Source organism: Thermophagus xiamenensis (assembly GCF_900112795.1).
In the GTDB taxonomy this organism is placed as follows: domain Bacteria; phylum Bacteroidota; class Bacteroidia; order Bacteroidales; family Marinilabiliaceae; genus Thermophagus; species Thermophagus xiamenensis.
This window is the reverse complement of the sequence record NZ_FONA01000003.1, coordinates 1-115,343: the sequence shown is the minus strand read 5'-3', so window position 1 is coordinate 115,343 and position 115,343 is coordinate 1. Positions and strand designations below refer to the sequence as shown.

Sequence of the window (115,343 nt, the reverse complement as noted above, 5' to 3'; positions counted from 1 at the left end):
TATTTGTGGGTGCATGGAGCAGGTCCAAATGGTTTCTTCACCTTCGTGATGATGCCCGGCTGCTATGGTTGATGATTGTTCTGTTTCCTCCTTTTTGGAGGAAGAACCAAAGAGTATCCATCCGGCCAGGAGGCCTGCGGTTACGGCTATTGCTATGGTGATGAGGTTTTTCTTATCTATGTTCATGGTGTTAGTATTTTGATTTTGTTGAGATGCATTTTTAAGCTGCACAATTTGTGTGACTTTACAGGGGGGTATGGACTACCTTCCTAATACATATCTTAATCTGGCCAGCGCGGTGTTGTAACGGCTTATGGCTTCTGTTTTGTTTTTTTCATATTGAAGGAGTTTCTGTTGCATGCTTAGGATTTCATCGAAGTCTTTACCCGAGTTGGCATAATCGGTTGTCAACAGATTCAGTGCCCGGCTGGATTCTCTTATCTGTTCGTCATATAATAGGATGAGCTGTTCTTGCTTTTGAATGGTGTACAGTACCTCTTCGTAGAGAGATAGCAGATTATTGATTGCTGCCTCTTTTTGCAGGGCAATGGCTTCCCGGTTTAGTTGTGCTTCCCGGATGGCTGCTTTGTATTTTTTCCGGTATATGGGCAAGGAGAGCGACACCATGGGCATGATAATATCCTTACCTTCGTTATCCAACTGCATGTTGGAAGGTTTTCCAACCACCACATAATCGATGCCGATGCCCGACTTTGGGTATCCGTTTTTGCGGGCTACCACTTCCTCTGCTTTAGACGATTGTTCCATCAGGTCGAGTTTTTGAAGCGCCGGATGGTGTAGGAGTAGAGAATCTTTGTTGAGTGGCATCACAGCATGATTGACCATTTCCAGGGTATCGGTCATCACCGGTTCCTGCAAAGGACGGTTGAGTAATTGATTGAGACGGGAAAGGCGGGGCTTCTCTTCCCGGTTGAGAATTTCCAGGTTGGTGGCCGACTCTTTTAAAAGAAGGTCTACCCTGAGGACATCCACCATATCGCCGACACCATTCTCATAGTTACGGGTGGTGAGCTCTTTCCACGATTTCAATAGGTTGATGTTCTCTTTTTCGATTTGGGTCCACGTTCTTAGTCTGCCAAGAGCGTAATAGGCTTCTGCGACCTCGTAATAGAGCCGGTTGCGGGCATCCATAAAATCCCGGAAGCGCGCTTCTGCTGCCAGTGAGGCCGCTTGTTCTTTTGCTTTAAGCGTCCCGAACCAGGGCAGCATCTGCGAAAGCGAAATCTTGAATTCCTGCGGGCCCAGGCGTGTCTCAACAGGCGATAAAAAATAACCCAACGAAAGCGTGGGGTCGGGCAGCCCCTTCACCTGCGGAATCCTCTGTACCGCTGCTTCAAAAGCCTTATATCTGGCCTGAAGCTCCGGATTGTTCTTGGCAGCTAAAAGGAAAAGGGAATCCAGAGGTTGAGCTTGTAAATCAGCACCTGCAATGGTTATAGTGAAGGCATATATCACAATAAGCCGGGGTATGGAAGCCAGAGGCCAGAAGCCAGAAGTCAGAATACGGGTAGCAAACTTTAATTCCATACAAGTTGGTGTGTTATAATAATTTCTTGTAATTAGAGATTTTATTGTTGTTATAATCCTGTCAATTTTATTTTTCATGGGTTATCCAGTTTTTGTGTAACTTGGTGAGCATCTTCCCAATTTCTTTAATCTCACAGATAAAATGATTATAAGTGTCATTGTCAATGTAATGACATTCCTTTGCGAAGGCCATCCATGTTTCGGTTTCGGAACATGACCCTAATGCATTTATTAAATGTTGTTTAAACACCAATTCATAGGTGCGTTTGGACCATCCTTCTGAAATATTAGCACTTATTGACCTTGATGACCTTATGATTTGAGAGGTCAGAGAATAAAGCTCTTCCTTTGGAAATTTCCTGGTCATTTGAAAAATATCCATAGCTAATTTGAATGACCTTTTATATACCTTCATATCGTTGTATGATTTTATCATTTTTCAAGGTTTTAAGGGTAGGTTTGCTTTTAATGTGTTGAAAATAAATATATGACAAATTAAAATTTTCCGACTTTTTTGATGCCGGAAGTCTGAAGATGGTTTTTAAAGTACCTTCTTCTTTTTCAGTATATTTCAATTTTCGTACATTGGCTCTACTCTTTAACTTTTATTTCAGTTATCTGGCCTCTGATTTCTGACCTCTGGCTTCTTGCCTCTAGCTTCTGACCTCCGGCCTCTGTGCCATTCTGTATTCATTATTTCACAGTGTTACACAGTGGATACACAGAGTTTCACAGTGTATCAATGCCTATCGCTCCGGCGACCACATTTTTAAAGCATTAGACAATTAGAGCCGTGGCTATTTATATCTACTTAATATCCATTTATTTCTACATATATCTTTAAATTATTTCCGGCTTCTAGCCTCTGGTCTCTGGCCTCTGACTTCTAGCTTCTAGCTTCTGACCTCCGGCCTCTGTGCCATTCTGTATTCATTATTTCACAGTGTTACACAGTGGATACACAGAGTTTCACAGAGTATAAATGCCTATCGCTCCGGCGACCACATTTTTAAAGCATTTGACAATTAGAGCCGTGGCTATTTATATCTACTTAATATCCATTTATTTCTACATATATCTTTAAATTATTTCCGACCTCTGGTCTCTGGCTTCTAGCTTCTGACCTCCGGCCTCTAGCTTCTGTCTTCTGCTTTCTTCCCTCCAACAATAAAGTATCGGTACCACAAAGCAGGTGATGGTAGCGGCCAGCATGCCACCAAAGGCGGGGATGGCCATGGGAACCATGATATCCGAGCCTTTACCGGTAGAAGTTAAAACAGGTAAAAGCGCTATGATGGTGGTGGCAGATGTCATCACTGCCGGGCGGATGCGCCGGTATGCGCCATCTATCACCGCTTTACGTATTCCTTCGATGGTTGAAGGGCGGCCTTTGCGGAAGCTCTGGTCCAGATAGGTGCCCATCAGAACGCCGTCGTCGGTCGCCAGGCCAAAGAGAGCTATGAACCCGACCCATACCGCCACGCTCAGGTTGACTGAATCGACCTGAAACAGATGACGCAGTGAGGTGCCGAAAAAGGAAAAATTCATAAACCAATCCTGTCCATAGAGCCACAGAAGAATGAAACCACCACTAAAAGCCATGGCAATACCGCTGAAAATCATCAGTGTGGTGGATACCGACTTAAACTGGAAGTAGAGAATCAGGAAAATAATTATCAATACCAGTGGTACAATTACCGAGAGTCGTTTCACTGCTCTGACCTGATTTTCGTAATTGCCCGAAAACCTATAGCTGACACCGGCCGGGACGGTGAGGCTACCGTCGTTGATTCTCGACTGTATGGCCTTTTGAGCATCTCTCACCACATTCACTTCGGCATATCCATCACGCTTATCGAAGAGCACATAGCCGGTTAGGAATGTATCTTCACTTTTTATTATTTGCGGACCTCGCACATATTCGATGGTCACCAACTGCGAGAGGGGAATCTGTTCGCCGGAAGGGGTGTCAACCAGTATGTTTCCTATTGCCTGAGGGTCTCCTCTGAGTTCACGCGGATATCTCACCCTCACCGGGTAGCGTTCACGCCCTTCGATGGTATAGGTGAGGGGCATGCCTCCTATGGCCGTTTCGATGGTTTGCATCAAATCCTCCACGTTCAGGCCGTAGCGTGCAATCTCTGTTCTGTTGATGTTAAGGTGGAGGTAGGGTTTCCCGATTATGCGGTCGGCAAAGACCGATTCGGCTTTTACCGACGGCACCTCTTTCAGTATTTTTTCCAGCTCCATACCAAAGGCTTCGATGCTTTTAAGGTCGGGACCATAAACCTTGATGCCCATGGGTGCCCGCATGCCGGTTTGCAGCATCACCAGCCGCGTTTCGATGGGTTGTAGTTTGGGTGCCGAGGTAACCCCGGGTATTGAGGTGGCCTTCACAATCTCGTTCCAGATGTCGTCGGGACTTTGGATATGCTTTCTCCAGTTGCGGAAATAGAGACCCTCGTCATCAGGTATCAGGTTGTCTTTGCCAATGCCCTGTTCCAGTGCTTCATCGTTCGACAGGGTGTCGCCCCCCAGGGTGATGAAACGTCCCTGACTGTCGGTACGAAACCGCATCCTGCGGCCACGACCATCCAGTGCATATTCGGGTTTATAGTGAATTATATTTTCGAACATGGATACGGGTGCCGGATCCAGGGCCGATTCAACCCTTCCCAGTTTTCCGACGGCCAGATCCACCTCGGGGATTCCGCTTACCAGCATGTCGATCTGTGCCAGTACTTTCAGGTTGTATTCCATTCCCGAGTGGGGCATCGACGTGGGCATCAGCAGGAAGCTGCCCTCATCGAGTGAAGGCATAAACTCTTTTCCCATGCCGGGGAAGGTGTGGGCCAGTGTTGACCATACTTTGGTGGGACGTATGTTCCATCCCAACCGCTCGAAGCCTTGAGCCACAAAGCCAAACACGGTGCCGAAGCCAAGCCAGACTATCATGCCCAATATCACCAGTGAGGCCGGAAGCATCAGGAACCGTATCTTGTATTGCAATGCCCACCGTAATATCCGCTTGTAATGCCGTTCCAGCAGCATGAAGAATCCCAGGATGAGCCCTACTATCAGTACCACAAAAAGCGTGTTGAGAAGCGTGCTCTTCCCGGGTCCCAGCGGACGCCAGTGGATGGCAAGCAACCAAACCACTGCCACGCCCGATATGATTAATGATGAGTGGTGAAGGAGCTGGTGATACCATCTCTGAGAGTCGGTGCCGGCATGTCTGAACATATGTTTTACCACTCCGGCCAGGCCAAACAGCAGCAGTATGGTTCCGCCCCACGTGTAACCCAATATCAGTGATACCAGTCCTGCAGCCATCAGAGCGCCATGGGCCATGACCGAGCCTTTGCGGCTGCGAAAGCGCCAGCCAAAGAACCAGTGGGCCAGGGTAGGAAAAATCAGAAGGGTCACCAGCAGCGCCGCCACCAAAGCAAATGTCTTGGTGAAGGCTAATGGTCCAAACAGCTTTCCTTCGGCTCCCTGCATGGTAAAGACGGGTAAGAAGCTGACGATGGTGGTCGACACGGCTGTCAGGATGGCCGAGGAGACTTCCGAAGCCCCTTTGTAAATGGTGTTGATGAGTTTTTCATCCGGCGATGCTTCTTCCATGCGCTTGATGATGTTTTCGGAAAGAATAATGCCCAGATCGACCATGGTTCCTATGGCAATGGCAATGCCTGACAGCGCCACTATGTTGGCGGTGACGCCTGTATACCGCATGGCGATAAAGACCATCAGTACGGCTATGGGCAGCAAAAACGAGATCATCAACGAGGCACGGAGGTTGTAAATCATCACAATGATTACCAGTATGCTGATGAGAATCTGCAGCGATAATGCCGATTCCAGGGTTCCCAGAGTTTCGTAGATGAGTTCCGTCCTGTCGTAAAAGGGCACAATTGTCAGCCGGCTTTCTGTTCCGTCGGCCAGCACCTTACGCGGCAACCCGGGGTTGATCTCTTCTATTTTTTCTTTGACGTTCTCAATAACCTCCAGCGGATTGGCACCATAGCGAGCCACCACCACACCTCCAACCACCGGGGCCCCATCCTTGTCGAGGGCACCACGTCGGGTGGCAGGCCCAACAGTAACTGTTGCCACATCTTTCAGGCGTACGGGCACATGGCCCTGAAGGCCAACGACTGTCTCTTCAATATCTTCCGGGCTTTTGATGGTGCCAATTCCCCGCACCAGATATTCCACCTGGTTTATTTCCATGGTTTGTGCTCCGGCATCGCGGTTCGAGTTTTTTACCGCAGCAACAATCTTTTTCAGCGGTATGTTGTAAGCTTTCAGTGCCGAAGGATCCACATCGATCTGGTACTCTTTGACAAATCCTCCTACCGACGCCACTTCTGCCACGCCTTCGGCGGCGTTAAGACCATATTTGACGTAGAAATCCTGTACCGTCCGGATCTCCTGAAGGTCCCACCCGCCGGTGGGATTACCATCGTTGTCACGTCCTTCGATGGTGTACCAGAACACCTGTCCCAAAGCGGTGGCGTCGGGGCCCAGCGAGGGTTGCACGCCCTCGGGCAACAATCCCGCCGGGATAGAGCTGAGACGCTCCAGTATGCGTGAACGAGACCAGTAAAACTCTACGTTATCCTCAAAGATGATGTAGATGCTGGAAAAGCCAAACATCGATGAGCTGCGGATGCTCTTCACGCCGGGAATACCCAACAGATAGGTAGTGAGCGGGTAGGTGATTTGGTCCTCGATATCCTGAGGTGAGCGGCCTTTCCATTCGGTGAATACAATTTGCTGGTTCTCCCCAATATCCGGAATGGCATCAACCGGTACCGGATCGGTGGGCAGCGGACCCGGGTCCCATCCAAAAGGCGATGTGGAGATACCCCAAACAACCAGGCCTATAAGCACCAATGTGGTGACCAGCTTGTTCTCCAGAAAGTACTTGATTATTCTGTTAAGCATGTTGTATTTTTTGAAACGAAATAAACTTGACAAAGAAGGTTTGCCACATTAAGAAATTATCATTTAAAGAGCACAGGCAGAGGCCGGAAACGAGAAGATTGATTTTTGATATTAGATAGAAACAGGTAGTTTGTTCGATTATCTTTGGGTTCTATCTTCTTTCTTACCTCCGGGTTCTTATCTGTAGTGGCCGGACTCATTTATTAACCGGAAAGGTGAGATAAACTAAACTCTTTTTACCTCGCACTATCCACTAACGACTAATGACTAATCACTAATTGACTATTGATTAAATCCCCTTCCCGCCTGTGCATATGAGGCTTCACAACAGATAGGTTTGTACCAAAGCCAACCGGCGGAGGGTGGTGACTAATGGCGGCGGATCGGAATAGTTGATTGAAGTGTTTGTGTTTGAATTTGGTAAAAGTTTTACCACATCGATTGAGGACGGTAAAACAATGGCGGTAAAATGAAAATTTCCCGGTTCACCGGTTGTGTGGCCCATCAAAAAATCATCGTCTACACGGAAAAACTTCGTCTCGGTGTGGCAGCACGTGCCATCATCGCAGCAGGGCTCTACCATTGTCTTTAACTCAACGGATTTTAGTTGATGACCACAATAATGTTTAGATACAGCCAGCCCCGTTGTTGAAATAATCAACAAACAGGTTAATAGTATGTTGGTGACGGCTCTAAGCATGGTCCCTGGTTTTTAGTTTTTTAGCGGCTGATGAAAGCTATTGTATGAATGCCAGCTTTTCTTGCCCTCTGTTAGTAATACTAAATCACAAATATAACCTTGCATGGCGTGGATTGTTTTACACAATTTTCGGAATTTCTTACAATATTAGGTTGATTGGTGGAAAGTAGGATAAGGGCATTGGTAAACCCGAAAACAAAATGTGCAGTCTTGTAGTAGATATATAACTGTCTGAAAAATAATTGTTTTGTTAGACCCCAACAAATCTGTGTCGGAAGTGGCTTACGAACTGGGCTTCGAGTACCCGCCTTACTTTTCCAGATTTTTCAAAAAAAGAGAAGGAATGAGTCCGTCCCAATACAGAGAAAAATTTAACTGAATGGTTCCATAGTGGATATTTTCAGAAACTATTTGAAAAATTACCGGAAAGAGTTGAAATTACAGAGTCGTCACTTACTTTCCGTACCCCTAAGATGTGTTATTGTATTCGTTTATTAGCCGCTCATGACAGAACTGGTTTAAGCTCTGAATATGCCTTTATAATTTTGTTTTAGAAAAAGTGAAATAAGGGGGTAAAAAAGTTTCAAAACAAATAGAAGAGATTCTAATTGTTTTGGGAAATATTGGGGTGTGAATTTAAAAGTCATACAGAGAGGAAGGATAATACCTGAATACCCACAAATTTTTCGTAATCTAGATTGGGTTAGTTGCGTATTAAATGTTTACACTTTTTCTTTCAACTTTATCTCGAATTCTAGTAAAATGGATTGACAATTTCAAAAGGAAAAGATAACATCCATAATCACTTAATGTAAATAATCTTTTCTCTTTTAGGTTCTCTCTTGAAATTAATTTATTAGGGAAATTACAAACCCTATCGAAGAATACAATGGAATCATCTAGTTTACCTTCAATTTTGGGTAAATAAAAAATTTGTGTGATTTCTTGTTTTTTTATTGATTGAATATGTGAATTAATTTGTTCTTCATTCTTCTTTGAATTTTTATATAGAGCCTGTTGGTATTTTTCTAAGTTAAATATTGGGGCATAAACTATCTGTGATGGAAAATTTCTAACATTATTTAAATCAATGTCACAAGTATTTGATAAAATCATGCTAGGAACAGGTTTAATTTCAGTATCCGGTAAATTAATAACTAACATGTCATTTATTCCATCACCTTGATAAATAACATTTGTATCCGATAAGTAGTTAGTATAAAGTCTTGTGTCAATATTATTAGGAAAATCCTTTAAACAATTAAAAAGTTCTTTGTCAGATTCATCTGATAAGAACTTAGGCAAATACAATTTAAAATCATCTAATCTCATATTAAATCCCAGAAATTAGAACTTACAATTTCAACAAATTCATTATCAATGTCTTTTGAATTTTTTAATAAGTTTCTGGTAAATGAAATTATTGTGTTTATCTTTTCAATTTCTTCGTTGTGAAAGCTATAGTCAAATGATTGATTGAATGCATTATCTTTCCAATCAGCAATATTTACATGATGTTCAAATTTAACATCAAATTGAGGAGTTAAGTAACTTTCTCCTTCAAGACTAATACTTACAACACTAGAACTAAATGTTGCCCAAATGGCGAGATTTGATAGAGATGTGTTTAAATTTGATAGCATATCAGTAAGTTGGATTAAGTGTTTTTAGAAAATTTTCATTTAATAAACTATAAAAAAGTTCCTTTTCCTTAGCATGTCCCCTAGAAATCACTTCTTCTTTATTTGCAAAAAAGTCTTTTAAATTTGATTCTGTAAATGTATCAATATCAATGATAGAACCTAGTTTATTTTTGTAATTTGCATTATTTGCTACTTGCAATGAACTCTTATAATCTCCTTGTTCAATTTCTGTTCTTACAATTGTATTTTTATATTCAATATCTTTATTTCTAATACAAATTTTTAATTCAATATCTTTGAAAATATTATTATCGAAGAAGTTTATATAACGGATCCCTATTCGAATAACAGAATCTATTATGCCTACTTTTTCAACGTTATTTAGTACCCTAAAAATTTGTTCAGAGAATTCTTTCCAGCCTGTGTATTTAGGAAATGAACTTATAGTTAGTACATTTGGGCCAATTTGAATTACAAATTTTTCATTTGAGATTCGGTAATGTGGTTTAAATTTAAAATTAGGATCGGTTGCTCTAACAGCTTCAGGTAATTGTAAAATTGGCAAGTTTTCAACATTAGGAAAATCACCCTTAAGTACATTAAAAATCATACCAAAAACAGCACTAGGATGAATCTTTGTAGAAAATCTTATCTCAACCAATGCGTCCAAAATAGGACACGGATATATTGCTTTTGGTAATTTCATTTTGTTCTTATTTTCTCACAAAAATAATTCTTTTTATTAAGATAACGAATAAATAAATTTTTAATTGTATTGAATGTGATGCCTTTCCTTGCATATTGCATACCACAATATTTTTGATAAAATAGCGGGATACATTTGCCCTTGGGAATTCTATTATTTAATAAGCAAAGCTATTTATGAAGGACTTACAATTCAATATCAATTTTGGTATATTAAGTACAGATAGGCAAAAGGTAAATGATTTAAAAAGGATCTGCCTTCATTCATAGGTGGATTTTTAGAAATTAGTATTGTGAATGGATTTAATCGCATAGAGAATTAATGTGGATAATTGGGGGATGGTTGAAAAGCCAAATTTTCAAAAAATAGGTTCTCGTTATAAAAAGAGTTGGTTTTTTCATTCCAACTGCAAGGTCTTTTTATGAAAGAAAATTAATGGTTGTTCCTCTATTTGTCAGAGGGTAGACATAGGTGTTTAAAGGCCAGAAACCAGAAGCCGGAAGCCGGAAATCAGATATAACAGGATTATATATAAAAATCAACCGGAAATATACTGCCAAATTACCGAATGCAAAGGGGTTAATTCATGTCAAGGATGAAATTTATTTCCTTACCAATTCAATGGGTTGTTTATGATGTATTTCGAAATGTTATAAAACGATTTTTGGTTTCTGATAATATGGTCGTGATACCGGGATTGCCAGGCAAAATCGGGATTGATTTTTCGGGCGTTTTTGGTGACGCCAATTTTAAAACCCCGAATGATAGATGCCAAATTTTGGGATTGTGGTCCGAATTGATTTTTGGGGCCGCTGTTAGGGTCGCAAAATCTTGCGACCCTAACACGCGTCCCACCCGGCGCCCCGACCATCGGTTCATGATTACGGCCATCATCCGGTTTATTGATGATAATAATACCATGGACATGGTCGGGCATGATGACATGGGTCCCCAATTCCACAAACGGAAAATGTTTGGGTATTTCGTACCAACACGAATTGGCGATGTGTCCGATGGGTGATAATTCCATCCGGCCATCCACCACCTCACCGAAAAAACATTCCCTGTTTTTGGTACAAATGGTCACAAAATAGGCTGCATTCCAACCGTAATCCCAAAACCGGGCGCGGGCCGTGTCGCTGCGGTATTTGTTCCGAAATTTTTCCATCTGCTCAATTTGAAGGACCATTCTTTCGAAAAACCCCTAACCCAATTGAGGCATAGATACAAATTTAAAATTTTTGGAAATCTATTCAGATTACAGGTTGGTTTCGGTATTGTTTTGGTGATAGTTTAGATAGGTTCCCATAATTCAATCTTATTGCCCTCTTTATCTAAAATATGAACAAATTTTCCGTAATCATAGGTTTTAATGGTGTCAAGCACGGTAACGCCGTTTTTTTTGAGTTTTTCTACGAGTTCCTCTATATTCTGTACCCGATAATTAATCATAAAATCCTTTTTAGATGGCAATATATAGTCGTCGCCTTTCTTAAAAGGTTTCCATTGAAGGGTGTTTTTTTGTTCCGGATGGTTTATATCTCTGCTTTCAAAACTTGAGAAACCCCAATCGTTTATTTCAATGCCTAAATTTTCAGAATACCATTTTAGGGTTTCTTCCAAATTTTCACAATAGAAAAATATGCCCCCAACACCGGTTACTTTAGGGGTTTTACCTGATTTGTTGCTGGTCCCTTTTTTGCCCTGTGCCATATCGTTGATATTTTTTTGTTTCTAAGGGTGCAACTTACAAAAAGTATTTGGAATATTCATTTATACTAACCTTAATGTAAACATTCTTAAGTATTTAAAATTTTCAAATATCCCTTCCAATGGTAGAGGGTCATTTTTTATTGATTCAATTGGTTGCGGGTTGGAAGGTTTCGTTGTAAAACCGGAATTTCGGTGAAAAAATGGTTGACAAAAGTGTTTCCGATTATTAATTTTAAGACTGTGAATTATTCAATTATGCAAAGGTGGAAGGGATGTTGATGAGTTGTTTATGGGTGTTTGTTAAGATAATAATTTACAAAGCTCTTTGATGTAATAGGATAATTCCCGGCATTAAGAGGTTGCATTTAATAAACCGGTTTTTGGTTTATTGCATTCTATTTAGGCAGATTGGTGCGGAATCGAATCTAAAAAATTATAGGTCGAAAATTGACGGCCGAAAATGAATCTGTAAAATTATAGGTCGAAAATTGACGGCCGAAATCGAATCTGTAAAATTACAGGTCGAAAATCGACGGCCGAAATCGAATCTGTAAAATTACAGGTCGAAAATTGACGGCCGAAAATGAATCTGTAAAATTATAGGTCGAAAATTGACGGCCGAAAATGAATCTGTAAAATTACAGGTCGAAAATTGACGGCCGAAAATGAATCTGTAAAATTACAGGTCGAAAATTGACGGCCGAAATTGAATCTGTAAAATTACAGGTCGAAAATTGACGGCCGAAAATGAATCTGTAAAATTATAGGTCGAAAATTGACGGCCGAAAATGAATCTGTAAAATTATAGGTCGAAAATTGACGGCCGAAAATGAATCTGTAAAATTACAGGTCGAAAATTGACGGCCGAAATCGAATCTGTAAAATTACAGGCCGAAAATTGACGGCCGAAATTGAATCTAAAAAATTTTAAGTCGATAATCAACGACCGGAGTCGTCTTTAAGATTTATTTCTGTTGGTCTTGAAAGTTTTTTGCCTTAATAAAAAAATATAAGGTGTATGAATATTAAGTCAATAAACTATTCGCTGTTGACCCCCGGCCAGTTGTATAACCTTTCGGATGGAACTATATCGCTGGCCAAGTCGGCACAGCTGCCGGAGGGTCCGTTGGCCACCTTCCTGTCCAATGTGGAGAGTTGCCACCAGGATTTCTCTAGGGGTTTTCAGAGGGATGACAAAGACCCGTACACCGAAGAGAAAGCCCTTAGAGATAGTGAACGTGATGAGGCTTTTTTAGCTTTCAGAGGCTATGTGGAAGCTTGCACCCATCGGCGTGATGCGTCGGTATCGGAACCTGCCGAAGAAATTCTGGAAGTGATTCGTAAGTACGGATGGAGCAGCTGGAATTTGGGTTACCAGAAACAAACGGCTCTGCATGCCAATATGATAGAGGAGTTAAAGCAGGAACATGCCGAACAAATGGATGCCATAGGTGCTACTACACCGTGGTTCGAAGAGCTGGAACAGGCGCAGGAAGCCTTTACAGCGGTCAAGATTAGCAGTGTGAGCAACATTCCCGACCGGGTTACGCTCACCGAAACGCGTAAGCCTCTGGAACAGGCTTTACGTAACTTTTACGCCATGGTGGATTTGATGGCACAAAGCGAAGAGAACGAAACTCTTAATCAGTTGATTCGTGACCTAAACCAACTGATTACCGAGACCATGGCAATAGCGCGTGCCGCCCAAACACGGCGCGGTAAGGAAGAAGAGGAAGTTGAACCCGGGCAAAATTAATGTTCTCTTTTATTCTTTTATGTTTAACCTGTTAAGGCAAAAAACTTTAAGGGTAGTCCCAGGTTTGTGGGATTACCCTTTTTGATAGCGCCTTTGGAAATGTTTCACAGAGACATTCACAAAATTGTACAGAATAAAATTAGGGTTTTTAGACCTATTTGAATTATTGGAATGGAATATCTGGAATATTTGTTTAAAAAATATGTTGAACACTGAATCGGTAGTGTACGATTTTAAGTTTTTGGCCTTTAAAAGTATAATATTAATAAAAATATGGTTGACGTTGGAAATGCTGAAACATTATATTAAAATTTAATGCATAAAAATTTGGAATAGGTTGTACATGAAAATGGAGTTTTTAATTCATCAAAATTTAGATTTTAATGTTTTATTTTAAAAGGAGGAAAACTATGTTTGTTAGTATTGAGGAAAAAAAGATAGCTCATCGCCTTGTGGAAAACTTCTTGAAACATTCAGAAAAATTACCATATGTCAATATAGGAAAGAACAATGAGTATTTGGGGTGGGTTAAAGATTTTAACTTGAGAGATTCTGAAGGACGTAAAATTTTTCTTGATTTAGCAAAAGAGGACGACCTGTTTTTGTTATTTGTTTTGGTTCTTGGATGGTCTAGGACAGGACCTTGGGAGAATGCAGTTAATTTGGTCTCTTATTTGAAAATTAATGGAAAAGATAAACCATCCTATTGGCTGGAAGAAAGCAATTATTTGAGTGAAATTAATCTACGACAACAATCGGCTGAATTAATTTATAGTCAATTACAATATGAAATTGAACCACGATATAAAATTAGTTTTCGCAAAGATACTTTTAGAAGTATTCATGTTTTGGCTACTAAGTGGGATGCAATAATTAATAAACTTGAAATATCAAAACTACGAAGTGATTATACCATATTTATGACTTATTTACGAAGTGTTAGAGGGTTGGGGAAATTACCTAATGAAAAAATTTTGAAGAAAATTCCATTAATTTTACGTGAGCTACGGTGCCAAAGGATATTTAAGAATATTCCGGGAGAATTATGTTGTGTTGCAGACCGTCGAGTTTTAGGTGCTGCCCAATCATTGGGTATTCAACTTGTTAATCCCAGTAATTTATCCAATTTAATAGAATGCTCTACTAAAATTTATAAACTTATGGGTGATTTATATGACCTTCCCTTATTTGCTTATAAGGATTTGGGATTGAAAATGAGTGGTCATTTGATAAGATGATTTGGGATATTTATAATATCTGTGTAAAATGTTTCTACCTAAAGGTTTTAGATAGACCAGAGATTATAAACAGCGTTGTATCTTTATTAACTGCTTTAGGTTATTCTCATATTATATATCTATCGTCGTTTCACTACTGCCTTCCTAACATTCACCCACCTGCCTATCCGCCTAATAACCTAATAGCCTATTAGCCTAATGACCTAATCGCCTGTTATTTTATTTCTCCGGCTTTTTTCAGCGAGAACTTAGAGGCTACGGGACCCACCAATTCATGAATAATAGCGGTTCCGATGACTACGGTCATGATTAGGGATGACAACTGTTGAAATTCACTTTCTTTGGCCACCAATAGCGCCAGTCCAATAACAATTCCACCTTGCGGTAACAATCCGCCGGCAGTATATCGTTTCACCGTCGGGGAAACCTTCAGCATCGACGAGGATGATACAATGCCCAGATATTTTCCTATGGCACGTGCCAGAATGAATACCACCATCAATACCACGTTGCCCGAGAGTAATGAAACATCCAGATGCAACCCCGAAAGGGTAAAAAAGATAACAAATATCAACTCTTCGGTATAACGCTCAACCACACAAAAGATTTTGTCATTCTGAGTGTTATAATTCACCACGGTCACGCCCATGGCCAGAGTCGATAATAACTCATCCACCCTCAAATATGACGAAGTGCCGTAACAAAGCATCAACACCCCAAGAATTAACACAATTAATCCTCCGTCTGTTTCGCGTTTAAAAAAACGGGATAACAGATTCAGTAAAAAACCAAAAGCTATGCCCATGCCAATGGCCAGCCCGATGTTTACTATCATTTGCCCCAGGGTATATATCAACGAGGCATCGCTGTTACCCATCAATATTTTGGCAAAGGCTACCGATAAGGTAAAAAGGACTATCCCGGCAATATCATCAAATGCTGCAATGCCTAATACCGTTGAACTCACCGGACCCTTCGCCTTATATTCGCCTATCACTGCCAACGTGGCTGAGGGGTCGGTAGGGGCCGCCAATGAGGCCAATATCACACTCAATGCCAGGGATAAATAAACGGAGTCAAACAAGTGAAAGAGGTACTCTACCGTGACGAAAACCAATAATCCCACCGACAGGTAGGCCAATATCGATTCACCTAACGTCATGATAAAATAGTTGCGACCATCGCGCTTTATCTTCTCAAACGATAATGACCCGCCAATGTGAAACGTTATTACTGCCAACGATACATTAACCAGTGGGGTACCCGCTTCAATAAAGGATGCCGGAATCAACCCAAAAACTTTGGGATTCAACAATATTCCCGCTACAATATAACCGGATATCTTGGGTAGTGATATTTTGGCAGCAAGCTCACCTAATAAAAAGCCTGCGAAAATGATGATGCCGGTGATTAGAAGTACATCCATGGGTAAACAGAGGTTGATGGTTATTTAATAAATCCTTCTTGAGTGCCTTTGAATTTGCACACAGTTGGTAGAATGGATTATCCTTTAATCACAAAATTAAGAAAATATGGTAATGAACCTATTGCTTTGATGAAAGAGGCCAGAAGCCAGAAGTCAGAAACCAGATGCCAGAAGCTGGAAGCCAGATGCCAGAAGCTGGAAGATAAATATTTGGGGGATATAAGTAGATATAAATAGTTCGTGGACAGATAATTTCTACATTCTAACCTCTGACTTCCGGCTTTCGGCTTCTGCGTTTCGGCCTCTGACTTCTGTCGCCGCGCCTCGGCTGACGATTAGGCCAATAGGCTTTTAGTTGTTTATATCTAATCTTTTATTTCCACTGTGTTACACTGTGACATCCTCTGTGATACTCTGTGTAACTCGATTTTTCACAGAGTCACACTGAGGAAACACAGAGTTTCACAGAGTACTATTAGGCCAATAGGCCGATAGGTCATTAGGCCAGTAGGTTATTGGCTTTTTTATATCTACTATATTTCCATTTATTTCTACTTATTTCTGGCTTCTGACCTCTGGCTTCTGGCTTCCTACCCCAAGCTACTTATATCAATATATTTCGAATTATTTCTATTTATATCTAAATAGTCAATCTTCCAGCTTCTGACTTCCGGCCTCTGTCTTCCGGCCTCTGTCTTCCGGCTTCTGACTATCCAGCTCAAAACTTGTATTCCATGCTGAGATTAATGTTGTTGCTATTTAGGTCATTATCATCATAAAAAAATCCCTGATAGTTGAGCGACAGTCGCACCTTTCTGACGGGTGAGTGCGAAATGCCGGCTATCAAGGCCTTTCCGTCGGTGCCATAGCTGTCAGAAGTATTTTCAGGTACCTCAAAGTTATAGAGGTCGAAGCGCCCAAAGATATCGGTGGCTTGGTTGACGGACCAGATGGAAAAGACGGAAAAACCGTTGCTGTTATAATGGTCCAGATGGGAAAAGTTGTTCATGTAATTGTATTCGGCCCCCATTCTCAGTTTTTTATTGGCAGTAAATCCTGCGAAAGCCGAAACCATTTGCTCATCCTCATCGTCGTAACTTTCAGCCTGAGAATGATGATAATAGAGTCTGGTTTGTAGTCTTTCAGAAGGCATGAAATCCAATCCAACAGCGTTTTTTAAGGCACCTTCACTATCCTGTTTTATTCTGGGGCCTTCGCCATTGGTCAGCGCAACATCCAACCCCCAGGATTTATTGATTTTATAGCGCGCCATGAAGCCTAAATCGGTGCTGGGGATATGCCAATAGAGGTCCTGGAACGTTTGGGCCACATACCGTAAACCCCAGAATCTTTCCTGTGTGATATAGTGATTTTGTAAGAGGGCCCCGCCTTCCAGCGAGAGATGGTCGTTGATTTGCCATGTCAGACTGGCAAATTTAAGCCACATGGTATAATAACTACCTTCGGATGAGGTGTTGGTCACATTCAGGGTGTTACCCTCGTCATCGGTGACGGTAATATCGCCTACGGTTGTGGCCCTGCCCCGGTCGATGACAATTTTTCCGAACCATTTATCGTTAAACCGGTATTGTAAGCCCAGGTGGGCGCGGCCAAAGCTATATCCGGCAATACCATCGTCCACATTGTAGTTGGCGGTCCCGAAAACCTGTACGATAGGGGTTAACCCGGGTAAAAGTTCATTTTCTTTTTGTGCGGTAACTACTTGTGTGAGTAAAAAAAGAATGGGTAATATGGGTAAACGTTTCATTTTTAACTTAGTTTATCATTAAAGGTTAGTGGTTAGTGATTTGTCATTAGTCATGAGGCTGTTTAGCATATCAATCCCCTCAATCTCATCAATCCCCTCAATCTCATCAATCCCTTCAATCTCACCAATCTAATGGCCTAATAGCCTAATAACCTAATAGCTACTGATAAAGCACTAACCACTAAAAAATTTTTCGGCAAAGAGTGCCAGGCTCGTTATGCGATAGTTTCGCTTTTTAGAAAAGAGCCCCGAAGATAAGTCCCGAAATGGTAGCCATCACCACCACGAGTGCCACATAGGTTATGGTTTTGCGGGTGCCCATCACACCCCGGATGACCAGCATATTGGGCAACGAAAGAGACGGGCCTGCCAACAAGAGTGCCAGAGCCGGTCCTTTTCCCATTCCGGCGGCCATTAACCCTTGAAGAATAGGTACTTCGGTGAGGGTGGCGAAATACATGAATGCCCCCACAATAGAAGCAAAGAAGTTGGAAAATAGTGAGTTGCCCCCTACCAGTGAGGAAATCCATTGGTTGGGAATAATACCTGCCATGGCCGTATCATCGTGGGTCGAGCCTAACAGGAAACCGGCCACTACAACACCCAGGGCCAATAACGGCATGATTTGTTTGGCAAAATCCCATGTCGATAAGGTCCATTCCCGATTCACATCTTGTTTGTCGGTTAAGGTTATGAGGCTTAAAGCAGCTATACCTACCACCATTGGTACCAATGGTGAAGTGGTGGTAAATGCCGATGCAGCGGTTATAATGGCACCGACCAACACCTTTTGCCAGGGTAGCTTAAGGATGAAAATGAGTGAAAAGAGCAACAAAATGGAAAAGAAAGAGGTGATATACCACTTGTTGGCCCATAGCCAGTACCATCCGCCACTGGTCACATCGTCACCCGGTTTTCCCCAGTTGGCAAATACCAATATCAATACCAGCGTGAAAAAGTGAAATGCCGTTTGCCACATGGGCCGCTCTTCCGGTATATCCGGAAAATTCATTTGTTCTTCTTTTTTGGCTTTCTCTTCTTTTCGATAAATGAGTGACATGATGGAGCCAATAACGATGGCGAAGGATACCGCCCCTATAATACGGGCAACACCTATTTCAATGCCCAGAATGCGGGCCGTCAGAATGATGGCCAGGATATTGATGGCCGGGCCGCTGTAGAGAAATGCAATGGCGGGGCCTAACCCTGCACCCCGTTTGTGGATGCTGGAAAATAGGGGCAAGATGGTACAGCTACAAACCGCCAGTATGGTTCCCGAAACGGAGGCTACCGTGTAGGCGACCCATTTTTTGGCTTTGGCACCAAAGTATTTCATGACCGCACCTTGGCTGATGAAAACCGCAATGACACCGGCAATGAAAAAGGCCGGCAATAAACACAGCACTACATGCTCTCGGGCATACCACTTGGAGAGGTCTAAGGTGGCCATTATGGCCTCTTGAAAACGTGAACTGTCTGTCGGCAGAAAAAAGGCTGCCAGAAATAGGGCTATTATCCACCCTAAAATTTTGAGTTCTTTTTTAAGTTCCATGATGTGTTATATGTTTTTAAAGTTCCTAAATGGCAATAGATATTTACTGTTCGTGTTTTTACGAACATTTAAGGCAAAAAAATGTAACTGTTCACTTAAAAAAATAATAAGACAGTATAATAAGTTCCCACGCCGATAAAGAGGATGGAAACAATCCGGCGAAACCAGATTTCAAAAGTTTTTAATTTATTGTATGTGTTTCCGATGGAGTTGACAGAAAAGGCGATGAGCCAGGCAAAAATAATCACCGGTATGCCGGTTCCCAGGGCGAAGATGATGGGCAAGTAGAGTCCGCTGACACTCGAGACAGTCATGGGTATGAGCATGCCAAAGTAGAGCACCCCGCTATAAGGACAAAAAGCCAAAGCAAAAAGGATACCCAGCAGCAAGACACCCCCGAAATTTTTTCCCGACCGTTCTTCTATCTTGTCGGTGAGCGAGCTAAACCCCGGTACATTCAACTTGATAATATCCAGCATAAATAAGCCGATTACAATGAGAAGGGGACCAATAATTTTTTCGCCCCAGGTCTGGATGAATCCGGCAACCTTAAATTGACTGGCACCAAAAAAGAATATTAATCCGATGAGGGTATAGGTGATGCTTCGTCCAAAGGTGTATATCAATCCATTGAAGAAAACTTGACGTCGGTCCTGCATGTCTTTACTGATAAACCCTATGGCCGTAATATTGGTGGCCAAAGGACAAGGGCTGATGGCTGTCATCAGCCCCAGAATAAATGCAGTAAAGAACGGAATCTCTGTGTTTTCCAGAATACTCTGTAAAAATTCCATAGAGCTTTTTTATAGAGATTTAACCGTTTCTGCTATTTTATTTTTCAGTTTATCAGGGTTGGTCCTGGCATTCATGAAAGCAAAGTTGGTGAGGTTTTCCACTTTGTCGCCTTTAACAACAAGCAATGCCTGACCACTCACTTTATATTTTTCAAGCAATGATTTTGCGTTTTCATCTTCAACATTAACCGATTGAAATGGAACGGCATCGCCAAACTTTTCTGCCAGAGCTTCCCGGGCCACCTTTTCAACCGACTGGCAGGTAACACACCGACGGGTGAAATGAAAGTAATAAACTTTTACATCAGAAATGTTGGCTGTCGCTTCGGATGCGGTACTGCTGCTTTTGCTACTTGCATTGGCACTGCAACACTGAGCCGTTAACGACACTACTGCCAGTAGCATGAGAAAGGTAACGGTGCTTAATACTCGTTTCATACGTCTAAGTTTTTAGGTTATTGGATGAATTGATTTTATGTGGCTTTAGTAATTGCCCGGAATGGTCAGTAAATAATTAAAATTCTTTAGCTCAATAATTTTTTCAGTGCATCATAAGAAGGAATGCTTCCTTTAACCACCACTTTGCCATCAACCACCAGGGCCGGTGTTTTCATTACATTGTACTTCATTATTTCCATGATGTCTTCAATTTTTGTGATTTGGGCGTTGATACCCAGTTCTTCAACGGCATCGCGAGTGAGTTTTTCCAGTGTTTTACACTTGGGGCAACCTGTTCCTAATACTTTGATATCCATAGTCTTTAAATTTATATGGTTGATAATTCGTTGTTCGTAAAAACACGAACAAAAGTAATAAAAAATTATAATGACCAAAATTCTTTGAACATGCTTTTTGCTTCTTCCCACCCTTTTTTATTGATGCAGTATTTTATTTTGGGTGCTTCGATTTCCCCTTGGATTAAACCGGCATTTTTTAATTCTTTAAGATGCGCCGAAAGGGTCGATTTGGCGATGGGGAGGTCGTCGGTCAGGTCACCGCTGTAGCAGCAACTTTGCTTCGAAAGTAATTCCATCACATATAATCGTACGGGATGTGCCAATGCTTTGGCATATCTGGCCATCTTTTTTTGTTTATCGGTGATTACTTCGTTACTCATTCTGTAATGTATTTGCAATGATTTAATGTTGCGTTTTTCCAATAAATAATTTTGCCGGTTTAAACTGTTGCGGTCTTGAATGGTTTTACCATTTTCGGGAGACCACAGCGGATGATTGTCATCCTTGTTCGTTATTTAGCGAACAAAGATAAAATAAATTTTTTATTTGAGAAAATGATTTGGCAGAAGCCAGAGGTCAGAAGCCAGATGCTAGAAGCCAGAGGCTGGAAGTCGGAAGCCAGAAGCCGGAAGCCAGAAAAAAATGGAGAAATACTCTGTGAAACTCTGTGTTTCCTCAGTGTGACACTGTGAAAAATCGAATTACACAGAGTAACACAGAGGCGGTCACAGAGTAACACAGTGTAAATAACTGAAATGTACGTAAGATATAAACAGCTACAAGCCTATTGGCCTAATCGTCAGCCGCGGCGCGGCAACAGAAGTCAGAGGCCGGAGGCCGAAACGCAGAAGCCGAAAGCCGGAAGTCAGAAGCCAGAAGTCAGAAGCCGGAAGCCAGAGGTTAGAAGCCAGAAGCCAGAAATAAATGGAAAAATACTCTGTGAAACTCTGTGTTTCCTCTGTGTGACACTGTGAAAAATCGAGTTACACAGAGTATCACAGAGGATGTCACAGTGTAACACAGTGGAAATAATTGAAATGTACATAAGATATAAACAGCTACAAGCCTATTGGCCTAATCGTCAGCCGCGGTGCGGCAACAGAAGTCAGAGGCCAGAGGCCGGAACGCAGAAGCCGGAAGCAACAGACAAACACCAGTGCACAAACTACCTATTTCTATTTATATCTATCTTATTTCTATTTGTATCTACTTATATCTGAATATCAAACCTCTGTCCTCTGGCTTCTGCTATCCTAATAGCCTATTTCTCAATCAATAGGTGCCGCCGCTCCGCGGCTCAGGTATTTGGGGTGTATTTCGTTGATACCAATCTGTCGCCCCTCCGGGGCTATATTTATCTTCTGACTTCTGGCATCTGGCCTCTGACCTCTGGTTTCTGTCCTCAATTTTTTTCAGCAAAGTTCTTAAATCCTTGCAAATATTTTAACGACTGTTTTTTAAAAGAGCCGGGCATGAACGTGCCTATTATTTTCATAAAGCCTTTGAATTGAAACTCATTTTCAACAATATATTTTGTTTTGTTGTCGGAAAGTTTGACAAATCTGTTTTTAACGATGTTGTGAACCCCTTTGGCTTCATAGCTGAGGGTATACTCATCCGGTAAGTTATGTACCAGGATGGTTTCGGTCATGTTCATTTCTCGTTTTCCCATCTTAAACTTCAGCAAAGATTTTGCACCTTCTTGTTTGGGTTCACCGCTGATGGGTTCAATGCTTATCAGGCCTTTCATCCATTTTTTCAGGTTTTCGGGATTGTCAAAATAGGCAATAACCTTCTCTCTGGGTTTGTTAATCTCTATTTCTTGCTTGAATTTCATGATTATTGGTTTTAATTTTTTGAAATGATAATTGGATGTAATTTTTATAGACTTCCCCGAAAATACTTTTGGGAAAATAAATTATTAATACTAAGCAAAGTAAAGGTAGTAGTTTATAATGAAAAGTGCATGCCCCAATTAAGGTTGTAAATGCAAGGACATATAAAAAAGTCCATGGCAGAAGTGCAGAGGCAGCAGAAAGAAGCGGGACTTATCAATGGCATGATTGCAGGCGTAAAATTTCCCCTTTGATGGATTATAAATAAGTAAACCTTATATGGATAAAAATTCAAGGCTCTTCTGTTGACATCTTTTTTGATTTTCCGAACATTTTTGGAAGAAAATATGTTACTTTTATTGAATTTCATCAATAAAACGACCAAATAAAGAAAAGAGAATGGAACGACGTCATTTTTTATCGCTTTTGGGAATGGCTGCCTTGGGTGCTTGTGTGCCGGGTGGCAAAAAAGGGAATGCCAATGGGTCAACCATGGCTGCCGGTTCGTTTAGCGGCCACCTATTCCCCGAATTGGGATATGCCTACGATGCCCTGGAACCTTATATTGATGCACAGACCATGGAGTTGCATTACGACAAGCATCACCGGGGGTATTATACCAAATTTATGAAGGCCATAGAAGGCACCGGTTTGACCAAAACGCCTATGCCCCAGATTTTTGCTAAGATTTCACAATATAGTGATACCATACGTAACAATGGCGGGGGCTTTTATAACCACCAGCTTTTTTGGGAGAACATGTCGCCCAATGGTGGTGAACCGTCGGCACGCCTGCTAAATGCCTTGGTTAAAAATTTTGGTTCATTCGATGCTTTTAAAGAAGCCTTTGGCAATGCGGCCAAATCACATTTCGGCAGCGGTTGGGCATGGCTCTATATGGATGCTGAAAAGAATCTGAAAATTACCTCAACGCCCAATCAGGACAATCCGTTGATGGATATTTCCCCTGAGCGTGGTATTCCGTTACTGGCCCTCGATGTTTGGGAACACGCCTATTATCTCAAATACCAAAACAAACGGGGTGAATATGTAGATAATTTCTGGAAAGTAGTTAACTGGAAAACCGTCAGCACCCGGTGGGAACTCGCCATTAAAGGAGAGTGGAAAGGGTAGACCTGGTGGTGACCTTTCTAAATAACAATAAATTTTCTGTTAAAACCACTTTAATTTTATCTTTGTCGTTCACGAGATTATTTGAGGGTTGAAATGATAGAAGAAAGACTCTGTGCCAATCTGTGAATTTTGGGTTTATTACAGGGCACCATTAGTGGCACAGATTGCCACATTGAGTTTTTCACTACCCTCAACGAAAAAATATCGCTTTTGCGGTACGGCATTTAATGGTAATTATTTTTAGTGTGAAGACCGAAGGTAAATATAACGGGTGGTTATTGTTTTTATCGGCAGGGCTGATAATACTGGCTCATGCCGTAATCCCTCATAATCATCATTTTGATTGCTACCAGACTTCACCCACCTGTTGCTATGAAGAGGGTCCAACTCACAATCGACCCGTTTTTCCGACACATCACTGTCATGCCTTCAATACCTTGCTTGGAAAAGACAGGGTCCCTCGACAAAAGGTTCATGTTTCGGTTTTCAGTACCCATTATAATTGCAAGGTTGAAGAAAAAGTAGATTTAACCCGTTTATCAGGTTCATATTATTCTTTCTTTTTTAAAGAACCTTTTGGGTCGGAGCAAATATGCATTTTCGGCTGTACACTAAGAGCCCCACCTCAAGCTTAGTGGGTCGAAAAAATTGTAGTTCCTCTTTCGGCCATCCTTTACATCCATTTTTCTTTTTCATTATCATCAATTAGCCTTTTTGGTAAATATAAGGCCAAGGGATTGTTGTACGCCTTTTATCCTAAAAGAGCAGATGCAATTCTTGCCCGCACGCATGGCTGCGGTAGACTAGCCTTATTTTTTAAATAAAGTTTTATTACATGATTGACAGAATAATATCATTCTCAATAAGAAATAAAATCCTGATAGGTTTGATGGTTCTGGGACTTATAATAGGAGGCTTATGGTCTATGACGCGAATACCTCTCGATGCAGTTCCGGATATAACCAACAATCAGGTTCAGGTAATAACCACGGTTCCCAATCTGAGTACCGAAGATATCGAGCAATTTGTGACCTATCAGGTGGAGCTGGCAGTTGCCAATCTGCCGGGAGTTAGCGAGATACGCTCAGTTTCACGTTTTGGGTTATCGGTGGTAACCATTGTGTTTGAAGACCGCATGGGTACTTTTCTGCCACGTCAGCTGGTTAGCGAAGCCCTCAACGAGGTTAAGGAAAAAATTCCCGAAGGGCTGGGAGAACCCTTTATGGCCCCCATAACTACCGGTCTGGGTGAGATATTTCAGTATACCCTCGAAGTTAAACCAGGTTATGATACGCTTTACAGTGACATGGATTTACGGGTTATGCAGGATTGGATTGTGAAACGCCAGATGGCTATGGTCCCCGGTGTGGTGGAGGTCAATTCATTTGGCGGTCACGGAAAACAATACGAAGTGGCTGTGAATCCGGAAAAACTGCGTAGCATGAACCTCACTATAGGTGATATTTTTCAGGCTTTGAAGGCCAACAATCAAAACACTGGTGGTGCTTACATTGAAAAAAATCATCAGGCTAACTTTATTCGAGGCGAAGGTTTGATGCGGTCGATGGATGATATCCTGAATACCCCTGTATCGAGTGTCGACGGCAGACCCGTATTTATCCGGGATGTGGCCGAGGTGAGAGATGGCAGTCCTATACGTTATGGCGCTTTTACACGTGACGGAAAAGGCGAAGCCGTGGGGGGTATCGTCATGATGCTTAAGGGTGAAAATTCCAACGAAGTTATACGGGCGGTAAAAAAACGGATGGCGCTTATTCAGAAGTCATTACCCGAGGGGGTCGAGATAAAACCCTTCCTCGACCGCAGTAAACTGATAAAAAATACCACAAGTACCGTGGCTGAAAATTTATCGCTGGGAGCATTGATTGTAATTTTCGTACTGGTGCTTTTTCTGGGTAATGTCCGTGGTGGCTTAATAGTGGCCTCTACTATCCCGTTGGCATTGTTGTTTGCCTTTATTATGATGCACCTTTTCGGGGTATGGGCCAACCTGATGAGCCTGGGCGCCATCGACTTCGGCATTTTGGTGGACGGAGCGGTTATCATTGTTGAAAGCATGATTTTCTATCTGCACCGAAAAGAGTTGATAGGCAAGAAAGTACCTTTAGCCAGGCGGGATAAGATTGCCGCACAATCGGCCGGAAGGATGATGAATTCGGCGTTTTTCGGGCAGATTATCATCCTGATAGTATTTCTTCCGGTGTTGGCATTACAGGGGATTGAAGGGAAAATGTTTAAGCCCATGGCCCTTACGTTTGGATTTGCCGTCCTGGGCGTGCTGCTGTTGTGCCTTACCTATATTCCCATGATGTCAGCATTGGTGTTGCAAGCCCCAAAAAGCGATAAGAAAACCGTGGGGGATAAGATTATAGCCTGGATGGAAAAAAAATATCATCACATGTTGTCGTGGTCCTTGCAGCATGGGAAAGTGATGGTTGCTGGGGCATTGTTAATTCTGGCGGTGGGTGGATTTTTGTTTTCCCGTATGGGTGCTGAATTTATTCCACAGCTGGATGAAGGTGATTTTGCCATGCATATGTTTATGAAGCCGGGAACTTCTTTGACAGATGTAATTGAAGGTTCTACCAAAATTGAAAAGTTGCTGCTCGAAGAGTTTCCCGATGAGGTGGCTTCGGCACGTACCCGTATAGGTGTGGCCGATGTACCTACCGACCCAATGCCTATAGATATTGGTGATGTATTTATCTTGTTAAAGCCTAAAAAGGAATGGACTAAGGCCAAAACTAAGGAGGAGCTGGCTGCAAAGATTCGGGAAAAACTAAGCATCCTTACCGGTATTAATTATGAATTTTCGCAACCTATTGAAATGCGTTTCAATGAACTGCTTACCGGTATTCGCGAAGATATTGCCATAAAATTGTATGGTGATGACCTGGAGGTTCTGGCAAACAAAGCAGAAGAAATAACCCAACTGATTGCCGGGGTTAAAGGAGTGGCGGGCATGAAAGCTGAGGCCACACGCGGACTACCACAGATTACCGTTAAATACAATCGTACCCGACTGGGACAATATGGCCTAAATATTCAGGATTTGAACGACGTTATAGAGACCGCCTTTAGTGGTAAATCGGCAGGTGTAATATTTGAAGGCGAACGAATGTTTGATTTGGTGGTGCGATTGGATAGCACTTATCGCCGTGACATTGATGATGTGCGTAATTTATTTGTGCGAACGGCCGATGGTCAGCAAATACCTATTAAAGAAGTGGCAGATATAGATTTTCAGCCTGGGCCGATGCAAATCAGCCGCGACAATACCAACCGAACAACCTATGTGGGAGTCAATGTGGAAGGGAGAGATGTCAAAACCCTGGTTGAAGAGATTCAACAAATTTTGGACGAAAAACTGGAGTTGCCACCTGGCTATTACATCCGATACGGTGGTGCCTTTGAAAACCTGGAACGCGCCACTCAACGGCTGACACTGGTGGTGCCTTTGGCGTTATTTATGATTTTTATTTTGGTCTTTTTTGCGGTAAAATCGTTGAAACAAACGCTGATGATTTATGTGTCCATCCCCTTTGCGGCGGTGGGTGGCATCGTCTTGCTCTATCTGCGAGGTATGCCCTTTAGTATCTCTGCCGGCATAGGGTTTATTGTGCTGTTCGGTGTGGTGGTGCTCAACGGGCTGGTACTTATCAATAGCTTTAATGAGTTAAGGCGTGAGGGTACATTATCATTGGATGACATTATACAAAAGGGGGCAATACGACGGTTACGACCCATCTTTTTAACGGCATCCACCGATATTCTGGGCTTTTTGCCCATGGCCATATCCACTTCTGCCGGTGCCGAGGTTCAGCGTCCTCTGGCAACAGTGGTAATAGGGGGGATGCTCACCTCTTCATTTTTAACCCTGGTGATGTTGCCGGTTTTTTATAAGATGGTGGAATCACGAAAAAATAAAAAGATGAACAAAATGACAATCAATAAAGGAGTTGTGGTAATATTGGTCGGTGTGTTGGCTTTGGGTATTAATCATCCTGTCTCTGCACAAGAAGAACGTGAAATCACGCTTGAGCAGGCAATCAACCTTGCCCGCGAGAACTATCCGGCCCTTAAGGTGGCTCAAATGAATATAGAAAAACAAAAAGCCTTAAAGTCCACCGCTCTCGATTTGGGTAATACCACAATCTTTACCGGTGAGGAAGAGGCGTCGGACGATGTCGCCGGCCTGCGTAATGTGGTAGGCGTATCACAAAGCGATATTGACCTGTTGGGCATTGCTGCCAGGCGACAGCTTCAGCAACAAAAGCTGGAACTGGCCGAAGCCCAAAGCCGAATAACTGAAAATAGTATAGAGCGTCAGGTGCGTCGGGCCTGGTACAACGCTCTTATTGCTCAAAGAGAGTTGAAGCTATGGTTGCAACTCGATACCATATATGCCCGGTTTTTGGAAGCAGCCGAAACCAAATATAAAACCCGGCAGACTTCTAAACTGGAATATCTGGCAGCTACTGCTAAACACAAAGAATTAATGGTCAATGTTAAAGAAGCCCATGGTAACTATATGGCCGCGCTTCATGAGTTAAATCAATATCTGATGCTTCCCACATTGCCACAAATAGCAGTTCCGGAAAAAGATTTTACTGATTATCCACGTATGTTGGCGCCCGGGGATTCTATTGCCTACGTCCCCGTATTGGATTATTACCGGCAACAGGTGCGTTTGTCCAATGCCATGTGGAAAGCCGAAAAAGCGAAATACTTGCCACGGCTGGAATTGGGTTATACTTTCCAGGAGGTAGATGGTACAGATGGTTTTTACGCCTGGGAGGCCGGAATTTCTTTGCCATTGTTTTTCTTTTCCCAGAAGGGAAAAACCAAAGCTGCCAGGATTCAGTATCAAATGGCAGGAGAACAATATCGAGAGAAAGAATTAGAAGTAAAGGCTACCTGGAAACAACTAGCTGCACGCTGTGAGGCCTCTCTCGACGTGCTGCGCTTTTATTGGAACGAGGCCTTGCCGCTGGCGCAGGAGCAAATGAATGCGGCCCTGCTAAGCTATGACCTTGGCGATATCGGTTACATGCAATTCATCCAAAACATGGAAGCGGCTATTAATACCCGTCAGCAATATCTGAGACGACTGGATGAATATTTTAAACTCGTGACAGAGCTAAATTACCTGTTAGGAACATAGGCCGTTAGGCCAATAGGTAGTTAGGTCAATAGGTTATTAGGCTAATAGGTAGTTAGGTCAATAGGTTATTAGGCTAATGGGTTATTAGGTTAATATTGAGGGAGGTGGGTGCTGGTTTAGTAACAGTTTTAATATTCATACTTTCCCTTGTAACTAATAATCTATTATCTAAAAATCTAAATATCTAATCCTTGATTTGCGAATGTGCTGATGTTAGGGTGTTATGGCAGCCGCGGAGCGGCAACAGAGAGGTAAAACCAGGCCCCACCACTGTAAAGACCCGGCGGGGCAATAAAATGTAATAACTGATAAAAAATTAAACATATGAAGAGTAAACTGATTATATATCTTGTCCTTGTCACTATGATAGCATGCAATGGTGGCAAATCAACACAACATCATCATGATGAGCACGTGCTTCATGGTCCGGAAGGAATGGTTATATTGACCAAACGACAAATAGATGCTTTAGGATTACAGTTGGGGACCATTCAACAGCGGAATCTGACTACGCTGGTGAAAACTACCGGTGAATTGGAGGTACCCCCGTCGGCCGAAGCCGATATTTCAGCGGTAATAGGCGGTAATGTAAAATCTATCAATGTTTTTCCGGGCGATAAAGTATCTAAAGGACAAGTGTTAGCGGTATTGGAACACCCGGACTACATATCTTTACAGGAAGATTTTATTGAGGTTGCGGGGCAACTCAACTTTTTGGAACAGGAATACCGGCGTCAGAAGGAACTGTACGAAAAAAATGTGGCCTCAGGTAAAGATTTTCAAAAAGTTGAGACAGATTATAAAATTCTTAAAGCCAGATTTGAAGGGTTAAAGGCCAGATTACAATTGCTCAACTTGTCACCAGAGGCGGTAATAAATGGAATTATATCGCCCACAGTAACCGTGATATCGCCTTTAAACGGTTATGTCAATAAAATAAATGTGCGGTTGGGTACATATGTGAACACATCGGATGTACTTTTCGGCGTCACCGATAACAGCCATTTACATGCCGACTTTCATGTGTACGAAAAAGATATTCACCTGCTGAAAGAGGGGCAAAAAGTGACCTTTAGCGTGGCCGGAAATCCAAAAGAAGAATATACTGCCACCATTTTTGCAATTGGGAAAGAGTTGGATGCAGAAACCCGGTTTATTCATGTCCACGCTCACATAGATAACCATTTTCATTCTCTGCTTCCGGGAATGTTTATATCGGGGAGCATACAAACCGATACCATCTTTACCGACTGCCTACCCAATGATGCAGTGGTGAAAGATGGTACAAAGGCATATATTTTTGTTTTGGATGAGTCGGTAAACACCAAAAGTTTGTTAGAGCATGACCATCATGAGGATGAACATACCGATGAAGCAACCACGGAACATGAGGATGAACCTCTTTATGCTCTCAGGATGGTTGAGGTAGTCGTCGGAAAAGTTTCCGGAGGTTTTACAGAAATAAAACCTATGGAAAAGTTACCCGAAGACAGTAAAGTGGCTTTAAACAATGCCTACTATCTTTTGGCCGATTTAAAAAAGGAAGAAACCAGTCACGAACATTAACAAGCCTTAGGCCGGAAGCCGGACGTCAGAAGCCAGTGGCCAGAAGATAAATTTTAAGAGGATACAAGTAGATATACATAGAAATAAATGGATATAGATTGTTTTTGTACTGATAATATTGATTCTGCATTTTAACTTCCGGCTTCTGGCCACTGACTTTCGGCTTCCAAACCAAGCTACTTAAATCAGTATGTTTCCATTTATTTCTATTTATATCCAAATAGTCTGGCTTCTATTTGACCATGAAATCGAAGAAAAGGTCATCTTCGATGAATCCTTTCAGGCGGTCACCGGTTTTTACGGGCCCTACCCCTGCCGGTGTGCCGGTGTATATGAGGTCGCCAATCTTCAGCATGAAATATTTGGAAACGTGTGCAATAATCTGGTCGATGGAGAAAAGCATATCTGAAGTGTTTCCTTTCTGGCGTACTTCATCATTGACTTCCAAACGAAAATTTAGATGATTTATGTCGGGCAGTGTCTCTTTTTTTACAAATTTGGATATTACTGCCGAGTTGTCGAAGGCCTTACTTTTTTCCCATGGAAGACCTTTTTTTCGTAAATCATCCTGCAGGTCACGAGCCGTAAAATCAATGCCCAGACCAATTTCATCATAGTAACGATGAGCAAACCGCTCTTCTATGCATTTGCCTACACGGTTGATGCGCACCACTATTTCCACTTCGTGATGAAAAGATTTGGCAAAATCGGGGAGGAAAAAGGGGTCGTTATTGCGCAGCAAAGCCGAGTCGGGCTTTAAAAAAACTACCGGTTCCGTGGGAACAGGATTGCTAAGCTCTCGCGCGTGGTTGGCATAGTTTCGTCCTATACACAGTATCTTCATCTTTATATAATTTAGCTTCTGACTTCTCTATCTCATCAATCCCTTCAATCTCATCAATCTCATCAATCCCTTCAATCTCGTCAATCCCTTCAATCTCTTCATTCCAATCCTTTAATTCTTCAGGTTATTCTTTTTTAAATGCACTCCGAAGTTTAATATTAGTAAGCACCTTTTTGGTGAATAGGGGGAAGTCACCATTCATCATCCAGCTGTAATAGCCGGGGTCTTTTTTTAGAACTTCTGTAACTTTCTGTCCCTTATATTTTCCGAAGTTAAAAACTTCATCCCCGTTTTCGTCGAAAATAATTCGTCCTACAAAATCGGCATTTCTATTGTGAGACGAGAATTTTGACAACCACTCAACGTCATTTTTTAGCTCCTTGTAACGGTCGAGTTGGGCTTTGAGGACTTCGTAAGTGGCCCTGGTATCGGCTTCGGCACTATGTGCATCTTTCAAGGTTTTGTCACAATAAAATTTGTAGGCAGCTTCCAGCGTCCTTTTTTCCATTTTATGGAAGATGGTTTGTACGTCGATGAATTTGCGTTTGGTCATATCGAAATCCACCCCGGCACGAATAAACTCTTCGGCCAACAACGGAATGTCAAATTTATTGGAATTATATCCTGCAATATCGCATCCCTCCATGAAGTTCGCCAATTGGCGGGCTACTTCTTTAAAGGTAGGGGCATCAGCCACATCTTCATCATAGATGCCATGAATTTCGGAAGATTTTTTGGGGATGGGCATTTCCGGATTAATGCGATATGTTTTAGATTGTTCGGACCCATCAACGTTAACTTTCAGCAGGGATATTTCCACTATTCGGTCCTTGGCAATGTTGATGCCGGTGGTTTCAAGGTCAAAAAATACAATGGGGTTTTTTAAATTTAGCTGCATGTTTTTGTTTTATTTCTATTAATCTTTTATTCAATCTATTTGTAACTCAAACGCAAATAGATGACAAAAATAGTTATTAATGAGGGTTAAACCTAAAAAAGTTGATTAGAGTTTACCGTCTCATATCTGAAGGATAGGTAAACAATTTTCTTTTCTTTGCCCCAATTGTTTTTTGTGATATTAACTAATCGGCGCCATGTTTTTTTACAAAATCGGGCCACACTTCTTCATTAAACCATTTGAAATGGGGCTCCAGCGAATGAATCTTTTGATAGATGGTTCGTGCTTCGTTGATATGGCCTGTTACTTCATATGAGTAGCCCAGTGTCACCAATGAATTGAGGTAAAACCAGTGTCGTTTGTGATAGCGGCTGCCGGCCTCCATTATTTCAATGGCTTTTTTGTAATGGTAGATTGCCACCTCTTTATCTCCACCCAAGAGAGACGGTAAATAGTACATTTGATTCCCTTTTTCGATGTGATAGTGGATGTCGGTTGAGTCGATGGCGGCTGCCTGTTCAAGTGCCGACATACTTTTGGGGCCTAAATAGATTGCTTTGTATCTGGATAATGCCATTTCAAAGCCGTAGAATCCACTCTTAAGGGCAAAAGGTGCTGCATCAGCCCGGGAATGTTGAGTTAATTTTTTGAGATATTTCCATCCGTTATTTAGGTAGACTCCGGCTTCATCTTTTTTGTTATTTCCCAAACAATAACCAATATATCCATAACAGGCTAAAGTGATATCAAATAGTTGATTGTAATCATCTTCATCCAGTTGTTGCTCCATTTTTTCTATGGTTTCTTTCCACGGAGCCATGTCGGAAGAAATATAGCACTCGTAGAAGATATCGTTGTAATCTTGTGCAGTGCTCTTCTCCGGCATGGTAAGCAGGGAAATCAAAACCTGAAAGATCAGAAACTTCTTTAATCGCATTTGTATTAAAATTAACTGAGTTGTTGGTTATTGGGAATTCATCTGAAACCTGAAACCATAAATTAATAGAAATATAGGTGGAAATAAATGGCAAAAGGTTGGTTGTGTGAATAGTATTCCGGCTGCTGACTCTCGGTCTATGACTACCAACTTCCCCAATCTGCTTATCTTATCTATCCTCTGACATTATAGCAACGGGCTTCTGATTTCTAAACCTTGTTCCTACCTTTTGGGACAACAAATTTAAAAAAAGCATCAGCATCAACAACCGAAAGATAGAGATATATCAGTTGTTGACCTGATGCGTTTAAATTTAGTATGGGCTTTATTTAATAATTCTGATTGGTGAATTATTCTACTAATGTCATTTCATCTAACAGATAACCGGCACCGGCAAATTTGTCGATGATAAACAAAGCATACCTGATATCCAGAGAGATGTTACGACACTGTTCCGGGTTAAACATTAGGTCACTCATGACCCCTTCCCATGCGCGGTCAAAATTGACACCGATGAGGTGCCCGTCGGCATTGATGACAGGACTTCCCGAGTTGCCGCCGGTGGTATGGTTGGTGGCTATAAAGCATACCGGAAGCGTACCGTTTTGCCCATAACGTCCGAAATCTTTTTTCCGATAGAGCTCTTTTAGTTTTTCAGGTACCCGGTAGTCATAAATATCGGGATTGTCTTTTTCCATGATTCCCTCAATGGTGGTTTGGTAATGATACCGGACGGCATCACGCGGTTCATAACCTTTTACCTGTCCGTAGGTGACCCGCAAGGTGAAGTTGGCATCGGGGTAAAAAACTCTGTCCGGCTCGAAAGCCATCTGGCCTTGCATATAAATTCTGTTGAGACTATCGTTGGTTGCCATAAGCGACTGATACAAAGGATAAATATTTTCTCTGTAAGTTTCATAAAAGCTATCGTAAAGCATCCAAGCCGGATCTTTCTTTAATTTTTTAATGCTTTTGGCCGAGAAACGTTCAACCCATTGGATGGTAGCTTCTTCGTCTGAAAATATCGTCTTTTGAAAAATATGTTCTGTAAAACGTACATAATTACCTTTGTATTTTTTGTTGATCATGTCATATACAGATGGTAAATATTGAGGTTTTACTTCAGACTGATAGATGGTAAGTATATGGGCGGTCAGTTCTTTATCGAGGGGACGATGGTAATCTTTGAAAAATTCTTTAACATCTGATTTTAACGCTTCTTTGAGTTTCAGAATCTTTTGTTGGTCAGGCTTTTCTTCTTCATAAGCCTTAATAATGGGTTGGAATTTAGATACCAACCGGGCAATTTCAATACCGTTTCGATAGATAACTTCCAATAACAGGTCACGGGCAAGTCTTACATCTCCCAGTTGTTGATATAAGGTTTCATATTCGTTGAGCAGAGTGCCGTATTTTTGGCGCCGTTGTTGGTCTTGCCGTGCCCATTGCAGAAATTGTTTCTGGAAGTTTTCCTTTTTTTCGATGGCGTTAAGTTTTTCGAGTCCGCGAATTTCTCCGCGCCATCGCTTCCATGAGTTGGCCACACTGGCGTTTTTAGCCGCATATTGAATACGAACCGCCGGGTCTTGTGCCATGTACCGGTTCATGACCTCCAATTTTTTGGTACGCATCTTAATCAATGGGGGATAAACCTTTTGGGTGAGCATTTCCAGGTGGTATGAGGGGACGTATTGTTCGGTACTTCCCGGATAGCCAAATACCATGGTAAAGTCGCCTTCCTGTATGCCCTTCAACGAGACAGGAAAATGTTTTTTGGGTTTAAAGGGTTGATTGTCCGGACTGTACTCTGCTGGTTTGTTGTCTTTGTCGGCATAGATTCTGAACAGAGAGAAATCACCGGTATGTCTGGGCCACATCCAGTTGTCGGTATCACCGCCAAAGTCGCCAATGGCAGAGGGAGGCGCCCCCACCAGACGAACATCTTTATAAACTTCATTGACAAACAACAGGTACTGGTTGCCATGAAAGAAAGGCTTAACAACAGCGGTGTAGTGGGTGTTTTTGACGGCCTCTTCTTCTATCTTCTTGATGTTTTGATTGATGAGTTTTTTCCGTTCGTTCATGGTCATAGACTCGCTCACACCGTTAAGAACGCTGTCGGTCACATCTTTCATGTATTTCAGGAATGTAACGGTGAGTCCCGGATTGGGCAATTCATCTTCTTTTGACATGGCCCAGAAACCGTCGGTCAGGTAATCATGTTCTACGCTGCTGTGTGATTGTATGGATGAGAAGCCACAGTGATGATTGGTAATAATCAATCCCTGATCAGAAATCAGCTCAGCCGTACAGCCACCGCCAAAAATCATGACGGCATCCTTCATGCTGGCCTGGTTGATACTGTAAATATCTTCAGCCGTTAATTTAAACCCCATGGATTGCATCTCTTCAATGTTGTATTTTTCAAGCAACATGGGTATCCACATGCCTTCATCTGCCAAGGCAATCAGCGACATGTGTACTGAAACAAGAAGTAATAGGATTTTTTTCATCAGTATAAAATTTTTCTAAGTTATTGGTCTGATGGAACTCGCATGACTTAAAGTTTATACATGTTCTTTTTGTGACAAATCCTTTTAGTCATGCTCGTTTCATTCGTATAAAATTTACTTAATTTATTGATATATTGCTTCTTATAAGTAGTTGTTAGTGGTTAGTAGTTAGTCATTAGTTATTTAATACTAACCACTTGTTAACTAATGACTAATCACCTCTTCTGCCTTCTGCCTGTGCACTTCTGCCTTTGTCTTTTATACATGTTCTTTTGTGGCAACAGCCGCCATGCTCGTTTCATCAGTATAAAATTTACTTACTTTATTGATATATTGCTTCTTATGAGTAGTCATTAGTGGTTAGTGGTTAGTAATTAGTAAATCAACGCTAATCACTAATGACTGTTGACTAGTGACTAATCACTAATGACTAATCACCTCTTCTGCCTTCTGCCTGTGCATTTCTTCCTTGGGCTTTTTAAACATGTTCTGGTTGTGACAAGCTTCCCTGGTCATGCTCGTTTCATCCTCTCTTTCCTCATCTTTATGCTCCATGCCCTAAGCTTTTTAGAATTATTTCATATAATAAGAACTTATAAATCAGTGACAATTATCAATAATTTGCACATCAGAAAACTGATATTTAGTCACTTTCTGACTTCTCGTCTAAAGCCGAACAGTCTAATTATCTGTCGGCCTAATGGCCAAACGGTATAATGGCGTGTTAATGTGTTTCTTATCAGAAGTTCCTCAATTCTTCCATCAACCTGGAAACCGGCAATCCCATAACATTAAAATAGCTACCTTCTATTCGGTGGATGCCAATAAGGCCTATCCATTCCTGGATGCCATAAGCACCTGCCTTATCGAAAGGTTGGTATTGGTCGATGTAATATATGATTTCTTCGCGAGCGAGAGGTTTAAAATGAACGGTGGTGACATCGGTAAAAGCTTTTTCTTTGTCTGCCGTTCGGATGACCACACCTGTCACAACGCGGTGGGAGCGTCCCGAAAGATTGTTTAGCATCTGTATGGCATGGTCCCTGTCTTCGGGTTTTCCGATCACCTTGTTGTCGATAGCAACAATTGTGTCGGCTGTGATAACCATTTGGTTGGGTTGCTGCCAAATATCTTTCCAGGCATCTGCTTTCAGTCGGGCTAAAAATAGTGCCACCTGATCGATAGGCAGGTCGGCAGGATACTCTTCCCTGACGTCCCTTCCTCGTCCTATGGTAAACGGTATTCCGGTTTTTTCCAGAATCTCTTTTCTGCGTGGTGACCCCGAGGCTAAGGTAATATTGTACGATTCTAATTTCTTAAAAATCATATTTATTTTCTGAATCCAACTCTAAAATATTGTTCTTCTCAATCTATAAGTATTGAAAATTTTTACGGGTCAGAATTAACTCGGATATGTTTTAAATTGGGCCAAAAATAAGTGTTTTCTAACAAAGCAACCAGGCGACAGTCGTTTTATATAAAAAAGGAACGGGCCACCAGTATGAATAAAATACCCATCAGCATAATAAATTTGCTAAGAGAGCTGGCCAATGTGAAATTCTTTTTTGTTTTAGCTTTCAAAACTATGATTCCTAACCATAGATATGGAATTGTCAAAAAGAGAAAGAAATAACCCCATGTGACAGAACTGTTGCGTAGTTGAGGAACCATCGCCAGAATAACCCAAAGGGCAATTACCGAAGCGATGGCAAGGGCAATGACTATACTTTTGGAATAACCGATGCCCATTTCTACCGGAAGGGTATGGCATCCGGCTTCACGGTCACCCTCCATATCTTCGATATCTTTGATAAGTTCACGCATAAGCGTGCTGATAAAGGCAAAAAAGGCAAAGCCGGCCGTCCAAAACCATGCCGTAGAGCAAGCTTCTGACTGAAGAATGACACTGCCGTGTACCCGGGCAAGGGTGGCAAATTCAAAGGAAACGACCAAAAACGGCACCAGCGCCGTTAATAGCGCAATGGTGAGGTTGCCTACCAGCATCTGTTTTTTTAAAGTTGTGGAATAATACCACAGCAATGCGGGTACCATGATGAATAACAGGGCATATGTTTCTTTTCGAGTGATATATGCCAAAAAGAGACCGGTAAAAACTCCGGCCATGGTTAAAACAACATGTAATAACAATGCCACTCTGCGGTGGATATGACGTCCAACCACCACCTTTTCGGGGTGATTGATGCGGTCTATCCGAACGTCAAAATAGTTGTTAATAACATATCCTGAAGCTGCCAGTAACACCGTGGCCAATACCAGTAAGCCAAAACGTAAATGACTAAGTACGGGGGAAACACCGTAATGGGCCAGCACCGGCAACAACAGTCCGTAACGTAAAAGGCACTGAAGAAGAACTATGATGATAAGATTCTTGTACCGTATGAGTTTTAAATATGGCATCATTTTTTGTTGTTTTTGAGAATCTTAAATTAATGTATTTCCTTATTTTTTACGCTTAGGGTTTAAACTATTGCTCTGTTTTGGGTGGCTTCCTTTAATTTTTCCCCTTGGCGAAGTTGCTGTTCTTCTGTTTTTTATTCACTTAATATTTTATTTATCTAAAACATTGGCTTAATGCAACAGAAAATTGGTACAAAGTCTATTGTTCACAGTTTATCAATACTAATGACTTCTGACTGTTGACTAACTACTTTAAACCTCTTTTACATATTTTCTTTTGCAGTCAAAGCAGCCACGCCGGTTTTATATAAAAATTTTAATAAATCTTTTTGTTCACCAGGTTAAATCTTTGCCCCATTTGCCGTGTGCCCGCAACACTTGTTCTATAACATCTCGAGCGCATCCTTCACCCCCTTTGAGGTGGCTGATGTATTTGCACAGCGATTTTATTTCTTCTACCGCATCGGCCGGACATACGGGAACGCCTACTTTTTCCATTACCGGAAAGTCGGGTAAGTCATCGCCCATATAAAGTATATTGTCCGGATTAAGATTGTGCTTTGAAATCCATGATTTAAAGTCTATGATTTTATCAGAAGAGCCCATGTAAACATCTTGTACGCCCAGGTTTATATACCGTTTGCGAACGGCTTCGGTTTTCCCGCCGGTGATGATGGCTACTTGATAGCCCAGTTTTACTGCCAGTTGAATGGCAAAGCCATCTTTTATATTGGCCGTACGCATAGGCTCGCCGGTAGGATGCAACGGTATAACTTGCGAAGATAATACACCATCTACGTCAAAAGCAAAAGCTTTTACTTTCATCAAATCTTCCTTGAAATTGGTCATGAATGATATTTTTCGTTTTTATTGATACTATGATTTTATATTAGATTTTGCCACAAAAGAACATGTATACATTTTATTAAGCCATGCGAGTTCCATTAAACCAATGAATTAGATAAATTATATACTAATGAATCTTTTGAATCTTTTGAATCTTTGTTGGTTATTCCCCGATACCTCGAAAATTTCCCGAGGCGATAAATTTAGTAATTTCCTTTTATCTTGGAAGCTTACTTTTTCCAATCCGTTTTTCGTAAAAGCATTCTTGTGTATCCCATATATTTAATTGTCAGCTAAAATTAATTCATAAATTGAATGTGAGTTTTTGTAAATCAATATAGTTATTTCCGCCAATATCTTGATAGAACGATTAAATGATATGATATTCATAGTGATGAGTTGAAGCTATTGGGCCTGGTGATAGTGAATTATATTTTCGCTCATAAGTTGATAAATTTTTTTAAGTGTGGGGTTATCTTTCAATTGTTCAAGATGTTTATTCATGACGGTTTTGTCGTTTCGTATGGCCGGACCTGTTTGTGCTTTTTGCGGCGGCATGGTTAAAATCTTTCGGGTGGTTTCCTGTATGAGCGGCGTTAAGAAATCGAAAGAGAGACCGTTGTTGGCTAAAAGGTCGGCCGACAGAGTATAAAGGTGATTCACGAAATTGCATGAAAAGACTGCAGCGATATGGAGGATGCCCCGGGTTCCGGAATCAGCTTCACTGACTATTGGTGAAACGGTGCGGGCAAGTTTTAATAGTTTCTGAGTAGTGACGTTGTCGCTTCCTTCAATTAACAATGGAAGGCTGTTGTAATCAATTTTTCTTTCTTTACTCAGAGTCTGAAAAGGATAAAACACACCGTGATGAGGGAATCGGGACAAAACATCCATGCTGATGCTTCCTGCTGTATGAGTAACAATACCATTAAATGGGGGTAGAGCAGAGACAATTTCTTTGATGGCATCATCAACAACGGCAATGAGCCATAGGTCGGCACCGGTGTCGGCTTGTTGAGGGTGTTCAATGGCTTTGGTCTCATTAAATTGTGAAGCCAAAGCTCGGGCATGTTGGTAGTTACGGGAATAGATTTGTCGGATGCTTATTCCATTGCTCGAGAAGGCTTTGGCCAAATGTGTGGCTACATTTCCACTTCCGAAAATAACCACTGAAGAGATAGGGATGGATATGTCTGTCATTCTATAACTTTTTTATTGTATTTGGGGATGTGACATATAGAAAATTGACCATATGACTTTGTAAGCACGAAAATAAGCAGAAACAATGGGAAGAAAAAGCAAAGCCTTTGGTTAGTTATATGTGAAGTTCATAGTTCGAGAGCTGAATTTTTCACGAAACCTGTTTCACAAAAATAGGGTGAAAAAGATTTGGGTGAGGTAGTGAAGAAATTTCATTAAATTGTTAATCACAAAAAAAAGGCTGCCTTTTTGGACAGCCTTTTTAAGATGTCAATTGGGTTCTTTTACCTTCTTAATACAGGTCATCGTCATCGTCGTAGAAGTCATCGAATCCGCTGTATTCTCTGTCGTTTAGCACAAATTCATCAAAATCTTCCAGCTCGTCATAGATGGAAGGTTTTCTGTCTCTCTTAGTTTTTTTTGCCTTGATTCCTGATTTTTTGGGTTTTTCGAGAGCATCGAAATCTTCCTTGTGCTTTTTAGGCAGCTTTTTGGATTTCATGATTTTAATCGATTGTTAATTTGATTAGAAAAATTAGTAATACAATTTTAATTTAAAAATTAAAGAACGTCTGAAAAAGACAAAATGCTAAGAGCATTACAATATCTTTTTCAAAAACCAAAATAGTGATTTTTGATATGTCAATACAAATAGAACAAAAAAAAGAGAGATAAAATGAATTTTTTTAAATGTATTGCAATGTGTTGTATATTTGATTGTTAAGGGTATGTCTGGGAAATAGTTAATGGCATAGTGAACAAAAAAGGCAAAAAATTGACATCTCTAAATAACAATGTTTAGTCATCCATTTTTCTAACGACCACTTGTGCGGTAGAAAAATCGGTCACTATTACCGGTTCATCTTTGTCGATAAATTCACCGGAAGATCTGGCGTCATAAATTTTCCCGTCAATTTCCACGCGTCCGGAGGGTCGAAGGACAGTTACGGCTTTTCCTTCTTTCCCGGTAAGATTGTTTATTTCGGTATCGACGCTTACATAACCTTGATTTGTTGGTTGAGAGGTTTGCAGAGCCAGCTTGGCAAAGGGACCTTTAGTTTTGCTGAAAATTTTTTGGCTAAGCCAGAGTGAGAGAATAAAGCCGCCAAAAATTCCGCTAAACACAGTCACTATTGCTTTGAGGAAAGCACCTGTATCAACGGGTGAGAAGTCAAAATCGGTATTGTTGACCAAACTGAGAATTAGGCCGGTTAAGGTCAATATTATCCCTGAAATACCTGTTATCCCAAATCCGGGTATGGCAAAAATTTCTATTGCTATTAGGGCTAGGCCTATTATGAAAATTAATATTTCCCAGTTGGCAGCCAGACCGTCAATATATAGTGGTGCAAAATAAAGGATAGCTGCCAGCACAGCCAGTGCCAGTGGAAAACCAACACCCGGCGATTGCAATTCAAAATATAAACCTCCGATTATGAGCAGAACCAATAGGCTTTGAAGTACAGGACTGGTGAGGAACCCTTTGATGCTGTCGTAAAAGGAGGGCTGGTAAGTTTTAAGTTCGTACGGCTCTAATTTTAATAATTTGATGACCTCCCCAATAGAATTGGCTGTACCTTCACAAAAGCCATGCTCTATAGCTTCGAGTGCAGTGAAAGTAAGTACTTTGCCCGAGTCTATAACACCGGGGACAGACACTCTGTCATCCACCATGGCTTCGGCAATACGGGGGTCTCTTTTCCATTTTATTATGGTATCTGTGGCCGTAATGATGGTGTCTTTACCATGTGCTTCGGCGGTGGCACGGATGGTAGAGCGCATATACGACTGGTATTTGTCGGGCATCTCTTCGCCGGTTTGGTTAACTACCGTTGCAGCACCAATGTTGCCGCCGGGTCTCATATAAATGCTGTCGCAGGCAATGGAGATAAGGGCACCGGCACTGGCGGCATTGTTATCAATAAACACATGTACCGGTATGGTGCTGTTGAGAATTTTGGTGCGAATTGAATCGGCAAAAATGACATGACCGCCGTAGGTGTTTAAATGTATTAAAATGGCATCGGCATTTAATTTTTCGGCTTCCTCAAACGCCTTTTGTGTATGTATCCAGCTGGTACTGTTGATATTGCTGAAAATACGAAGCAGATAAACCAGATTGGTTTTCTCACTTTCTTCTTCAGCTTCCGTCCCTCTTACCGAAGGAAGCATCATCACTGCCAGCAATAGTATTAAAAGTTTCTTCATAATTGTTTAATCGATAATTCGTTTGACTAGTAAGGGTTATAATTTATGAATTAATCATCAAAAGTGAAACTAATGTATTAAAACAGATTAATGAATCCATTAGTCTCATCAAAAATAAAATAGTATTTGGTATGATTAATCCCTGATGGTTATCAAATATAGTTTTTTCGTCTAAAATAAAAATGGCTATTGCTCTTCAAAATTTATAATGGTAAGGAATATATGGTTTTATTTTGTGATGACAAATTTTAAGTTGTTGATGTATTAGGTATTACGACTAATGATTGAACGATGTCATTAACCAATATTATTTTTATCATTGCAAAGAGGAATATGGTTACATTTTTTCATATTTAAATTACAACATTATTTTTGTACAAAAACATGAAGTGGGAAAGGATAGGCCACTCAGAGGCTATTAGGTCGTGTGGCTGTTAGATAATGAGATTGTGGGGATTGAGTGGATTGGTGAGATTGATTTGCTAGTTTACGGATATTAAAAAATTATCATTAAAAAATATTTCTTATTTCTAAAAATCTAAACATTTGGTATTTGATGTGCTAAAAAAACTAATGACTATTCACTAACCACTAATGGCTAGTCATAGAAACCAATAAATCAGGGATTTAAATGATTTTTATGCGAATGAAACGAGCATGGCGGCTTTTGCCACAAAAGAGCATGTATAAAAAGCCCGAGGCAGAAGTGCACAGGCAGAAGGCAGAAGAAGTGATTAGTCAATAGTCAATAGTCATTAGTGAACAGTCATTAGTGCTAATGGACTAGTGACTAACGACTAACCACTATTGACTACTTTTAAAAAAACAATATATCAATGAAGTAAGTAAAATTTATACGGATGAAGAATAAGAAAAAAAGTTTTTTTGACCGATTTTTGAACCTGTTGGAAAGGGGAGGCAATGCCTTACCCCATCCGGCCACTCTCTTTGGGCTTTTTGCTGTAATAGTTTTAATATTTTCTGCAATTGGCTCTGCTTTAGGGTGGTCTGTACAACATCCGGGGACCGGTGAAACCATAAACGTTGTTAATCTGCTGAGCAAAGAAGGGCTGGAAATGATATTGGACGGAATGGTGGAAAACTATACCGGTTTTGCACCGTTGGGGATAGTAATGGTTGCTATGTTGGGGATAGGCATTGCCGAGTCGAGTGGATTAATTTCAGCTTTTATTCGGTTGCTGGTGTTGTCTTCGCCTAAGCGGTTATTAACTTTTGTTCTGGTCTTCTCAGGAATACTATCCAATTTTGCCAGTGATATAGGTTATGTATTGCTAATTCCTTTGGGCGGAATAATTTTTCAGTCGGTGGGGCGGCATCCCATAGTTGGTATGGCTGCTGCTTTTGCCGGGGTGTCAGGAGGTTTTAGTGCTAACCTTATATTGGGGACGGTAGACCCTTTATTGGCAGGTCTTTCGCAAGAAGCGGCACATATCATCGACCCTTCCTACGAAGTTAATCCTACTGCCAACTATTATTTTATGATTGTCTCTACGTTTTTGATTGCCGGTTTAGGCACCTGGGTTACCGAACGTATTGTAGCACCCCGCTTCGGTAACTATACCGGTCCGGCAATGGATGAAAAACTGGAGCATTTGTCACCCATTGAGAAAAAAGGTCTGCGTTGGAGTTTGGTTGTGCTGGCCTTTTGGGTGATACTTATCTTAGTTGGGTTGATACCCGAAAATGGTGTTTTGCGTGGAAGGGACGGCGGAATTCTCACATCCCCTGTTATTCGGGGAATTATCGCCTTTTTGTTTTTGATGGCCGGAACCATGGGAATTGTCTATGGCGCAGTGTTGGGCAAATTTCGTAACGATTCGGATGTAGCCAAAAGCATGGCTCAAAGTATGCAAACCCTGACAACCTATTTAGTGTTGGTGTTTTTTGCTGCTCAGTTTGTTGCCTATTTTAAATGGAGCAACCTGGGTATCATTATCGCGGTTGAGGGTGCCGATGCCCTGATGTCTGCCAACCTGGGTTTGATACCACTTATGTTGCTTTTCGTTTTATTATCTGCGTCCATAAATATGCTTATGGGTAGTGCCTCGGCTAAGTGGGCCATTATGGCGCCGGTGTTTGTACCGATGTTTATGCTGATGGGGTATTCCCCCGAATTGTCTCAAGCCGTTTATCGGATAGGGGATTCCGTTACCAACCTTATTTCACCCATGATGAGCTTTTTCGCCTTGATTATTGCCTATTTTAATAAATACGACAAAGATGCCGGCTTGGGAACCGTCATTGCAACCATGATACCCTATACCATTGTTTTTCTAATTGGTTGGAGTTTGTTGTTGGTTATTTGGTTATTATTGGACATCCCGTTAGGTCCCGGTGCCGGATTGGAATATGTGTTGCCCAATTAGCTGTCGGGAACCTCTTCGAATGGAAAACGGTCATGAATGGTTTGACCATTTAACCAATCGGTAGTTTTTTGGGGTGATTCCAGTAGTTTCAGCAAAATATGTTCGATTCTGTGCTCATCAACGCTGAGCTCTTCCTGACGCAAGGCTGTAGCGAAACCTTCGTTGAGCTGACGGCCCGCTTTTAGCGGAAAGTCAAAAACGGCGGGAAGGGCTCCCGGCTCCCCGTTATATTTGGCCATACAACTTTCTTTGCTGGAGGATAGATATATGCGGCAAGCGGTTGGTCTGACAGGGTAAACCATGCATCGTCCCTTATGAAGTAGCGGGCAGGGATGGTTGGCCCGGTGTATCTCTGAAGGGCTTAGTTTACTTAATTGCCTTTCTTTTTCGCGTGCCTTTTCTTTTATTTCTTCAACTTTTTCTTGTGAATAAACTTTTTTTAAATAGTCCACTAATACAATCATTTCATGTGTTGCGGCAAATACCGCCTGATGACAGCACCAGTGACAGCCTATACGACAATGCACCGGCTTTTTCTCATTTTGACATCGTTGTGAAAAAGCATCTGTTAGTAAATCGATGTTGTAATATAACTTTCTAAGACCAACTTTTAGATTGGATAAATCTTTTTTTACGGGGTGGGCTTGCCCTAATTGAAGTCCATCGGCATAAAAAATGGGTTCAAAGTTTTTGGCTTCCGAAGTTTTCATGATTCCTGATTAATTAAGAAAAAGTGGTGGTTAACAATTATTATTCTTAATTGATAATCACGAATTAGCTACCAACTTAAAATAAGGGTAAGGCATGATTTGCCTAAATATAAATATATTATGAGAAGGAGCAATTATGTCGGTACAAAAAATTGTATAAAAATGGGCCTCATGGGGTTGGTTGGTTACAACAATGTAAAAAGATATAGGCAGAAGTGCACAGGCAGAAGGTAGATGAGGCATTATTCAACCATTTTTTACCTCTAAATTAAAAAGTTTGCAAAAAACATTGAATTCTTATATTTTTGCTTATAAGTTAATCCCAAATAAGATTAATAACTAAACATGTATTTTGCAACTAATTTGAAATTACTGCGAAAGCGGAAGAAGCTGACGCAGCAGGATTTGGCCGAAGCCCTGGGTATTAAACGACCTACACTGAACAATTACGAAAATAAAGTTTCCGGTCCTCCGCTGGAGGTGTTGACCAAAATATCCGACTTCTTTGGTCTTTCTATGGATACTCTGGTAAGGGTTGATTTATCTAAACTTACCGACTTTCAATTAAAAGAGTTGGAGGCCGGGAATGACGTTTATGTTCGAGGCTCACGTTTGAGGGTTTTAACCTCTACTGTGGGAACCGATAATGAGGAAAATATTGAATTGGTTCCGGAAAAAGCCAAGGCGGGTTATCTCACCGGCTTTGCTGACCCTGAATATATTCGTTCTCTGCCTGTTTTCCGGTTACCCTTTTTGGACCGTGAGAAAAAATACCGAACCTTCCAAATCAGTGGTGACTCTATGCTTCCTATTCCTGAAGGTGCCTGGGTGACTGGCGAATTCGTTCTTGACTGGTACACCATAAAATCGGGCGAAGCATGTATTATTGTTACCAGGGATGAAGGAATTTCTTTTAAGATTGTGGAAAACAATATTTCTGTGGATGGAACGCTGAAATGTATCAGCTTAAATCCTCTTTATAAACCATACAATCTTTCTGTTGAGGAGGTTCGGGAGATTTGGCGTTTCGTACATTATATCAGTCCGGAACTACCTGCCGGCAAAGTGGAGATGGAACATTTGGTGCGTTCCATTAATGTTATTCAAAAGGATGTGGGTGAATTAAAGAATCATCTTTTAGGCGAAAATGAAAAATAAACCTTTTTGGCTATCTTTGCGTTTCTCTCGAAAATGCATCAATTGGAAAATAGCGACAATACAAACAATATTAGGGAATGGTTAACCGCCCTGCTGAATAATGACCGACCTTTTGTGGTTTATCGCCTGCCGGATGAGTCAGTGGTTCGAGGATTTGACGTGGGTGAAGTAGAACGTATAGACCTTACACGTTTCACTCCCAATACATATAGCGAGGCTTTTTTGGTGGCACCGTTTCATTTGAGCAATGGTGCTTTTATTCTAAGGCCGATAGGAAACATAAAGAGCATTTCGCTTTCCGGGAAAAAGGTTGACCTTGCCGAGAGTGAAGGTTCTCTTTTAGAAATGGTGGGCGCAAGAAAAGCTTATTCACAATCATTTACCATAGCCCACCAGGCACTGAAAAGCGGTGAGGCAGATAAAGTCGTTCTGGCCCGACAGATGGAGGTGCCCAAAGTGTCGGCAGACATGCTTCCGCATGTATTTGAAACTTTGTGTCAACTATATCCCAAAGCCTTCGTTTATTTTTTTGTGCATCCCTTATTGGGCCGCTGGATGGGGGCCAGTCCCGAAATCTTCCTGCATAAAGATGATTACAATTTTAATACTGTGGCTTTGGCGGCTACCCGTTCGGGTGAACGCTGTGATGATGACTGGAATTCAAAAGAATTGGAAGAACAAGGTTTTGTGGCTCAGTTTATCGAGGAAAAACTGAAAGATTTTGGTGTTTCACAATTTACCAAAGATGGTCCGAGGCCCATATCCGCCGGACAGGTGGTACATCTGAGAACACATTATCATTTTCGGTCTCAACATATTTCAAATAATGTTGGTCCGTTTCTGGAGGTACTGCATCCTACCCCGGCCGTTGGCGGCTATCCTAAAGAGGCGGCATTAGAGGTGATTGGACGTGCCGAGACTTTTGACCGTGCGTTTTATAGTGGCTTTTTGGGACCGGTACAACACTCTGCCTTTCAGTTTTTTGTTAACATACGGTGCATGGAACTGGTGAACGGGAAAGCGGTGTTGTATCTCGGTGGCGGTCTTACCCGTGAATCGGGTGAAGAATCCGAATGGGAAGAAACCCGGTTAAAAGCACAAACGCTTTGGTCGGTAATCAATTCCGTAAAACAAAACATTAGAAATGAGTTGTACAACCTCCGATAAATCTATTGTATCATATATCATAAGTCATTGTTATGAGCAGGGTGTAAAGTATGTGGTAATTTCGCCCGGTTCACGCAATGCACCACTAATTTTATCGTTTCCTGCCAGTGGTAAATTTCATTGTCTCACCATTGTGGATGAGCGTTCGGCGGCGTACTTTGCCTTAGGGCTTGCCCGCAAAACCAATACGCCGGTGGCATTAATATGTACCAGTGGTACTGCCGTGCTCAATTATGGACCTGCTTTAGCCGAGGCTTATTATCAACAAGTACCGCTAATAGCCATTACTGCCGACCGACCACCGGAACTTATTGACCAGGCCGATGGGCAAACCATCCGGCAGAATAATATCTTTAATAATTTTATTCGTTATCAGTGTCAATTGCCCGTTGGCAAACTGTCGCCTGCCGAAGTGCAACTAACCAACCGTTTGTTGAATGAAGCTTTTCGACATGCACTGGGCCCGGTGTCAGGACCGGTACATATCAATGTTCCGTTTAGGGAACCTTTGTATGATACTGTAAAAACGGAAAGTACTGTTTCGCCACGTGTTATGCCGGTCCGAAACGATAATCCTGTCGACTATAGCCTGGTGGAGGAGCTAAACTCTGAAATATCTCAATATCAAAAAATATTGTTTTTGGTGGGTGCCACACGTGGTGAATCACTTTTGAATGAGGTGGTTGCTTTGCTGGCAGAGAAAGGTGTTGTGGTGGTAACAGAAACATTATCCAACCTGAGTGGTGAGAAAGTTTTTGAGAATACCGACCGACTTTTGGAATACTTTTCTTCCAATGTCGGAACTTTTTGTCCTGACCTATTGATTACCCTGGATGTACCGGTATTATCTAAAAGAATTAAACAGTTAATACGTTCTTGTCATCCGGGCGCACATTGGCATTTTTCCAATCAGGATATTATTGTTGATACTTACCAATGTCTTACCCGACAGATACGGGGTGATGCTTTGCCTACGCTTAAGGCTGTATCGGAAAAATTGAAACCTTTTCCTTTCGGTTATATGAATTTTTGGGAGAAGGCCCGACTTGTTACTACTGAAAAACACCGAGAATTTTGTGCGCAAGTTGGTTGGAGCGATTTTAAGGTTTTCGAGATGCTATCGCAAAGCATTCCGGATGGAGTGGAAATTCATCTGGGCAATAGTACGCCGGTGCGATATGCTCAACTTTTTGAATGGAAGCAAAAACATATTTTTGAGGGCAACAGGGGTACCAGCGGAATTGACGGGTGTGTCAGTACTGCTGCCGGTGCCGCTTTTGCCGGCGACCGTCCCGTAACGCTTATTGTTGGTGATTTGTCATTTTTGTATGATTCCAATGGTTTGTGGCATCGATATCTTCCGGCTACCTTTAGAGTTATTGTTATCAATAACGGTGGGGGAGGTATTTTCAGATATATTCCCGGTCCGTCCGAAACAAAAGAATTGGAGCCTTTTTTTGAAGCTAAAGGCGATTACAGATGCAAAGGCATTGCCGAAACCTTTGGTTTACTATATTTCACTGCTACCAATGCAGATGAACTAATGAATGTTTTATCCGATTTTTGGGAAGATAAAGGTGCACCAGCTTTGCTTGAAATCTTTACACCCGGACCACGCAACGGAGAAATATTGAGGGGTTATTTTAACTATTTAAGAAGTGATTGATGAATGCGAAAGCGCGGATGGATTAATTTTTTCTGTAAATATATCGCATAAAATTCACGATTTTTGCTTAACCCAAAAGTCTTACATCTAAGAATCTTGTATCTAACAATCTAAAAATATATAATATGTCCTGGACTACCATAAAAGAATATGAAGACATCAAATTTGAATTTTGTGAAGGCGTCGCAAAAGTAACCATTAACCGCCCGCGTGTATACAATGCTTTTCGTCCCAAAACAGTAAAGGAGATGATTGAAGCTTTTGATATCTGCCGCGAGCGTCAGGATATTGGTGTGGTTATTCTCACGGGCGAAGGAGATAAAGCTTTCTGTTCCGGTGGCGACCAGAATGTTAAAGGTTACGGCGGATATGTGGACGAAGATGGGGTTCCCCGTCTGAATGTTCTTGACCTGCACAAACGTATTCGTTCGTTACCCAAACCGGTTGTGGCTATGGTTAACGGTTACGCTATCGGCGGGGGCCATGTGTTGCACGTTGTTTGTGACCTGACCATTGCCAGTGAAAAGGCTATTTTCGGACAAACCGGCCCCAAGGTGGGTAGCTTTGATGCAGGGTTCGGTTCCTCTTATTTGGCTCGACATGTGGGACAAAAAAAGGCTCGCGAAATATGGTTCTTGTGTAAACAGTATTCAGCAGAAGAAGCCGAGAAAATGGGTCTTGTCAATAAGGTGGTTCCCCACGATAAGCTTGAAGAAGAAACCATGGAATGGTGCAGAATAATGTTACAACGCAGTCCCATGGCTTTACGGATGATTAAGCGTGGCCTCAATGCCGAACTGGACGGTCAGGCCGGTATTATGGAGATGGCTGGTGACGCTACCCTGATGTTCTATCTTATGGAAGAAGCTCAGGAAGGACGTAAAGCGTTCCTCGAAAAACGGGACCCCGACTTCAAGCAGTTCCCTAAATTTCCTTGATGATTGATTCTTCTGACGATACTTAAAAGGCCGGTGAACTGTGAATTTACTTTGGAGATGCATTTTCACCGGCCTCTTTTGTAGAATCAATTTATGGCTATTGACCCATTGAGTCGCCTGCCTGCAGTTGACTGTGTCGAAATCATGCGTACATCCAATGATTCTGAATATTATTTGCAGGTCGAAAGCCTCGATGTTAATACAGAGTCATTATTTTTTTGAGCAGTTGTTTTACCTCTTCCACGTTTTGGAGCGAATAGGAGGCATGGGTGGGATTTCCGTTATGGCTGACCATAATGCCGATACCGTCACCGTTTTTTTCCAAAGCCTCGAAAGCATCTTCATCGGTATCGTCGTCACCAATATAGATGGGGATTACCGATGTATTTTCTTTCAGTCCCAGTTTTTCCAATATCCATAATACCGCTTTCCCTTTGTGCCAGTCAATATTGGGTTTTACTTCCACAATTTTCTTGCCCGTCCCTTTTTTAAAGGCAGGATGTTTTTTTAATACATCCTCAAAGTCCAACAGAATATTTTCAATGTCACCTTCTTTGGCATTCCTGTAATGGAGGCCTACGGCATACCGTTTTCGGTCGACCTGCGTTCCGGGGTACTTTTTCTGAATCTCTATCAGTTCTTTTTCTATTCTGTCGAGTTGGGGTAGGAGGGCGATTCCTTTTTCATGTTCCAGATTTAGTCCTTCGGGACCGGATATCTGAAATCCGTGACTTCCGGAATAGATGAGATGCTCGAGTTCCACCAGCTTTTTGATGTCAGCCAGGTCCCGGCCGGTAACGATGGCTACGGTAAATTTTTGAGAGAGTTGATTTAGCAGCTCTTTCATTTCCTGACTTAACAATGCCAGTTCCGGCTTGCTCACGATGGGTGTCAAGGTGCCGTCATAGTCGAAAAAAAAGACCGGTTTTTTTTGTGCGGTTATTGAAAAAAAGTCTGAATCTTCTGAGAATATGGGTTTTGGATTCTTTGTTGTCATTCTTATTATTTTGTTTATTATCAATAGCTTCAGGTTCCTGGTATCTAACTTTTGGTTCAGATAATCAGAAGTTAGAAAGGAAATTTAGGGAAATATGTTGAAATAAATAGAAATACGTAGTTTTAGGATGACTGGTTTCTTTTCCTCATATATGGTCTTATTACGGTTCCTTCCGACTTAATTGGAAGCGAAAAACAGAGGTCCGTAATCCGATTAATCCATACAAACAACCTATTTCTATTTATCCATTTTATTTATACTTCTTTCTAACATTTAGCTTCTGGCTTCCAGCCTCTGGCGTCTGGTTTACGTCCTCTGCGGGCCGGTGCACCCCCTTCAGGGGGTTGGGGGGTGAGGGAGGGTATTTGCCTCTGGGTTACCGTTCTACCGCCCCTCCGGGGCTCAGGTTGAATATGGTTGCACATTTGCTACAAAGCTGCCGCCCCTTCGGGGCTGGCAATAAAGGCCGATAGGTTGTTAGGCCATTAGGCTGTTAGGTCGGTAGGCAATAGAATGTTAGGCTGATTTTGAATTACAATTTATATCCATCTTATTTCTACCTAAATCTATTTGTATCTACATTATTTCTATTTATATCCACATATATATTTTTTCTGGCCTCTGGCTTCTAGCTTCTGTCTTCTGGCCTCTGACCTCTAATCAGCCTCCTGACCTGATAACCTAATTGCCTGTTCAGCCTTTATTTCTTTTCTGCCGGGCTAAAGAATAAATGGTCTTCCTGGTCGTTGTAAATAACCTCTATGGCAGATGGTATAATTTCAATTTCAATTTGGCTCACTTCACCCAATGGTTCACCGTCAATCTGAAGGTCCTGAGGAGGATTAAGAATTATTTGTGCGCGTTTGTATGATTTGATTTTAACATGTCTTAGTTTATGAATATTTCCCGTAAAGAAAGCGAAAAACATACTAAATATATAATACCATGGGTAAGGTTTTATAATCACAATTTCAAATTTACCGTCATCCATTCGTCCTTTGGGATTTATAATGGCACCGGTTCCATAAAAATGGGTGTTAAGCATAACCACCATGACGGCTCTGTACATTCGGGTTCGTTTTTTTACCTTAATGGTACATCGAAAGGGTGCCGGCGCCTTCAGCTCTTTGAAAAACTGTTTGGCATAACCGTAAAAACCTCGGATTTTTTCCTCGTCAAAACGTTTTATGATTCTGGCGTTTAGTCCTATGTCACTTAAATGAACCGCCAGGTGCTGATTATTAATCTTTAACAGGTCAATAGGTTTGGATACGTTTCGGGCAATGATATTCATTGCATTTTCCAGGCTGGTGGGAATGTTAAGTTCAAAAGCCATTCCATTGGCCGAACCGGTAGGTATGATGCCCAGTTTTATGTCGGTTCTTCCGTTCAACACCTGGGCGGCTAAATTAACCGTTCCATCACCACCCACCGCAACCAGTATTTCGGGATGGCATTCATCCAGGGCTTTCTCAATTTGTTGGCAATCGTTTTCGCCCGTGGTGGCTATAAAGAAAGGTTGCATATCCTTTTTTTTGCAGAGGCGAACTATCTGTTCCCGAATATCCGTTTTGGTATTACTGCCCGAAACAGGATTGATAACAAATAATACCTTTCTTCTTTGTTTGGCCTGCATAATTTTTGAATTATCTTCTGTCCCGGAATGATTATATTTGAATATAATATCGATATAACTTTCTTAAAGATAGTAAAAAAAACAAGTTTGGAAATGCTTTTTAATACCAAAACCTTTATAAAAAGGTTACGCAAGCCAGGAACACCTTTTCATCAGATACGGTTACGCATAAAAAAACGATTGGGGTGGTTGGGCATTCCGGTCATAGAACCTTTTACGGGTTTTAGCAATGGCCGGGAGGTTTTTATTGTCGGTAACGTGATGGAGGATAAAGGCCTCGAAAAGCCCGAGGCCGGCCATAAACCCCGGGCCAATATGTTGGCCATGTTTAAACGATATGTAAGTGACGAAATTGGTGGAGTAAGGATTAAAATAAAGTTCAGAGACCTGATGGATGTGGTAGAATCCAATGACCTGGGGCTGTTTCACTGCCGGCTTAAGTTGGAGCATCCTCTGCCGGATGGCGTTTATTTCGAAAAAGCCTCTTTTGAACTGTTAGACAAAGTAGTAGAAACTCAAAGCTCTATAATTGCCGAGGGACGCGTGATGGTAGTATCGGGCAATCATTCGTACGGCGTTATTTCTGATATAGATGATACGGTTATGGTGTCTCATTCCACCCAAATACTAAAGAAATTGAGGCTGATGTTGTTTAAGAATGCCCGCACCCGCATACCTTTTGAAGGGGTTTCTGCCTTTTATAGGGCATTATATAAGGGTAAAGGGGAGGAACATTTTCCAAACCCCATGTTTTATGTCTCGTCCAGTGAATGGAACATTTATGATTTGCTGACCGACTTTATGGAATATCGTTCCATACCTTCAGGACCTTTGCTTTTGAGAGAGAGAAAGCATAATATTTTTAAATTCTGGAAGTGGAGTAGAGGCAACCACGACCATAAGTTGGAAAAAATACGTTTTCTGTTTTCTTTCTTTCCCCGGCTCGATTTCATATTAATTGGCGATAGCGGACAACAAGACCCGGATATTTATTGGCGGATTATTAACGAATTCCCCAATCGTGTTAAAGCCGTTTATATCCGTTGTGTTGGAAAGACCGGAAATATTTCCTCTACGCGTCGGACCGCCCTTGCCATGAAAGAAAAAAACGTACCGGTTCTGTTAATAGACAATACCGAAGAAGCGGTGCGCCATGCCATAAGTAGTGGTTTTATTGATGAAGCTTCAATCCCGGTTATTAGCCGACAACTTCGTAAAGACCATCAAACTTCCGGGTTATTTTCACCTGAATAGAGAAATTAAGCAGGTAAGAGGTATGTCATTGAAATAGACGGATATAAGCAGAAATAAGGTAGAATCACATGGAAGTTTTTAATGTATCTGACTTCTTTATCTATCCGCCAACCACTTATTACTAACCACTAATAACTGACCACTAACCACTAATCCACTAATTTCTATAAATAAACCACATCCCAGAAGTCGGCCAACCATATGAAGAGATAAGAAATTACAAAAGCAATAATTGGTGCTATAACCCACATGATAAAAAACTTATTGACTTCGGTCTTCCGGAAAATATTTTTAAATCCCAGTTTGGCAACCCCTATACCTATTATTGAAGCAACATTCAATTGCACCAGTGAGGTGGGAATACCTTTCAGTACCGATGCCAGGAGCAATAGTGTGGCAGAGATAAAGGCGATAATTACGGCTTCAATACGACCAAATAAAACTATCTCTTTCCCTGTATTTTGTAATATCTTCTTGCCAAAGATGGAACTGCCTATCCCAAAGCTGGGGGCAACTATCAGGGTGGCCAAAATGAGCACATGCAGAAAATGGGTGCTGGTGACATTTAACTCGTTACACGACATTGCCGCTATGGGCCCTGCTGCATTGGCTACGTTATTGGTGCCTATCGAAAAGGCCACATACATCGACATCAATATGATTAATCCTTTCAGCAGGTAATTTTCATTGAGTTGTTTGGATATGGTATATCCCTTTTTCCGGATGGGTTTATAGATGTATTTCCCAATAAAAAGAGAGAGGAAAAAGGCTATCACAGGCATGATAAACCATGTGGGGACAATCTCGAGAAGTAGTTTGCGGGTATTAATGGCATCGAAATAGATGGCAGGAGCTACTACCGCCATGACGGTTGCCTGACTGGTGGATTGTGGTATGCCGAAAAGGTTGGCAATGAGCAGTGCCAACGCCACCGAGCCCAGGATGACCGATACTACCGTAAAGGTCATGTACTGTTCATCCAATAAACCTTTCCCTACTGTCTTCGCCGTTTCCTTACCACCTATGATGGCACCCAGAAAAACCATAATGCCAAAGAGTCCCGGCACCGCTGCCTTTTTGATGATGTTGGCACCATAGGCCGCAGAAAAGGCCGGGGCCGTGCCACTGCCACCCATATTGATGGCTAAAAAGAGGGCTATAACAAACGGTATTAAAAATGGAATTAACATATTGTATGCTTTTTATAAATCAAATGCAATATTGGCCGAAAAATGATTTCCTGATAGAGAGCATTGGATTTCGACCAACCGCATAGAGCCGGAATGCATGTTTTAAGATTATGGAAGCAAAGATGAGAGATTGTACCGTTTTGTGAAAGCGTATTTTAACCTATTTTGTGGATACGTTTTTTTACGTATTTGTGGGAAGAATTTTTGAAAGAAGTGCGCAGTATGGCTAAACTTCAAAGATTTTGTTTTTAATGGCATAAACTACCATTTGTGCCGTATTGGCCGATTGGGTTTTAAACAGGATGTTTTCCCGGTGTTTATCTACCGTTCGTTTACTGAGGTTCAGCGTATCGGCAATTTCCTGATTGGAAAGACCTTTGCAGATAAGGTAAAGCACTTCGATTTCGCGGGCTGTGAGGTCGCTGTTTTTAGTACCGTTGTTTTTGTGGTTCAGGCTACGAATAATGCCATTCAGTATTTCGGGCGAAAAATAGTTGTTGCCATTGGCTACTTCAGTGATGGCTTTTTGAACATCCTCGAATTTGGAATTTTTAAGCAGAAAGCCTTTGGCCCCGGCATCAATCATCCGGGTGTAGTAGTTTTCGTCGCCGTACATCGAGAGGGCTATTACCTTACCTTCCGGAGCCCCTGAAAGATATTTCCGGGTGGTTTGAATGCCGTTCATCCCCGGCATTTCAATATCCATCAGAACTATGTCTGGTCCGAAGGTTTGTGCATTTTTCAGAAATTCTTCCCCATTATCGGCTTCTGCTATTTCCTCAATCAATTCTACTTCCGCCAGCAGAAATTTAAGTCCTTCTCTAAATAACCGATGGTCGTCAACTATGTAGATTCTCATTCGTATAAATTTACTTATTTCTTTGAACTAACTGTAGGTTCTTAAAAATAGTTGTAAGTCATTGGTCGTTAGTCATCAGTTTTTAGTTACTAGTAATTGGTTTATAGTTCACCTCGTTGCTGTGATTTGCATTCCACAACGCAATATTTCCAGGATTTGTAATTCTGCTTCGAATCGCCTATAAGCCTAAATCACACCTTTCAATCCCCTCAATCCCCTCAATCTCACCAATCCCCTCAATCTCATCAATCTAATACGGAATATTAATTTTCAAAAAGAAACCTTCATTTATTTTTGAATGCAAGTCCACTTTCCCGTCTATCGATTTAATGCGGGAATATATGTTGGCAATACCTGTTCCGTTACGTTTTTGAGATGAAGTATCAAACCCCTTACCGTCGTCGGAATAATGTAATTCCAACTCTTTTGAGGAGGAAAAAATAGAGACCTCAATCTTTTTTGCCCGGGCATGTTTCAGGGTGTTGTTAATCAATTCTGTTAATATTCGGTAAAGAATGATTTCAATATTATAGGGGATATGGAGCGCGTCGGGGGTGGTGGATAGTTTAAACGATGGTTTTTCCGGCTGTGGAATGTTGTGGTAAAAGGTTTGAATGGCTTTTTTTAGGCCAAATTTTTCCAACAGGTGGGGACTCAGGTTGTTGGAAATCTCACGTACGGTGTCGATGGCGGTATCGATGGCTACCTCTGTCTTTTCAATAATGGTTTTGTTACGCGGGGAAGCCAGTGATTTGTCTATTGCCGAAAAGGCCATCTTTATAGAGGACAAAATCGGCCCTAGGCCGTCGTGCAACTCTCGCGAAAAGTGCCTGCGTTCTTTTTCTTCGGTTTCGATAATGGCTGATAACACTTTGGCTTCATTTTCTTTGCGCATCCGGTCTATTTTTGATTGTAGCTTAAATATTCTTCGGATGTAAAACGAAGCAATAAACATTAATAGTGAAATGAACACCGCCATCCAGCTATTGAAATGGTCGACGGCGGATAGCTCTTCATTATCAATAAATACGGCCAATTCGCTAATGCGTCGTACCGCCATCAGAAAAAAGGCAATGGATATGGTAATCCACGACACATTGAACTTGGTCCGGCGAATCAGAGTTAATGTATTGAAAAAGGCACCAAACTGAAGAATGACTGATGTGATGAGCGCTATTTGAATGATCATAGTATTGCCTCCTGGTATTGCAATATTATGGAAAAATATTTAAAAATAATATGAAGGTGAGTCTGAACGAAAATATTGATGAAAATGGAGACTGACCTACAAGTTTGCTTTTGAAAAAGGTATCGGTAGGTTATTCTTTGCAAATGTTTCTACCATTTTAACAGAAATATCCACCTTTTAAATGCCCTAAGTCCATTGAAAAATGGATATTTTTGGTGGTCAAAGTTGGTATAGTTGTTAATGAATCGTTAGGTTCATCCGTATGTAAGTAATATGTAGATATTTTAGTCTTTTGAATAAGTGGTGCCATTAGCTACAGTAAGACATGTATAAGATTTTTTGAAAATTCTTACCTCTTACTTCGATTTTATCTAGGGTTCATAACTTTATTTAATATTCATATGAAAACGAACAAATTCTGGGGTGCTTTTTTATGCTGGAGCACCATAATAATTGTGGGATTTATGACAGGGTGTAATTTTTCTGAGAAGAAAGATGGTGAAACCCTGATGTTGAATGAATCTGCTTATTATGAGACAGAAGGAGTCAATGTTCTGGTGTTTTCCAATTGGTATAATGGATATTTCAGTGATTCCAAGATGAGTGGCATTGAGGTTATTCATCATGGACAGCGAACGGTAACCAACGGAGATGTTCGGCTCAACCATACCCCTGAGCAGTGGGATCCAATTCCAAAGTTTATAAAGAAAGAGGTGGACAGTGTAAATAATATTGTTGATGCCTGGCTGGAATATCCTGAATTTAACTATAGAATACATACTCAACCGCAGGGTGATTTTTTGCTGATCAGCGTCCATTTGGATGAGCCTCTGCCTCGCGAGCTGGAAGGAAAGGCCGGATTTAATCTTGAGTTTCTTCCTGCCGCCTATTTCGAAAAGACTTATCTTATGGATGAAAAAACCGGTATTTTCCCACTCTATCCATCGGGACCAACATCCGTTGATAAGGCAGGAAATACCATTCCTATGCCTTTGGCTGTCGGACACCGAATTGTATTGGCGCCGGAGGATGATTTTCATAGAATAACCGTTGAGTCGGAGCAGGAATTGCTGCTTTTTGACGGTCGAAACAAAGCTCAGAACGGTTGGTTTGTGTTGCGGAGTTTGATTCCCGCAGGTAAGCAAGGTAAAGTTATTGAGTGGCGGCTTAAGGTATCGATTGTTGAGGGTTGGTTGCGTGAACCCGTAATCAGTTTTTCACAGGTAGGGTATCATCCATCGCAGAAAAAACAGGCCGTCATCGAATTGGATCGAAGAGATAAAGGTCTTTCCCGGGCTGCTCTGTTGAAAATTGATGAGCACGGAAATCGAAAGACTATTTTCGAAGGTCCGGTGAAAATGTGGGGGCAATACAAGCGGTATCAATACGGTATTTTTGATTTCTCGGATGTGTCAGAGCCCGGTCTCTATGTGGTAAAATATGGTGACCTGCAAAGCCGGGTAATTCGGGTAGATAAAGATGTTTATGAAGGAGTGTGGCATCCAACCCTTGATATTTATATGCCTGTGCAAATGGACCATGTGATGGTTAATGAAGCATATAGGGTTTGGCATGGGGCCTCACATTTGGATGATGCTCTGCAGGCACCTGTCAATCATGAGCATTTCGATCTTTATGCGCAAGGTCCGACCACCGACTCGCCCTATCGTCCCGGTGAGCATATTCCCGGATTGAATATTGGTGGATGGTATGATGCAGGAGATTATGATATCCGTACGCAATCGCAATATCATACGGTTTTGCGCCTGGTCCATGCCTGGGAGGATTTTGATCTATTCCGCGATGAGACCTTGGTGGATCAGGAAAATCGATTTGTGGATCTACATCATCCCGACGGGAAAAACGACATCCTTCAGCAGATTGAACATGGTGCCTTGGCCTTGATAGCGCAACATCGTGCTGTGGGACATGCCATTCCGGGAATAATCGTTCCTTATATATCTCAGTACACTCATTTGGGTGATGCATTAACCATGACCGATAATCTGATCTACGACCCTTCTCTCGACTCTTTGGAAATAAGATATCCTTATAGTGGTACCTTTGACGACAGGTGGGCTTTTACCAGTAAGTCAACACCTCTTAACTATGGTTCTGCCTCGGCGCTGGCTGCGGCATCCCGCGCCTTGAAAGAGATTAATCCCGAATTGGCAAAGGAATGTCTGGAAACAGCTATTAGGGTGTGGAATGACGAACAGGGTAAGGAACCTGATATTTTTTATGTTGGCAATACCACGGGCGGTCCTCTGCTACTGGAAGAAGTAAGAGCCACTTCAGAACTGCTGATCACAACCGGGGAGGAAAAATATGCAGGGAGAATAAGAGAGTTGTGGCCGGATATCAGTCAACAGTTTGGGTATTTAATTACCTCACTTTTTCCTGCTTTGCCTTATATGGATGAGGATTTTGTCAATCAGGTGAAGGAACGGGCTCGTCAATATGCCGAAACGGTTGACAGCCTTAAACATCTTAATCCTTTTGGAGTGCCTATTACCGAAGGGGGATGGGCAGGTAACGGAACTGTTATAGAAAATGGAATTGCCAACTATATGCTTTATCGGGCATTTCCCGATGTCATGGATAAAGAGTCTGTTTTCCGAGCTTTCAACTATATTTTGGGATGTCATCCCGGATCCAATATTTCGTTTGTTTCAGGTGTGGGGCTTCATTCCAAGAAAGTTGCCTATGGAATGAACAGGGCCGATTTTTCATTTATCGCCGGTGGGATTGTACCAGGGGTCTTGATGTTGAAACCTGACTATCCGGAAAATAAGGAAGACTGGCCATTCTTATGGGGCGAAAACGAATACGTGATTACGGTTGCCGGCTCATTTATTTATCTGGCTAATGCTATTCAATCCCTCGTGGAAGAACTATAGAAGAGCAGCTCTTTATAAACCTCAAAGTCGGTAGGGCTATAGAGTACAAACCGGATGATTTTAACTTTGTTCAAAGTGGGGGCTGCCTCTTTTAGGGTGTCAACTACTACTCGGGTGGCATCGCGCAGGGGATAGCCAAAGATACCGGTGGATATGGCAGGAAATGCAATGGAATGAATGTTATTTTTTTCGGCCAATCGCAGGGCATTACGATAACAATTGGCCAAAAGCTGTGCTTCCGGTTTGTCGTGACCGTATACAGGACCTAAACAATGTATTACATATGGGTTAGGAAGGTTGTGGCCACCCGTAATAACTGCTTCGCCGGGCTTTATGGGCGCCAGGGGGCGGCACTCTTCCTCAAGGCCGGGGCCGGCAGCACGATGTATGGCACCGGCCACGCCGCCACCCATTCTCAGTTGGGCATTGGCGGCATTTACAATGGCCATCATATCGGGTTGCGAGGCAATATTGCCCTGAACCAATTCTATGGTGATGTCTGATATGGTTGTTTCCATTTTTATTGAGATTATCTGATTGTTGGAATAAACCCTGACAGTTTGGTTGGATACTCAAAGATAACACTCAAAATGTTAACAGGGAAACAAAAAGCTATCATTTTGGCGGTTGTAGTTCTTTTAACCGGTCCAGAATTTTATACATTAATTGGTTGGTTGATTCAATATAGTGAGCATTTTTCAGCATCTCTTCCTTTTTTTGAATAAATGGTGCATCAATAAGCTCATCATCGGCATCGCGGAGCATTAAATTCAGGCTTTCATTGGTCACCTCAAGGTGAAACTGAAGGCCTAATACTCTGTCGCCAAAAACAAAAGCCTGATTTTTACAGACGGGTGAGGTGGCCAGGTGAAGTGCCCCTGCCGGTATCTCAAAGGTGTCGCCGTGCCACTGAAATATTTTGAAGGTGTTTTCAATATTCTTAAACAGAGGGTTTTGTTTTCCCTGGTCGGTGAGTGTCACGTCGAACCATCCAATTTCCGGTTCGGGGTTTTTGGTCACTTTGGCACCAAGAGTGGCAGCGATGAGTTGTGACCCCAGACATATACCAAGCACTGTTTTCCCCCGGTCGATGGCTTCTTTTATGGCTTTTTTCTCTTCTGCCAGCCACGGATAGTGTGTTTCATCATTCACACTCATGGGGCCGCCCATGATGATGAGCCAGTCATACGAATCGATGGAGGGTATTTTCCAATCTTCATAAAAACGCGTATAATTTAACGGAAAACCCTCTTTTTTTATCCAGTCTTTTATACACCCCATATCTTCGAAGGGGGCGTGTTGAAAACAATGTATTCTTATGTTCATGGGTGTTTGTTTTTTTAGGGGTTGGTCTCAAAAATATGAAAATTTATCCAATGCAGTGCATCGATTTAGGGTTGGATAATTTATGCCGTGAATATAAGTTGGCAAAGATTGCTATTTTTGATGCCTGGTTTTAGAAACCAGAGGCCAGAAGCTAGAAGCTAGAGGCCTGAAGTTAGAAGCTAGAGGCCAGAAGTCAGATTAAAAGATATTAGTAGAAATATGGTGGATATAAAGTAGATACAAATAGATATAGGTGGATATATAATAGATATAAATTGTATGCTAAAAAAATAGCCTAACAACCTATCGGCCTTTATTGCCAGCCCCGTAGGGGCGGCAGCTTTGTAGCAAAAGTGCAACCATATACAATCTGAGCCCCGGAGGGGCGACAGAAGCCAGGAGCCAGATTAAAAGATTTATGTGGATATAAATAGAAATATGGTGGATATAAGGTAGATACAAATAGATATAGATGGATACATAATAGATATAAATAGCCTAACAACCTATCGGCCTAGTGGCCCAATGGCCTATTGGCCTATTGGTCAGAGCCCCGTAGGGGCGGCAGCTTTGTAGCAAAAGTGCAACCATATACAATCTGAGCCCCGGAGGGGCGACAGAAGCCAGAAGCCAGAATAAAAGATATATGTGGATATAAATAGAAATATGGTGGATATAAGGTAGATACAAATAGATATAGATGGATATATAATAGATATAAATAGCCTAACAACCCATCGGCCTATCGACCTAGTGGCCCAATGGCCTAACGGCCTAATGACCCGGTGACCTAATTGTCAGCCGCGGCGCGGCGACAGCTTTGTAGCCATTTGTCCCAACCCATAAAAAGCAATTATATTTTATTAAAAAAATAATCAGAAAAGCAATGACAGAACAAGTACCGGCAACGGAATTAAATAACCGCATGAGTCGGTTTCGGGAAATGATGAACCGCCAAAATCCGGAATGGGAGATGGCCGTTATCTTCAGTAAAATCAATTTATTGTATTTCACCGGCTCAATGCCCGAAGGGATGTTAATCATTGAACGGGATGGGGATGCCATTCTTTGGGTTCGACGAAGCTATGAACGAACACATGAAGAGTCTCTCTTTTCCGATATTAGAGCCATGAGCAGTTACCGGGATGCGGCAGCGTCTTATTCCCGACTGCCCGGGAAAGTCTATCTGGAGACCGAATTTGTGCCCTTAGCGGTTTACCATAGGTTCAGAAAATATTTTCCTTTTGAGGAATACCGTCCTCTGGATGGTCAGGTGGCAGCCACGCGTGCCGTCAAAAGCCTTTGGGAGCTAAACCATATGAAACAGGCCGGGGAGATACACCGGCGGGTACTGGAAGAGATGGTGCCCCAAATCCTTAGAGAGGGGATGAGCGAAGCCGATTTGGCAGCCGAAGTGTATGCTTTGATGGTAAAGGAGGGACATCAGGGCACTGCCAGATTTGGAATGCTCGACACCGAAATCGTTGTGGCCCAGCTGGGATTTGGCGACAGTTCGTTGTATCCCACCAACTTCGACGGACCGGGCGGAAACCGTGGGTTAAATGCCGCCGTGCCAAGCCTCGGCAGCAGGGAACGAAAATTAAAAAGGGGCGACCTGGTTTTCCTGGATATGGCCATTGGCGTTAACGGATACCATTCCGACAAAACCATGACCTATATGTTTGGTGAGGCGCTTCCTGATGAGGTGATAAGGATTCATCAACAATGCGTGGAGATACAGAATCGTGTGGCACAAATGCTCAAACCGGGCAATGTTCCCGAAACCATCTATGATACCATCATGGACGAGCTGAGCCCCGACTTCCTCGAAAACTTCATGGGCTTCGGAAACCGACGAGTGAAATTCCTGGGACATGGCATCGGCCTCACAGTCGACGAGCTGCCGGTGCTGGCCCGCAAATTCAGAGAGCCTCTGGTCGAAAATATGGTCTTTGCCGTTGAACCCAAAAAGGGTATCCCCGGCGTGGGAATGGTCGGCATCGAAAACACTTTTGTCGTTACCCCCGACGGCGGACAATCCATCACCGGTAACAGCCCCGGATTGAGGTTGGTGGAGTAGGGAGGCCACTAGGTTGTTAGGCCATTAGGCCAATAGGCTGATAGGCCACTAGGCTGATAGGCCATTAGGCTGATAGGCCATTAGGCTGATAGGTTATTAGGTCGATAGGCTATTAGGCGCTAGGCTGTTAGGCTTATTTTGTGCCATACAATTTATATCCACATACATCTTTTAATCTGGCCTCTAGCATCTGACCTCTGGCATCTGACCTCTAGCATCTGACCTCTGGCTTCTGATAATCTATTTTAATAGTATTAGTGACGTAGTTGCCGTGATGACCCAGAGTGAGATGCCTAAGGCAAAACTTTTGGCACCCGACTGTTTTATCTGGCCAATGGTGATGTTGGAGCCGATGAGGAACAAAGCTATTACCATGCCGCGGCGACCCAGCCAGTAAAAGTGGGCATAACTTTTTTGTAGTTCGGGGAAAAAGTTGGCAAAGAGAATGGCCCCCACAAAAAACAATATGAACCAGGGGAAGTTGATGGTTCCTTTGCCGCTTTTGTTGACCAGCGCAATGACGATGGACAGGGGGATAATCCATAAGGCGCGAATCAGTTTAACCGTGGTGGCAATCTGTAATGCCTTGTCGCCATAGGCAGCGCCGGCCCCTACCACCGAGCTGGTGTCGTGGATGGCAATGGCTGCCCAATTGCCGAAGGTTTCCTGACTTAAGCCAAGCGCATGGCCTATGCTCGGAAAGATAAACAGGGCTGCCGCATTAAGAACAAAAACCACTATCAGCGCAAATGAGTTTTGATAGTTCTCGCTTTTCAGGATGGGTGCTACCGCCGCGATGGCACTGCCGCCGCAGATGGCCGTACCGGTGGATATCAGTAACGATATGTTTTTTTCTACTCTAAAAAGTTTACCAAGAAATATCCCGATTAACATAACCCCGGTAACCGAGATAATCGTCTCTACAAACCCGCTTTTCGAGGCCGAGATTACCTCTTCCAGACTCATTCCAAAGCCCATTAACACTATGGACCATTGCAGTATTCTGGATGTGTATTGGTGGATGTTGCGGTGTCTCATCCCCAGCAACGATAAGGTTAAACCAACGAACAACGCTATGGCCGGTGATATAAACGGAAGAAAGGAACACACTATGATGACCGCATAAAGCCGGTCATAATTCCCGAAAATCTCTTTTCCCTTGTTTTTGGCGCTAATAATTAAGTTTGCCGTATTCATACCTTTATTTTTTCCGGGCAAAATTACCGGCAAGGTATGATGAAAGCAAATACCAAATTGTTTGGGCTGATAACTAAAAGTTATAGTTGCGGAGGAAATTTTCGAACAATTCCACCTGTCGACTTTTGTGTCCCTGCTTATAGGCAAGACGAAACCGACGATTGATGGATAAGCCTTTTACCTTAAGCTGTACATGGGTTTTCAGATACAGTTCGGTCTTCACTGCTTTTTCCGAAACGATGGCCAAACCATCAAACTCCAGAAGGAAGTTTTTTATCGATTCGGTGCTTCCCAGATGAATCAATGTGTTGAGTGAGTTAATATCTATTCCGTGCAGCGATAAGGCTTCCCGAAGCACTTCCAGTGTTCCCGACCCTTGTTCGCGCAATACGAGGGGAATCTGCCGCAGGTCTTCTAAGGTCAGATGTTTTCGTTTGGCATAAACGCTGTTGACACCCGTTATCACCACCAGCTCATCATCCAGAAAATGGTGGTAGCTGATGCCGGCCTGCGAAGTGTGATTTTCCACCAGAGCCATATCAATCTGATTTTCCAGCAAAAGTTTCTCCATCTCAAAGGAGTTGCCATTCATCAGGATTATTTCTATCCGGGGATAACGCTTGTGGAACGAGGCAATGGCCCGGGGAATCACATATTGTGATATGGTGGAACTGGCACCAATCTTAAAGGTCCCCGAAATATGGTGGTTCAATTGGCCAATCTCAAAATCGAGTTCGCGGTACTTGCGGGCAATCTCTTTAAAACTGTTGTACACCTTTTCGCCGGCAGGGGTCAGAAAGACCTTGTTGCCTTTCCGCTCGAAGAGATTGGTATGATAACGGTTTTCCAGCTCACGGATGTGCTTGGTCACCGCCGGCTGGCTGATGTTTAGCTCTTCGGCCGCTTTGGAAAAGTTCAGATTCTCGGCAACGGCAATGAATACGGTGTCTCGGTAGTCCATGGAAACAATTGAATGGTGGTGATATAAACGTCTGAAAATAGGTTCCTGAGGCTGGTTTATTTTAATCTTTTACTATTTTTCTGAAAACCGTACGGTCGTCAATCATCAGTTTAAGAAAATAGGTTCCCCGAGGCAAAGGGGCGATGTTTCAAGGTTCGACCATTTTTCAATGAGTAACACACCTCTGGCCTCAGGGTGCGAAAGTACATCGGGGTGCGTACCGTTGGTGCCGGCAAAACATCCCCGGGGTTTTTCAATGGTCTGGCCGGTAAGGCCAAAGGGTAGAAGTGAAATAACCAGTATAAAAAGTGGGTTCTTCATTTCTCGTTTTATCTCTTGTGCATTTAATAGAATGAGTGTTGGCCCTAAGATATTCATTTCTGTTTATATGAGAAAATTAAGGGGGCGCTGCGCCCGGATAAATGAGCCAAACGTTCTGCACCGATTCGTGAGGGTTATGCTTAATCTCAAAAGGTTTGTGATCAACTTTAAGGGGTTTGTGATCGACCTGAAGAGGCTTATGAATGACCCAAAGGGGTTTGTGATCGACTTAAAGGGGTTTATGAATGACCAAAAGAGGTTTATGATCGACATTAAGGGGTTTATGATCGACTTAAAGAGGCTTATGATAAACACTGAGATCTTTGTGAGCAGTATTGAGACCTTTATGCAGACTTTTTTTCTATGTTTGAGTTGCCCGGTTTGGCTGAAATTGGCGGTGCAGGCATTCAAAAATGCCAATTTAGGGGAGTTTTTGCCGTTTGGTACTTCATTTTTAAAAATAGGATTATTTTAAAACGATTTACCAATACTTTATGCCATTTACAAAATGTTTATGCCTTTAAATATTGTTTGTTATCTAATTTAGAATACGAGGATTGCCCGTTAAAATATCAAGTCCACTGTTTTTGAAATCTCTATCATTTGTTAGTAAAACCAAATTGTTTTCAGAGCAAATTGAAACAGTCGCTTTATCCACAAAATCTTTGTAAAGTTGTCCAACAGCAGTATTTAAAAAAGCTGTTGTAAGCATTTCGATATTTTGAAAGGAAAGTATAACCTTTTTCTTTTCCTTAAAGGCTTTTACAATCATTTCAAAAACTTTTTGACCATCCTCCGCTTCAATCCCGAAAACATCTCCAATAATATTTACAATGTTTATTGTTGTATTTTCCATATTCTTAGAATATATCATTTATGTCATTTTCGCCTTCAAGTGAATAATTTGTGTTATCATTCGTTCTAAATTGCAAATTTACATTCCCCGGAATGTCAACTTGTTATTTGTCATTTCGAGATTCAAAATCTTTTAATGTTGTTCCGTCTTTAAATTTCCACTCTGTGAGTCCGTTGGCATTTCTTCCCATAACAATTGAAGCGGCCGTAGAAGGGCTTGAGAACTCATAATCTTCAGTTAAAATTAGTTTTTCATTTTCTCTTTTTAGTGTTCCTCTATTTATTAGGTTATTTCTTATTTGTTCAAACGGTTTTGGATAGGATGGAACGGTTGACAAGGCTATTTGCGAACCTTTAAGTACTACAAAACCTGCACTTGTAGCAATTCCTTTTGCTTTTGCTCCTCGAGCAGCATTTATTTCAAATATTTTTTTGGCCTTTTTATTTAATTGCTCGGTTATTTCTTCAAATACCTTATGTCCTAGTGTGTTGGTTAACATTTTTATGTTTTCAATAAATTCTTCCATTTCAGCTTTGTCCGCTTCCGAAATGGCGGACATGGTTGGTGTTGCCCCATTTTCAATCTTATAACGTTTTACATTCTTTGCAATTCCAAATAATCTACTTTCAAGATATTTAATGTGGGCTTTATTTAGGTTTTCATCTTTGCTTATAAATGCTATTGTTTCATTCCAGAAATCTTTTTGAGATAAATGTTGCTTTAACCTATCATATATTACTTCTGCCTCACCAATATACACTTTATCATTATTCGCTTCATCTTTCCCAAACAATAAATAGACGCCCGGCTTTTTTAATTCTTCTCGTTTTGACGAATCGGATAAATAAATTCTAGGAATTTTATAGGCCTTTCCTGTCCAATTGGATAGCTCACAGGTAATTCTTCCATTGGGAACTCCATCTATTAAAAATAGAGTTATTTTTTTTCCATAGTTTTTCATCAGTATAAATTTTACTTACTTCGTTGGTATATTGCTTCTTATAAGTAGTCGTTAGTGGTTAGTCGTTAGTCATTAGTTATTTAATACTAACCACTTGTTAACTAATGACTAATCACTTCTTCTGCCTTCTGCCTGTGCACTTCTGCCTGTGTCGTTTATACATGTCCTTTTGTGGCAAAAGTCGCCATGCTCGTTTCATCAGTATAAAATTTTTCTAAGTTATTGGTCTGATGGAACTCGCATGCCCTAAAGTTTATACATGTACTATTTGTGGCAAATCTTCTAGGTCATGCTCGTTTCATTTCCTCTTTTATTTTCGTACTAGATAAACTTCTCTATATGTAGGATACTTCAAAAATAGAAAAATGTTTATTTTATATAATGGTGGAGCTGTGTAACAATTTGGTGAACCAATATTTGAGTACGTGCTCGTCATCAAAATGCTTTACAAACTGTAGGTTGAGTAACCCCAGGTTTAACAGGGTTTCATTCATATCGAAAAATACGGCTTTTGTCATCGTTATAACCTTTAATTGTAATAGTTGGACACCTCTCAATGACGCGGTGATGCGAGTTTGAATGAGCATCTCATAAGTTGCCTGCTCGTTTTATTGATTAGCTTTGAGCTTTGTTGGATTTTTCCAGCAGTTCAATTTCATCCAGTAGTTTACCTCTTTTTTCATCATTATTTTCATCTTTAAGAAGTTTGTTCAGAGCAATATACTTATTGACAGGGTCGTTGTATTCGTCTGTATTGATGAATGTTGCAAGCCAGTCGAGATATGTTTTTGTGGTTATTTTTTTACAATCCTCAATTAATGATTTTGCAAATTCCAGCATGTCGTATCCGTGGTTGTACATATCAATCGGGCTAACCTCTCTGTCAAGCAGTAATCCATGCAAATAAACATTCTGAAAAGCCGTATCGATGGTATAAGTCTTGGCCTCAGCCATTTTCCCCAGTTCGAAACAGGCGACTGCCCAAATCAGCGAAAGGAATGGTGAGCCAATATCATCGGAAAAATTCTTGTCAAACCATTTTTTGTAGGTAATTACTCCTTTATAATCTACTATTTTCATGTACAATTCAAAGATGTAATAGCGATTACCGGCACTATCAATAAAACCGCCAAACTTCCTTTTCTCGGCGGTTAATGCCGCGCGACGTTTCCTTATCGATTTTTTTATTCTTTCAATCTGTTTGTCTGTCATGATTTTAAGTGTTCAAGGATTTAATATGTGAATATTTTTCTTGCCATGTTTTTTTATCGGTTTAAAATTATCCAATTTATTGGTTTGATGAAACTCGAATGACAAATGGTTTTAAACATTTTCCTTTGTGAAAACACTAGATTGTCATGTTTGTTTCTTGGTGTTTTATTGTTTCACAGTGTTACACAGAGTTTTTCACAGAGTTCCACAGAGTGGATGGATTTGGGATGCTAAAACGGTTCAAAATGTGCCACCGATTTCGGTGAACCTGTGCCACTATAGCGGCGCCTTATACCATCTTCAAACGCAGAGACGCAAAGAGGCAGAGGAGAATGGTGTGTTCCTGAAACTATTCAGGTTCTGTCAAGGGCGGCTGAGGCACGAAGCTGCTATATACCATTGACCGGTTTATGGCAGAAACTTTTTGGTTATTCTTCTTTGTTGCATTAAGATGTTTGAGCACTTTTTCTTATGATAGTTTCCTGTATGTTTAAAGGCTCGTTGTTTACCATGTTATCAGAGACGATGGTATGTTTAATTGCAATTATGGCTTTTTAATGTTTATCTTTTGCTTTGATTTTGTTGGTTATATATATTTGTATGACCTTGCAATGAAATTATTGCTCTAAAAGTGGGAAAGCTATAAAATTGTATTTAATGTGAGAAATAGCGTAATTTTGATACATATACCAGAAAGCATCCAAATTTTTGAATCCAGAGAGAAATATGGGCAGAACTAAAAAACAATCCAAAACTTCGAATATTAACCCAAAAGTTAAGGGTAATAATCCAAAAACTTCGGCTGAAAAGGATTTCGAAGCCTTAAAGGAAATTCAGGAGTATTTCAAAAAGGAAGTTGAAAAATTTAAAAATTCACAAGAGGTGTATCCTGTAGGTCCGGAAAATAAAGAGTGGAAAAAAATGAATTTCAGAAAGTAAAGCCGCTAATTTTAATCATTTCACAAGGGTAAGTGTTCTATTGAATTGTATTTTTTGTGATTAGTTCTATGTCTTAGGTAAAAATTACTCTAATGATGAAGTATGAAATCAAAATAGATAAAGGGCCTGAGGCAAAAGGAACGATAGATCTTCAACGGCTTGGTGCGTTGGCTGAAAGTTTTCGCAAAATTGCTGAGGGCGCATTACAAATCAGGCTCAGAGGGGTAAGTTTTACCAAAGGTAAGAAGAAACTTTCGCTTTATGATGCCCTAAAAGTTTCAATAAGTGGCATAAAAGGCGGAAGTACAATTCTTTGTCTTGATACCGAGCAGTTTGGAAAAACGCTCGAGCCTTATCAGACTGATATTTTTCGTCAGGAGGCGCAGCAGGCTTTACCCGGTGAAACACCTGTCTCTTTGTTCATAAGTACTTTTAAACTGGCTCTGGATGGAGGAAAAGACCAGGAACTTTTGGATAAACAGCTGTTGAAACAATTGAAACAATTTAAAAGCGTATTTTTGAATGATGACGAAATATTGACAATTTCAAACCAAGGGAGTATTCCAGAATTAATATTAAAAAAAGAAGACTTCAATAAGATTAAAGTACTGGAAGAAGAGATTCCCGATTCCGAACCGATTATTCTGAATGGTATCGTAGATGAGTTAAAATACAGTAAATTAAAAGTGAAGATTCAGACAGCGGAAGGCATTGTAGACGGTTTTTTGTCAGAAAATCTTTCATCAGAAAAAATAGCTCAATACTGGGGCAAGGAGGTTACTATTACCGGGACTGCCCATTTTAAACCTGGAGGAAAATCTGTAATTGAGATAAATAACATATTTGAACCTGGAAAGGGCGATAGCTATTTTTCCCGAAAACCAAAAACTGAAACGGTTGAACAACAACTGCAGAGACAGATAAGGGAAAAAGGAGGCAACCGCTTTTCAGAGATTGTGGGCAAGTGGCCGGGGGATGAAGATTTTGAAGACCTGCTTAAAATGCTGACCAAATGAACCGGTTTGTTCTGGATACCAACATTTGCCTGGCTTATATCAGAGGAAATTGTTTCTGTGGACTGCTACTTTTTAGAACTACCCCAAAATAGATATTCTTAAAACGCAGAGGCGCAAAGACGCCAAGAGGCAGAGAACAGCTGTGAAGCCTTTAACTTGCAGTGCAATACATCCCCTCCGGTCGTGTAAATTGCAAATGATTTTTTTGGATAAAAAAAATGATCTTGTTAAATTTACTGAGCCACAAATCATAACCCCAATTGAAGACCAAACCTATCATAACACCAGTTCTCAATCACCACCCATACTCTGAAGTGATTCTTTCGGAATTTTCTTGTGATTCGGAATTAATCCCAAATGTATGTCGGTTTCAGAGCACCTGTCGGGGTGCGGCAAGCAAATGCTGGAACCAGCCCCAACTTATGTTTAGTCTGCAAAAAACTATTAGTGTTCTAGAACCGCTTACTTTTCTCGATTACAATTCTTTCTCAGAAGAAAACAATAATAATTCTAAGTCAAAGGAGAATATGTTAAAGTATGCTTATCGGGCATCTATTATTGAATCTTAACTCGCAAAAATAGATAAATATGTTTAATGTTGGTAGGATAAAATTAACCAAATAAATTAAATGATTATGAAAACTTTAGAAGAATTAACACGTGTTCAGTATGGAGACTATAAGGGTGATGTTGCGGTTGACACGCAAAGTGGAACAGATTTTTTAAAATTTTGCAAAGAAAAAGATGTAGATGTTGACAATGAGTTTCCAATTGGTTTTTCATTTGGTGAAAGTACAACATCTGGAATTGGGCGAAAAGATGAGGTCCATTTTACGGTTTATACCATTGACAAAAATGTTGCTGGTTCAAATTATGATGAGATTGAAAAGTATATTAAATCGAATTCTGGAAGTATTAAATTAAAAAAATATTACCTTTCTATAAAATATTCTGAATTGACCAAGTTTATCACACGATACAAAGTGACATGTTTTAACAGTATGAGAGATATTATTCGTGAGGTTGATATCATTGGTGATGATAATATGTAAATACGATTGCAAATAGCTGGGCATGCGTGATGCGGGGGGATGGTGAAAATTCAAAAGTGGGTACAGTTATTAATCATTCTACCGGATGATAGCTTGGTGTCCAGAAGGTAAGCCAATATCTAATGAGATTATTCAATAAGTAACCGAAGAATGTAAACGATCTAAAAATAACAATAAGTAAAACATTGCCGCGGCTTTTTCCTGATGCTAAAATTATCTCAATTTTAGAATCAGGTGATGGCGTATTTAGGATGACAAAAAGTGGTAAAAATAAAATTTGATTAAAAATGGATTATATTATAAAACAAGCTAGTAAATTTTCAAAAGATGAAATTAATCGCTTCAAAAAGATTGTTACAGATGCAGGCCAAGTTAAAAAGGAAACTTTTGACGGATTAATAGATAGAGATCCAATTCTTTTATTTATTCCTGACACTTCAAAAATTGAGGCTGTTGGTGCACTAAAAGTTCCTCATGTCTCTTATAAAAATAAAGTATTTTGCAAATCAAAATCAGGTCTTAACCCGGAAGACTTCGATTTTGAAATTGGGTGGATTGTAAGTTTAAACAAAGGAAAAGGACTAGGAAAAATGGTGACTGAAGTTTTAACTAACTGTAAACCAAATATCTATGCAACAGTCCGTGAAGATAATAGCCGTATGAGACAAATTTTAGAAATGCATAACTTTAAAAAAAGTGGTGATTCATTCAAATCTGACAGAGGTGATTATAAAATAGTTTTATATGTAAAAAGCTGAAAAATAAATAGTTTAGGGTATGTGAGATTTAGAGGTTTTCGTGAGTTGATGGCTTGTAAAAAAGATCGGTGTAAAGGGATAGGAAATTGCCCTGTAATCCTGCACGAAACCATATCATCAATCATTAGGTGTTTTAACCCGGATTATGCATTAGAAACTAAAACTTTCTCTAAATTTTAAGTTTTTAACCGATTACATCTATTTTAAACAACCCTGAGGGTGAGATGTTTTTTAATGTAAATCATTAGAAACTTACCGATTAACAACCAAATAAATTGTTTTATGAATTTCTATTGCATAATTCGGGTATAAAATATTATCTTTAATCAATAATAAAGAAATAATAAATTTATTAAATAATAAAAAGCTAATTGAGGATATACTCCTCAGAGACAAAAGCCTATATCACAGAAACAAGGTTTGTATTCTTACCGTTTGGAAGACACGCCTAAAATAGACATTTTTCTTTTTTTGAAACCAAAATTCTTAATGCAAATTCAGTAAGCAAGTTGGTTCTATCAAGTTCGTCTGAGGTCCCAAGAGAGAGTGTAAAATAAACTCTGTCCATAAACTAATAAATCTTAATATTGCAGTTTATGGCAGACAAGAAAAAAGAAACACCCGAGTATCGTGCACTGTGCAACTTGGCTTTAGAAAAATTGCATAGAGGGAAATCACTTTCAGGCGAAGGTGGCGTTTTGGAGCCCATTATAAAGGAATTTCTGGGAAGCGCTCTTTCGGCCGAGATGGAAAATCATTATTTGGAAGAAGAGCGTTCTTTTGGAAACAAGCCAGGTAAGGAAAGTAATCAAAACAAAAGGAGCATTTACCTGCGGATATGGCACTTCTGAAGTTAATTTATTTGACAACTGAAAATATTGCAAAAAAAATGGACCAAACCCCTTCAAAACAGAGCATTAACGCTACAGCAATTGTGTATTCAATTTAAAGGGCGTTTAAACCTTAAGGTGTGACATCCAAAATCTTAATCGCAAAGACAGGTCGTCTTCAGAACCTGTCATGGGTACGGCTTCGTACCTCAGCCGCATTTGACAGAACCGGAAAACTACCTGTAAAGCTTTTAGAAATTGGTTTCTAAAAAAAAGAAACATTCTACTTTAGCATTGTCCTAAAAAAGGGATGCCTACATAAAGGGTAAGTCTACAATTCATTATTCGCATCAGTAATTCTTTTTAATTCTTCAATTAAATTAATAGTTGGTTCAAATCCGGAAAAATCTATTTGCTCTCCGTTATGCACTCTATTTTCTATTTTTTTTGAAAACTTTCTTTTATCTCCCGTAAAACTAAAAATAGTATTGTCAAAGCGAGATGGGGGAAATCTATTCCCTTGAGGAATATCAGAATCTGTTAAAAGCAACTCAGAGGAAAGATGACAATAACAGGGTTTTTCTTTATCTATGAAGTTTATTCGAAATTCTGGAGCTACCAAACTGATTGCATAAATATTTGGATGTTTTTTATGTTTATACACTTTGCAATTAGTAAACCCATCAATTTCTAATTCTTCATACTGTGCTTTCTTTAAGCTTTTCAATTGATTAATTCCTTCGTTATCAAAATCAAAGATTCCGACCACTAGATTTTTAGTCGGTGTTTTATTTATATGATTTCTCAAAAAATCACAAATGAAAGTAGCTCCAGATCCTACACTGCCTCCATTATTTGATTCTTCGTGTTTGTTTAAATAATATTTATCCGCCAGTTCTTCACCTTTTAAAGCCTTATAAGCCAAAGAAAATAGAATATTGTCCGTTTTTCCTTCAAAAATTAAATAAGGTTTTTGTACTTCAATTAACCGATTTTTTGTTTGTTCAGCTATTTTGAGTTTAACTTCAAGTTCAGTGTATAGGTTTGCCAATTGTTCATTAATCACTAAAAGGCCAATGTCTTTTTGAAGGTGTTCCTCAGTTGCCTTTGTTATCTGAATTATTTTGGAATTATGATTTCCCTCTTCTTTATAAACCCTATACTTTGAAATTTTATCTCCTTCAAGAGAAATAAAATTGAAAGAGTGAGAAGCGACAAATATTTGAGCATGCTTTAAATAATTTGAAGAAAAACTCTCAGCTAGTTTTTTTGCTAAACCATATTCGCAAGAATTTTCAGGTTCATCAAAGCCCCATAATTCATAGTATTTTGATGTACTGGCTATATGGTTCAATATTGTTGGAATATATCTAAGCCTAATTCCATCTCCTCTTAATTTAAGAGGGATATCATGGTCTCCTGATTTAGTATCAATTATTAAACGTTGGAATAAGTCAGCAATTTCTGTTGGAAAGGAAAGATTACTTTCTATTCCAGAAACTTTTTGAAAATCTTTCTTTAATTCATTAGTAATTTCTGCAATTTGGGCGTTAAATCGTTCAATTGTTTCTCTAAAATCGCCTTCAGTTGAACTTCTTGTAGTGTCAAATAGAGACTCTTGAAGAAGGGATAGTAAGTAAAAGAAAAATTTATCATCTCTTATTGCAGGGACGTATGTATAACGGATCTTGTTTAAAAAAACTGTCAATGTTCTTCTCGAAATTTCTAAACTTCTTGTCCTGAATTTGTTTTGTTTTATTAAAGAATCAAAATTGTCTTTTGGAACTCCCATGATGTTCCCAAGCCTATCCCAAGACTTTGTTACTGTAAATTTCTTTGGCAATGTTGAATAATTACCTGGGTTTAGAAAAGTAATTTGAATTTTAATAAACTGTTTTCCTTTAACACTTTCCTGCCTAACTTCTTGTAATCTTTCTTTATTAAAGTCTTCATTGAAATTTGTTTCTTTTTTATTAAAAAATAGGTCAAGTGCTTTAAGAACATTTGATTTTCCTACATCGTTTCTACCAGAAAAAATATTAAGTTCATTTAATGATTTTACTTTCTCATCTTTGATTGATCTGTAATATTGAATATTTATTTGATCAATTATTTTCATACTTGATTATTTTGTATTGATGCAAACTTTCTATGCGAAATTATTATTAAGCTAGTGTATTTGTAATATTAGGAAAAAATTTATTCAATTTTGTATACAGTTGATGAATAATAACTTCCTTTAACCTTTAAAATACATTCAGTTCCATAACCTGCAAATCCGAAAAAGCCATTAAATTTAATATATAAATTTGTTCCTTTAATGTTATAGAGACTCCCTGGACCATCTGTTATTTCTATTTTATATTCTCCTTCCTCTAATTCTGTTTTTACAAAAATAAAGTTAATGAGGTTCCCATTTTGATCCAATGTTCCATAATCTAAATCTATTTTTTTGTAGAACGCATTTACAGTATATCCCTCTTTTGAAGTCAAAAAAATAGAATCTTTAGATGTAAAACCCATTAATCCAAATGGAATTAAAAACCAAAAAAGAAATTTTATAATTTTCATAAAAAAGATAGTTTGAATGTATTATCTCAAGAAGTTTTAAGTAAACCACTGGAAAGTATATTTTATTAGTTGTTTTTTGTTTTTCATTCCCGTTGTGAAAGCAGAGAGTAAAATGTTATTCCTTTTGTTCAATATCATTTTCTGACCATATAAATTTATAAACAATAATGTCCTGAAAATAACCTATTCCGCAACATGCAAAATCTTTATTTACAGCATATAATTTTGCTATTTCATCGCTGAATGAGTTTTCATTTTCTCTATAAACGGCCAAATACTCATCGAATTTACCTTTTGATGTTGGAGATACAAATACTTTTAACTCCACTCCATTTATTATTATTTTATTTCCGATGCGTGATTTTAATTTTATAGCTTCTAAAAAATTCATATCAAAATTATTTTTTGGATTGAAGTGCCTAGGTTTTCTTCAATAAATTAAGAAATTATTTGTCAAACAGAATATTTAAAGAATTTAACGTCCCAAAAATCTGCAACGGGTATTCTAGATTGAAAACCGGTGCCATCAAGCATAGGGTCTATTGGCATTAATAACCATTCAGCATCCCTTTGGGCATTTTTTAAGGCATCATTAAAATTCTTGTTATTCAATTTAGATAAAAAAGTAACTGCGTTTATAATTAATAGCCGATGTTTATAATTAGGTATTTTGTTACAGGTTTCGCATCCGACATAAGCACTTTTAAATGATAAATATTCTTTAAATCTTTGATAGTTACATTTATATTCGAAGAAATATATTCCGTCATAAATTTCTTGAAGCTGTTTTTTTTCAAAATTTGCAGAAAAAATATATGCCTCCGCTTCATCAAAAGAAGAACTTTCAACTTCTTTCTCTTTATTTCCCTTTAAATAATAATTTCTAACTAATTTTTCATTTTCGGAAAATGAAAGGAACGATGTTGTTTCAAAAATATTTTGAACCCCTTCAATGTGATTTTTTATTTGTTTTGTCCATCCATAATTGAAAAAAAGTGGGTCTCCACCATTAATTTGTTTAGATAGTAATCCATCAGTTGCAAATTTTTCTGGTCGGGTTGTATTATTTTTTTTGTCTGCCCGAAATAATTTAAGTGTTTTTGTCATGATAAATATTATTACAATAATAAAATGGGATATGTAAACATTCTCTTAACAGGAAAATAGATAAATTTATTTTCATGAACAAAAATTCTAAATGCAAATTCAATGAGTAAGTTGGTTCCATCAAGTTCATCTGATGCCCCAATCCCTTAATAAACCCTTTTCAGCTTCAGATTACTCACTTAATTTGGAATTTAAACTATGATTGGCATTAAAAAGTATAAAACATTTTGCAACCTAAGGTTTTAGGTAAATCGTCTGGTTCATTATTTAGCACTCTCTTTTAAGTTGCTAGTTCTCTGCACTGAATTTACATTTAGAACTACCCCTAATTCATCAGCCAATTGACCCGTAAAGGTTTCCGAAAAATATGTTAATTCAAAATATTCTATTTTCCCCAGCATATTGTTAATGTTTTCGATGTGATTAATCCGACAACTTAAATTATCGCCATTAAGTACGGCCTGTTTTAGGGTTTTCTTTGTATAATTTTGCGGGCGTAAAAAGAACTGTACCATGAAAATAGACCATATAGCTATCTGGACACGAGACCTTGATAAGGTCAGAGATTTTTATGTCAGGTATTTTGGTGCTGTATGCAGTAGCAAGTATGAGAATTCTGAAAAGAAATTTTCGTCCTATTTTTTGTCTTTTCCGGGTGAGTCTACCCGAATAGAATTGATGCATAATCCCGAAATTCGGGAGGCGGAAAGAAATGTTGGTTTAACGTTGGGCCTGACACATTTGGCCGTTTCGGCGGGTAGTCGCGACCAGGTAAACCGCCTCACGGAACAATTGCGTACCGACGGGTATAAGATTATCGGTGAGCCACGAGTTACCGGCGACGGATATTACGAGAGTGTGGTGGAAGATTGCGAAGGGAACCGGCTTGAAATCACCGAATAGTTCAAGGGCAGGGGCGGTTGATTGTTCCGGGCTATTCAGTTGATCAGGGTACTTTATGGTTTGGGTCATTTTTTGTTGGAATTGTTGGACAATTATAGGGTGATTGTGCCCCATCGTTAAAGTGAATCCTGGAAACTTTCTTTTACTGTTGCCTAATTGAGATGTTAAATCATTACATTACTTTTTGAAGATATTAAACTTTTGCCGGAGTTTGCCGTTATTGGTTTTATTGCAATCAGTATAAAATATATCTAATTCATTGGTCTGGTTTAACGCGCATGGTTTAAGTTTAAACCTTTTCCTATTGTGGCAAGCCAGGTAGCCATGTTGGTTTCATCAGGTGTTATTGCAATATTGCGTCAATGTTTGTTACGACCTGCAAAGCATATAGCAGTAAAAGGGAAAGACGGCTTTGGTAATTTCTTGATTTTGATTTCGTGCAGAACAATAATCCCGGAATTCCTTTGCATATATTTCCATGAGGGAAACAAAGATTTATATTAATCAACTTTTTAAGATTACTTAAATGACAAAAGAAATCAAAACAGAAATTTTAATTAATGCTACTCCGGAAAAAATATGGGGCATTCTTACATCCTTTGGTGAGTATCCCTGGTGGAATCCGTTTATTACATTAATACAGGGCACTGTGGAAGTTGGTAACAAAATTACCGTGAGAATAGAACCTCCGGAATCAAAAGCCATGATTTTTAAGCCCAGGGTTCTTACCTACATACCAAATAAAAAACTTCAATGGCTGGGTCATTTGCTGATTGCCGGAATTTTTGACGGAGAACACACCTTTGAACTTGATGATCAGGGTAATGGTTCTACAATTTTTAAACATAGCGAAATTTTTAAAGGAATACTTGTTCCTTTGTTAAAAAATCAGCTCGACAACAACACCAGAAGAGGATTTGAAGAGATGAATAAAAAGCTAAAGGAATTGGCGGAAAAGGCATGATAGTTTTCATAGACCACCACAAAGGGTGACTAATTTAAACGGTTCTCTGATATTGGCACAAGATGAACCGAAATAGTTTTTGTCTGGCACATTTTACTTTTGTAAGTCGATTATTTGCTGTATCAGGTTCACTAAGTCTGAATCCTCGAGGTCGGGTTTAAAATAGAGAGGATTTTAAATGGTCTTTTTTTCGGAACAACAAAAATATGTGATTGTCGATTTTGTGGTATTCCATTAAAGTTTTACGAAAATGAAGCTGAGGAATAGCCTAAAACCCACCACAGCCTTGTCTGTAATTTTTTAATGGTTGAGTGACGTTTATATCTCTTTAATCATCTCAAACTGTTTCCCAGTCACCTCAATGTTTTTGGCTTTAAGAAAATCGACAATAGAACTGCAGGCGGTGTCGGCGTTGATAAGTTTTGTTGTTGAACATTTATTGTGTTTGTTTGCTTCAAAAAGTAGTTGTGAGGCAGCGCCTTTTCTTCGATGGGCTTTATCAACGGCAAGTTGGGTTATGTCGCCCGAGTTGGGTTCAAAGATGCAGTAGCCTATAAGCTTTTCGTCGGCAAAGGCACCTAAACAGATAAAATCTTCCCGCGCCCGCTGGATGGATTCAAAGCTGTTCTGCCACGAGGGATAGAAGTCCCAAAAATCAGACAAATTATCATATTCGTCGATATTGATTGCCTGGACCCGGAAAGGCGTAACTTTTATTGCATGCCTGAACGTTTCGTTTTTCCAGAAGAAGTAGTTAAACTCACGGGTTGTCTTAAAATTAATTTTTTGATAGATGGAAACCGCTTTGGTGTTGTGCTGCAATACCTCCAGCAGATAATGCCCGATGTTCTCTTTTTTCAAAAAGGGGATGGAATGTTCGAATATTTTGGTTGCCAAACCTTGACCACGATATTCTTTTACGGTTCCGGTTCCGGTATCGTAGGCCATTGGTTTTCCATTAAAATTACCTGTTCCGTTCAATGTGAATGCTACAATATCATCACCCTCAAAGGCGGCAAAAGACAACTCAGGCGTAAAACCACGCCTTTTCAACATGTTTTTGAGTTCATGGTGGTTGAGTTGAATGTCATAGTCGGCAAATGCTCTGCGAAAAGCAATGAATATGGTGTCAAAGTTTGTGCGTTCGAGGGATTTTATTTCCATGTCCTATTATTTTGTCATTTAAAAAAACTCTTAAAGCTCGGCTTTTCTTGATTTATCCGGATGATGACATCGAATGTCCTGTATTGCGCTGTCAGTTGCACAGAGCATGATGATACAGGCTTTCGATTCCCATAAGGATTAGATTTTCTGCCAATGTCTTGCCAATATTGGGTAATTGTTTGAGCTCTTTGTTTTGGGTGGTCAAAATTATGAATGGTTGAAGCAATAAAAATAATAATTTTCGGGACGGCATGAATTTTTTTATCCAAAAAACGCAGGAAGAAGCGGAAGCATTTGAAATTTTTCTTAATCAGTTTCAGTACTTCAAAAATTCAGTGAGATTTAATCAGACATGTGTTTTCGGGGATGAGGTTGAACGCTGTCAGTTCGTAATCGCTCCCATTTCTGAGATACATAGATGTTGTGTCGGGTCAGATTTAAAGGCTACTGCTAATTCCGTTTTCAATTGCTTTATCAATCCCGATTGTTGGGGGGTAATGCTTTTTATGTTAAGGTCCCCGGGGTTTATGTTAAGGTTTCCGGGGTTTATGCTAAGGTCACCGGGGTTTATGCTAAGGTTTCCGGGGTTTATGCTAAGGTTTCCGGGGTTTATGTTAAGGTTTCCGGGGTTTATGTTAAGGTCTCCGACGTTTATGCTAAGGCCTCCGACGTTTATGATTAGGTTAAAGAGGTTTATGATTAAGTCTAAGACCTTTATGCAGATTTAAAAGTCCGAAATTATTGGGGTGGTAATCAATCTGTGTCAACTTTGTATAATTTTGCTGGAGTAAAAAGAACTGTACCATGAAAATAGACCATATAGCCATCCGGACACGTGACCTGGATAAGGTCAGAGATTTTTATGTCAGGTATTTTGGTGCTGTATGCAGTAGAAAGTATGAGAATCCTGAAAAGAAATTTTCGTCCTATTTTTGTCTTTTCCGGGTGAGTCTACCCGAATAGAATTTATAGACCACCACAAAGGGTGACTAATTTAAACGGTTGTCTGATTTTGGCACAAGATGAACCGAAATAATTTTTGTCTGGCACATCTTACTTTGGTAAGTTGATTATTTGCTGTATCAGGTTCACCAAGTTTGAATCCACGAGGTCGGGTTTAAAATAAAGGGGATTATAAATCGTCTTTTTTCTTTTAATATAGGCGGATGTAAGACCTGCATTTTTGGCGCCAAACAGATCCTAGTCGTGCATGGCGACCATTACAATATCTTTTGTATTCAGCTCTTCCTGTTTGGCTGAGAAAAGGTAAATGTCTTTAAAAGGTTTGATTTTTTTTACCTGGTCGACAGAATAATAGGCATCAAAGAGGTGGAAGATGGCTACATTGGAAAGCTGCTCTTTCATCATTGTCAGTGATGAATTAGACACGGTAATGACCCTTATGTTGTTTTGTTTAAGAAGTTTAAGGGCCGGGTTAATGATTTGGCAAAATCAAGCATGTCGGGTCCGTGGCCGTACATGTCAATCAGATTAACCTCTTTATCAAGTAATAATTCCGGCAGATAAATGTTTTGAAAAGCCATATCGATGGTGTAAATCTTTGCTTCGGTCAATTTCCCGGTTTCGAAATAGGCTATTGCCCAAATGAGCGAAAGGAATGGTGCGCCAATATCATCAGGAAAATTTTTGTCAAACCATTTTTTGTAGGTAATGACTCCTTTATAATCTGCTATTTTCATGTACAGCTCAAAGATGTAATAGCGATTACCGGCACTATCAATAAAACCGCCAAATTTACGTTTCTCGGCGGCTAATGCCGCGCGACGTTTCCTTATCGATTTTTTTATTTTCTCAATCTGTTTTTCTGTCATGATTTTAGTTTGGAATGAAAATTTTTTTGGGAATAAAAATATGGAATTTGGTTGAATGCTTGACTTGTTTATGCGAAATTTGACAAAAAGGTAAGATCTTTTTACCGATTGAAACGTGAATGTCGACTTTTTGCCCAAGGTTTAAAATAAAAAAACATTTCAATAAATAACACCAGAGAGATAAAACAATGAACTCAAAAATTTACTTTCCATGTAATGAATTAAAGCGTTTTATTAGGTTTTATCGGATTATTGAAACCAATCATAACATGATTAATCGTGTTATGCCCAATATAAATTTGGCTATTGTATTTACTTTAAGAGGGCAAATTGCATTTTTGAATCATGATAAATATGATCCACTACCTTCTGCCATTGTTTCAGGTGTAAGAAAAACAGCAAGGAATATAAATTATAAGGAAAATAGTAAATCCCTTATAGTGTTGTTTACGGAAATGGGGGCTTCTTCTTTTTTTAATATTCCTCTTTCAGAACTTTATGAACAAAGTATCTCGCTTGAATACCTTATTGATAAAGACATTATACAAAGTGTTGAAGAGAATTTGAATATTGCAAAATCAGATTTTGAGAGAATAAAAATTCTCGATGAGTTATTTCTTAATAAGCTTAAGAAAAGAGATTTAGATTTATTAATCTATAAAGCAGTATTAGAAATTAGTGCGGCAAAAGGAAATATCAGAATCAAAGAGTTATCTCAAAAGTTATTTATAAGTATCGATGCTTTTGAAAAACGTTTCCGAAAAAGCGTAGGTTGCACCCCAAAACAATTTTCATCGTTGATAAGACTAAAGTCAATAATTCAAACCCATAGGCCAAAAAATTTAATTGATTTGGCCTTGGAGAATGGCTTTTATGACCAGGCACATTTCATTAAGGAATTTAAACTTTTTACAGGATTAACTCCTTCCGAATTCTACAATGCATCCAATATTTGGTAATCAATGATTTTTTACAATTCTTGGTTTTTATTACTGTGCATCTTTGTGGAAAAAAATGAAACAGGTTAATCAATTTATTTTTGGAGTTGTAATGATATTAAATCAAAATGCACTATCCCAAAGTAATCAATTATTAATGTCGGAACCTATGCAAGAAATATCTAACAAAAAAATAATTCAGTGTTTATATTACGACGTATTAAATCAAAGGCATTATCAAAAATTAGAGGAGATTGTTTCCAAAGATTATTCAAACATTAAAGGTGAAACGGGAATTGATGGATTCAAGAAAAATGTTGTGGAGTTTATTCAGGCTTTTCCCGATGCAAAATGGACAATAACCGAAATGATTGCAGAAGGAAATAAAGTTTTCGTTAAACAAAAGGTGGAAGGTACTCACAAAGATTTTTTTCAGAATATCCCACCTACCAACCAATTTATAACCAGTGAAGGAATGGGCTTTTATGTGTTAGAAGATGGAAAAATTATTATGCATCAAGTTCAGACAAACCAATTGGCCTTTTTCCAACAGTTAGGCCTTATTCCAACCACATTATCCTTAATTGATTCCAATGCTGTTTATTTTGTAGATCGATTTATAATGCCAAAATCTTCTTTTCCCCGATTTTTTGAGAAGATGGAAATGAATCGAAGGTTTATTAAAAATCTTGAAGGTTTTATTAGTGATGAGGTAATGTTAAAAGAAGAAAACGGAAATATAATTGTTATGACTGTTGCTGTTTGGGAAAATAATCAGGCTTTGGATAAAGCAAAATCTTTGGTAAAAGAAGAGTATCAAAGAATTGGTTTTAATCCGGCTGAGTTCTTTCAAAGATTAAATATTACAAAGCAAAGGGAAACTTTTAAGAGTATTGAACAATAAAAACAAGTGCCGTCATTGTTGTTTATCTTTGACGGCTCTTATTTTGCGGGAAGCAGGGAGAACATTATATCACCTTATTATGATGGTATTTGCAATGTCTTAGAAATTAAGGATAATATCCTTACTTTTTGTTCACAAGGACTTTATATGGTCAGGTTTCCCGGCTCTTCCTTACAGTGCCTGCTGTTGTACCGCACAAACCGTTATAATTCTGGTTTAAGATAAATGTCAATATTAAGATTATCCTAAAAAGTCAAGACCGTCGAATGGTTTCCGTGGGGAAGACAATTCATTACGCCACCCCACCATTGGCCCCTATATTTTGTCCGGTAATCCATTTGGCCTCATCGGTGGCTAAAAATACCACAATTTTTGCGATGTCGGAGGGCAAGCCCAAACGTTTAAACGCATTGCTGTTGGCCAGTTGGGTGATGACTTCTTCCGACTTGCCTTCCATAAACAGGTCTGTTGCCGTGGGTCCCGGCAAAACACAGTTGACATTTATCCCTCTTTTCCCTACTTCTTTGGCAAATACCCTGCTCAATTGCGGTACCGCCGCCTTGGTGGCCGAAAATCACCTGCTTTCAAACCACTTAAAAAAATAATAAAAGGCCACCTTTTGACATTTGGAAAGCTTTCTTTTGCCACTAAGCATTCTGTTTAGGTTTTCCTTTCTTATGCCCAGGTATAATGACAGCTCATCATCGGATAGTCCCAGTTCTTTTTGTTTTTCCCGTATGGATTCAAATGTGATTGTGTTGAGGAATTTATAGGGTTTTGCAATAAGGTTGATTTCCCATCCCTCCGGTATGCAACCTTTAAAAACTTCCAGGGCTCTTTCTTTAAGTTCTTTAGCCGGAAGGTATTTTTCCAGGTTGTTCTCCAGCTGATAAATTTTAATGGATACCGTTTTGTCTTTTACGTCAAGGACTTCAAAATAAATCCGTGCAAACCGCTCATATTGGTTGGCAGAATAGATTAACCTTTCCTTTTGATCTTCAGTTAGATGGGTTAATTTTTCTATTCCTCTCATTAGTGTAAAATTTCTCTAATTTGTTGGTCTAATGGAACTCACATGACTTAAAGTTTATACATGTTCTTGTTGTGACAAACCTTCTTAGTCATGCTCGTTTCATCCGTATAAAATTTACTTACTTCATTGATATATTTTTTCTTAAAGGTAGTCATTAGTCGTTAGTCATTAGTTATTTAACACTAACCACTTGTTAACTTATTACTAATCACTTCTTCTGCCTTCTGCCTGTGCACTTCTGCCTTTGTCTTTTATACATGTACTTTTGTGGCAAAAGTCGCCATGCTCGTTTCAAAATTATTAGATTTGGTAGAAGAGTGTAACAGTTTTTCCGGGAATTGAATTTACCACTAATTTAATATATTCTGATTTAGTCACCATTTTTTATACTGAACAGAAATTAGAAAATGACCTTGATTTGAAGATTTTTTTAATAAAAAAACCGGGCTATGAAAACCCGGTTTATGCATTATCTAAAACTTTCTACTAAACATTTACCACAAAAAACTAATAACTAATTACTATTATCTCCTTTTTCCTCTGCCTTTACCTTTTTGCATTTGTGCCTGTTGTTTTTGCATGGCTTCGAGTCGGGCCTGGAATTTGGATTTTTTCACCGGTTTTTTCTGATTAGCTTTAAGTTTAGCCAATATGGCTTCTTCGTCAACAAACTGACGAATAAGGATGGTTTGACCGATGGTAATCAATGTAGAGATGAAATAGTAATAACTGAGGCCTGCCGCATAGCTGTTGAAGAAGAATAGGAACATTATAGGCATCATGTACATCATACCCTTCATACCAGGCATTTGGGATGATGATTGTGTCATATCCTGATTAATACGGGTGTAAACGATATTAGTAATGGCCATCAAAAGGGTAAAGAGACTTACATGATTGCCATAAAAAGGAATAGAAAAGGGCAGATCCCAAATGCTATCATAAGTAGAGAGGTCGGATGCCCAGAGAAAACTTTCCTGGCGCAACTCTATGGATGCCGGGAAAAAGCGGAACATGGCAATAAGAATAGGCATTTGAAGCAGCATGGGCAAACATCCTCCCATGGGATTTACACCCGCTTTTCGGTACAGATTCATTACTGCTTGCTGTCGTTCCAGCGCTTTTTCTTTGGGTATGCGTTCATTAATCTCATCAATTTGTGGTTTTAAGACCCTCATTTTTGCCGTAGACATATAGGATTTATATGTGAGGGGGAATAAAACCAGTTTGATGAGGATAGTAAGAATAAGGATTATAATTCCGTAATTGCCAATAAAGCCTTCAAGGAAGTTGAAAACCGGGATGACGGCAAAACGATTGATCCATCCGAAAATTCCCCACCCCAGGGGAAGCAACTCATGAAGGTCAAGGTTTTTGTATGATTTTAATGTGTAAAAGTGGTTGGGACCAAAGTAGAACTGTAACTCAATGGTTTTATCCTCTTTAAATTGAAATGGGATGGTTAACTCGGCCTTGTTTTGTCGCAACAGAGTTCTGTCTTCATCTTCCGGTGCTATGGTTTCAATAAACCCGCTACTAAAGGTTTCGCCGGCAATAAGTGCCGAACTAAAGAATTGGTCTTTAAAGGCTACCCATTTAAGTGGCGTACGTAAGTCTTCATCTTTATCGCCCGGACCCGATATTTTATCTACCTCGTCTTGGTAAAACTTATAATATATCCCCGAATATTGTTGTTCAAATTGTCTTCCTTTTTCTTGTTGTGGCATTTGCTGATACCATTCCAGGTCAAGAGTATTGCGGGGTGTAGCAAACTTATTGCCCAAATTTCGGGTTTCGATGGTGTGGTTGACCATGTAATCTCCTTCCGAGAGGGAATAGTTCATGATAAGCTTTTCACCGTCAGGCCCCGAAATTTCAAAGGTTATGGCGTCAGCTTGTTGGTTTGTTACATTAAAAAACAGGTCGTTGGTATTATAAATTCGGGTATTGTAGGTAAAAGTAAACCCATATCTGTTTTCATTGCCGCTAAAAAGTATCAACGGTTGGCCGTCAAAAGTTTTATAATTTTTTAACTCAACAGAATAGATTCGACCACCTTGATTGGATAAAACGACTTTGATATTTTCATTTTCGAGGGTAAAGAACTGTTGTTCTCCATCAATATAAGGGGCAAGGATTCCTGCAGCATGAACGATCGCACTGTCTGATTTTTGAATTTCCAAGTCTTGCACCGCCACTGCTTCGGTACTGTCCGATAAAGCTGCCGCCTGCTCTGCCTGTAGTTGTTCAACCCGGTTGAGAGAGTCGATAAGTCTTTTCCTGGCTGCTATCTCTTCCTCGGTGGGTTTGTTAATCCACCAAAACACTACCAAAATGGCGGTAATTAAAAGTAATCCTGTTATCGAATTTTTATCCATAAATTCTGCAGTTTTTTCTTAATATTAAAATTACCGTATCGATACAACTGGCCGGTAAAGATATTTTAAAATTCCATTAAAGGTGAAAATGTTATTTGTTTGATTGATTTTTTTCCTCAGCATATTCTATTGTAGCTCTAATAAAAGCCATAAATACCGGATGAGGATTGATTACTGTGCTGCTGTATTCGGGATGGAATTGTACCCCCACGAACCACTTTAGGGCAGGTATCTCCACAATTTCTACCAATCCCGTCTCGGGGTTGGTGCCGGAACTAATCATGCCGGCCTTTTCAAATTGCTCCAGATATTCGTTATTAAATTCATAGCGATGTCGATGCCTTTCTTTGACCAATTCTTTTTTATAAGCATCGTAAGCGTTGGTATTTTTCTTCAATTGGCATTCGTAGGCGCCTAAGCGCATGGTGCCACCCATATCGGTAATATTTTTTTGGTCTTCCATTAAATCGATTACCGGAAAGGGTGTACTGTGATCCATCTCGGTAGAGTTGGCTTTTTCCAGTTTGAGGACATTGCGGGCAAATTCAATTACCGCACATTGCATGCCCAGACAAATGCCTAAAAATGGAATATCATTTTCACGAGCATATTTAACTGCGGCCATCTTTCCTTCGATACCACGATGACCAAAGCCCGGGGCCACTAAGATACCATGTACATCTTTAAGTTTGTTGTCAATATTTTCGTCTGATATATTTTCGGAATGAATAAGACGAATATCTACTTTCCGGTCGTTGTACGTCCCGGCATGTATGAGAGATTCTATAATAGATTTGTATGCATCGGGTAATTCCACATATTTACCTACCAATGCTATACGAGTGGTTTTTTTTGCATTTTTGAGTTTACCCAGAAATGCTTTCCACTCTTTTAATTCTGGTTTTCCTTCAACGGGTAAGCCCAATTTTTCCAGCACCGTTTCATCCAATCCTTCTTCCTGCATTTTTACAGGTACTTCGTATATAGAAGAAACATCGATGGATTGAATGACTGAACGAATGTCTACATTACAGAAAAGAGCAACTTTTTTGCGAATATCGGTGGTTAATTGTTTTTCGGTTCTTAAAACCAAAACATCGGGCTGAACACCTATTTCAAGCAAAGCTTTTACTGAATGCTGTGTGGGTTTAGTCTTTAGTTCACCACTGGCGGCCAGATAGGGTACTAACGTTAAGTGAATAACAATGGCACGATGTCCCAGCTCCCATTTTAGCTGACGAACTGCTTCAATGTAAGGGAGCGATTCGATATCGCCAACGGTGCCACCAATTTCAGTTATGACAACATCAAATTTATGTTTGGTACCTAAAAGCTTGATATTGCGTTTTATTTCGTCGGTGATATGAGGTATAATCTGAACCGTTTTACCCAGATAATCTCCTTTTCGTTCTTTGTTGATGACATTTTGGTAGATACGTCCGGTAGTAACATTGTTGGCCTGAGAAGTGGGGACATTCAGAAACCGTTCGTAATGCCCCAGGTCAAGGTCGGTTTCGGCACCATCTTCCGTTACATAACATTCTCCGTGTTCGTAGGGATTAAGTGTTCCGGGATCCACATTCAAATAAGGATCCAGTTTTTGGATGGTGACATGATAACCTCGGGCTTGTAATAATTTAGCCAGCGATGCTGATATGATTCCTTTTCCTAATGAGGAAGTTACACCTCCGGTAACAAAAACATAACGTGTATCGGGCACTTTTTTCAATGTTTTTAAAGATTTAACGATAGGACTTTTTAATGAAACGAGCATGAGTTGAAGCTACCACAAACAATGTGCTTATCGGCCATGCCGGTTTCATCCGTATTTTTGTCTGATTCATGGGTCTGATGGAACTCACATGACCTAACGAAATTCTTTTGGTAACAATTTAGGGGGTCATGCCCGTTACATCCGGCCTTGAATAATTATTTGATTTGGAATAAAAATTTTAAGCCACAAAGTTAGCAAAAAGTACCCGGATTATTGGTCTCATTTTAATTAAAATGAAACGAGCATGGCTGAAGGTATTGTGATTTCCTGTTCTGCCATGCTCGCATAATGATATCCTGGTGGTAAACTGCAGTAATCAGACAAATTAACTAGTAAAGGCAGCACCTATGCCTCATTTTCAAACTCTTCTATCAGGTCAAGCTTTTTGTTTAAAAGAGTAATGTTTCGCTTTCCGCTTTCAATTTTATTTTTGAATTCCCGCACCAATGCTTCCGAACTTTTGGATTTGGCAAAGAAACCTATGTTATTTTCCCACAAAATGATATCATTTTCGAGTTGTTTCAGTTTGCCAATAATTTTATTTCGTTCTTGGTTGATGCGATTTTCAAATTGATTTTCCAGTTTCCATTGTTCCAGCTTATTTCTAAATTTTTGCAGGGCTTTGTTTGTTTCGTCCATGTTCAGGTGATCGAACCGGGAATTAATAAGGTTCCGAAATTCTTTGTAGATACGGTCTTTTTCTTTGATGGGGACGAAACCTATTTCTGCCCAACGACGCTGAAAGTCCTGAAGAGTTTTAAAGCTTTCTTCGTTGTTTTCGCCCGGTTCAAATTGTCGTAGCTCTTCGATAAGAGCCTCTTTACGCTTGAGGTTTTCTTCCTGTTCCTGATCTTTTTGTTTAAAAAATTCTGATTTACGTTCGAAGAAATGATCGCAGGCACTGCGGAATTTTTTCCAAATTTCATCCGAGTGTTTACGCGGTACCGGACCAATTTCTTTCCATCTTTTTTGAATACGGATGAGTTCTTCGGTTGTGTTACGCCAGTCGGTGCTATCTTTTAGAGCTTCAGCTTTTTCTAACAACTCGGTTTTAAGTTGCAGATTTTGTATTTGTTCTTCCTTGAAAGCTTTGAAGAACTTGCGCTTTAATTCGAAAAACTGATCACAGGCCTTTCTGAATCTCAAATAAATTTCTTGATTTTCTTTTTTGGGCGCAAAACCAATTGTTTTCCAAACTTTTTGAATATCAATAATGGCCTTGCTATTCTTTACCCAATCCGAATGGGTTTTCAAATCTTGCTGAAGAATGGCCTCAACTTTTTCACAAAGAGCTTGTTTGGCTTCCAGGTTTTTTTGCTGTTGTTCTCTCTGCTGTTCAAAATATTCCTGGTGCTTTTGATTAATTTTCATTGTTGCAGCGCGAAAACGTTCCCATAGCTCTTCTTTTTTGTCTTTAGGAACAGGACCTATTTCGCGCCACTGCTCGTGATATCGTTGAAGGGTCTTAAATGCTTTGATAATAGAGGGTTCAAGGAGCAACCGTTCGGCTTTTTCGCACAATTCGAGTTTCGCTTCGTAATTCTTTTTTAGGTCAAGGTCCCTGAGTTCTTTGTTGATTTTAATGTAATTGTAAAAATTTTCGACATGAAGGTGATAGGTTTCCCACAGGTCGTGTAAATCTTTTTGAGGCACGGGTCCTATTTCGCGCCATCTTTTCTGCAAAGCGCGGAATTCATCGAAGGTGTGATGCAAAGATTCTTGCCTATTGATCAACTCTTTAATTCCTTCGATCACCTCATACTTGGCTGCCAGATTTCTTTTTTTCTCCTCCTCGATACGCGCTCTTTCTTCTTCTCTTTTTTTGCGGAATTTTTGAATAGCTTCCTGCATAGCATCGGAGAGCTCGTCGTGAGGTGGGGAGAAAGCTTCGGCCGGTTCACCGGAAGCAATAAACTCTTCTTTGAGGCGGGTTATTTCGGCAGCACTTTTCCTTTCAAATTCTTTTCGAATATTTTCCAAATGCTCTTTAATTTTTGAAGCAGGATATTGATTGAGCAATTGGTGATATCGATTTAAGAGTTTCTCCCGAGAAAGGGGTGAATAATCTTCTATAGGGGGAACTTTCTCTTCTTGTTTCTTTTTTTCTTGCTGTTCGGCGTTGGAAGATTGTGTGGCGATGGTGTCATTATCGCCTACCATTTCAGGCTGTTGTTTATCCTCTTCGCCGGCACTATCTTCCACAGTTGAGGAAGATGTTTCCTGGCTGGTGGTATTTTCCCCCGAATTGGGCGCATTCTCTTGGTTAACTATAGATTTTTCTTCCTGGAGTGCCTTTTCACCGGAAAGTTTTTCGTTGTTCATGGGAGTCTCAGAACCATCTGTAACGGATGTTGACAAATTGCCATTGTCATTTCCATGGTCAGTCATTTCCTCCTTTGGCAGGCTATTGTCTTCAGAGGTAGATGAACTCTCAACCTTGGGGTCCATTGATGGATGCTCCGGTTTTTCAACATTTTCCGGCATAGGATTGATGGCTTCGTTTTGCGTATTTTCAGATTGTTTCTCTGAATTCAAATTCATCTTATCGTCAGATGATTTGTTTAGATCATTGGCTAACATCATTCTCGTACTTTTAAGAGGCGATTAAGCCGATTGGTGCTAATCACTTTATTAGATTCAAACCACGAAACTATACAATAAACCATAATCATCAAACTATTTTTTATCAAAATGTGATAAAAAAGAAAATTTTGGTTATTTTTTGCCCGGAAAGCAGGTCCTGGCAACTTTAGTTTTGTTGGTGTTTAAAGATTTTTTTAATGATCTAAGGTTCTCAAGATTTCCTTGCCTTCGGTGCTAAATTTATATCTTTGCAAGAAAATTTCCCATGCGGATAGATATTTTGACCTTATTTCCGGCAATGTTTCAAGGACCTTTTTCTGAGTCGATAATAAAAAGGGCTATAGAAAAAGGCGAGGTGGAGATATATTTACACAACATTAGAGATTATTCAGAAGATAAACATAAACGGGTAGATGATTATCCCTTTGGTGGTGGGGCAGGAATGGTGATGCAGATTGCGCCGATAGCCAGACTCATCGAAAAACTGAAGTCGGAACGCAATTATGATCAGATAATTTATTTGAGCCCAGATGGGCAGAGGTTTAACCAGAAAGAAGCCAATAAGTTGTCATTGTGCACCAATATAATATTGCTTTGTGGTCATTATAAGGGTGTCGATCAAAGAGTTCGCGATCATTATATTACCCAGGAAATATCAATTGGAGATTATGTTTTGAGTGGGGGAGAGTTGGCTGCTGCGGTGGTCGTCGATGCCGTTGTTCGATTGCTGCCGGGAGTAATAGGTGATGAAACCTCTGCACTTACCGATTCGTTTCAGGATAATTTGTTGGCACCTCCAATTTATACTCGTCCTTCGGATTTTAATGGATGGAAGGTCCCCGATGTACTTCTCTCAGGTAATGAAAAACTGATAAATGAATGGCGGGAGCAGATGTCACTGGAACGAACCCGACAATTGCGTCCAGACCTTTTGGATGAAGAGTAAATTAAACATGGTGGCCTATTCTATCAATGAAACGAGCATGGCCATTAAAAGTTCTCACAGGAAAAATAATGTATAAGTGTAAATAGGCAGAAGTGCACAGGCAGGAGTTGTTTTTATTAGTGAACAGTCATTAGTATTGGTTTTACAAATATAACTAAACGAATTTTAAATTCTATTCGAAATAACTTAGACAAATATTCTGTTTTGTTTGAGCCATTAACTAACTATAAAGCTTGTAAGGCAAGTTGTACAGATTTATCCTTTAAGACAAATTTCTTTGTAGATGCAATAGTTGCAGTTTTTTTCTTCAGGTGTTTGTTTGAAAGGCATATGGGGGTCAAAGAGTTCATCCAGTAGTTTTCCTAAACTATCAACAAAAACTGTTTTAACTAAATCAAGGGTAATAACTTCCTTTTTTCCGCGTACCGGTTGAAGGTATAGATTACTGTCTGAATCGGTAAAGAGTTTTCGCATCCAAACCACCGACGGTTGAATTGCTGACGGTGCCCGCCGGGTTTGTTCCTCAACCATAAGCGAGTAAAGTAAGGTTTGAAATATTGCTTTATTTTCGGGGTGTTTGGAAGAATCGAATAAACTTTCGATATCGTTTATGCGATTGGTCCCTTTTCCGGTTTTGTAATCGACCACCTTGAGAGTTCCTTCTTTTTCTTCCAAACGGTCGATGTTACCCCCTAAATAAACTGACCGTCCGGAAGGTGTTTTAAAAACCATGCCCATCGAATATTCCAGTCCTTTGATGACAAAAGGAACTTTTTTTATTTCGTTTTGAAAAAAGCCTGTAAGATAGCGGATTAAGACTTCAAAAACCAGGCTGTTTTTCCCTTGCAAATCGATAAAAACATTTTGTTTTTGCTTGATAAAAGGAACATTTAGGGAGAATATTTCTTTAAGGGTATTTCTAAGATTATCGGGTTGAGCTATTTGCTTTAGGATATCTTCGGAAATAATTTGACCCATAAAAGGTTTGTATAAAGCTTCAACAGTTTGGTGAAACAAATTCCCAAAGATTCGGGGATCCAGCTCTTCGGAAATATCTTCGGGTTCTTTGGCGCCTACAAGATATTTGTAATAGAACCGCAAGGGACACTCAACATAAGTACTAAGAGCGCTTGGTGATAAAGCACGGTTATGCTCGTGAAGGAAGGCGGAAAGTTGCACCATTACTTGTTTGTTTTTTTCGGCCATAATTTGTGGCAAGGCCTTTGTCCCGGCCTTTCGCACGTAGGTTTGAGTTACCACCTTTCCATGAAATTCATAGTAAAGCTGGTGAAGGAAGCGGCTCATTTCTCCCGTTTGCTGATTGGCGTCCGAAGCCGACCAAATTAAAATAACCTTTTTTGCGCGGTGAATAAGCCGATAAAAATAATATGCAAAAATGGAATCCTGATGGTCGATAGTAGGAAGTCCAAACCCTTTTCGAAGATTATAGGGTATAGCAGAATTAGGCGGAGAAGTATGTGGGAAGGTTCCTTCGTTCATGCTGGTTATAATCAGGTTATCAAAGTCGATGACTCTGGTTTCCAGTATCCCCATAATCTGAAGTCCATTTAATGGCTCACCTTTGAAGGGTATGGTACTGAAATCGGTCAATTTGCGAAAAAGTCGGTACCACGTATCTGTCGATATGGGTTCATTAAGTTTCCCCAATATCTCGCCCAGTCGTTTAATGGTTAAATAAAGGTGGTAGACAAATTCTTGTTCAAAATCGGTGTCGGGGCGCTCTTTTAAACTTTTGTATACCAGTAACAATATTTCCATGAAATAAGACGAAAGCGCTTCAATAGTCTCAACTTTGGTAAGTGTTTTTTTTATAAAATCATTTTCCGGAATTTGGTCTTTTTCAATGAATACTTTGTTGGCTTTAATTAATTGATTAATGAGTTGATCTCTTTTGTCACCAAGCAATGGGGAAACATATTGATGTCGTAAAAGGCCGATGAGATGTCTGTGATAAAACCATGTTTTACCATTGGCGGTTGTTCGCGTTGTCCGCTGTAAAGTCATAAGGGCATCGATAAGGCTGTAGGCAGGGGTATTTTTTAAAGGATATCCGAGGGTAACATTTATAGATTTCCACTGAGAAGGAATGGCATGTATAACCGGGAGCATGAGTGTTTCATCGGCCAAAACGACAGCTGTTTTAGTATGGTCGGAATCTTCCTGGTTATCGGAAATATCCTTGAGGAATTGAGCTGCGATTTGGGTTTGTTCCAGATCGTTGGCAGCTTGTGCAATAATTATTTTGGAAGGACCGTTGCAGGTTGGTGATTCCCAGTCGCTGGGCATGGGAAAATCTTGTAGGTTTTGTTTAATAAACCTGGCAGCCTCATGTTCTCCGAAAAGAGAAATTTTTTCGTTTGGTTTAGCAGGATTAGTCAATATCCATTGGGGATAATCCCAGAAAAAATCGGCAATATTCTGGGTTTTTAAATAGTTAAGTAGAAGTTTTTCGCAGTTATTCAAAGCATTTAATCCGGCAAATATCACACGTGAAAAAGGAACCTCGCCAATTGTTTTATTCTTAATTTTTTGTGCTACCGAACGGTAGAGTTTGCCTTCGTAAATTTCGCGGTCTCGGTCTAGCCTGTCATTAAAATGTTCATAAAGCAGGGGCATTCTTTCCCATAGTTCCAGAAAAGATTTCTGAAGTTGCGACAATCGTTTGGGGTCAAAAGAGCTCCAAAATGTGCGGATAGCATCAATTTGCTCCTGGTTTAAATGGCTAAAATCATCCTCCAAGGCTTTTAAATCAGCCATGTTCTTAAAAATCTGGTTAGGATCGGCCAAATATTTGTCTATATCATCAAAATCGGACAGGCACATCTCGCCCCAGGGAATAAAATCATCAATGGTCGTTTTAGGATCGATAACTTCTTTATAAGATTGGTAGAGTTTGAAAATAAGGCTAATGTTGTCGCTCACGGGCCTTTTGTCGAAATAGAAGAAGAAGTCGTTAATGGTCAGAATTTCAGGAGAAAAAATAGGCTTGGGACTCTTGTTTTGTAAGTGCCGTCTGAAAAAAACTCCCGCTCTTCGGTTAGGGAAAACGAAACAAAAGTCTGATATATCTGTTGAATATTTTTGAAGATAGTACTCAGCTAATCGTTCAAGAAAAAATGACATATTAATGATTTTTTCAAGGTTATAAATTTATATCAGTATTATGTATGTCCACTCAACCTTTATAGATAGGAGGAAAAATATGATAACAAGATGTCCTCAACCATCCGGATAGAGTAGCAGACGATGCGGTTTAAAAAGGGTCACATCACACCAGGCCCGAAAACTACGGATTTATTATCACTTACTTTTTCTTTCCAAAAAAGAATATATAATATTGTGGTCTGCTACCGGGTTTCAAAGATAATTTATTTGTTCGATTTTATTTTTGAATTCCGTATTCTGTATTTAATTAACAAAATATGAGAGTTTTATAACTTATAATTATGGATTCATTTTCATTTGTCGGCAACAGCGACATTGAAGCAATTGAGAAACTATACGAGCAATACAAAGAAAACCCTGAATCGGTAGATGCCAGTATGCGTCATTTTTTTCAGGGATTTGAATTTGCCTCCCGCCATTTTGATTCTTCAACCGAAGGGATTGTAGGAAAAGAGTTTAATGTTATAAACCTGATTCACGGTTACCGTCAGCGTGGTCATCTTCATACAGCTACCAATCCCGTTCGTTCCCGCCGTAAGTATTTTCCAACGTTAGATATTGAGAATTTCGGATTATCGGAAGATGATCTGGATACCGTATTCCACGCCGGGAAAGAGATTGGTCTTGGACCTGCACCCCTACGGGAAATCGTTGAGCATCTGAAGCAAACCTACTGTGGATCGGTGGGGGTTGAGTATCTCTACATACGTCATCCCGAAATGGTGTCATGGTTAAAGAAGCGGATGGAAGAGGTACGTAACACCCCCTCATTCACAGTAGATAAAAAAATTAGGATTTTTCACCGCCTTAAAGAAGCTGTTGGTTTTGAAAGTTTTATTCATCGGCGATTTGTCGGGCAAAAGAGGTTTTCGCTCGAGGGATGCGAAGTATTAATCCCTGGTCTGGATGCGCTGATTGATAAGGGGGCCCAAACCGGTATTCGTGAAGTGGTGATTGGCATGGCTCATCGTGGTCGACTGAATGTTTTGAGCAATATTTTGAAAAAACCTGTGGTCGACATCTTTAATGAATTTAATGGCGACCAGTATGATGATAGTATTTCTTTGGGAGATGTTAAGTATCATTTAGGATATGATAATTCTATCGAAACAGCTTCAGGACAAACGGTTAAGGTTAATTTATTACCAAACCCGTCGCATCTGGAAGCCGTAACACCCGTAGTGGAGGGTCTTACCCGCTCGCTTGCGGAACATAACTATGGGAAAGATTTTAGTAAAATTATCCCGGTTGTTATACATGGAGATTCTGCTATTGCTGGTCAGGGCGTAGTCTATGAGGTTGTTCAGATGGCTTCGCTTAGTGGTTATTCTACCGGTGGTACAATTCATATTGTTATTAACAATCAGGTAGGATTCACAACCAATTACTTAGATGCCCGCTCAAGCACCTATTGTACTGATGTGGGGAAAGTCACTCGCAGCCCGGTGTTTCATATCAACGGCGATGATGCAGAAGCATTGGTCTATGCCATAGAGCTGGCTGTAGAATATCGCCAAACCTTTCATTCTGATGTGTTTATTGATATTCTTTCTTATCGGAAACATGGGCACAATGAAGGTGATGAACCCAGGTTTACGCAGCCTACCTTATATAAAGCCATAGCTTCTCATCCCAACCCTCGGGATATTTATGAACAAAGGTTGATAAAGGAAAAAGTACTTTCCAAAGAAGAAATTGTCCGTTTCCAAAACGAGTTTAACGAAATTCTGGAAAAAGCCCTGACTGAATCGCAAAAAACAGATATTGTACATATTCGTCCGTTTCGTCGGGATTTGTGGGGGCGTTTCCGCCACGTGGAGGAAAGTGACTTTTCTGAATCCCCTGCCACCGGGGTTGAGAAAGAGATTTTACTGGAGCTTGCTCAGAAAATTAACAATCTTCCTTCCGATCGAAAATTTTTCCGTAAGCTGGAAAAATTGGTGGAAGACCGTAAGCGAATGGTCCGAGAAAATCATATTGATTGGGCCATGGCTGAATTATTGGCTTATGCTACTTTGTTAATGGAAGGACATCCGGTGCGTATAAGTGGTCAGGATTCGGTGCGGGGAACTTTTGCTCACCGGCATGCCGGTTTTACGATTGAAGATAAAGACGAAATTTATTTTCCGTTGCAACATCTTGATGAAAAACAGGCTATTTTTAATATTTATAACTCACCACTTAATGAATATGGTGTTTTGGGGTTTGAATATGGCTTTTCATTAGGCGTCCCGGATGGGCTGACCATCTGGGAAGCCCAATTTGGTGATTTTAGTAATGTGGGGCAAGTAATTATTGATCAGTTTATCAGTTCAGCAGAGGAAAAATGGGGACTGAAAAATGGATTGGTTCTATTCCTTCCTCATGGTTTTGAGGGACAAGGGCCGGAACACTCCAGTGCGCGCATCGAACGCTTTCTGAATCAGGCTGTGGGGAAAAATATGCAAATATTAAATTGTACTACGCCTGCCAACTTTTTTCATGCGCTTAGACGTCAGGTAAAAAGAGATTTTAGAACACCTTTGGTGATTTTTACACCCAAGAGTCTATTGCGACATCCCCGTGTGATATCGGAAGTAGAGGATTTTGTTCAGGGTTCTTTCCAAGTAGTGTTGGATGACGATAATACCGACAAGGAGAAGGTAAAGCGAATTGTTCTTTGCAGCGGTAAAATTTATTACGATTTGCTGGAACGCAAAGAAGAACTCAATGCTCGGGATGTGGCTTTAATACGTATAGAACAATTGCATCCGTTTCCTAAAGAACGTATCCTGGAAATCGTTGCGCAATATCCTAATGCACTGCTTAATTTGTGGGTACAGGAAGAGCCCGAAAATATGGGCCCCTGGTATTATGTGAATTATAAGTTGCCGGAATTAAATCTGGTTCCGGTAGCGCGATTGGCCAGTGCGAGTCCTGCCACCGGCCTTAGCGGCTTGCATGTGGTTGGACAAAAAGAAATTATTGGTAAGGTGTTTAAAAAGTGCCATTGTGAATTGAATAATATTTATTGCGGTTTGCAATGTGTGGAAGGTAAAAGTCATGCCGAAATATTGAAACAACATAAGTATTTTGAAACACCTCAAAAGTTTTCTATCTAAACGATGGAGGCTTAAGACTCGATAGTTAAATTTTTGAAAAGGTAGTTTAACTTTTTATAAACTAACAGAATGTTTTTGTAAGCTTTATTCTAAAAATATCCTAAAACAATGATAGAAGTAAAGATACCCAGCCCTGGTGAATCGATAACAGAGGTAGAGTTAGCCACCTGGCTGGTTGCCGATGGTGACTTGGTTCATAAAGATCAAGACCTCGCTGAAGTAGAGTCCGACAAAGCGACTCTGATTCTTAATGCCCCTGAAAGTGGAAAAATAATTATTAAAGTTGAAGCAGGGACTACGGTAAAAGTAGGAGAAGTTGCCTGTCAGATTGATACCTCGGTGAAAGTTGAGGAACAAAGTAGTGTTGAAGTAGAAAAAGAAACTCAGGCACCTAATGCCCCGTTAAAGGAAGAAGAAATTGCAAAAGATTCTGCACCAACGCAAAAAGGAGCAGAAAGTGCTGTTGCATCAGCCCAAAGTAAAAAATTGGTGCAGGCGACCACCGCTTCAAAGGGAAACAACAAAATAAAAACTACCCCGTTGGCCAGAGAAAAAATGAAAGCCGCCGGTCTGGGGGTGGATGATATTGTGGCAGGACTTAGAAAACTTTCCGTGGCTGATGTTGATGCCGTTATTGAAGGACTATCGTCAGAGCCTTTAGATAACCAGGAAGTCAGCCGCAGCGTGAAACGCGAAAAAATGAGTCAGCTGCGAAAAAAATTGAGTCAACGTTTAGTTAAGGTAAAAAATGAAACCGCCATGCTTACCACCTTCAACGAGGTGGATATGTCAGCAGTAATTAACATCCGTAAAAAATATCAAAATCGTTTTGTTGAAAAGCATGGGATTAAATTGGGCTTTATGTCCTTTTTCCTGAAGGCTTCTGCCATTGCTTTAATGGGGCGTCCCAAAGTCAATAGTATGATTGATAATGAGGAAATTGTTATTCCCCAATTTGTTGATATCTCAGTGGCCGTTCAGACACCTAAAGGATTAATGGTGCCGGTGATCCGAAATGTGGAAAGGAAGTCTTTGGCCACATTAGAGAGAGAATTAAAAGAATTGGCCGATAAAGCCCGCTCAGGAAGAATATCGCTTGAGGAGATGTCTGGCGGAACCTTCACCATTACCAATGGGGGCGTTTTTGGTTCAATGTTTTCAACACCATTAATAAATCCTCCCCAATCTGCCATTTTGGGAATGCATAACATTGTGGAACGACCTGTTGCCGTTAACGGAAAAGTTGAAGTTAGGCCAATTATGTATATTGCTTTGAGTTATGACCATCGTATTATCGACGGTAAAGACTCGGTTGGCTTTCTAATGGATGTGAAAAAAATGATTGAACAGCCCGAAATACTGTTACACCATGGGAAAAATCCTGTTGAACAACTGCTTGAATTGTAGTAGTAGACGGGTTGCTTCAAAAAAAAGATAGTAGCATAACATTTTATCTTATTCTATCTATCGACCTTACCAAAGCTTCATCTTTCCCTATTGCTCTCATTGCAAGAAATACCAGAATCAAGGCAATTAATGGGAGTATTAGGGGAAGATTGAAGGAAAGGTCGGTGACCCCCAAATTTTTTGCGCCGGTTTTACCCATATAATAAATTAAACCGGAAAGACCGGGCAAAAAGCCCATATTCAGACCACAAAGTCGGATTTGCAAAATTCTTTTCTTAAATAAGAATATGGTAAAAAAAGATACAGCGGTAGTTGCTATGGTCAAAATAGAAAGAGCTATACCGGGAATTACCAATGTTTCTGATGCATCTTGTTCTATTCTGAAGATTCCTCGCCACGTTAATTCATAATATTCTTGCATATTGGCCATTTCGGCCAAACTGAAAAAAAATAAACTGCCGGTGAGCAGTGCAGCAAAAAACAAATATAGGGTTTGAATACGTTGTATCATATCTTTTTTCTTTTGTTGCAAAAATAAAAAATTGTTGATTAAATTCTCGATTCTTGGTGAAATTGTGCTGCCAGGAAGATATTTAGTGTTTTATTTTTCGATTATTTTTTCTTATTTTGGTTTTGCCTGTAGCTTTTTGAATGTTCTTTATTTAAGGCTAAATTGGGAATGAGGCTTTCTGGTTTATTGCATTTACGCTGTGAACTAATAGTTTAATTAATTTTGAGTCGTTTTTTGTATAATGCTTTTTTTGAGGATAGGAAAATATTTTCAGTTGGCGTATTTTTGAGTTTATTAGCAGAAAAATAAATAAAGACAATAAAATATGAGAAGGATAGAAGAATCAGAATTAATATTAAATCCAGATGGTTCAGTGTTTCATCTTCATATAAAACCGCAGGAAGTGGCCGATAATATTATATTGGTAGGCGATCCGGGGCGGGTGGATACCGTTGCCGGATTTTTTGATAGGATTGAAGCTGGCGCCCAAAACCGTGAGTTTGTGTTTCGAACCGGAAACTATAAAGGAACAAGATTTACCGTCCTTTCAACAGGAATTGGAACCGATAATATCGATATCGTGCTTAACGAATTGGATGCGTTGGTTAACGTCGACTTTGAAAGCAGAAGAGTAAAAAAAGAAAAAAAATCCTTGAATATAGTGCGTATAGGGACATCGGGTTCGCTGCAGGATTATCTTCCTGTAGATAGTTGGTTGTTAAGCGATAAAGCTATAGGATTTGATGGTTTACTTAATTTTTATAACGGAGTTGAAGCCATTACCAATCATTCGTTTGAAGAAGCATTGCTTCAATTCATTGGTTGGTCTGAGCGGCTCACTCGTCCTTATGTGGTGGAAGCTAATCGTGAACTGGTAAACCTTTTGTCCGGGTCGAATATTCATAATGGTATAACTATTTCGGCGCCCGGGTTTTATGGTCCACAGGGAAGGGTTATCCGATTGGAATTGGATAATGCTCAAATAAATGATAAGTTGTCGGAATTTAGTTTTGAAGGCGAAAAAATTACTAATTACGAAATGGAATGTTCGGCAATTTATGGTTTGAGCCAATTGTTAGGTCATAGAGCTGCTACCGTTTGCGCTATTATTGCCAATCGTAAGGCGGGAACCTACAGCAAAAATTACAAACATGGCATGAAGGCATTAATTCAATATGTTTTAGAACGTTTATCGCGGTAAGAAGTTGTAGATAGTGAGAGTATGGATACTCAAAAAATTAAAGCCCTAATAACCCTTCTGGACGATCCCAGTGAAGAGATATTTAATACCGTAGAAAATGAATTGCTTAAAGCGGAAGTGGAGATCGTCCCTGAGCTTGAAAAAATTTGGGAGACCCAGACCAACGGGGTTGTACAATACCGTTTGGAGAACATTATTCATACCCTGCAATTCCGCGATGTGAAAAAACGCCTGGCGGAATGGAAAAATAACAATGGTGAAGACTTGCTCACGGGTGTTTGGCTGGTTGCTAAATATCAATATCCCGAATTGACATTTGAAGAGATTGACCGTTCGATTGAAAAACTGAGAAAAGATATTTGGCTAGAATTGAATGAACATCTTACCGCTCTCGAAAAAGTGCGGGTTATTAACCATATCCTTTTTGATGTTCATGGTTTTTCAAGAAATAACAGCAATTTTCTTTCGCCTCAAAATTCGTTTATTTGTGATGTTTTGGATACCAGAAAGGGAAATCCTATTTCGTTGTCCGTGATTTATGCTGAAATAGCACAGCGCCTAGGGTTACCCATATATGGTGTCAATTTGCCAAAGAATTATATCCTTGCTTATTTGGATGAACCGGAACAAAGGGATAGAGTTCGGTTAAGAGATGATGCCTCTGTATTGTTTTATATTAACCCAATTAATAAGGGTGCAGTACTCGGTCGACGAGAAATTGAGCAGTTTATCAAACAACAGAAATTAGAAAACAAGAGCTCTTACTTTATTCCTTGTTCCAATATTGATACAGTTAAAAGAATTTTGAATAATCTTTTAATTGCTTATCAGCAAGCCGGGCAAGTAGAGAAATTTGAGGAAGTTAAGGAATTAATGTCTGTTTTTGCCCAAAAAGAAGACTTTAATAATTAATGTGATTTTTGTTTAATTTATTTCCCATTTGCATCGATTGAGTGGCCTTTAATAAAGTTTGTTTTTGAATTTTATTGTTAGGTTGTTATAAGAAATTTTTTTGAATGAGTTGTCTGTTTTATTTTACTTTTTGAACGGTTGTGCCGGTCTATGATGTTTTTTCAAAAAGCATTAAGTCCGGGATTTTATTTTTTATGTAGTAAACAGACTGAATTTAAAAGAGGATGACCAAAACGATTTGAATATTTTTAAAGTTATAACCATGAATAAACCTTTTAAAGGATTATATCCGAATATATTATGGCATTATTTTGAGGAGATATGTAAGATTCCGCGACCATCAGGTCACGAAGAAAAAATGATTGATTGGTTGTTGGAATTTTCCCATCAAAAAGGATTGAAAGCAAAGCGGGACCAGGCTGGAAATGTGTTGATATCAAAACCCGCTTCCCCAGGATATGAAAACAGACCTATTGTGGTTCTCCAATCACATTTGGATATGGTTGGAGAAAAGAATAGTGAGAAAACTCACAATTTCCTTAAAGATCCTATAATTCCGATACGGAAAGACGAATGGATAAAAGCCGATGGGACAACTCTTGGTGCCGATGATGGCATAGGTATTGCTGCACAATTAGCCTTACTGGCTTCGGACAATATTGCTCATGGACCTTTGGAATGTTTATTTACAGTTGAAGAGGAAACTGGTCTTACCGGTGCTTTTAATTTGGAAGAGAATTTCCTGCAGGGAAATATTTTGATTAATTTGGATTCGGAAGATGAGGGTGAGTTGTTTATAGGATGTGCAGGAGGGATTGACACTGTTGCCCGATTCAAACCGGAATTGAATGAGGTCCCTTCGGGGTATAATGCCTTGGAAATTCAAATAACCGGCTTAAAAGGTGGCCACTCCGGTGATGACATTCACAAAGGATTAGGAAATGCCATTAAGATTTTGGTGCGGCATTTATGGCAAATGGAAAGAGAGCTGGGCATGCGATTGGCTCATTTGGAAGGAGGTAATTTACGAAATGCCATCGCCAGAGAAGCTTTTGCAACGGTTGTTATTCCTTCCGCATACAAAGAACAGGCTCGTGTCGCCATGAACATGTTTGCGCATGATGTAGGTCAGGAATTGCGTCATACAGACCCGAATGTGAGGATCCAGATGGGCACCACGACTCTGCCGGAAAAGGTTTTCTCAAAAAGTTTTCAATCAAAATTGCTGAATGCCTTATATGGTTGCCCACATGGTGTAATAGCCTGGAGCCAGGAAATAGATAATTTAGTTGAGACCTCAACAAATCTTGCCTCTGTAAAAAAAGTTGATGGAGAATTAATTGTTTCAACCAGTCAGCGCAGTTCAGTGGAAAGTGCAAAAAATAATATTGCCAATATGGTCCATAGTATCTTTGAGTTGGCTGGTGCAAAAGTTGAGCATTCAGATGGTTATCCCGGTTGGGAACCCAATATGGATTCGCCCTTACTTAAAGTGGCTGTGAATACTTACGAACAATTATTTAAATATAAGCCCAAAGTTAGAGCTATACATGCCGGACTGGAATGTGGTCTTTTTTTGCAAAAGTATCCGCATATGGATATGATCTCATTGGGACCTACCATCAAAGGTGCCCATTCCCCCGATGAACGTTTACATATTGAAAGCGTTGGAAAATTTTGGGACCATTTGCTCGCTATTTTGAAAAGCCTGTGAGTGATCTTTATAAGTGAATATTAGTTTTTTAAGGGGCGAAAAGTGTGGAATTTAGGCTTTTTGCCCTTTTTGCTTATGTCTTTTAAAAGTAAATCTTTGGCTTCACATGAAGGACAGCCACCCCCACAGCCACTACTATCTTTCGAAAACATTGTTTTGTAAAAGGCATATAAAGTGTACCCAAAGGCTGCAATGACCGTAATTATTGTAAGAATTTCTTGTATCATTTCTTATTGCTTTAATTCCTTGTTTAAAAGTTGTTTAAATTAAAGTCTCTGAAATACAGATAGTTTTCCGATAATCATATATTAATTTTACCAAAGCTATTTGATATTTTAGGTTTCAGACTATAATAATTAAAAATTGTTCCAATTAACCGGGATTAAACTTGCTTGAATAATAAAAATGGAACAATCTAATAATTAGTAGACCTTCCTGTTTTAAACTAAGCATGATCTATATAAGTAATTTCCCAACCTGATAAATTACAAGAGATAATAAATAAGCTAACCCAGTTGTATAAAATATAGTAAATATGGCCCATTTCCAAGAACCGGTTTCTTTTCTGATTGCAGCTACAACAGCTACACACGGAAAATAAACAAGCGTAAATATCAGAAATGAAATGGTCGTCAGTTTTGTGAAAACTGGTGTGCCATCCGGGTAGGAATCGCTCTTAATTTGTTCAATTAATTGTTGGTTTCCACTAGTTGAAGTATCATCGGCTTGGTAAAGAACTGCCATGGTGCTTACAACCACTTCCTTGGCGGCAATGCCACTGAGAAGACTGACACCCATTTTCCAGTCAAAACCTAAAGGTCGTATGGCCGGTTCTAGGCTTTTGCCAATTCTTCCGATATAGCTGTCCTCGTGCCGAATTTTCTCCTGCAAATGTTCAAGTTTTTCCAGTTCATTAGATTTCTGCTGTTCAATAGATAAACGTTCATTTTTATCGACAGACAGTAACTGTTCGTTATATTTTTGCTCTAGGTCTGCCCGTTGTTTTTCCAGCAATAAGGTATGCTCGTTATGCCTTGGATAATATCCCAAAAACCAAATGATAATGGATGCGATCATGATAACGCCTCCCATTTTCTTCAGGTATTGGCGACCTTTAAACCACATGTGTCGCAAGGTACTTTTGAAGGTGGGAAGCCGATATGGTGGCAATTCCATGACGAACGGTGTGTCGTTTTTCTTAAAAAGAAAGCGCTTAAATAAGCGTGCCACTATTACTGCCAGAGCTATTCCTGTACCGTAAAGGACAAAAAGGACCGTTCCGGGATGCTCCGTGAAAAATGCACTTATAAATATGATATACACAGGTAGTCGGGCACTGCATGACATAAAAGGATTAATCAAAATGGTCAGAAGGCGATTGTTGGGATCTTTAATGGTACGTGTAGCCATTATGGCAGGAACATTACACCCAAACCCCATGATTAGAGGGATAAATGACTGTCCATGCAAACCTATTTTATGCATCACTTTGTCCATAATAAAAGCCGCACGGGCCATGTAACCCGTATCTTCCATAAAAGAAATGAAGAAAAATAATATAAGAATATTTGGAAGAAAAACTATAACACCACCAACACCACCAATAATTCCATCTACTATCAGGTCCACAAACGGCCCGGGTGGTAATGTTGCCGAAGCCCAGTTGGATATTAAGGCTACACCTTGTTCTATCCAATTCATTGGATATTCGCCCAGTTTAAAGGTGGACTGGAACATTAACCATATAAAGAAAAAGAAAATTGGAAATCCCCACAGTTTGTGCGTTAGAACAGAATCGATCATATCGGTTTTTCTTCTGCGCTGCTGTGGGTTTTCACGATAAGTCTCTTTTAATGCTCCGGCAATAAAACCGTAACGGGCATCAGTAATAATAGTTTCTATGTCTTCGTGATAGGTTTTTTCTAATTTTTGAGATTGCTTTTCGGCTTCGTTCAAAATTGATGAATACTTTTCAGATGAAAATTCCTCTAGAAAAACCGAGTCTTTTTCAAGTAATTTTATGGCCAAAAAGCGAGGTGATATTCTGCTATAGAGTTCTGGATAATCAGTTATTTTCTTTTCTACGACTCCCAGTGCTTGTTCAATAGCCGCTCCAAAGTTAATTTTAATGTGTCGTTCAGTTTCATTGTTGGCTTCATAGACTTCTACAACTTTTTGAAAAAGTTCGGTAATGCCTGCACCTTTTGAGCCAACAGTGGGAACAAACGGGATTCCCAGCATTCTTTCGAGGTGCTGATAATCAAGTTTATTGCCTCGTTTTAATAGATCGTCGTACATGTTAAGGGCTACCACCGTTCGAACATCCATATCCATCAACTGGGTGGTCAAATAAAGGTTTCTTTCCAGGTTGGAAGCATCTACCACATTGATAATAATATCCGGATGTTCTTTGCTAATGTGCTCTCTTACATATACCTCCTCCGGACTGTATGCCGAAAGAGAATAAGTTCCCGGAAGATCCGATACTTTTAATGTGTACCCATTGTGATAAAATATTCCCGTTTTTACATCAATAGTAACGCCACCGTAGTTGCCTACACGTTCATTAGCACCACTGGCCTGGTTAAAAATGGTGGTTTTACCGCAATTGGGATTGCCTACTAAGGCAATGTGTATGGTCTTTCTTTTTTCGGTTACCTTTTGGGGTACTGTTTCATTCGTTATATTGGTGTTGAAACTATAAGGTTCGAATGGATGAGCCTCATCTTGTGAAATAACTTCAACCAATTGGGCTTCATTTCGTCGAAGTGATATTTTATAATCCATTACTTTATATTCGATGGGATCTTTAAGTGGTGCATTTTTTATTACCTCAACCTTTTTACCTTTTACAAATCCCATTTCAATAATCCGTTTCCGGAAAGCCCCATGTCCCCTTACCTTTACGATTATTCCTTCCTGTCCAGTGCTTAATTCTGCAAGATTCATATTGTTGTGTAACCTTATGTTTAATCCTTTGATTTTGAAATTTTCCAAATTTAAGGATAGTTCTACTACTCAACAATACCAATTATTAGGTATTTTTAAACCATCCGTATAACTTTTATCTAAGTTCTTGGTCGAATATAGTTTAAAATTAGTTTATTGTGATTTAGTTAATAGCCCCTAGTGTATCCAATACTAATAACTGTTCCCTAATCACAAAAAAACTTTTGCCTGTGTAGTCCTGTTTCTGTCTTTAGCTTTTTGTGATTGGTTAAAGTAATCTTAAACATATTGATCTCTTAAATAAGCATTATGGTCATGTGTTTAAAAAGCCCAATTGCTAATTCCCAACTGTCTGCCTTCATTCTAAGGATTATTTGTAGCCAACGCGGGATGAAGATTTGGTTGTGCGGAATACCGAAAAAATGGCAGATTATTCCAAATAAAATGACGAAACGACAGATACAACCTAAACATAAAAGCGATCCGTTCGTTATACTTATGTGAAATTTAGTATTTATAGGAATTATTGAAAGTCAGACTTTTTAAAATATGATTTTTCTTTAATTTTAATGCCAATCTTCGGAATAACGATCCTTGACACAACGATAGGATAGGGATTTCAATAATCGTTTAGTTTGGTAAGGTAATTGTTAGGAAGTACATTTGAATAAAATAAATGAACGCCATGGATTTTTCAGGTACATTTGAGGATTTTCAACGAGTTGTCAGAGAAAATGGGGGCGAGATCCAGGTTATGGAGCGCGAAGTATCTCTTGATACTCAAATGGCGTACATGAGAATGTCGAAGGAGGTTAAAAAGAATTTACGACCCGACATAGTTACTTCCGGAAAATATGAATTATGGGATGAAAATTCCTCCGTTCAAAGTAAACGAAAACGTTTAGCTGCACTCGCTTCTATTGGTACTCCGGATGCTATTCGTACTTTACAGAGTTATCAGGAGAATCCTGACAAAGGGCTTGAAGACTGGACCTATTTGGCACTTGAAGAATGCAAATTAATATTTCAGGCTACCATGCTTGATCACCCTCCCATGTTTATTTCTACCGGATTAGGAGGGAGTGGTCAAAAGTTGCGATTTTTTGGTGCCTTTTTCTCAAAAGATGGCAGTGACTTTGATCAAACCAGACAGAGAGTAATTTCGGGAGAGGTAGAATATATGTTTGATAAGTTTGATGGAAAACTGGAATTTATTGGGTTTTCAGGTCAATTTGTAACTTTTTGGGGACTTGTCCCCATTGATGTGCCGCTTAATGAAAAAGTAAAAGCAGCTATTGACGAAGCCAATCTATTGGGTGGAGGATTACGGCGAGACTTTGTTCTTACAAATGTTAAAAAGTTAACTTTTTTCGAGCTGGGAGAAATATTAAAAAAAATAGATAAAAAGAGCTTTGGAAATTCTGATAATCCTGGCTTACTTCAATAACCAGGCGAAGAACAATATAAAAAAAACGGGGCTTTATAAAAACACCCCGTTTTTTTTATGCAATTCAGTTGTCATTACTCCTGATTAAGGTCTTCAAAGTCAACATTCGTATATTCAGCCGTAGAGAGTGTTTCTTCAGTAGATTCTGAAGATTCGGTTTCTACTGAGCCATCGCTATTATTTAACCCTTGTTCGGCCTGAATAAACTCGATCACTTCTTTTAGACCATTGGTGAACTTTTCAAAATCCTCTTTGTATAGAAAGAGTTTGTGCTTTTCAAAGCGAAACCGACCGTCTTCTTCAAAACGCTTTTTGCTTTCGGTAATGGTCAGGTAATAATCATCTTTTCGGGTCGCCTTGACATCAAAAAAATAAGTCCGCTTTCCGGCTCTTACTACCCTCGAAAAGATCTCTTCTCTTCCATTTCGCTTTTTTTCAATTCCATCTTTTTTGTCAAATCCTTCCATCTTAAATTAAATTTTTTGAGTAAGAAAACATTGTGTTTCTCCTGCTCAAAAATGGCAATAATTTTTCAAAATAACCAATTATTGTTTACAGAATTATTCTAAAATTTAAACTATTTAACGACGAATGATGATTTTTGGCAGATTAAGCTGCTGAAAACCTGCTTTATTGTTTAATTGTATCCTTGACGGAGAAATTTCGGCTCGAAAGTGATATGATTTTTTGACGATGTGAGGCAAGAGCTAAATTTTAACAATAATTGTTTAGCTTCTATAGCAATAGAATATTTTGTACAAAGCATTTAAGGAAGAAGTAGTTATTATAGTGGTTTTATTTGATTAACCATTTTCAAGCTGAAAAGTCAATTGGTACACTAATTTATGAGATTTTTAAGTGGCTAGGGAACGTTGTTTTTTACCCGGGCATTCTTGTAGAAAATAAAAAAAAATCTACTTTTGTGATGAATAATTATCTGAAGTCTTAAAAGTTCTTTAACGAATGCTTAGTAGAAGATTGCTCCGTGTGAAAGTAATGCAAACGGTTTACGGTCATTTCAGAGGGGGAGATACATCCCTTCAGGAATCCGAGAGGGAGTTGTTTCACAGTATTTCCAAATCCTACGAACTTTATCATTTACTTTTACTTTTAATTTTAGATGTACGTGATCTGGCCGAAAGGAGAATTGAAATAGGGCTTAACAAGAAGCGGCCTTCTTACGATGATTTACATCCCAACAGGAAATTTATTAATAACAAAGTTATAAAACAATTGGGGGAGAATCGTCAGTTATTGAAATATATTGAATCTAAAGGCGTTTCCTGGAAAAATAATGAAAAATATGTAAGAGATATATTTAAATTTATTTGTGATTCTGAACTCTACCAACAATATATGGCTTCAGATGACCTTTCATATGAGGCCGACCGCAAATTTATAGCTAAACTTTATGAAAAAGTTATCGGGCAATATCTTCCTTTATATGCTCTTTTTGAAGAAGAAAGTATTTTTTGGAATGATGAAGCGGAATTTGTGGTTAGTATAGTGGTCAAAACCATCAAAGAGTTTAAAGAAGAGAATGGTGAAAATCAGGTGCTTCAAAAAGAATTTAAGGATGAGCAAGACCGCGAATTTGTAAAAACTTTATTTCGTAAAACAATTTTGAATCATTCAGAGTATAAATCTCTAATAAGAAAATTTTCGCGTAACTGGGATTTGGAGCGCGTTGCTTCTCTTGACATAGTTTTAATGGAAATTGCTATTACAGAGTTTTTGGAGTTTCCGGAAATACCGGTTAAAGTAACTTTAAATGAGTATATTGAAATAGCCAAGCATTACTCTACTCCGAAAAGTGGTATATTTATTAATGGTATTCTGGACAAAATAATTAACTATTTAAAGAAGGAGAATCCCTCTGAAAGATTAATAAATAAGAAGTGATTTAGATGAAGCACCAGAGTTTTGGAGTTGTCGGAGAAATTTTGGTATTAATTGTTCTCTTCTTTATGGTGAGTTGTAAAAGCGGAAATACCACAAAAGAAGGCAATAATTTTTTTTTAGAGGGTGATGGAGCCGGAAAGCCGGTATTTGCTTTTGTTGAACATGATTTGGGTAAGCTAAAAAGGGGAGAAGAGGCAGGAGCGCGTTTTCGTTTTAAAAATGAAGGAGCCGCCCCTTTATTTATCGAAAAAGTAAAAACTGGGTGTGGTTGTACCGTTGCCAAATATACCCGTAAGCCTGTCATGCCCGGTGATGCTGGTTTTGTTGAAGTAATATTTAATAGTGCAGGAAAGAGTGGAATACAGTTTCAGCAAGTGAGTGTCTATTTTGGTGGTTTAGAAAAACCAATTCTACTCTCATTAGTAGCTCAAGTTACTGATTAAATTTTTAAATAGTAAATTATTTTTTTGAACTTAAATTGATAGAATTATGATGAGTTTATTATTACAGGCTGCTGCTACCGGCGAAAGTAGGGGTTTGCTGATGCAACTATTCCCTTTTATCTTAATTATTGTGGTGTTTTACTTTTTTATGATTCGTCCTCAGGTAAAGAGACAAAAAGAGCTTAAAAAATACCGCGATAACCTTAAGAAAGGTGATAAAGTGGTAACGACCGGAGGTATTTATGGTAAAGTTACTGAAGTCAAAGAAAATTATGTTATTGTTGAAATCGCAAATAATGTAAATATTAAGGTTGACAAAGCAGGCATTATTATGGATATGACGGATGCTGTAAGAAAATAAAAGTCACACATATCCGTTTATTAATTATTTTGTTTTCAGTGGCCAATGATTATTTTTGTAAATCATTGGCTTTTTTGTATCAGTACAGATTTTGATATAATAGTTGATGAGTGTTGCTTTTCCTTTTTTATGTTTTAGAATGCTATCTGATGCTCAATTTTCATGGGAAGAGATGTAATATATAAACAATATCAAAAAGTTCAAGGAATCGTTAGGTTGTGGTTTGATCAGCTTAAACAAGATAAGAACCTGGTGGTCTTTTTAATTTTTTTGGTTATTTCGACCGGATTTTGGTTTCTTAATGCTTTGCGAAAAGAATATACTGCAACCTTAAGTTATCCGGTAAAGTTCGTGGATTTACCTGAGAATAAAATGCTGCCGGAAGATTTTAGAGGACGTATAGAAGTTAAGGTAAAGGCCGTTGGATTTGTTATTTTACGTTATCAATTGAGTAATGCTTTTTTGCCACTTACTTTTAGCGTCTCTGAAATGCAATCTTTGAAAACCGCTTCTGGTGAGGAGGGAGTTTTTACTATTACTTCAACTGAAAAAAACAAAATTGCAGGACAACTATCACAGGGTATGGAATTAATTGATATTAGTCCGGATACTTTATTTGTTCCGCTGGCTGAAAAAGGAAATGCTCGTGTCCCTGTAAAAATTTTGGCAGATATTGGTTTCCAAAAGCAATACCTCCAAGCTGGAGAAATAATGGTTCAACCTGATTCGGTGACCATTTCCGGGCCTAAATCGATTGTAGATACCATACGGTTTATCCAAACTCGTAAAATCGATCTTCAAGGTCTTTCTGATACAGTTACCACCAATGTGCCTTTGGTTATACCTCCACGTGTGAAATCGTCTGTAAAAAAGGTGACAGCTACTATTCCTGTAGAACCGTTTACCGAGATAAACTTAAAAATTCCTTTACGAATATATGGATTACCGGATAGTTTACGAATTAAGACTTTCCCTTCTTCTATCCAGGTTTCTTTCAGGGTGGGAATTAGCAAATATGGTACCATTGATGAATCTCATTTTAGTGCTGTAATAGATGCCTCGCCTGTGTTGCGAAGTGACCGCCCTGAACGCCTGAAAGTGCGGTTGGATAAAGCTCCAATCAATATTGAATCGCTTAGTTTTTCCCCTATTTTTGTGGAATATTTGCTTGAAAAAAAGAATTAGTTTTGTTAAAAGTTGGTGTTACAGGTGGTATAGGTAGTGGCAAAACCACCATTTGCAAAATTTTTGAGTCGTTAGGTATCCCTGTTTATTATGCCGACTTGGAAGCGCGCCGGTTAATTCAGGAGCATCCGGTTCTGGTTGAGGGGTATCGAAAATTATTTGGAGAAAAGGCTTTTGAATATGGAAAATTAAACCGAAGTCATGTTGCCAAAATGATTTTCCATGACCCTGAGTTGATTTTAAAAGTAAATGCCCTTGTTCATCCGGTGGTGCGAGAGGACTTTTTTCAATGGTCACGACGGCAAAATGCTCCTTATGTTATTGAAGAGGCTGCTGTTTTATTGGAGGGCGGTGGAAATCACCTTCTGGATAAGATAATATTGGTAAGTGCACCTGAAAATGTTAGAATTGCGCGTGTTGTTCGACGTGATGGAATGAGTGAAGAGCAGGTGCTAAAGCGCATGAAGTATCAATGGAATGATGATAAGAAACGTCTATTTTGTAATTTTGAAATTACAGCAGATGATAATCATTTAGTTGTTCCTCAGGTTTTAAAAATACATTTTGAATTATTGCAAATATGGGATTGTTAGGTTCACTTATTGGATTTGGTATAGGCTGGTGGGTCATGGGGCCTATCGGTGCTTTAATTGGCATGTTTTTAGGGCGGCACGCAGGAGAAGCCGCGTCAGGAGAAAGAATTAGTATGAACCAAACAAGAGAAGCTTCACGTGATGGTTTTGTGGTTTCTCTGTTGGTACTTTTAGCGGCGGTAATGAAATCCGATGGTAAAATTTTACGGTCTGAACTGGATTATGTCAAAAACTATTTAAGAAACTTGTTGGGTATAGAAAAGGCGGGTGAAGCCTTGATTATTCTCCGAGATCTGACAAAAAAAGAAATTCCACTTTTGGAGGTTTGCCACCAAATACGGATTAATGTTAATTATGATAGTAGGATTCAGTTGCTCCATCTCTTGTTTGGATTGGGATTGGCTGATGGAATTCTGGATAAGACCGAAATTGAGGTTATTCAACGAATTTCCAATTTTTTAGGTATTTCCGATGCCGATTATCAGTCCGTGTTGAATATGTTTTATGATAATTTGGATGCAGCTTATAAAGTGTTGGAAATTTCGCCATCTGCTTCCGATGATGAAGTAAAAAAGGCTTATCGAAAAATGGCTTTACGTTTCCACCCTGACAGAGTTAGTCACCTTGGACCTGAGTTTCAGAAGTCAGCCAATGAAAAATTTGCAAAGGTCAATGAAGCGTATGATAAAATTAAAAAGGAACGTGGATTCAATTAATTCTTTCTGGTGGAGATAATAAATTACGGTTCTAAGAAAATTTGTATCTTTAAAAAACTTAGGTCATAATTGTTTTAACAGATCAACAACGTAGGTAATAATTAATGTGTGTAAAACATTTTTTTAGAGTATAAAGTAATTATATGCATTAAAAGGACGGTCAATTACATGTTTATATTATTTTTGTCGCTCCAAAATTTATTGCAAGCAACAAGTATAATTTTAACCATTTGTTGTGTTAGGGGGTTGTTGCCTTGCATGTTTAAATAGACCTATGTTTTAGATAAATTTTAACTAATGAGTATGTTGAAAGGAATCCTTGCTATTTCCGGAAAACCCGGACTTTTTAAGTTAATTACAAATGCTAAGAACAGCATTATTGTAGAATCGTTGCTTGATGGTAAGAGGATGCCAGCCTATGCTACTTCTAAAATTAGCTCTTTGGAAGATATATCTATTTATACTATCGATGACGACGTGAAGCTGGCAGATGTTTTTATCTCTATTTTTGAGAAAGATGTTAAAATAAATCCTAAAAAGGCTTCTTCAGATGAGTTAAAGAAGACTTTTAAAGAGGTGCTGCCTGATTACGATGATGAGCGAGTTTATGTTTCCGATATTAAAAAAGTCTTTACATGGTTTAATCTCTTGAAGGAAAAAGGTATTATTAGTCAGGAAAGCATTGAAGAATATAACAAAGCCAAAGAATCGGAAGAAGTGGATGAAGAAAAAGAAAATTCAAATAACGAATAGCGTTAATTTCGGTTTTTAAGTTTCCATTTTCTTAGGACATAATTGGTTATAAAGTATATGTGAAATACTTCAACAAATCCCAACGGGAACAATTAAAAAAAAACAGCAAAAAAAGATTGAAAAAAGTATTGCAAAATAAAATGAAAAGTCTACTTTTGCATCCGCTTAACGAAGCAGTGCAATTGGCAAA

101 protein-coding genes and 2 pseudogenes (1 of these 103 running past the window's edge) are annotated in these 115,343 nt (G+C 39.7%); 42 read left to right on the top strand and 61 right to left on the bottom strand.

The window, feature by feature from the left end; translation table 11 throughout:
* From BM130_RS02575 to BM130_RS02555, 5 genes are all read right to left on the bottom strand, one after another.
* Positions 1 to 186: the 5' portion of an efflux RND transporter periplasmic adaptor subunit gene (locus BM130_RS02575; protein WP_010528652.1), read on the bottom strand. Its footprint begins 1,632 nt before the window's first position; the window shows 186 of its 1,818 coding nt (coding positions 1–186); the start codon lies at positions 184 to 186; the stop codon falls past the left edge of the window.
* A 75-nt stretch (positions 187 to 261) separates the two neighbouring features.
* Positions 262 to 1,548, bottom strand: a complete 1,287-nt coding sequence (locus BM130_RS02570) for a TolC family protein (RefSeq protein ID WP_138956946.1) — start codon at positions 1,546 to 1,548, stop codon at positions 262 to 264.
* Between the two features lie 67 nt (positions 1,549 to 1,615).
* Positions 1,616 to 1,984, bottom strand: a complete 369-nt coding sequence (locus BM130_RS02565; RefSeq protein ID WP_044138837.1) for a four helix bundle protein — start codon at positions 1,982 to 1,984, stop codon at positions 1,616 to 1,618.
* 644 nt (positions 1,985 to 2,628) lie between these two features.
* Positions 2,629 to 6,498 (bottom strand): efflux RND transporter permease subunit, encoded by a 3,870-nt coding sequence (locus BM130_RS02560; RefSeq protein WP_010528649.1) that lies wholly within the window; start codon positions 6,496 to 6,498, stop codon positions 2,629 to 2,631.
* Positions 6,499 to 6,820: 322 nt separating this feature from the next.
* Positions 6,821 to 7,198 carry an HYC_CC_PP family protein gene (locus BM130_RS02555; protein WP_010528648.1) on the bottom strand — a complete coding sequence of 126 codons (378 nt, stop codon included), beginning with the start codon at positions 7,196 to 7,198 and terminating at the stop codon, positions 6,821 to 6,823.
* Between the two features lie 247 nt (positions 7,199 to 7,445).
* On the opposite strand from BM130_RS02555, the gene BM130_RS02550 reads away from it, so the two are divergent.
* Positions 7,446 to 7,577 (top strand): helix-turn-helix domain-containing protein, encoded by a 132-nt coding sequence (locus BM130_RS02550; RefSeq protein WP_258164881.1) that lies wholly within the window; start codon positions 7,446 to 7,448, stop codon positions 7,575 to 7,577.
* A 335-nt stretch (positions 7,578 to 7,912) separates the two neighbouring features.
* Here BM130_RS02550 and BM130_RS02545 read toward each other — a convergent pair whose 3' ends face one another.
* The 5 genes from BM130_RS02545 to BM130_RS02525 form a co-directional block, all read right to left on the bottom strand.
* A complete protein-coding gene (locus tag BM130_RS02545) occupies positions 7,913 to 8,530 on the bottom strand; it encodes a hypothetical protein (protein WP_010528647.1) in 618 nt (205 codons plus the stop codon).
* Complete coding sequence (locus tag BM130_RS02540) at positions 8,527 to 8,841, bottom strand: hypothetical protein (protein WP_010528646.1); 315 nt, start codon at positions 8,839 to 8,841, stop codon at positions 8,527 to 8,529. Before BM130_RS02540 ends, BM130_RS02545 begins: the two co-directional genes overlap by 4 nt.
* 1 nt (position 8,842) lies before the next feature.
* Positions 8,843 to 9,547 (bottom strand): TIGR04255 family protein, encoded by a 705-nt coding sequence (locus BM130_RS02535; protein WP_010528645.1) that lies wholly within the window; start codon positions 9,545 to 9,547, stop codon positions 8,843 to 8,845.
* 610 nt (positions 9,548 to 10,157) lie between these two features.
* A complete protein-coding gene (locus BM130_RS02530) occupies positions 10,158 to 10,715 on the bottom strand; it encodes a transposase (protein ID WP_010528644.1) in 558 nt (185 codons plus the stop codon).
* A gap of 125 nt (positions 10,716 to 10,840) precedes the next feature.
* On the bottom strand, positions 10,841 to 11,260 hold the full coding sequence (locus BM130_RS02525; protein ID WP_010528643.1) for a VOC family protein: 420 nt from the start codon (positions 11,258 to 11,260) through the stop codon (positions 10,841 to 10,843).
* A 1,018-nt stretch (positions 11,261 to 12,278) separates the two neighbouring features.
* On the opposite strand from BM130_RS02525, the gene BM130_RS02520 reads away from it, so the two are divergent.
* Together BM130_RS02520 and BM130_RS02515 are read left to right on the top strand one after the other, a co-directional pair.
* Complete coding sequence (locus tag BM130_RS02520; RefSeq protein ID WP_010526762.1) at positions 12,279 to 13,016, top strand: DUF6261 family protein; 738 nt, start codon at positions 12,279 to 12,281, stop codon at positions 13,014 to 13,016.
* 410 nt (positions 13,017 to 13,426) lie between these two features.
* Positions 13,427 to 14,254, top strand: coding sequence for a hypothetical protein (locus BM130_RS02515; protein WP_044138472.1), 828 nt, complete (start codon positions 13,427 to 13,429; stop codon positions 14,252 to 14,254).
* 214 nt (positions 14,255 to 14,468) lie between these two features.
* On the opposite strand, the gene BM130_RS02510 is transcribed toward BM130_RS02515, so the two are convergent.
* Positions 14,469 to 15,680: a cation:proton antiporter gene (locus tag BM130_RS02510; RefSeq protein ID WP_010526764.1), complete on the bottom strand. Its 1,212-nt coding sequence runs from the start codon at positions 15,678 to 15,680 to the stop codon at positions 14,469 to 14,471.
* Positions 15,681 to 15,752: 72 nt separating this feature from the next.
* Between BM130_RS02510 and BM130_RS15370 the strand changes: the two genes are divergently transcribed.
* Entirely contained in the window at positions 15,753 to 15,917 is a 165-nt protein-coding gene (locus BM130_RS15370; protein WP_175560415.1) for a hypothetical protein, read from the top strand.
* A gap of 481 nt (positions 15,918 to 16,398) precedes the next feature.
* Here BM130_RS15370 and BM130_RS02505 read toward each other — a convergent pair whose 3' ends face one another.
* The 7 genes from BM130_RS02505 to BM130_RS02465 all read right to left on the bottom strand — a co-directional run bounded on the left by BM130_RS02505 (position 16,399) and on the right by BM130_RS02465 (position 22,368).
* Positions 16,399 to 17,448 (bottom strand): hypothetical protein, encoded by a 1,050-nt coding sequence (locus BM130_RS02505; protein ID WP_010526765.1) that lies wholly within the window; start codon positions 17,446 to 17,448, stop codon positions 16,399 to 16,401.
* A gap of 235 nt (positions 17,449 to 17,683) precedes the next feature.
* Positions 17,684 to 19,000 carry a permease gene (locus BM130_RS02500; protein ID WP_010526766.1) on the bottom strand — a complete coding sequence of 439 codons (1,317 nt, stop codon included), beginning with the start codon at positions 18,998 to 19,000 and terminating at the stop codon, positions 17,684 to 17,686.
* Positions 19,001 to 19,095: 95 nt separating this feature from the next.
* The gene (locus tag BM130_RS02495) at positions 19,096 to 19,794 is read right to left on the bottom strand and encodes an aromatic aminobenezylarsenical efflux permease ArsG family transporter (RefSeq protein ID WP_010526767.1); all 699 of its coding nucleotides are present in this window, start codon (positions 19,792 to 19,794) and stop codon (positions 19,096 to 19,098) included.
* A gap of 9 nt (positions 19,795 to 19,803) precedes the next feature.
* Positions 19,804 to 20,232: a nitrophenyl compound nitroreductase subunit ArsF family protein gene (locus BM130_RS02490; RefSeq protein WP_010526768.1), complete on the bottom strand. Its 429-nt coding sequence runs from the start codon at positions 20,230 to 20,232 to the stop codon at positions 19,804 to 19,806.
* Between the two features lie 86 nt (positions 20,233 to 20,318).
* Entirely contained in the window at positions 20,319 to 20,549 is a 231-nt protein-coding gene (locus tag BM130_RS02485) for a thioredoxin family protein (RefSeq protein WP_010526769.1), read from the bottom strand.
* Positions 20,550 to 20,614: 65 nt separating this feature from the next.
* The gene (locus tag BM130_RS02480; protein ID WP_010526770.1) at positions 20,615 to 20,911 is read right to left on the bottom strand and encodes an ArsR/SmtB family transcription factor; all 297 of its coding nucleotides are present in this window, start codon (positions 20,909 to 20,911) and stop codon (positions 20,615 to 20,617) included.
* A 1,022-nt stretch (positions 20,912 to 21,933) separates the two neighbouring features.
* Complete coding sequence (locus tag BM130_RS02465) at positions 21,934 to 22,368, bottom strand: SRPBCC family protein (protein WP_010526772.1); 435 nt, start codon at positions 22,366 to 22,368, stop codon at positions 21,934 to 21,936.
* 397 nt (positions 22,369 to 22,765) lie between these two features.
* On the opposite strand from BM130_RS02465, the gene BM130_RS02460 reads away from it, so the two are divergent.
* The 4 genes from BM130_RS02460 to BM130_RS02445 all read left to right on the top strand — a co-directional run bounded on the left by BM130_RS02460 (position 22,766) and on the right by BM130_RS02445 (position 30,251).
* Positions 22,766 to 23,500 (top strand): superoxide dismutase, encoded by a 735-nt coding sequence (locus BM130_RS02460; RefSeq protein WP_010526773.1) that lies wholly within the window; start codon positions 22,766 to 22,768, stop codon positions 23,498 to 23,500.
* Between the two features lie 245 nt (positions 23,501 to 23,745).
* On the top strand, positions 23,746 to 24,135 hold the full coding sequence (locus BM130_RS02455; protein WP_138956846.1) for a hypothetical protein: 390 nt from the start codon (positions 23,746 to 23,748) through the stop codon (positions 24,133 to 24,135).
* A gap of 200 nt (positions 24,136 to 24,335) precedes the next feature.
* Positions 24,336 to 28,685, top strand: a complete 4,350-nt coding sequence (locus tag BM130_RS02450; RefSeq protein ID WP_010526775.1) for a CusA/CzcA family heavy metal efflux RND transporter — start codon at positions 24,336 to 24,338, stop codon at positions 28,683 to 28,685.
* Between the two features lie 324 nt (positions 28,686 to 29,009).
* Positions 29,010 to 30,251, top strand: a complete 1,242-nt coding sequence (locus BM130_RS02445) for an efflux RND transporter periplasmic adaptor subunit (RefSeq protein WP_010526776.1) — start codon at positions 29,010 to 29,012, stop codon at positions 30,249 to 30,251.
* A 232-nt stretch (positions 30,252 to 30,483) separates the two neighbouring features.
* Here BM130_RS02445 and BM130_RS02440 read toward each other — a convergent pair whose 3' ends face one another.
* The 11 genes from BM130_RS02440 to BM130_RS02395 form a co-directional block, all read right to left on the bottom strand.
* Entirely contained in the window at positions 30,484 to 31,095 is a 612-nt protein-coding gene (locus BM130_RS02440) for a fumarylacetoacetate hydrolase family protein (RefSeq protein WP_010526777.1), read from the bottom strand.
* A 124-nt stretch (positions 31,096 to 31,219) separates the two neighbouring features.
* Positions 31,220 to 31,993: a 3'-5' exonuclease gene (locus BM130_RS02435; RefSeq protein ID WP_010526778.1), complete on the bottom strand. Its 774-nt coding sequence runs from the start codon at positions 31,991 to 31,993 to the stop codon at positions 31,220 to 31,222.
* 184 nt (positions 31,994 to 32,177) lie between these two features.
* Complete coding sequence (locus BM130_RS02430) at positions 32,178 to 32,930, bottom strand: tetratricopeptide repeat protein (RefSeq protein ID WP_010526779.1); 753 nt, start codon at positions 32,928 to 32,930, stop codon at positions 32,178 to 32,180.
* Between the two features lie 350 nt (positions 32,931 to 33,280).
* Positions 33,281 to 35,443: a S46 family peptidase gene (locus tag BM130_RS02425; protein ID WP_010526780.1), complete on the bottom strand. Its 2,163-nt coding sequence runs from the start codon at positions 35,441 to 35,443 to the stop codon at positions 33,281 to 33,283.
* Positions 35,444 to 35,866: 423 nt separating this feature from the next.
* Positions 35,867 to 35,998: a hypothetical protein gene (locus tag BM130_RS15745; protein ID WP_258164875.1), complete on the bottom strand. Its 132-nt coding sequence runs from the start codon at positions 35,996 to 35,998 to the stop codon at positions 35,867 to 35,869.
* A gap of 184 nt (positions 35,999 to 36,182) precedes the next feature.
* Positions 36,183 to 36,770 carry a Maf family nucleotide pyrophosphatase gene (locus tag BM130_RS02420; RefSeq protein WP_010526781.1) on the bottom strand — a complete coding sequence of 196 codons (588 nt, stop codon included), beginning with the start codon at positions 36,768 to 36,770 and terminating at the stop codon, positions 36,183 to 36,185.
* A gap of 146 nt (positions 36,771 to 36,916) precedes the next feature.
* Positions 36,917 to 37,864: a geranylgeranylglycerol-phosphate geranylgeranyltransferase gene (locus tag BM130_RS02415; RefSeq protein WP_010526782.1), complete on the bottom strand. Its 948-nt coding sequence runs from the start codon at positions 37,862 to 37,864 to the stop codon at positions 36,917 to 36,919.
* A gap of 330 nt (positions 37,865 to 38,194) precedes the next feature.
* A complete protein-coding gene (locus BM130_RS02410) occupies positions 38,195 to 38,710 on the bottom strand; it encodes a KdsC family phosphatase (RefSeq protein WP_010526783.1) in 516 nt (171 codons plus the stop codon).
* Positions 38,711 to 39,112: 402 nt separating this feature from the next.
* Complete coding sequence (locus BM130_RS02405; protein ID WP_010526784.1) at positions 39,113 to 39,907, bottom strand: Rossmann-like and DUF2520 domain-containing protein; 795 nt, start codon at positions 39,905 to 39,907, stop codon at positions 39,113 to 39,115.
* 292 nt (positions 39,908 to 40,199) lie between these two features.
* Positions 40,200 to 40,409: a hypothetical protein gene (locus tag BM130_RS02400; protein ID WP_010526785.1), complete on the bottom strand. Its 210-nt coding sequence runs from the start codon at positions 40,407 to 40,409 to the stop codon at positions 40,200 to 40,202.
* A gap of 296 nt (positions 40,410 to 40,705) precedes the next feature.
* Complete coding sequence (locus tag BM130_RS02395; RefSeq protein ID WP_010526786.1) at positions 40,706 to 42,115, bottom strand: NfeD family protein; 1,410 nt, start codon at positions 42,113 to 42,115, stop codon at positions 40,706 to 40,708.
* Between the two features lie 860 nt (positions 42,116 to 42,975).
* On the opposite strand from BM130_RS02395, the gene BM130_RS02390 reads away from it, so the two are divergent.
* A complete protein-coding gene (locus tag BM130_RS02390) occupies positions 42,976 to 44,502 on the top strand; it encodes an AbgT family transporter (RefSeq protein ID WP_010526787.1) in 1,527 nt (508 codons plus the stop codon).
* On the opposite strand, the gene BM130_RS02385 is transcribed toward BM130_RS02390, so the two are convergent.
* Positions 44,499 to 45,212 (bottom strand): YkgJ family cysteine cluster protein, encoded by a 714-nt coding sequence (locus tag BM130_RS02385; protein WP_010526788.1) that lies wholly within the window; start codon positions 45,210 to 45,212, stop codon positions 44,499 to 44,501. The genes BM130_RS02390 and BM130_RS02385 overlap by 4 nt on opposite strands.
* 345 nt (positions 45,213 to 45,557) lie before the next feature.
* On the opposite strand from BM130_RS02385, the gene BM130_RS02375 reads away from it, so the two are divergent.
* From BM130_RS02375 to menB, 4 genes are all read left to right on the top strand, one after another.
* Complete coding sequence (locus BM130_RS02375; protein ID WP_010526790.1) at positions 45,558 to 46,370, top strand: XRE family transcriptional regulator; 813 nt, start codon at positions 45,558 to 45,560, stop codon at positions 46,368 to 46,370.
* Between the two features lie 6 nt (positions 46,371 to 46,376).
* Positions 46,377 to 47,537: a chorismate-binding protein gene (locus BM130_RS02370; RefSeq protein ID WP_010526791.1), complete on the top strand. Its 1,161-nt coding sequence runs from the start codon at positions 46,377 to 46,379 to the stop codon at positions 47,535 to 47,537.
* Complete coding sequence (gene menD, locus BM130_RS02365) at positions 47,515 to 49,203, top strand: 2-succinyl-5-enolpyruvyl-6-hydroxy-3-cyclohexene-1-carboxylic-acid synthase (RefSeq protein WP_010526792.1); 1,689 nt, start codon at positions 47,515 to 47,517, stop codon at positions 49,201 to 49,203. Before BM130_RS02370 ends, menD begins: the two co-directional genes overlap by 23 nt.
* A 125-nt stretch (positions 49,204 to 49,328) precedes the next feature.
* On the top strand, positions 49,329 to 50,141 hold the full coding sequence (menB, locus tag BM130_RS02360) for a 1,4-dihydroxy-2-naphthoyl-CoA synthase (protein ID WP_010526793.1): 813 nt from the start codon (positions 49,329 to 49,331) through the stop codon (positions 50,139 to 50,141).
* A gap of 196 nt (positions 50,142 to 50,337) precedes the next feature.
* Here the strand turns inward: menB and otsB are convergent, their stop codons facing one another.
* Positions 50,338 to 51,138: a trehalose-phosphatase gene (otsB, locus tag BM130_RS02355; protein WP_010526794.1), complete on the bottom strand. Its 801-nt coding sequence runs from the start codon at positions 51,136 to 51,138 to the stop codon at positions 50,338 to 50,340.
* A 700-nt stretch (positions 51,139 to 51,838) separates the two neighbouring features.
* Positions 51,839 to 52,774 carry a diacylglycerol/lipid kinase family protein gene (locus BM130_RS02350; RefSeq protein WP_010526795.1) on the bottom strand — a complete coding sequence of 312 codons (936 nt, stop codon included), beginning with the start codon at positions 52,772 to 52,774 and terminating at the stop codon, positions 51,839 to 51,841.
* 93 nt (positions 52,775 to 52,867) lie between these two features.
* On the opposite strand from BM130_RS02350, the gene BM130_RS02345 reads away from it, so the two are divergent.
* A complete protein-coding gene (locus BM130_RS02345; protein ID WP_044138473.1) occupies positions 52,868 to 54,028 on the top strand; it encodes an App1 family protein phosphatidate phosphatase in 1,161 nt (386 codons plus the stop codon).
* Positions 54,029 to 54,192: 164 nt separating this feature from the next.
* Here the strand turns inward: BM130_RS02345 and BM130_RS02340 are convergent, their stop codons facing one another.
* From BM130_RS02340 to BM130_RS02330, 3 genes are all read right to left on the bottom strand, one after another.
* Positions 54,193 to 55,218 (bottom strand): inorganic phosphate transporter, encoded by a 1,026-nt coding sequence (locus BM130_RS02340; RefSeq protein ID WP_010526797.1) that lies wholly within the window; start codon positions 55,216 to 55,218, stop codon positions 54,193 to 54,195.
* A 226-nt stretch (positions 55,219 to 55,444) separates the two neighbouring features.
* A complete protein-coding gene (locus tag BM130_RS02335; protein ID WP_010526798.1) occupies positions 55,445 to 56,077 on the bottom strand; it encodes a response regulator transcription factor in 633 nt (210 codons plus the stop codon).
* A 250-nt stretch (positions 56,078 to 56,327) separates the two neighbouring features.
* Complete coding sequence (locus BM130_RS02330) at positions 56,328 to 57,266, bottom strand: sensor histidine kinase (RefSeq protein ID WP_010526799.1); 939 nt, start codon at positions 57,264 to 57,266, stop codon at positions 56,328 to 56,330.
* A 401-nt stretch (positions 57,267 to 57,667) separates the two neighbouring features.
* Here BM130_RS02330 and BM130_RS02325 point away from each other — a divergent pair, with 401 nt between their 5' ends.
* On the top strand, positions 57,668 to 60,166 hold the full coding sequence (locus tag BM130_RS02325) for a glycoside hydrolase family 9 protein (RefSeq protein WP_010526800.1): 2,499 nt from the start codon (positions 57,668 to 57,670) through the stop codon (positions 60,164 to 60,166).
* Here the strand turns inward: BM130_RS02325 and BM130_RS02320 are convergent.
* Together BM130_RS02320 and BM130_RS02315 are read right to left on the bottom strand one after the other, a co-directional pair.
* Positions 60,142 to 60,684 (bottom strand): macro domain-containing protein, encoded by a 543-nt coding sequence (locus BM130_RS02320; protein ID WP_010526801.1) that lies wholly within the window; start codon positions 60,682 to 60,684, stop codon positions 60,142 to 60,144. The two genes, BM130_RS02325 and BM130_RS02320, sit on opposite strands and share 25 nt — an antisense overlap.
* Positions 60,685 to 60,781: 97 nt before the next feature.
* Positions 60,782 to 61,492, bottom strand: coding sequence for a type 1 glutamine amidotransferase (locus BM130_RS02315; RefSeq protein ID WP_010526802.1), 711 nt, complete (start codon positions 61,490 to 61,492; stop codon positions 60,782 to 60,784).
* 886 nt (positions 61,493 to 62,378) lie between these two features.
* On the opposite strand from BM130_RS02315, the gene BM130_RS02310 reads away from it, so the two are divergent.
* Entirely contained in the window at positions 62,379 to 63,572 is a 1,194-nt protein-coding gene (locus BM130_RS02310; RefSeq protein WP_010526803.1) for a M24 family metallopeptidase, read from the top strand.
* 240 nt (positions 63,573 to 63,812) lie between these two features.
* Here BM130_RS02310 and BM130_RS02305 read toward each other — a convergent pair whose 3' ends face one another.
* The 3 genes from BM130_RS02305 to BM130_RS02295 form a co-directional block, all read right to left on the bottom strand.
* On the bottom strand, positions 63,813 to 64,916 hold the full coding sequence (locus BM130_RS02305) for a YeiH family protein (RefSeq protein WP_237706094.1): 1,104 nt from the start codon (positions 64,914 to 64,916) through the stop codon (positions 63,813 to 63,815).
* The gene (locus tag BM130_RS02300; RefSeq protein ID WP_010526805.1) at positions 64,843 to 65,730 is read right to left on the bottom strand and encodes a LysR substrate-binding domain-containing protein; all 888 of its coding nucleotides are present in this window, start codon (positions 65,728 to 65,730) and stop codon (positions 64,843 to 64,845) included. Before BM130_RS02300 ends, BM130_RS02305 begins: the two co-directional genes overlap by 74 nt.
* Positions 65,731 to 65,835: 105 nt before the next feature.
* Complete coding sequence (locus BM130_RS02295) at positions 65,836 to 66,108, bottom strand: hypothetical protein (protein WP_044138469.1); 273 nt, start codon at positions 66,106 to 66,108, stop codon at positions 65,836 to 65,838.
* A gap of 10 nt (positions 66,109 to 66,118) precedes the next feature.
* Here BM130_RS02295 and BM130_RS15365 point away from each other — a divergent pair, with 10 nt between their 5' ends.
* Positions 66,119 to 66,526 (top strand): hypothetical protein, encoded by a 408-nt coding sequence (locus BM130_RS15365; RefSeq protein ID WP_138956847.1) that lies wholly within the window; start codon positions 66,119 to 66,121, stop codon positions 66,524 to 66,526.
* A gap of 63 nt (positions 66,527 to 66,589) precedes the next feature.
* Here BM130_RS15365 and BM130_RS15145 read toward each other — a convergent pair whose 3' ends face one another.
* The 4 genes from BM130_RS15145 to BM130_RS02270 all read right to left on the bottom strand — a co-directional run bounded on the left by BM130_RS15145 (position 66,590) and on the right by BM130_RS02270 (position 69,080).
* Positions 66,590 to 66,907, bottom strand: a complete 318-nt coding sequence (locus tag BM130_RS15145; protein WP_081474937.1) for an STAS-like domain-containing protein — start codon at positions 66,905 to 66,907, stop codon at positions 66,590 to 66,592.
* Positions 66,908 to 67,010: 103 nt separating this feature from the next.
* Positions 67,011 to 67,868 (bottom strand): GIY-YIG nuclease family protein, encoded by an 858-nt coding sequence (locus tag BM130_RS02280; protein WP_010526809.1) that lies wholly within the window; start codon positions 67,866 to 67,868, stop codon positions 67,011 to 67,013.
* Positions 67,869 to 68,242: 374 nt separating this feature from the next.
* Positions 68,243 to 68,386: a hypothetical protein gene (locus BM130_RS15230; protein WP_202796511.1), complete on the bottom strand. Its 144-nt coding sequence runs from the start codon at positions 68,384 to 68,386 to the stop codon at positions 68,243 to 68,245.
* Positions 68,387 to 68,483: 97 nt separating this feature from the next.
* Positions 68,484 to 69,080, bottom strand: coding sequence for a hypothetical protein (locus tag BM130_RS02270; protein WP_010526811.1), 597 nt, complete (start codon positions 69,078 to 69,080; stop codon positions 68,484 to 68,486).
* Positions 69,081 to 69,806: 726 nt separating this feature from the next.
* Here BM130_RS02270 and BM130_RS02265 point away from each other — a divergent pair.
* From BM130_RS02265 to BM130_RS15875, 5 genes and pseudogenes are all read left to right on the top strand, one after another.
* Positions 69,807 to 70,019: a hypothetical protein gene (locus tag BM130_RS02265; RefSeq protein ID WP_010526812.1), complete on the top strand. Its 213-nt coding sequence runs from the start codon at positions 69,807 to 69,809 to the stop codon at positions 70,017 to 70,019.
* A gap of 92 nt (positions 70,020 to 70,111) precedes the next feature.
* On the top strand, positions 70,112 to 71,035 hold the full coding sequence (locus BM130_RS02260) for a hypothetical protein (protein ID WP_202796512.1): 924 nt from the start codon (positions 70,112 to 70,114) through the stop codon (positions 71,033 to 71,035).
* A gap of 635 nt (positions 71,036 to 71,670) precedes the next feature.
* Positions 71,671 to 72,087, top strand: a complete 417-nt coding sequence (locus BM130_RS02255) for a hypothetical protein (RefSeq protein ID WP_138956848.1) — start codon at positions 71,671 to 71,673, stop codon at positions 72,085 to 72,087.
* A 287-nt stretch (positions 72,088 to 72,374) separates the two neighbouring features.
* Entirely contained in the window at positions 72,375 to 72,845 is a 471-nt protein-coding gene (locus BM130_RS02250; RefSeq protein ID WP_010526815.1) for a hypothetical protein, read from the top strand.
* A gap of 792 nt (positions 72,846 to 73,637) precedes the next feature.
* A pseudogene (locus BM130_RS15875) lies at positions 73,638 to 73,819 on the top strand (IS256 family transposase); the annotation flags it as partial.
* A gap of 187 nt (positions 73,820 to 74,006) precedes the next feature.
* Here the strand turns inward: BM130_RS15875 and BM130_RS02240 are convergent.
* The 4 genes from BM130_RS02240 to BM130_RS02225 form a co-directional block, all read right to left on the bottom strand.
* Positions 74,007 to 75,794, bottom strand: coding sequence for an ATP-dependent nuclease (locus BM130_RS02240; protein ID WP_010526817.1), 1,788 nt, complete (start codon positions 75,792 to 75,794; stop codon positions 74,007 to 74,009).
* Between the two features lie 80 nt (positions 75,795 to 75,874).
* A complete protein-coding gene (locus BM130_RS02235) occupies positions 75,875 to 76,246 on the bottom strand; it encodes a hypothetical protein (protein WP_010526818.1) in 372 nt (123 codons plus the stop codon).
* Between the two features lie 115 nt (positions 76,247 to 76,361).
* Complete coding sequence (locus BM130_RS02230; RefSeq protein WP_010526819.1) at positions 76,362 to 76,637, bottom strand: hypothetical protein; 276 nt, start codon at positions 76,635 to 76,637, stop codon at positions 76,362 to 76,364.
* 62 nt (positions 76,638 to 76,699) lie between these two features.
* Positions 76,700 to 77,353 carry a hypothetical protein gene (locus BM130_RS02225; protein ID WP_010526820.1) on the bottom strand — a complete coding sequence of 218 codons (654 nt, stop codon included), beginning with the start codon at positions 77,351 to 77,353 and terminating at the stop codon, positions 76,700 to 76,702.
* Positions 77,354 to 77,866: 513 nt separating this feature from the next.
* Here BM130_RS02225 and BM130_RS02220 point away from each other — a divergent pair.
* Together BM130_RS02220 and BM130_RS02215 are read left to right on the top strand one after the other, a co-directional pair.
* Positions 77,867 to 78,256, top strand: coding sequence for a VOC family protein (locus BM130_RS02220; protein ID WP_010526822.1), 390 nt, complete (start codon positions 77,867 to 77,869; stop codon positions 78,254 to 78,256).
* Between the two features lie 526 nt (positions 78,257 to 78,782).
* Complete coding sequence (locus BM130_RS02215) at positions 78,783 to 79,220, top strand: SRPBCC domain-containing protein (RefSeq protein ID WP_010526823.1); 438 nt, start codon at positions 78,783 to 78,785, stop codon at positions 79,218 to 79,220.
* Between the two features lie 318 nt (positions 79,221 to 79,538).
* On the opposite strand, the gene BM130_RS02210 is transcribed toward BM130_RS02215, so the two are convergent.
* Positions 79,539 to 80,384: a GNAT family N-acetyltransferase gene (locus BM130_RS02210; RefSeq protein ID WP_010526824.1), complete on the bottom strand. Its 846-nt coding sequence runs from the start codon at positions 80,382 to 80,384 to the stop codon at positions 79,539 to 79,541.
* A 466-nt stretch (positions 80,385 to 80,850) separates the two neighbouring features.
* Here BM130_RS02210 and BM130_RS02205 point away from each other — a divergent pair, with 466 nt between their 5' ends.
* The gene (locus tag BM130_RS02205) at positions 80,851 to 81,066 is read left to right on the top strand and encodes a hypothetical protein (protein WP_074964244.1); all 216 of its coding nucleotides are present in this window, start codon (positions 80,851 to 80,853) and stop codon (positions 81,064 to 81,066) included.
* Positions 81,067 to 81,188: 122 nt separating this feature from the next.
* Positions 81,189 to 81,347 (top strand): VOC family protein, encoded by a 159-nt coding sequence (locus tag BM130_RS15225; protein WP_138956850.1) that lies wholly within the window; start codon positions 81,189 to 81,191, stop codon positions 81,345 to 81,347.
* 237 nt (positions 81,348 to 81,584) lie between these two features.
* On the opposite strand, the gene BM130_RS15540 is transcribed toward BM130_RS15225, so the two are convergent.
* A complete protein-coding gene (locus BM130_RS15540; RefSeq protein WP_237706095.1) occupies positions 81,585 to 81,773 on the bottom strand; it encodes an HAD hydrolase-like protein in 189 nt (62 codons plus the stop codon).
* Positions 81,774 to 81,784: 11 nt separating this feature from the next.
* Positions 81,785 to 82,216, bottom strand: coding sequence for a hypothetical protein (locus BM130_RS02195; RefSeq protein ID WP_010526828.1), 432 nt, complete (start codon positions 82,214 to 82,216; stop codon positions 81,785 to 81,787).
* A 188-nt stretch (positions 82,217 to 82,404) separates the two neighbouring features.
* Here BM130_RS02195 and BM130_RS02190 point away from each other — a divergent pair, with 188 nt between their 5' ends.
* Both BM130_RS02190 and BM130_RS15130 read left to right on the top strand, forming a co-directional pair.
* A complete protein-coding gene (locus BM130_RS02190) occupies positions 82,405 to 83,175 on the top strand; it encodes a helix-turn-helix transcriptional regulator (protein WP_010526829.1) in 771 nt (256 codons plus the stop codon).
* Between the two features lie 55 nt (positions 83,176 to 83,230).
* On the top strand, positions 83,231 to 84,058 hold the full coding sequence (locus BM130_RS15130; RefSeq protein WP_010526830.1) for an ester cyclase: 828 nt from the start codon (positions 83,231 to 83,233) through the stop codon (positions 84,056 to 84,058).
* A gap of 292 nt (positions 84,059 to 84,350) precedes the next feature.
* On the opposite strand, the pseudogene BM130_RS02175 reads toward BM130_RS15130, so the two are convergent.
* The 5 genes and pseudogenes from BM130_RS02175 to BM130_RS02155 all read right to left on the bottom strand — a co-directional run.
* A pseudogene (locus BM130_RS02175) lies at positions 84,351 to 84,617 on the bottom strand (SDR family oxidoreductase); the annotation flags it as partial.
* 15 nt (positions 84,618 to 84,632) lie between these two features.
* Complete coding sequence (locus BM130_RS02170) at positions 84,633 to 85,091, bottom strand: hypothetical protein (RefSeq protein ID WP_010526832.1); 459 nt, start codon at positions 85,089 to 85,091, stop codon at positions 84,633 to 84,635.
* 524 nt (positions 85,092 to 85,615) lie between these two features.
* Positions 85,616 to 87,469: a membrane protein insertase YidC gene (gene yidC, locus BM130_RS02165; RefSeq protein ID WP_010526833.1), complete on the bottom strand. Its 1,854-nt coding sequence runs from the start codon at positions 87,467 to 87,469 to the stop codon at positions 85,616 to 85,618.
* Between the two features lie 91 nt (positions 87,470 to 87,560).
* Complete coding sequence (gene pyrG, locus BM130_RS02160; protein WP_010526834.1) at positions 87,561 to 89,243, bottom strand: CTP synthase; 1,683 nt, start codon at positions 89,241 to 89,243, stop codon at positions 87,561 to 87,563.
* 345 nt (positions 89,244 to 89,588) lie between these two features.
* Positions 89,589 to 91,826 carry a DUF349 domain-containing protein gene (locus BM130_RS02155; RefSeq protein WP_237706096.1) on the bottom strand — a complete coding sequence of 746 codons (2,238 nt, stop codon included), beginning with the start codon at positions 91,824 to 91,826 and terminating at the stop codon, positions 89,589 to 89,591.
* 265 nt (positions 91,827 to 92,091) lie between these two features.
* Between BM130_RS02155 and trmD the strand changes: the two genes are divergently transcribed.
* Positions 92,092 to 92,772 (top strand): tRNA (guanosine(37)-N1)-methyltransferase TrmD, encoded by a 681-nt coding sequence (gene trmD / locus BM130_RS02150; RefSeq protein ID WP_010526836.1) that lies wholly within the window; start codon positions 92,092 to 92,094, stop codon positions 92,770 to 92,772.
* A 255-nt stretch (positions 92,773 to 93,027) separates the two neighbouring features.
* Here the strand turns inward: trmD and BM130_RS02145 are convergent, their stop codons facing one another.
* Positions 93,028 to 95,916, bottom strand: a complete 2,889-nt coding sequence (locus BM130_RS02145) for a PD-(D/E)XK nuclease family protein (RefSeq protein ID WP_010526837.1) — start codon at positions 95,914 to 95,916, stop codon at positions 93,028 to 93,030.
* A gap of 323 nt (positions 95,917 to 96,239) precedes the next feature.
* Between BM130_RS02145 and BM130_RS02140 the strand changes: the two genes are divergently transcribed.
* Together BM130_RS02140 and odhB are read left to right on the top strand one after the other, a co-directional pair.
* Positions 96,240 to 99,059 (top strand): 2-oxoglutarate dehydrogenase E1 component, encoded by a 2,820-nt coding sequence (locus BM130_RS02140; RefSeq protein WP_010526838.1) that lies wholly within the window; start codon positions 96,240 to 96,242, stop codon positions 99,057 to 99,059.
* Between the two features lie 108 nt (positions 99,060 to 99,167).
* The gene (gene odhB / locus BM130_RS02135; RefSeq protein WP_010526839.1) at positions 99,168 to 100,466 is read left to right on the top strand and encodes a 2-oxoglutarate dehydrogenase complex dihydrolipoyllysine-residue succinyltransferase; all 1,299 of its coding nucleotides are present in this window, start codon (positions 99,168 to 99,170) and stop codon (positions 100,464 to 100,466) included.
* Positions 100,467 to 100,509: 43 nt separating this feature from the next.
* Here the strand turns inward: odhB and BM130_RS02130 are convergent, their stop codons facing one another.
* Complete coding sequence (locus BM130_RS02130; RefSeq protein WP_010526840.1) at positions 100,510 to 100,977, bottom strand: DUF4293 domain-containing protein; 468 nt, start codon at positions 100,975 to 100,977, stop codon at positions 100,510 to 100,512.
* 325 nt (positions 100,978 to 101,302) lie between these two features.
* Here BM130_RS02130 and BM130_RS02125 point away from each other — a divergent pair, with 325 nt between their 5' ends.
* The 3 genes from BM130_RS02125 to BM130_RS02115 all read left to right on the top strand — a co-directional run bounded on the left by BM130_RS02125 (position 101,303) and on the right by BM130_RS02115 (position 104,804).
* Entirely contained in the window at positions 101,303 to 102,178 is an 876-nt protein-coding gene (locus BM130_RS02125; protein WP_010526841.1) for a nucleoside phosphorylase, read from the top strand.
* A 21-nt stretch (positions 102,179 to 102,199) separates the two neighbouring features.
* Positions 102,200 to 103,090 (top strand): transglutaminase-like domain-containing protein, encoded by an 891-nt coding sequence (locus BM130_RS02120; RefSeq protein ID WP_010526842.1) that lies wholly within the window; start codon positions 102,200 to 102,202, stop codon positions 103,088 to 103,090.
* Positions 103,091 to 103,352: 262 nt separating this feature from the next.
* Entirely contained in the window at positions 103,353 to 104,804 is a 1,452-nt protein-coding gene (locus tag BM130_RS02115) for an aminoacyl-histidine dipeptidase (RefSeq protein ID WP_010526843.1), read from the top strand.
* 20 nt (positions 104,805 to 104,824) lie between these two features.
* Here the strand turns inward: BM130_RS02115 and BM130_RS02110 are convergent, their stop codons facing one another.
* Positions 104,825 to 105,031: a FeoB-associated Cys-rich membrane protein gene (locus BM130_RS02110; protein ID WP_010526844.1), complete on the bottom strand. Its 207-nt coding sequence runs from the start codon at positions 105,029 to 105,031 to the stop codon at positions 104,825 to 104,827.
* A gap of 229 nt (positions 105,032 to 105,260) precedes the next feature.
* A complete protein-coding gene (gene feoB, locus BM130_RS02105) occupies positions 105,261 to 107,753 on the bottom strand; it encodes a ferrous iron transport protein B (RefSeq protein ID WP_010526845.1) in 2,493 nt (830 codons plus the stop codon).
* Positions 107,754 to 108,438: 685 nt separating this feature from the next.
* On the opposite strand from feoB, the gene BM130_RS02095 reads away from it, so the two are divergent.
* Positions 108,439 to 109,200, top strand: a complete 762-nt coding sequence (locus BM130_RS02095) for a hypothetical protein (protein WP_029626505.1) — start codon at positions 108,439 to 108,441, stop codon at positions 109,198 to 109,200.
* A gap of 74 nt (positions 109,201 to 109,274) precedes the next feature.
* On the opposite strand, the gene BM130_RS02090 is transcribed toward BM130_RS02095, so the two are convergent.
* Entirely contained in the window at positions 109,275 to 109,667 is a 393-nt protein-coding gene (locus tag BM130_RS02090; protein WP_010526848.1) for a DUF3276 family protein, read from the bottom strand.
* A gap of 496 nt (positions 109,668 to 110,163) precedes the next feature.
* Here BM130_RS02090 and nusB point away from each other — a divergent pair, with 496 nt between their 5' ends.
* From nusB to BM130_RS02055, 7 genes are all read left to right on the top strand, one after another.
* Positions 110,164 to 111,102 carry a transcription antitermination factor NusB gene (nusB, locus tag BM130_RS02085; protein WP_010526849.1) on the top strand — a complete coding sequence of 313 codons (939 nt, stop codon included), beginning with the start codon at positions 110,164 to 110,166 and terminating at the stop codon, positions 111,100 to 111,102.
* 5 nt (positions 111,103 to 111,107) lie between these two features.
* Positions 111,108 to 111,545 (top strand): DUF1573 domain-containing protein, encoded by a 438-nt coding sequence (locus tag BM130_RS02080; RefSeq protein ID WP_010526850.1) that lies wholly within the window; start codon positions 111,108 to 111,110, stop codon positions 111,543 to 111,545.
* Between the two features lie 46 nt (positions 111,546 to 111,591).
* On the top strand, positions 111,592 to 111,906 hold the full coding sequence (gene yajC, locus BM130_RS02075) for a preprotein translocase subunit YajC (protein ID WP_010526851.1): 315 nt from the start codon (positions 111,592 to 111,594) through the stop codon (positions 111,904 to 111,906).
* Between the two features lie 162 nt (positions 111,907 to 112,068).
* A complete protein-coding gene (locus tag BM130_RS02070) occupies positions 112,069 to 113,091 on the top strand; it encodes a CdaR family protein (protein WP_010526852.1) in 1,023 nt (340 codons plus the stop codon).
* A gap of 2 nt (positions 113,092 to 113,093) precedes the next feature.
* Entirely contained in the window at positions 113,094 to 113,684 is a 591-nt protein-coding gene (gene coaE / locus BM130_RS02065; protein ID WP_010526853.1) for a dephospho-CoA kinase, read from the top strand.
* Positions 113,672 to 114,400: a TerB family tellurite resistance protein gene (locus tag BM130_RS02060; RefSeq protein WP_010526854.1), complete on the top strand. Its 729-nt coding sequence runs from the start codon at positions 113,672 to 113,674 to the stop codon at positions 114,398 to 114,400. Before coaE ends, BM130_RS02060 begins: the two co-directional genes overlap by 13 nt.
* Positions 114,401 to 114,697: 297 nt before the next feature.
* Positions 114,698 to 115,153: a DUF5606 family protein gene (locus BM130_RS02055; RefSeq protein ID WP_237706097.1), complete on the top strand. Its 456-nt coding sequence runs from the start codon at positions 114,698 to 114,700 to the stop codon at positions 115,151 to 115,153.
* Positions 115,154 to 115,343 lie beyond the last annotated feature (190 nt).

Bases quoted from the DNA above. Each gene is read 5' to 3' on its own strand.
- BM130_RS02060 (WP_010526854.1), top strand. From the start codon at position 113,672: ATGGGATTGTTAGGTTCACTTATTGGATTTGGTATAGGCTGGTGGGTC.
- BM130_RS02270 (WP_010526811.1), bottom strand. From the start codon at position 69,080: ATGACAGACAAACAGATTGAAAGAATAAAAAAATCGATAAGGAAACGT.
- BM130_RS02140 (WP_010526838.1), top strand. From the start codon at position 96,240: ATGGATTCATTTTCATTTGTCGGCAACAGCGACATTGAAGCAATTGAG.
- BM130_RS02435 (WP_010526778.1), bottom strand. From the start codon at position 31,993: ATGCAGCTAAATTTAAAAAACCCCATTGTATTTTTTGACCTTGAAACC.
- BM130_RS02410 (WP_010526783.1), bottom strand. From the start codon at position 38,710: ATGACCAATTTCAAGGAAGATTTGATGAAAGTAAAAGCTTTTGCTTTT.
- BM130_RS02300 (WP_010526805.1), bottom strand. From the start codon at position 65,730: ATGGACTACCGAGACACCGTATTCATTGCCGTTGCCGAGAATCTGAAC.
- BM130_RS02240 (WP_010526817.1), bottom strand. From the start codon at position 75,794: ATGAAAATAATTGATCAAATAAATATTCAATATTACAGATCAATCAAA.
- BM130_RS02520 (WP_010526762.1), top strand. From the start codon at position 12,279: ATGAATATTAAGTCAATAAACTATTCGCTGTTGACCCCCGGCCAGTTG.
- BM130_RS02505 (WP_010526765.1), bottom strand. From the start codon at position 17,448: ATGAAACGTTTACCCATATTACCCATTCTTTTTTTACTCACACAAGTA.
- BM130_RS02055 (WP_237706097.1), top strand. From the start codon at position 114,698: ATGAGTATGTTGAAAGGAATCCTTGCTATTTCCGGAAAACCCGGACTT.
- BM130_RS15130 (WP_010526830.1), top strand. From the start codon at position 83,231: ATGAAACAGGTTAATCAATTTATTTTTGGAGTTGTAATGATATTAAAT.
- BM130_RS02325 (WP_010526800.1), top strand. From the start codon at position 57,668: ATGAAAACGAACAAATTCTGGGGTGCTTTTTTATGCTGGAGCACCATA.
- BM130_RS02110 (WP_010526844.1), bottom strand. From the start codon at position 105,031: ATGATACAAGAAATTCTTACAATAATTACGGTCATTGCAGCCTTTGGG.
- nusB (WP_010526849.1), top strand. From the start codon at position 110,164: ATGCTTAGTAGAAGATTGCTCCGTGTGAAAGTAATGCAAACGGTTTAC.
- BM130_RS15370 (WP_175560415.1), top strand. From the start codon at position 15,753: ATGGATTATCCTTTAATCACAAAATTAAGAAAATATGGTAATGAACCT.
- BM130_RS02225 (WP_010526820.1), bottom strand. From the start codon at position 77,353: ATGACAAAAACACTTAAATTATTTCGGGCAGACAAAAAAAATAATACA.
- BM130_RS02560 (WP_010528649.1), bottom strand. From the start codon at position 6,498: ATGCTTAACAGAATAATCAAGTACTTTCTGGAGAACAAGCTGGTCACC.
- BM130_RS02485 (WP_010526769.1), bottom strand. From the start codon at position 20,549: ATGGATATCAAAGTATTAGGAACAGGTTGCCCCAAGTGTAAAACACTG.
- BM130_RS02540 (WP_010528646.1), bottom strand. From the start codon at position 8,841: ATGCTATCAAATTTAAACACATCTCTATCAAATCTCGCCATTTGGGCA.
- feoB (WP_010526845.1), bottom strand. From the start codon at position 107,753: ATGAATCTTGCAGAATTAAGCACTGGACAGGAAGGAATAATCGTAAAG.
- menD (WP_010526792.1), top strand. From the start codon at position 47,515: ATGAGTTGTACAACCTCCGATAAATCTATTGTATCATATATCATAAGT.
- BM130_RS02555 (WP_010528648.1), bottom strand. From the start codon at position 7,198: ATGCTTAGAGCCGTCACCAACATACTATTAACCTGTTTGTTGATTATT.
- BM130_RS02195 (WP_010526828.1), bottom strand. From the start codon at position 82,216: ATGACAGAAAAACAGATTGAGAAAATAAAAAAATCGATAAGGAAACGT.
- BM130_RS02320 (WP_010526801.1), bottom strand. From the start codon at position 60,684: ATGGAAACAACCATATCAGACATCACCATAGAATTGGTTCAGGGCAAT.
- trmD (WP_010526836.1), top strand. From the start codon at position 92,092: ATGCGGATAGATATTTTGACCTTATTTCCGGCAATGTTTCAAGGACCT.
- BM130_RS02535 (WP_010528645.1), bottom strand. From the start codon at position 9,547: ATGAAATTACCAAAAGCAATATATCCGTGTCCTATTTTGGACGCATTG.
- BM130_RS02145 (WP_010526837.1), bottom strand. From the start codon at position 95,916: ATGTCATTTTTTCTTGAACGATTAGCTGAGTACTATCTTCAAAAATAT.
- BM130_RS02490 (WP_010526768.1), bottom strand. From the start codon at position 20,232: ATGAAACGAGTATTAAGCACCGTTACCTTTCTCATGCTACTGGCAGTA.
- BM130_RS02375 (WP_010526790.1), top strand. From the start codon at position 45,558: ATGTATTTTGCAACTAATTTGAAATTACTGCGAAAGCGGAAGAAGCTG.
- BM130_RS02415 (WP_010526782.1), bottom strand. From the start codon at position 37,864: ATGATGCCATATTTAAAACTCATACGGTACAAGAATCTTATCATCATA.
- BM130_RS02155 (WP_237706096.1), bottom strand. From the start codon at position 91,826: ATGATGTTAGCCAATGATCTAAACAAATCATCTGACGATAAGATGAAT.
- BM130_RS02335 (WP_010526798.1), bottom strand. From the start codon at position 56,077: ATGAGAATCTACATAGTTGACGACCATCGGTTATTTAGAGAAGGACTT.
- BM130_RS02395 (WP_010526786.1), bottom strand. From the start codon at position 42,115: ATGAAGAAACTTTTAATACTATTGCTGGCAGTGATGATGCTTCCTTCG.
- BM130_RS02265 (WP_010526812.1), top strand. From the start codon at position 69,807: ATGGGCAGAACTAAAAAACAATCCAAAACTTCGAATATTAACCCAAAA.
- BM130_RS02390 (WP_010526787.1), top strand. From the start codon at position 42,976: ATGAAGAATAAGAAAAAAAGTTTTTTTGACCGATTTTTGAACCTGTTG.
- menB (WP_010526793.1), top strand. From the start codon at position 49,329: ATGTCCTGGACTACCATAAAAGAATATGAAGACATCAAATTTGAATTT.
- BM130_RS02460 (WP_010526773.1), top strand. From the start codon at position 22,766: ATGGAACGACGTCATTTTTTATCGCTTTTGGGAATGGCTGCCTTGGGT.
- BM130_RS02565 (WP_044138837.1), bottom strand. From the start codon at position 1,984: ATGATAAAATCATACAACGATATGAAGGTATATAAAAGGTCATTCAAA.
- BM130_RS02090 (WP_010526848.1), bottom strand. From the start codon at position 109,667: ATGGAAGGATTTGACAAAAAAGATGGAATTGAAAAAAAGCGAAATGGA.
- BM130_RS02445 (WP_010526776.1), top strand. From the start codon at position 29,010: ATGAAGAGTAAACTGATTATATATCTTGTCCTTGTCACTATGATAGCA.
- BM130_RS02125 (WP_010526841.1), top strand. From the start codon at position 101,303: ATGAGAAGGATAGAAGAATCAGAATTAATATTAAATCCAGATGGTTCA.
- BM130_RS02510 (WP_010526764.1), bottom strand. From the start codon at position 15,680: ATGGATGTACTTCTAATCACCGGCATCATCATTTTCGCAGGCTTTTTA.
- BM130_RS02255 (WP_138956848.1), top strand. From the start codon at position 71,671: ATGAAAACTTTAGAAGAATTAACACGTGTTCAGTATGGAGACTATAAG.
- BM130_RS02530 (WP_010528644.1), bottom strand. From the start codon at position 10,715: ATGGAAAAATTTCGGAACAAATACCGCAGCGACACGGCCCGCGCCCGG.
- BM130_RS02260 (WP_202796512.1), top strand. From the start codon at position 70,112: ATGATGAAGTATGAAATCAAAATAGATAAAGGGCCTGAGGCAAAAGGA.
- BM130_RS02570 (WP_138956946.1), bottom strand. From the start codon at position 1,548: ATGGAATTAAAGTTTGCTACCCGTATTCTGACTTCTGGCTTCTGGCCT.
- BM130_RS02130 (WP_010526840.1), bottom strand. From the start codon at position 100,977: ATGATACAACGTATTCAAACCCTATATTTGTTTTTTGCTGCACTGCTC.
- BM130_RS02215 (WP_010526823.1), top strand. From the start codon at position 78,783: ATGACAAAAGAAATCAAAACAGAAATTTTAATTAATGCTACTCCGGAA.
- BM130_RS02235 (WP_010526818.1), bottom strand. From the start codon at position 76,246: ATGAAAATTATAAAATTTCTTTTTTGGTTTTTAATTCCATTTGGATTA.
- BM130_RS02210 (WP_010526824.1), bottom strand. From the start codon at position 80,384: ATGGAAATAAAATCCCTCGAACGCACAAACTTTGACACCATATTCATT.
- BM130_RS02220 (WP_010526822.1), top strand. From the start codon at position 77,867: ATGAAAATAGACCATATAGCTATCTGGACACGAGACCTTGATAAGGTC.
- BM130_RS02545 (WP_010528647.1), bottom strand. From the start codon at position 8,530: ATGAGATTAGATGATTTTAAATTGTATTTGCCTAAGTTCTTATCAGAT.
- BM130_RS02280 (WP_010526809.1), bottom strand. From the start codon at position 67,868: ATGAAAAACTATGGAAAAAAAATAACTCTATTTTTAATAGATGGAGTT.
- BM130_RS02515 (WP_044138472.1), top strand. From the start codon at position 13,427: ATGTTTGTTAGTATTGAGGAAAAAAAGATAGCTCATCGCCTTGTGGAA.
- BM130_RS02385 (WP_010526788.1), bottom strand. From the start codon at position 45,212: ATGAAAACTTCGGAAGCCAAAAACTTTGAACCCATTTTTTATGCCGAT.
- yidC (WP_010526833.1), bottom strand. From the start codon at position 87,469: ATGGATAAAAATTCGATAACAGGATTACTTTTAATTACCGCCATTTTG.
- BM130_RS02095 (WP_029626505.1), top strand. From the start codon at position 108,439: ATGGATTTTTCAGGTACATTTGAGGATTTTCAACGAGTTGTCAGAGAA.
- BM130_RS02525 (WP_010528643.1), bottom strand. From the start codon at position 11,260: ATGGCACAGGGCAAAAAAGGGACCAGCAACAAATCAGGTAAAACCCCT.
- BM130_RS02405 (WP_010526784.1), bottom strand. From the start codon at position 39,907: ATGACAGACATATCCATCCCTATCTCTTCAGTGGTTATTTTCGGAAGT.
- BM130_RS02480 (WP_010526770.1), bottom strand. From the start codon at position 20,911: ATGAGTAACGAAGTAATCACCGATAAACAAAAAAAGATGGCCAGATAT.
- BM130_RS02115 (WP_010526843.1), top strand. From the start codon at position 103,353: ATGAATAAACCTTTTAAAGGATTATATCCGAATATATTATGGCATTAT.
- BM130_RS02170 (WP_010526832.1), bottom strand. From the start codon at position 85,091: ATGAGAGGAATAGAAAAATTAACCCATCTAACTGAAGATCAAAAGGAA.
- BM130_RS02450 (WP_010526775.1), top strand. From the start codon at position 24,336: ATGATTGACAGAATAATATCATTCTCAATAAGAAATAAAATCCTGATA.
- BM130_RS15365 (WP_138956847.1), top strand. From the start codon at position 66,119: ATGAGAAAATTAAGGGGGCGCTGCGCCCGGATAAATGAGCCAAACGTT.
- BM130_RS02230 (WP_010526819.1), bottom strand. From the start codon at position 76,637: ATGAATTTTTTAGAAGCTATAAAATTAAAATCACGCATCGGAAATAAA.
- BM130_RS15745 (WP_258164875.1), bottom strand. From the start codon at position 35,998: ATGGAGCATAAAGATGAGGAAAGAGAGGATGAAACGAGCATGACCAGG.
- yajC (WP_010526851.1), top strand. From the start codon at position 111,592: ATGATGAGTTTATTATTACAGGCTGCTGCTACCGGCGAAAGTAGGGGT.
- BM130_RS02315 (WP_010526802.1), bottom strand. From the start codon at position 61,492: ATGAACATAAGAATACATTGTTTTCAACACGCCCCCTTCGAAGATATG.
- BM130_RS02330 (WP_010526799.1), bottom strand. From the start codon at position 57,266: ATGATCATTCAAATAGCGCTCATCACATCAGTCATTCTTCAGTTTGGT.
- pyrG (WP_010526834.1), bottom strand. From the start codon at position 89,243: ATGCTCGTTTCATTAAAAAGTCCTATCGTTAAATCTTTAAAAACATTG.
- BM130_RS02425 (WP_010526780.1), bottom strand. From the start codon at position 35,443: ATGAAAAAAATCCTATTACTTCTTGTTTCAGTACACATGTCGCTGATT.
- odhB (WP_010526839.1), top strand. From the start codon at position 99,168: ATGATAGAAGTAAAGATACCCAGCCCTGGTGAATCGATAACAGAGGTA.
- BM130_RS02190 (WP_010526829.1), top strand. From the start codon at position 82,405: ATGAACTCAAAAATTTACTTTCCATGTAATGAATTAAAGCGTTTTATT.
- BM130_RS02340 (WP_010526797.1), bottom strand. From the start codon at position 55,218: ATGTTAATTCCATTTTTAATACCGTTTGTTATAGCCCTCTTTTTAGCC.
- BM130_RS02430 (WP_010526779.1), bottom strand. From the start codon at position 32,930: ATGCGATTAAAGAAGTTTCTGATCTTTCAGGTTTTGATTTCCCTGCTT.
- BM130_RS02420 (WP_010526781.1), bottom strand. From the start codon at position 36,770: ATGATTTTTAAGAAATTAGAATCGTACAATATTACCTTAGCCTCGGGG.
- BM130_RS02465 (WP_010526772.1), bottom strand. From the start codon at position 22,368: ATGAAATTCAAGCAAGAAATAGAGATTAACAAACCCAGAGAGAAGGTT.
- BM130_RS02440 (WP_010526777.1), bottom strand. From the start codon at position 31,095: ATGAAGATACTGTGTATAGGACGAAACTATGCCAACCACGCGCGAGAG.
- BM130_RS02345 (WP_044138473.1), top strand. From the start codon at position 52,868: ATGCTTTTTAATACCAAAACCTTTATAAAAAGGTTACGCAAGCCAGGA.
- BM130_RS02350 (WP_010526795.1), bottom strand. From the start codon at position 52,774: ATGCAGGCCAAACAAAGAAGAAAGGTATTATTTGTTATCAATCCTGTT.
- BM130_RS02080 (WP_010526850.1), top strand. From the start codon at position 111,108: ATGAAGCACCAGAGTTTTGGAGTTGTCGGAGAAATTTTGGTATTAATT.
- BM130_RS15225 (WP_138956850.1), top strand. From the start codon at position 81,189: ATGAAAATAGACCATATAGCCATCCGGACACGTGACCTGGATAAGGTC.
- BM130_RS02250 (WP_010526815.1), top strand. From the start codon at position 72,375: ATGGATTATATTATAAAACAAGCTAGTAAATTTTCAAAAGATGAAATT.
- BM130_RS02120 (WP_010526842.1), top strand. From the start codon at position 102,200: ATGGATACTCAAAAAATTAAAGCCCTAATAACCCTTCTGGACGATCCC.
- BM130_RS02500 (WP_010526766.1), bottom strand. From the start codon at position 19,000: ATGGAACTTAAAAAAGAACTCAAAATTTTAGGGTGGATAATAGCCCTA.
- BM130_RS02310 (WP_010526803.1), top strand. From the start codon at position 62,379: ATGACAGAACAAGTACCGGCAACGGAATTAAATAACCGCATGAGTCGG.
- BM130_RS15145 (WP_081474937.1), bottom strand. From the start codon at position 66,907: ATGGAAAATACAACAATAAACATTGTAAATATTATTGGAGATGTTTTC.
- BM130_RS15230 (WP_202796511.1), bottom strand. From the start codon at position 68,386: ATGACAAAAGCCGTATTTTTCGATATGAATGAAACCCTGTTAAACCTG.
- otsB (WP_010526794.1), bottom strand. From the start codon at position 51,138: ATGACAACAAAGAATCCAAAACCCATATTCTCAGAAGATTCAGACTTT.
- BM130_RS02070 (WP_010526852.1), top strand. From the start codon at position 112,069: ATGGGAAGAGATGTAATATATAAACAATATCAAAAAGTTCAAGGAATC.
- BM130_RS02295 (WP_044138469.1), bottom strand. From the start codon at position 66,108: ATGAATATCTTAGGGCCAACACTCATTCTATTAAATGCACAAGAGATA.
- BM130_RS02400 (WP_010526785.1), bottom strand. From the start codon at position 40,409: ATGAAATCCAAAAAGCTGCCTAAAAAGCACAAGGAAGATTTCGATGCT.
- BM130_RS02495 (WP_010526767.1), bottom strand. From the start codon at position 19,794: ATGGAATTTTTACAGAGTATTCTGGAAAACACAGAGATTCCGTTCTTT.